General features: G+C 66.1%; 100 protein-coding genes, 1 tRNA gene and 1 riboswitch (1 of these 102 only partly in view). Of the genes, 43 read left to right on the forward strand and 58 right to left on the reverse strand.

Annotated elements, in window-relative coordinates; genetic code table 11:
• Positions 1-295 precede the first annotated feature (295 nt).
• Positions 296-607: a 30S ribosomal protein S10 gene (gene rpsJ, locus ACXJ16_RS08660; protein ID WP_007011873.1), complete on the reverse strand. Its 312-nt coding sequence runs from the start codon at positions 605-607 to the stop codon at positions 296-298.
• A 212-nt stretch (positions 608-819) separates the two neighbouring features.
• On the opposite strand from rpsJ, the gene ACXJ16_RS08665 reads away from it, so the two are divergent.
• Positions 820-1,320: a hypothetical protein gene (locus ACXJ16_RS08665; protein WP_324698608.1), complete on the forward strand. Its 501-nt coding sequence runs from the start codon at positions 820-822 to the stop codon at positions 1,318-1,320.
• Positions 1,321-1,436: 116 nt separating this feature from the next.
• On the opposite strand, the gene tuf is transcribed toward ACXJ16_RS08665, so the two are convergent.
• From tuf to rpsL, 4 genes are all read right to left on the reverse strand, one after another.
• Positions 1,437-2,627: an elongation factor Tu gene (gene tuf / locus ACXJ16_RS08670; protein WP_054440300.1), complete on the reverse strand. Its 1,191-nt coding sequence runs from the start codon at positions 2,625-2,627 to the stop codon at positions 1,437-1,439.
• Positions 2,628-2,717: 90 nt separating this feature from the next.
• On the reverse strand, positions 2,718-4,802 hold the full coding sequence (fusA, locus tag ACXJ16_RS08675) for an elongation factor G (RefSeq protein WP_054440298.1): 2,085 nt from the start codon (positions 4,800-4,802) through the stop codon (positions 2,718-2,720).
• A 129-nt stretch (positions 4,803-4,931) separates the two neighbouring features.
• Positions 4,932-5,402 carry a 30S ribosomal protein S7 gene (rpsG, locus tag ACXJ16_RS08680; RefSeq protein ID WP_054440295.1) on the reverse strand — a complete coding sequence of 157 codons (471 nt, stop codon included), beginning with the start codon at positions 5,400-5,402 and terminating at the stop codon, positions 4,932-4,934.
• A gap of 102 nt (positions 5,403-5,504) precedes the next feature.
• On the reverse strand, positions 5,505-5,876 hold the full coding sequence (gene rpsL / locus ACXJ16_RS08685) for a 30S ribosomal protein S12 (protein WP_007682177.1): 372 nt from the start codon (positions 5,874-5,876) through the stop codon (positions 5,505-5,507).
• Positions 5,877-6,492: 616 nt separating this feature from the next.
• Here rpsL and ACXJ16_RS08690 point away from each other — a divergent pair.
• The 6 genes from ACXJ16_RS08690 (at position 6,493) to ACXJ16_RS08715 (ending at position 9,785) form a co-directional block, all read left to right on the forward strand.
• Complete coding sequence (locus ACXJ16_RS08690; protein WP_324698603.1) at positions 6,493-6,909, forward strand: hypothetical protein; 417 nt, start codon at positions 6,493-6,495, stop codon at positions 6,907-6,909.
• Between the two features lie 1,041 nt (positions 6,910-7,950).
• Complete coding sequence (locus tag ACXJ16_RS08695) at positions 7,951-8,175, forward strand: hypothetical protein (RefSeq protein ID WP_054440292.1); 225 nt, start codon at positions 7,951-7,953, stop codon at positions 8,173-8,175.
• Between the two features lie 31 nt (positions 8,176-8,206).
• Positions 8,207-8,515, forward strand: coding sequence for a hypothetical protein (locus tag ACXJ16_RS08700; protein WP_463920420.1), 309 nt, complete (start codon positions 8,207-8,209; stop codon positions 8,513-8,515).
• A 157-nt stretch (positions 8,516-8,672) separates the two neighbouring features.
• Positions 8,673-8,810 carry a hypothetical protein gene (locus ACXJ16_RS08705; RefSeq protein ID WP_165913223.1) on the forward strand — a complete coding sequence of 46 codons (138 nt, stop codon included), beginning with the start codon at positions 8,673-8,675 and terminating at the stop codon, positions 8,808-8,810.
• A 491-nt stretch (positions 8,811-9,301) separates the two neighbouring features.
• A complete protein-coding gene (gene infA, locus ACXJ16_RS08710; RefSeq protein WP_054440289.1) occupies positions 9,302-9,571 on the forward strand; it encodes a translation initiation factor IF-1 in 270 nt (89 codons plus the stop codon).
• A 61-nt stretch (positions 9,572-9,632) separates the two neighbouring features.
• Positions 9,633-9,785 carry a hypothetical protein gene (locus ACXJ16_RS08715; protein WP_165913222.1) on the forward strand — a complete coding sequence of 51 codons (153 nt, stop codon included), beginning with the start codon at positions 9,633-9,635 and terminating at the stop codon, positions 9,783-9,785.
• 132 nt (positions 9,786-9,917) lie between these two features.
• Here ACXJ16_RS08715 and ACXJ16_RS08720 read toward each other — a convergent pair whose 3' ends face one another.
• Entirely contained in the window at positions 9,918-10,124 is a 207-nt protein-coding gene (locus ACXJ16_RS08720) for a cold-shock protein (RefSeq protein ID WP_054440287.1), read from the reverse strand.
• A 532-nt stretch (positions 10,125-10,656) separates the two neighbouring features.
• On the opposite strand from ACXJ16_RS08720, the gene ACXJ16_RS08725 reads away from it, so the two are divergent.
• Positions 10,657-11,148: a polysaccharide biosynthesis/export family protein gene (locus ACXJ16_RS08725; RefSeq protein ID WP_292634676.1), complete on the forward strand. Its 492-nt coding sequence runs from the start codon at positions 10,657-10,659 to the stop codon at positions 11,146-11,148.
• A 4-nt stretch (positions 11,149-11,152) separates the two neighbouring features.
• Positions 11,153-12,385 carry an outer membrane beta-barrel protein gene (locus tag ACXJ16_RS08730; protein ID WP_054440283.1) on the forward strand — a complete coding sequence of 411 codons (1,233 nt, stop codon included), beginning with the start codon at positions 11,153-11,155 and terminating at the stop codon, positions 12,383-12,385.
• 92 nt (positions 12,386-12,477) lie between these two features.
• On the opposite strand, the gene ACXJ16_RS08735 is transcribed toward ACXJ16_RS08730, so the two are convergent.
• Positions 12,478-13,674, reverse strand: a complete 1,197-nt coding sequence (locus tag ACXJ16_RS08735; protein ID WP_463920424.1) for a glycosyltransferase family 4 protein — start codon at positions 13,672-13,674, stop codon at positions 12,478-12,480.
• Complete coding sequence (locus tag ACXJ16_RS08740; RefSeq protein ID WP_243692629.1) at positions 13,671-15,077, reverse strand: pectate lyase family protein; 1,407 nt, start codon at positions 15,075-15,077, stop codon at positions 13,671-13,673. Before ACXJ16_RS08740 ends, ACXJ16_RS08735 begins: the two co-directional genes overlap by 4 nt.
• A 214-nt stretch (positions 15,078-15,291) precedes the next feature.
• Here ACXJ16_RS08740 and ACXJ16_RS08745 point away from each other — a divergent pair, with 214 nt between their 5' ends.
• The 5 genes from ACXJ16_RS08745 to ACXJ16_RS08765 all read left to right on the forward strand — a co-directional run bounded on the left by ACXJ16_RS08745 (position 15,292) and on the right by ACXJ16_RS08765 (position 22,446).
• Positions 15,292-16,734, forward strand: coding sequence for an O-antigen ligase family protein (locus tag ACXJ16_RS08745; RefSeq protein WP_132469051.1), 1,443 nt, complete (start codon positions 15,292-15,294; stop codon positions 16,732-16,734).
• Complete coding sequence (locus ACXJ16_RS08750; protein WP_054440279.1) at positions 16,731-18,197, forward strand: lipopolysaccharide biosynthesis protein; 1,467 nt, start codon at positions 16,731-16,733, stop codon at positions 18,195-18,197. The genes ACXJ16_RS08745 and ACXJ16_RS08750 overlap by 4 nt, the downstream gene beginning before the upstream one ends.
• The gene (locus ACXJ16_RS08755) at positions 18,194-19,363 is read left to right on the forward strand and encodes a glycosyltransferase (protein ID WP_054440277.1); all 1,170 of its coding nucleotides are present in this window, start codon (positions 18,194-18,196) and stop codon (positions 19,361-19,363) included. The genes ACXJ16_RS08750 and ACXJ16_RS08755 overlap by 4 nt, the downstream gene beginning before the upstream one ends.
• A 120-nt stretch (positions 19,364-19,483) precedes the next feature.
• Entirely contained in the window at positions 19,484-21,853 is a 2,370-nt protein-coding gene (locus ACXJ16_RS08760) for a GumC family protein (RefSeq protein WP_185997835.1), read from the forward strand.
• A 14-nt stretch (positions 21,854-21,867) separates the two neighbouring features.
• A complete protein-coding gene (locus ACXJ16_RS08765; RefSeq protein ID WP_463920427.1) occupies positions 21,868-22,446 on the forward strand; it encodes a sugar transferase in 579 nt (192 codons plus the stop codon).
• On the opposite strand, the gene ACXJ16_RS08770 is transcribed toward ACXJ16_RS08765, so the two are convergent.
• From ACXJ16_RS08770 to ACXJ16_RS08780, 3 genes are read right to left on the reverse strand one after another with little or no spacing between them, the layout of a single operon-like run.
• Positions 22,432-23,112 carry an HAD family hydrolase gene (locus ACXJ16_RS08770; protein WP_463920429.1) on the reverse strand — a complete coding sequence of 227 codons (681 nt, stop codon included), beginning with the start codon at positions 23,110-23,112 and terminating at the stop codon, positions 22,432-22,434. The genes ACXJ16_RS08765 and ACXJ16_RS08770 overlap by 15 nt on opposite strands.
• The gene (locus ACXJ16_RS08775; RefSeq protein ID WP_132469049.1) at positions 23,105-24,079 is read right to left on the reverse strand and encodes an ATP-grasp domain-containing protein; all 975 of its coding nucleotides are present in this window, start codon (positions 24,077-24,079) and stop codon (positions 23,105-23,107) included. The genes ACXJ16_RS08770 and ACXJ16_RS08775 overlap by 8 nt, the downstream gene beginning before the upstream one ends.
• Positions 24,076-25,323: a glycosyltransferase family 4 protein gene (locus tag ACXJ16_RS08780; RefSeq protein ID WP_463920431.1), complete on the reverse strand. Its 1,248-nt coding sequence runs from the start codon at positions 25,321-25,323 to the stop codon at positions 24,076-24,078. Before ACXJ16_RS08780 ends, ACXJ16_RS08775 begins: the two co-directional genes overlap by 4 nt.
• A gap of 256 nt (positions 25,324-25,579) precedes the next feature.
• On the opposite strand from ACXJ16_RS08780, the gene ACXJ16_RS08785 reads away from it, so the two are divergent.
• The 7 genes from ACXJ16_RS08785 (at position 25,580) to ACXJ16_RS08815 (ending at position 33,771) form a co-directional block, all read left to right on the forward strand.
• Entirely contained in the window at positions 25,580-27,205 is a 1,626-nt protein-coding gene (locus ACXJ16_RS08785) for a glycosyltransferase family protein (protein WP_463920433.1), read from the forward strand.
• 131 nt (positions 27,206-27,336) lie between these two features.
• A complete protein-coding gene (gene rfbF / locus ACXJ16_RS08790; protein WP_054440260.1) occupies positions 27,337-28,173 on the forward strand; it encodes a glucose-1-phosphate cytidylyltransferase in 837 nt (278 codons plus the stop codon).
• Complete coding sequence (gene rfbG / locus ACXJ16_RS08795) at positions 28,166-29,314, forward strand: CDP-glucose 4,6-dehydratase (protein WP_463920435.1); 1,149 nt, start codon at positions 28,166-28,168, stop codon at positions 29,312-29,314. The genes rfbF and rfbG overlap by 8 nt, the downstream gene beginning before the upstream one ends.
• Positions 29,305-30,525, forward strand: coding sequence for a DegT/DnrJ/EryC1/StrS family aminotransferase (locus ACXJ16_RS08800; protein WP_324698578.1), 1,221 nt, complete (start codon positions 29,305-29,307; stop codon positions 30,523-30,525). Before rfbG ends, ACXJ16_RS08800 begins: the two co-directional genes overlap by 10 nt.
• Positions 30,526-30,529: 4 nt before the next feature.
• Positions 30,530-31,777: a methyltransferase domain-containing protein gene (locus ACXJ16_RS08805; RefSeq protein WP_463920438.1), complete on the forward strand. Its 1,248-nt coding sequence runs from the start codon at positions 30,530-30,532 to the stop codon at positions 31,775-31,777.
• A gap of 23 nt (positions 31,778-31,800) precedes the next feature.
• Positions 31,801-32,787 (forward strand): NAD-dependent epimerase/dehydratase family protein, encoded by a 987-nt coding sequence (locus tag ACXJ16_RS08810; RefSeq protein WP_165913221.1) that lies wholly within the window; start codon positions 31,801-31,803, stop codon positions 32,785-32,787.
• Between the two features lie 3 nt (positions 32,788-32,790).
• Complete coding sequence (locus tag ACXJ16_RS08815) at positions 32,791-33,771, forward strand: glycosyltransferase family 2 protein (RefSeq protein WP_324698573.1); 981 nt, start codon at positions 32,791-32,793, stop codon at positions 33,769-33,771.
• On the opposite strand, the gene ACXJ16_RS08820 is transcribed toward ACXJ16_RS08815, so the two are convergent.
• Both ACXJ16_RS08820 and ACXJ16_RS08825 read right to left on the reverse strand, forming a co-directional pair.
• Positions 33,725-34,147: a GtrA family protein gene (locus tag ACXJ16_RS08820; protein WP_324698571.1), complete on the reverse strand. Its 423-nt coding sequence runs from the start codon at positions 34,145-34,147 to the stop codon at positions 33,725-33,727. The genes ACXJ16_RS08815 and ACXJ16_RS08820 overlap by 47 nt on opposite strands.
• Positions 34,144-35,157 carry an SDR family NAD(P)-dependent oxidoreductase gene (locus ACXJ16_RS08825; RefSeq protein ID WP_279388376.1) on the reverse strand — a complete coding sequence of 338 codons (1,014 nt, stop codon included), beginning with the start codon at positions 35,155-35,157 and terminating at the stop codon, positions 34,144-34,146. Before ACXJ16_RS08825 ends, ACXJ16_RS08820 begins: the two co-directional genes overlap by 4 nt.
• Before the next feature lie 346 nt (positions 35,158-35,503).
• Here ACXJ16_RS08825 and ACXJ16_RS08830 point away from each other — a divergent pair, with 346 nt between their 5' ends.
• Positions 35,504-36,544 (forward strand): sulfotransferase, encoded by a 1,041-nt coding sequence (locus ACXJ16_RS08830; RefSeq protein WP_324698568.1) that lies wholly within the window; start codon positions 35,504-35,506, stop codon positions 36,542-36,544.
• A 7-nt stretch (positions 36,545-36,551) separates the two neighbouring features.
• Positions 36,552-37,679 carry an acyltransferase family protein gene (locus tag ACXJ16_RS08835; RefSeq protein ID WP_324698566.1) on the forward strand — a complete coding sequence of 376 codons (1,128 nt, stop codon included), beginning with the start codon at positions 36,552-36,554 and terminating at the stop codon, positions 37,677-37,679.
• A 27-nt stretch (positions 37,680-37,706) separates the two neighbouring features.
• Here the strand turns inward: ACXJ16_RS08835 and ACXJ16_RS08840 are convergent, their stop codons facing one another.
• Positions 37,707-39,521, reverse strand: a complete 1,815-nt coding sequence (locus tag ACXJ16_RS08840) for a diguanylate cyclase (protein WP_324698564.1) — start codon at positions 39,519-39,521, stop codon at positions 37,707-37,709.
• A 182-nt stretch (positions 39,522-39,703) separates the two neighbouring features.
• On the opposite strand from ACXJ16_RS08840, the gene ACXJ16_RS08845 reads away from it, so the two are divergent.
• The gene (locus ACXJ16_RS08845; protein WP_324698562.1) at positions 39,704-40,111 is read left to right on the forward strand and encodes a low affinity iron permease family protein; all 408 of its coding nucleotides are present in this window, start codon (positions 39,704-39,706) and stop codon (positions 40,109-40,111) included.
• Between the two features lie 20 nt (positions 40,112-40,131).
• Here the strand turns inward: ACXJ16_RS08845 and ACXJ16_RS08850 are convergent, their stop codons facing one another.
• Positions 40,132-40,590, reverse strand: a complete 459-nt coding sequence (locus tag ACXJ16_RS08850; RefSeq protein WP_054440238.1) for an Lrp/AsnC family transcriptional regulator — start codon at positions 40,588-40,590, stop codon at positions 40,132-40,134.
• A gap of 103 nt (positions 40,591-40,693) precedes the next feature.
• On the opposite strand from ACXJ16_RS08850, the gene ACXJ16_RS08855 reads away from it, so the two are divergent.
• The 5 genes from ACXJ16_RS08855 to ACXJ16_RS08875 all read left to right on the forward strand — a co-directional run bounded on the left by ACXJ16_RS08855 (position 40,694) and on the right by ACXJ16_RS08875 (position 45,764).
• Positions 40,694-41,602 (forward strand): DMT family transporter, encoded by a 909-nt coding sequence (locus ACXJ16_RS08855; protein ID WP_324698560.1) that lies wholly within the window; start codon positions 40,694-40,696, stop codon positions 41,600-41,602.
• A 54-nt stretch (positions 41,603-41,656) separates the two neighbouring features.
• Positions 41,657-41,932: a helix-turn-helix domain-containing protein gene (locus ACXJ16_RS08860; RefSeq protein WP_054440236.1), complete on the forward strand. Its 276-nt coding sequence runs from the start codon at positions 41,657-41,659 to the stop codon at positions 41,930-41,932.
• A gap of 168 nt (positions 41,933-42,100) precedes the next feature.
• A complete protein-coding gene (locus ACXJ16_RS08865; protein WP_324698558.1) occupies positions 42,101-42,658 on the forward strand; it encodes a hypothetical protein in 558 nt (185 codons plus the stop codon).
• 208 nt (positions 42,659-42,866) lie between these two features.
• On the forward strand, positions 42,867-44,456 hold the full coding sequence (locus ACXJ16_RS08870) for an arylsulfatase (protein WP_324698556.1): 1,590 nt from the start codon (positions 42,867-42,869) through the stop codon (positions 44,454-44,456).
• Between the two features lie 48 nt (positions 44,457-44,504).
• Positions 44,505-45,764, forward strand: a complete 1,260-nt coding sequence (locus tag ACXJ16_RS08875; protein ID WP_463920443.1) for an anaerobic sulfatase maturase — start codon at positions 44,505-44,507, stop codon at positions 45,762-45,764.
• A 68-nt stretch (positions 45,765-45,832) separates the two neighbouring features.
• Here ACXJ16_RS08875 and ACXJ16_RS08880 read toward each other — a convergent pair.
• The 4 genes from ACXJ16_RS08880 to ACXJ16_RS08895 form a co-directional block, all read right to left on the reverse strand.
• Positions 45,833-45,908 (reverse strand) — tRNA-Lys (locus ACXJ16_RS08880).
• A gap of 40 nt (positions 45,909-45,948) precedes the next feature.
• Complete coding sequence (gene folK / locus ACXJ16_RS08885) at positions 45,949-46,458, reverse strand: 2-amino-4-hydroxy-6-hydroxymethyldihydropteridine diphosphokinase (protein ID WP_054440232.1); 510 nt, start codon at positions 46,456-46,458, stop codon at positions 45,949-45,951.
• Positions 46,459-46,503: 45 nt separating this feature from the next.
• Positions 46,504-47,367, reverse strand: a complete 864-nt coding sequence (gene aguB / locus ACXJ16_RS08890) for an N-carbamoylputrescine amidase (RefSeq protein ID WP_132469043.1) — start codon at positions 47,365-47,367, stop codon at positions 46,504-46,506.
• Positions 47,368-47,381: 14 nt separating this feature from the next.
• Positions 47,382-48,242 carry a class I SAM-dependent methyltransferase gene (locus ACXJ16_RS08895; RefSeq protein ID WP_463920445.1) on the reverse strand — a complete coding sequence of 287 codons (861 nt, stop codon included), beginning with the start codon at positions 48,240-48,242 and terminating at the stop codon, positions 47,382-47,384.
• A 119-nt stretch (positions 48,243-48,361) separates the two neighbouring features.
• On the opposite strand from ACXJ16_RS08895, the gene msrA reads away from it, so the two are divergent.
• Both msrA and ACXJ16_RS08905 read left to right on the forward strand, forming a co-directional pair.
• Positions 48,362-48,907: a peptide-methionine (S)-S-oxide reductase MsrA gene (gene msrA, locus ACXJ16_RS08900; RefSeq protein ID WP_324698515.1), complete on the forward strand. Its 546-nt coding sequence runs from the start codon at positions 48,362-48,364 to the stop codon at positions 48,905-48,907.
• A 190-nt stretch (positions 48,908-49,097) separates the two neighbouring features.
• On the forward strand, positions 49,098-50,174 hold the full coding sequence (locus ACXJ16_RS08905) for a choice-of-anchor A family protein (RefSeq protein WP_463920447.1): 1,077 nt from the start codon (positions 49,098-49,100) through the stop codon (positions 50,172-50,174).
• Positions 50,175-50,262: 88 nt separating this feature from the next.
• Here ACXJ16_RS08905 and ACXJ16_RS08910 read toward each other — a convergent pair whose 3' ends face one another.
• Positions 50,263-51,492, reverse strand: a complete 1,230-nt coding sequence (locus ACXJ16_RS08910) for an RsmB/NOP family class I SAM-dependent RNA methyltransferase (RefSeq protein ID WP_463920449.1) — start codon at positions 51,490-51,492, stop codon at positions 50,263-50,265.
• A gap of 54 nt (positions 51,493-51,546) precedes the next feature.
• Between ACXJ16_RS08910 and ACXJ16_RS08915 the strand changes: the two genes are divergently transcribed.
• A complete protein-coding gene (locus ACXJ16_RS08915; protein ID WP_082370498.1) occupies positions 51,547-51,714 on the forward strand; it encodes a DUF1674 domain-containing protein in 168 nt (55 codons plus the stop codon).
• A gap of 34 nt (positions 51,715-51,748) precedes the next feature.
• Here ACXJ16_RS08915 and virB11 read toward each other — a convergent pair whose 3' ends face one another.
• The 8 genes from virB11 to ACXJ16_RS08955 form a co-directional block, all read right to left on the reverse strand.
• On the reverse strand, positions 51,749-52,789 hold the full coding sequence (virB11, locus tag ACXJ16_RS08920; RefSeq protein ID WP_463920451.1) for a P-type DNA transfer ATPase VirB11: 1,041 nt from the start codon (positions 52,787-52,789) through the stop codon (positions 51,749-51,751).
• A 6-nt stretch (positions 52,790-52,795) separates the two neighbouring features.
• Positions 52,796-53,893, reverse strand: coding sequence for a TraB/TrbI/VirB10 family type IV secretion system protein (locus ACXJ16_RS08925; protein ID WP_463920453.1), 1,098 nt, complete (start codon positions 53,891-53,893; stop codon positions 52,796-52,798).
• A gap of 3 nt (positions 53,894-53,896) precedes the next feature.
• A complete protein-coding gene (locus ACXJ16_RS08930; protein ID WP_463920455.1) occupies positions 53,897-54,760 on the reverse strand; it encodes a TrbG/VirB9 family P-type conjugative transfer protein in 864 nt (287 codons plus the stop codon).
• Entirely contained in the window at positions 54,757-56,034 is a 1,278-nt protein-coding gene (locus ACXJ16_RS08935; RefSeq protein WP_324698506.1) for a TrbL/VirB6 family protein, read from the reverse strand. Before ACXJ16_RS08935 ends, ACXJ16_RS08930 begins: the two co-directional genes overlap by 4 nt.
• Before the next feature lie 7 nt (positions 56,035-56,041).
• Positions 56,042-58,483, reverse strand: coding sequence for a VirB4 family type IV secretion/conjugal transfer ATPase (locus ACXJ16_RS08940; protein WP_324698504.1), 2,442 nt, complete (start codon positions 58,481-58,483; stop codon positions 56,042-56,044).
• 48 nt (positions 58,484-58,531) lie between these two features.
• Positions 58,532-58,813 (reverse strand): VirB3 family type IV secretion system protein, encoded by a 282-nt coding sequence (locus ACXJ16_RS08945; RefSeq protein WP_054440221.1) that lies wholly within the window; start codon positions 58,811-58,813, stop codon positions 58,532-58,534.
• A 9-nt stretch (positions 58,814-58,822) separates the two neighbouring features.
• Positions 58,823-59,128 (reverse strand): TrbC/VirB2 family protein, encoded by a 306-nt coding sequence (locus tag ACXJ16_RS08950; RefSeq protein WP_324698502.1) that lies wholly within the window; start codon positions 59,126-59,128, stop codon positions 58,823-58,825.
• Between the two features lie 277 nt (positions 59,129-59,405).
• A complete protein-coding gene (locus ACXJ16_RS08955) occupies positions 59,406-59,780 on the reverse strand; it encodes a tetratricopeptide repeat protein (protein WP_185997860.1) in 375 nt (124 codons plus the stop codon).
• 296 nt (positions 59,781-60,076) lie between these two features.
• Here ACXJ16_RS08955 and ACXJ16_RS08960 point away from each other — a divergent pair, with 296 nt between their 5' ends.
• The 3 genes from ACXJ16_RS08960 to ACXJ16_RS08970 all read left to right on the forward strand — a co-directional run bounded on the left by ACXJ16_RS08960 (position 60,077) and on the right by ACXJ16_RS08970 (position 65,403).
• Entirely contained in the window at positions 60,077-61,693 is a 1,617-nt protein-coding gene (locus tag ACXJ16_RS08960) for a beta-helix domain-containing protein (RefSeq protein ID WP_054440217.1), read from the forward strand.
• A 102-nt stretch (positions 61,694-61,795) separates the two neighbouring features.
• Complete coding sequence (locus ACXJ16_RS08965) at positions 61,796-64,498, forward strand: TonB-dependent receptor domain-containing protein (protein WP_463920458.1); 2,703 nt, start codon at positions 61,796-61,798, stop codon at positions 64,496-64,498.
• Positions 64,499-64,606: 108 nt separating this feature from the next.
• A riboswitch (yybP-ykoY riboswitch) is annotated at positions 64,607-64,738 on the forward strand.
• A gap of 89 nt (positions 64,739-64,827) precedes the next feature.
• Positions 64,828-65,403, forward strand: a complete 576-nt coding sequence (locus ACXJ16_RS08970; RefSeq protein ID WP_054440213.1) for a TMEM165/GDT1 family protein — start codon at positions 64,828-64,830, stop codon at positions 65,401-65,403.
• Between the two features lie 117 nt (positions 65,404-65,520).
• Here the strand turns inward: ACXJ16_RS08970 and ACXJ16_RS08975 are convergent, their stop codons facing one another.
• On the reverse strand, positions 65,521-66,195 hold the full coding sequence (locus tag ACXJ16_RS08975) for a response regulator transcription factor (protein ID WP_054440211.1): 675 nt from the start codon (positions 66,193-66,195) through the stop codon (positions 65,521-65,523).
• A gap of 184 nt (positions 66,196-66,379) precedes the next feature.
• Between ACXJ16_RS08975 and ACXJ16_RS08980 the strand changes: the two genes are divergently transcribed.
• Positions 66,380-67,285 (forward strand): UDP-2,3-diacylglucosamine diphosphatase, encoded by a 906-nt coding sequence (locus tag ACXJ16_RS08980; RefSeq protein ID WP_463920461.1) that lies wholly within the window; start codon positions 66,380-66,382, stop codon positions 67,283-67,285.
• Positions 67,282-68,352 (forward strand): glycosyltransferase family 4 protein, encoded by a 1,071-nt coding sequence (locus ACXJ16_RS08985; RefSeq protein WP_185997863.1) that lies wholly within the window; start codon positions 67,282-67,284, stop codon positions 68,350-68,352. The genes ACXJ16_RS08980 and ACXJ16_RS08985 overlap by 4 nt, the downstream gene beginning before the upstream one ends.
• Before the next feature lie 18 nt (positions 68,353-68,370).
• Here the strand turns inward: ACXJ16_RS08985 and ACXJ16_RS08990 are convergent, their stop codons facing one another.
• The 5 genes from ACXJ16_RS08990 to ACXJ16_RS09010 all read right to left on the reverse strand — a co-directional run bounded on the left by ACXJ16_RS08990 (position 68,371) and on the right by ACXJ16_RS09010 (position 77,421).
• Positions 68,371-69,177: an IclR family transcriptional regulator gene (locus tag ACXJ16_RS08990; RefSeq protein WP_324699011.1), complete on the reverse strand. Its 807-nt coding sequence runs from the start codon at positions 69,175-69,177 to the stop codon at positions 68,371-68,373.
• A gap of 16 nt (positions 69,178-69,193) precedes the next feature.
• On the reverse strand, positions 69,194-70,201 hold the full coding sequence (locus tag ACXJ16_RS08995) for an LLM class flavin-dependent oxidoreductase (RefSeq protein ID WP_324698493.1): 1,008 nt from the start codon (positions 70,199-70,201) through the stop codon (positions 69,194-69,196).
• 157 nt (positions 70,202-70,358) lie between these two features.
• Positions 70,359-73,778 carry a glycosyl hydrolase gene (locus tag ACXJ16_RS09000; RefSeq protein WP_443478142.1) on the reverse strand — a complete coding sequence of 1,140 codons (3,420 nt, stop codon included), beginning with the start codon at positions 73,776-73,778 and terminating at the stop codon, positions 70,359-70,361.
• A 156-nt stretch (positions 73,779-73,934) separates the two neighbouring features.
• Positions 73,935-75,227, reverse strand: coding sequence for an L-rhamnose catabolism isomerase (rhaI, locus tag ACXJ16_RS09005; RefSeq protein ID WP_054440205.1), 1,293 nt, complete (start codon positions 75,225-75,227; stop codon positions 73,935-73,937).
• Positions 75,228-75,309: 82 nt separating this feature from the next.
• A complete protein-coding gene (locus tag ACXJ16_RS09010; RefSeq protein WP_054440203.1) occupies positions 75,310-77,421 on the reverse strand; it encodes a bifunctional rhamnulose-1-phosphate aldolase/short-chain dehydrogenase in 2,112 nt (703 codons plus the stop codon).
• Between the two features lie 125 nt (positions 77,422-77,546).
• On the opposite strand from ACXJ16_RS09010, the gene ACXJ16_RS09015 reads away from it, so the two are divergent.
• Genes ACXJ16_RS09015 through ACXJ16_RS09030 form a run of 4 tightly spaced genes read left to right on the forward strand, consistent with a single transcriptional unit; the run spans position 77,547 to position 82,175 of the window.
• Positions 77,547-78,974 carry an FGGY-family carbohydrate kinase gene (locus tag ACXJ16_RS09015; protein WP_463920465.1) on the forward strand — a complete coding sequence of 476 codons (1,428 nt, stop codon included), beginning with the start codon at positions 77,547-77,549 and terminating at the stop codon, positions 78,972-78,974.
• Positions 78,974-80,122 carry an FMN-dependent L-lactate dehydrogenase LldD gene (lldD, locus tag ACXJ16_RS09020; RefSeq protein ID WP_324698483.1) on the forward strand — a complete coding sequence of 383 codons (1,149 nt, stop codon included), beginning with the start codon at positions 78,974-78,976 and terminating at the stop codon, positions 80,120-80,122. Before ACXJ16_RS09015 ends, lldD begins: the two co-directional genes overlap by 1 nt.
• Positions 80,123-80,124: 2 nt before the next feature.
• On the forward strand, positions 80,125-81,426 hold the full coding sequence (locus ACXJ16_RS09025) for an MFS transporter (RefSeq protein WP_156336735.1): 1,302 nt from the start codon (positions 80,125-80,127) through the stop codon (positions 81,424-81,426).
• The gene (locus ACXJ16_RS09030) at positions 81,399-82,175 is read left to right on the forward strand and encodes a DeoR/GlpR family DNA-binding transcription regulator (RefSeq protein ID WP_054440198.1); all 777 of its coding nucleotides are present in this window, start codon (positions 81,399-81,401) and stop codon (positions 82,173-82,175) included. The genes ACXJ16_RS09025 and ACXJ16_RS09030 overlap by 28 nt, the downstream gene beginning before the upstream one ends.
• A 130-nt stretch (positions 82,176-82,305) precedes the next feature.
• On the opposite strand, the gene ACXJ16_RS09035 is transcribed toward ACXJ16_RS09030, so the two are convergent.
• The 18 genes from ACXJ16_RS09035 to cyoA form a co-directional block, all read right to left on the reverse strand.
• Positions 82,306-83,631 carry a glycoside hydrolase family 1 protein gene (locus ACXJ16_RS09035; protein ID WP_463920468.1) on the reverse strand — a complete coding sequence of 442 codons (1,326 nt, stop codon included), beginning with the start codon at positions 83,629-83,631 and terminating at the stop codon, positions 82,306-82,308.
• A gap of 12 nt (positions 83,632-83,643) precedes the next feature.
• Entirely contained in the window at positions 83,644-84,504 is an 861-nt protein-coding gene (locus ACXJ16_RS09040) for an alpha/beta hydrolase (RefSeq protein ID WP_463920470.1), read from the reverse strand.
• The gene (locus tag ACXJ16_RS09045) at positions 84,501-84,956 is read right to left on the reverse strand and encodes a hypothetical protein (protein WP_324698478.1); all 456 of its coding nucleotides are present in this window, start codon (positions 84,954-84,956) and stop codon (positions 84,501-84,503) included. The genes ACXJ16_RS09040 and ACXJ16_RS09045 overlap by 4 nt, the downstream gene beginning before the upstream one ends.
• Positions 84,953-85,945 carry an MBL fold metallo-hydrolase gene (locus ACXJ16_RS09050; protein ID WP_463921779.1) on the reverse strand — a complete coding sequence of 331 codons (993 nt, stop codon included), beginning with the start codon at positions 85,943-85,945 and terminating at the stop codon, positions 84,953-84,955. Before ACXJ16_RS09050 ends, ACXJ16_RS09045 begins: the two co-directional genes overlap by 4 nt.
• A gap of 83 nt (positions 85,946-86,028) precedes the next feature.
• Positions 86,029-88,365, reverse strand: coding sequence for a TonB-dependent receptor (locus ACXJ16_RS09055; protein WP_324698476.1), 2,337 nt, complete (start codon positions 88,363-88,365; stop codon positions 86,029-86,031).
• Between the two features lie 60 nt (positions 88,366-88,425).
• Entirely contained in the window at positions 88,426-89,259 is an 834-nt protein-coding gene (locus ACXJ16_RS09060) for a fumarylacetoacetate hydrolase family protein (RefSeq protein ID WP_463920472.1), read from the reverse strand.
• A gap of 46 nt (positions 89,260-89,305) precedes the next feature.
• Positions 89,306-90,190 carry a VOC family protein gene (locus tag ACXJ16_RS09065; RefSeq protein ID WP_463920474.1) on the reverse strand — a complete coding sequence of 295 codons (885 nt, stop codon included), beginning with the start codon at positions 90,188-90,190 and terminating at the stop codon, positions 89,306-89,308.
• Complete coding sequence (locus ACXJ16_RS09070; protein WP_185997873.1) at positions 90,187-90,618, reverse strand: GlcG/HbpS family heme-binding protein; 432 nt, start codon at positions 90,616-90,618, stop codon at positions 90,187-90,189. The genes ACXJ16_RS09065 and ACXJ16_RS09070 overlap by 4 nt, the downstream gene beginning before the upstream one ends.
• Complete coding sequence (locus ACXJ16_RS09075; protein ID WP_463921780.1) at positions 90,615-92,138, reverse strand: bifunctional 3-(3-hydroxy-phenyl)propionate/3-hydroxycinnamic acid hydroxylase; 1,524 nt, start codon at positions 92,136-92,138, stop codon at positions 90,615-90,617. Before ACXJ16_RS09075 ends, ACXJ16_RS09070 begins: the two co-directional genes overlap by 4 nt.
• 15 nt (positions 92,139-92,153) lie before the next feature.
• Positions 92,154-93,389: an amidohydrolase family protein gene (locus tag ACXJ16_RS09080; protein WP_054440182.1), complete on the reverse strand. Its 1,236-nt coding sequence runs from the start codon at positions 93,387-93,389 to the stop codon at positions 92,154-92,156.
• Positions 93,390-93,490: 101 nt separating this feature from the next.
• The gene (locus ACXJ16_RS09085; protein ID WP_243692626.1) at positions 93,491-94,360 is read right to left on the reverse strand and encodes a LysR family transcriptional regulator; all 870 of its coding nucleotides are present in this window, start codon (positions 94,358-94,360) and stop codon (positions 93,491-93,493) included.
• 153 nt (positions 94,361-94,513) lie between these two features.
• Positions 94,514-95,065 carry a response regulator transcription factor gene (locus ACXJ16_RS09090; RefSeq protein ID WP_054440180.1) on the reverse strand — a complete coding sequence of 184 codons (552 nt, stop codon included), beginning with the start codon at positions 95,063-95,065 and terminating at the stop codon, positions 94,514-94,516.
• The gene (locus ACXJ16_RS09095; RefSeq protein WP_132469036.1) at positions 95,062-96,390 is read right to left on the reverse strand and encodes an ATP-binding protein; all 1,329 of its coding nucleotides are present in this window, start codon (positions 96,388-96,390) and stop codon (positions 95,062-95,064) included. Before ACXJ16_RS09095 ends, ACXJ16_RS09090 begins: the two co-directional genes overlap by 4 nt.
• Complete coding sequence (locus tag ACXJ16_RS09100) at positions 96,378-97,148, reverse strand: SURF1 family protein (protein ID WP_463920477.1); 771 nt, start codon at positions 97,146-97,148, stop codon at positions 96,378-96,380. The genes ACXJ16_RS09095 and ACXJ16_RS09100 overlap by 13 nt, the downstream gene beginning before the upstream one ends.
• Positions 97,149-97,158: 10 nt before the next feature.
• Positions 97,159-97,536, reverse strand: coding sequence for a cytochrome o ubiquinol oxidase subunit IV (gene cyoD / locus ACXJ16_RS09105; RefSeq protein WP_054440178.1), 378 nt, complete (start codon positions 97,534-97,536; stop codon positions 97,159-97,161).
• On the reverse strand, positions 97,536-98,159 hold the full coding sequence (gene cyoC / locus ACXJ16_RS09110) for a cytochrome o ubiquinol oxidase subunit III (protein WP_132469107.1): 624 nt from the start codon (positions 98,157-98,159) through the stop codon (positions 97,536-97,538). The genes cyoD and cyoC overlap by 1 nt, the downstream gene beginning before the upstream one ends.
• A 21-nt stretch (positions 98,160-98,180) precedes the next feature.
• Positions 98,181-100,187: a cytochrome o ubiquinol oxidase subunit I gene (cyoB, locus tag ACXJ16_RS09115; RefSeq protein WP_054440174.1), complete on the reverse strand. Its 2,007-nt coding sequence runs from the start codon at positions 100,185-100,187 to the stop codon at positions 98,181-98,183.
• 7 nt (positions 100,188-100,194) lie between these two features.
• Entirely contained in the window at positions 100,195-101,505 is a 1,311-nt protein-coding gene (gene cyoA / locus ACXJ16_RS09120) for a ubiquinol oxidase subunit II (RefSeq protein ID WP_185997876.1), read from the reverse strand.
• Positions 101,506-101,700: 195 nt separating this feature from the next.
• Between cyoA and ACXJ16_RS09125 the strand changes: the two genes are divergently transcribed.
• Positions 101,701-103,035: an MFS transporter gene (locus ACXJ16_RS09125; RefSeq protein ID WP_054440171.1), complete on the forward strand. Its 1,335-nt coding sequence runs from the start codon at positions 101,701-101,703 to the stop codon at positions 103,033-103,035.
• Between the two features lie 266 nt (positions 103,036-103,301).
• Complete coding sequence (locus ACXJ16_RS09130; protein ID WP_185997877.1) at positions 103,302-105,737, forward strand: TonB-dependent receptor; 2,436 nt, start codon at positions 103,302-103,304, stop codon at positions 105,735-105,737.
• A 77-nt stretch (positions 105,738-105,814) separates the two neighbouring features.
• Here ACXJ16_RS09130 and ACXJ16_RS09135 read toward each other — a convergent pair whose 3' ends face one another.
• The 6 genes from ACXJ16_RS09135 to ACXJ16_RS09160 all read right to left on the reverse strand — a co-directional run.
• Positions 105,815-107,224, reverse strand: a complete 1,410-nt coding sequence (locus ACXJ16_RS09135; protein ID WP_463920480.1) for an efflux transporter outer membrane subunit — start codon at positions 107,222-107,224, stop codon at positions 105,815-105,817.
• Between the two features lie 17 nt (positions 107,225-107,241).
• Positions 107,242-110,427 (reverse strand): efflux RND transporter permease subunit, encoded by a 3,186-nt coding sequence (locus ACXJ16_RS09140; RefSeq protein ID WP_324698454.1) that lies wholly within the window; start codon positions 110,425-110,427, stop codon positions 107,242-107,244.
• Between the two features lie 66 nt (positions 110,428-110,493).
• Positions 110,494-111,729, reverse strand: a complete 1,236-nt coding sequence (locus ACXJ16_RS09145; RefSeq protein WP_221937171.1) for an efflux RND transporter periplasmic adaptor subunit — start codon at positions 111,727-111,729, stop codon at positions 110,494-110,496.
• A 50-nt stretch (positions 111,730-111,779) separates the two neighbouring features.
• A complete protein-coding gene (locus ACXJ16_RS09150) occupies positions 111,780-112,199 on the reverse strand; it encodes a hypothetical protein (protein WP_054440165.1) in 420 nt (139 codons plus the stop codon).
• A 532-nt stretch (positions 112,200-112,731) separates the two neighbouring features.
• Entirely contained in the window at positions 112,732-113,343 is a 612-nt protein-coding gene (locus ACXJ16_RS09155; protein WP_054440163.1) for a TetR/AcrR family transcriptional regulator, read from the reverse strand.
• Positions 113,344-113,467: 124 nt separating this feature from the next.
• Positions 113,468-113,498 carry the 3' portion of a ferredoxin--NADP reductase gene (locus tag ACXJ16_RS09160; RefSeq protein ID WP_132469033.1) on the reverse strand. The gene runs 782 nt beyond the window's last position, so 31 of the gene's 813 nt are visible here — the last part of the coding sequence; the start codon falls outside the window, past its right edge; it ends in the stop codon at positions 113,468-113,470.

The following is a 113,498-nucleotide window of genomic DNA, read 5'->3' on the forward strand; positions in this document are numbered from 1 at the left end:
GGTTGTGATACGAACCCCGTCCGGGTCAGGTGTTCCCTGCCAGCCCATCATGGACCGCGGAAACGAGACGGGGGACGCATTCCCGACGCTTCCCGAAGGAGACGGCGGAGGTATCCCTTGTGTCCCCCGGCGGCTTGCCGCCCGGGGCGCTGTCTCTGCGGGTTTCTCCCCGCAAAGCCGGCCATCGGGCCGACAAGGACAATTTGGATCCGAAGATCCGAATTTCGCCTCGATCGTTTAAAGTCCGATCGGAAAGGACTTTCGGGGCAACCTTTCGGTCACCCCGCAAACCGGCTTAGGCCAGCTTGATTTCGACGTTCACGCCGGCAGCCAGATCGAGCTTCATCAGAGCGTCGACGGTAGCTGCGTTCGGCTGCACGATGTCAAGCAGACGCTTGTAGGTGCGGACTTCGAACTGCTCACGCGACTTCTTGTCGATGTGCGGGCCACGGTTGACCGTGAACTTCTCGATCTTCGTCGGCAGAGGAATGGGCCCACGAATCAGAGCGCCGGTACGGCGGGCCGTGTCAGCGATTTCGCCAGTAGCCTGGTCGAGCACGCGATGGTCAAACGCCTTGAGGCGGATACGGATGTTCTGAGCTTCCATTACCTACTACCGATGAGAAAGAGCCAAAGGGCCGAAGCCCCGTCAAATTCGAACCGCGCCACTACACGGTGATGCCGAGTCGAGCAAGCCCTGATTTCACGAAGTCCGGCAGGTTCCCGAAGGTCGCCAACGCGGTTCGTCGCATCGCCCCTTCCCTACCTCCGTTCCGCATCCTAGGTTGGCATGGCGACGCCTAGCAGAAGGCGCTTTCAATGCCCTCCATCACCACGACAATTTCCAGCACGCTTGCCGCGCTCACCCTTGCATGCCTGGCGCCCGCCACCGCAGCAGCCGACAGCTCCGGCTACGGCCCCGGCCAAACGGGCGTCCCCATCGACATCGACGATACCAACACGCTTTCCGCCCACGCCACCATGCCAGACGCCAAGGGCGCTGCCGTTGATGAGGCCTGCCGTGCTGCCGCCCGTGCCAGCAATGGCGGCAATGACGGCACGATCGTCGTCTGCTCCCACGGCGGCGATGGCACTGACCAGCGCGTCCCGGCTTCGAAATCCGTCGACGAAAGCACGCGTACGGGCGCGGCCTACCCGCCCGACCTCTGGGACCTGCCTGGCTGCCTAGGCCCCTGCATCACCATACCGTTCGGCCACGTGCCGGAACCTGTCTACTACATCGACCTGGCGTCCATTCCCGCAGCACCCAAAGGCTCGGATGCATGGAAGATCGGACAGGGCGAGTTGCGGGCACACTAGCCCTACGCCGGGGCCTCGAGCGCCACAAACGCCTTAACTCCATAAACGCGAAAAGCCCGGCGCCTCTTTCGAGACGCCGGGCCAATCACTTTAGCCGTAGCTGCAAGATCAGCGAATTACTTCGTGATCGTGGCAACGACGCCCGAACCGACGGTGCGGCCGCCTTCGCGGATTGCGAAGCGGAGACCTTCGTCCATGGCGATCGGAGCGATCAGCTTCACGGTCAGCGAAACGTTGTCGCCCGGCATCACCATTTCGGTGCCCTCGGGAAGGATCACTTCGCCGGTCACGTCGGTGGTGCGGAAGTAGAACTGCGGACGGTAGTTGGCGAAGAACGGCGTGTGACGGCCGCCTTCGTCCTTCGACAGAACGTAGACTTCAGCCGAGAACTCGGTGTGCGGGGTCACGGTGCCCGGCTTGGCGAGAACCTGGCCACGCTCCACGTCGTCGCGCTTCAGGCCACGAACCAGCGCGCCGATGTTGTCGCCGGCTTCACCCTGGTCGAGCAGCTTGCGGAACATTTCGACGCCGGTGACGGTGGTCTTCTGCGTGTCGCGGATACCGACGACTTCGACTTCTTCACCAACCTTGACGATGCCGGTTTCGACGCGGCCGGTAACAACCGTACCACGACCCGAGATCGAGAACACGTCTTCGACGGGCATCAGGAATGCCTTGTCGGTGGGACGCGGGGGCTGCGGGATGTAGTCGTCGACAGCCTTCATCAGCGCAAGGATCGATTCCTTGCCGATGTTGTCGTCACGGCCTTCGAGGGCGGCGAGAGCCGAACCCTTGACGACGGGGATGTTGTCGCCGTCGAAGTCATACGACGAGAGCAGTTCGCGCACTTCGAGTTCGACGAGCTCGAGGAGCTCTTCGTCATCGACCTGGTCGACCTTGTTCATGTACACGACCAGCTGCGGCACGCCGACCTGGCGGGCGAGCAGGATGTGTTCGCGGGTCTGCGGCATCGGGCCGTCAGCAGCGTTCACAACCAGGATCGCGCCGTCCATCTGGGCGGCACCGGTGATCATGTTCTTCACGTAGTCAGCGTGACCCGGGCAGTCGACGTGCGCGTAGTGACGGGCTTCGGTCTCGTACTCGACGTGAGCGGTCGAGATCGTGATGCCGCGCTCGCGCTCTTCCGGAGCCTTGTCGATGTTTGCGAAGTCAACGGCTTCACCGCCGAACGCTTCCGACATGACCTTGGTGATGGCAGCCGTGAGGGTGGTCTTGCCGTGGTCGACGTGACCGATGGTGCCGATGTTGCAGTGCGGCTTGTTCCGCTCGAATTTTGCCTTCGCCATCTTACAAACCTTCTTTCGCTTGAATTGTATCTGCGGGATGTGAGGCAACGCCCGCCGAAACAGGCGCCGCCCCTAGAATGATCTTGCCGTTTAGGCAAGCTTCTCCTTGACCTCAGCCGCGACGTTCGCCGGGACTTCGTCATAATGGGAGAAGAACATCGAGTAGTTCGCACGACCCTGGGTGAACGAGCGGAGCTGGTTCACATAGCCGAACATGTTGGCCAGCGGGACCATCGATTCGACGACCTGGGCATTGCCGCGGCTGTCGGTGCCCTGGATCTGGCCACGACGGCTGTTCATGTCGCCGATGACGTCGCCGAGGTATTCCTCGGGGGTAACGACTTCGACCTTCATGATCGGTTCGAGCAGCTTGATGCCGGCCTTCTGGGCGACTTCACGCATGGCACCGCGACCGGCGATTTCGAAGGCCAGGGCCGACGAGTCGACGTCGTGGTAGGCACCGTCGTAGAGGACGATGTCGAAGTCGATGATCGGGAAGCCGACCAGCGAGCCCGAGGCAGCGGTTTCGCGCATGCCCTTTTCGATCGCGGGGATATATTCCTTCGGAATGTTACCGCCCTTGATCTCGTCCTTGAAGGTGATGCCCGCACCGCGCTCGCCCGGCGTGACCTTGACCTTCACGCGACCGAACTGACCGGTACCGCCCGACTGCTTCTTGTGGGTGTAGTCGATGTCCACCGGCTTCGCGAGGTATTCGCGATAGGCAACCTGCGGAGCGCCGACGTTGGCTTCGACCTTGAACTCGCGACGCATGCGGTCGACGATGATGTCCAGGTGAAGTTCGCCCATGCCCTTGATGATCGTCTGGCCCGATTCGTGATCGGTAGTGACGCGGAACGAGGGATCTTCGGCCGAGAGACGGTTGAGCGCGACGCCCATCTTCTCCTGGTCGGCCTTGGTCTTCGGTTCCACCGACAGTTCGATGACCGGCTCGGGGAATTCCATGCGTTCGAGCACGATCGGCGCGCGTTCGGCGCAGAGCGTGTCGCCCGTGGTGGTTTCCTTCATGCCGGCAAGAGCAACGATGTCACCCGCGAAGGATTCGTCGATGTCCTTACGGTCGTTGGCGTGCATTTCGAGAATGCGGCCGACCTTTTCCTTCTTGCCCTTCACCGAGTTCAGGTACGAACCCTTCGAGAGCGTACCCGAGTAGATACGGATGAAGGTGAGCGAGCCCACGAAGGGATCGTTCATGACCTTGAAGGCCAGCGCCGAGAACGGAGCGTTGTCTTCCGGCGGACGGCTGTCGGGCTCGTCGCTGTCGACTTTGACGCCCTGGACGTCTTCGATGTCGAGCGGCGAAGGCAGGTAGTCAACGACGGCGTCGAGCAGGGGCTGAACGCCCTTGTTCTTGAACGCCGAGCCGCAAACGACCGGAACGAACGAGTGGTTCAGCGTGCCCTTGCGGATCAGCGACTTCAGCGTGGCGACGTCGGGCTCATTGCCTTCGAGGTAGGCTTCCAGAACCGCATCGTCCTGCTCGACAGCGAGTTCGAGCAGCTTTTCACGGTATTCGGCAGCTTCGTCAGCGAGTTCAGCCGGGATTTCTTCGTAGAAGAATTCGGCGCCGAGCGATTCGTCCTTCCAGATGATCGCGCGGTTGTGAACGAGGTCGACCAGGCCCTTCAGGTCGGCTTCGAGGCCGATCGGAATGTAGAGCACGGCAGGCTTGGCACCGAGGCGGTCGATGATCGACTGCACGCAGTACTTGAAGTTCGCGCCGGTACGGTCGAGCTTGTTGATGAAGCACATGCGCGGAACGCCGTACTTGTCAGCCTGGCGCCACACGGTTTCCGACTGCGGCTCAACGCCGGCAACGCCGTCGAAGCAGGCGACCGCACCGTCGAGCACGCGCAGCGAACGTTCGACTTCAATGGTGAAGTCAACGTGGCCGGGGGTGTCGATGATGTTGATGCGGTATTCCTGGCCCTCGGACGTCCAGAAGCAGGTGGTCGCAGCCGAGGTGATGGTGATCCCGCGTTCCTGCTCCTGCTCCATCCAGTCCATGGTCGCGGCGCCGTCGTGGACTTCGCCGATCTTGTAGGACTTGCCGGTGTAATAGAGGATGCGCTCGGTAGTCGTGGTCTTACCGGCGTCGATGTGCGCCATAATACCGATGTTGCGGTACATATTGAGCGGATGGCTGCGTGCCATGGTGAGAATCCTTAGCAGGAGTGTTCGGGGTTGGGACCGACCGTCAGATAGGCCCCCGCCCCCTGAATTAAAAGTGTGACGCCCGGATGACCGCCTCTGAAGGGGCCGATCCGGGCGACACCACGCACATTACCAGCGGTAGTGCGAGAAGGCGCGGTTCGCGTCCGCCATGCGGTGCGTGTCTTCGCGCTTCTTCACGGCGTTGCCGCGGTTGTTGGCAGCGTCGAGCAGCTCGCCCGAGAGACGCGCCGACATGGTGGTCTCGGGACGGTTGCGGGCGGCGGTGATGAGCCAGCGGATGGCCAGGGCCTGGGCGCGCTCGGGGCGCACTTCGACGGGAACCTGGTAGGTCGCGCCACCGACGCGGCGGCTGCGGACTTCGATCTGCGGCTTCACGTTGTTCAGGGCATCGTGGAACAGCTGGACCGGATCGGCCTTGGCGCGGGTTTCCATGGTGTCGAGAGCACCGTAGACGATCGATTCAGCGACCGACTTCTTGCCGTCGAGCATGAGGTTGTTCATGAACTTCGACAGGGTCTGATCACCGAACTTGGGATCAGGCAGGATTTCCCGCTTCTCGGGACGACGACGACGTGACATCGTTGGTATTCCTTGTTGTTTCGGGCGGGAGCGTGAGCATCACCGGCCGGTAGATCCAGTACCGTGCGGCAGAGAACGTCAGGCCCTCATGCCGCTACCAGCTTACTTCGGACGCTTGGCGCCGTACTTCGAGCGCGACTGCTTGCGATCCTTGACGCCCTGCGTGTCGAGCACGCCGCGCAGGATGTGGTAGCGCACGCCGGGAAGGTCGCGAACGCGGCCGCCGCGGATGAGCACGACCGAGTGCTCCTGCAGGTTGTGGCCTTCACCCGGGATGTACGAAATGACTTCGCGGCTGTTGGTCAGGCGCACCTTGGCGACCTTGCGGAGAGCCGAGTTCGGCTTCTTCGGGGTCGTGGTGTACACGCGGGTGCAGACGCCGCGCTTCTGCGGGTTCTGCTCCATCGCAGGAACCTTCGACTTGGCCTTCTGCGGTTCGCGACCCTTGCGGATCAGCTGGTTGATAGTGGGCATCTATACTCTTCTTTCAAATGGGAGTGCGATGGATCCGGGCCGGAGCATCTTGCCCGTCGAGACGGACAGCACCGGCGCGAACCCTTCGCACCCCAAGGGACCAAACCGACAACGGGCCCCGGAGCATCTGAAAGGATGAGGAAATTCGAGAGTCACGCCGAACGGTGAACACCCGGGCCGCACCTGCCGCGCCGATCCCGGATCGGGAACGATGGCGGTCTGCAACCTGGCAACCGTCGAACGTGAGCCGAAAAACACTCCACCCGGTCAGAAACACCGGATTACTTTGCCATGCGCACCTTCGAAAACCCCCTGCACGACTCGGCACAAGGTATTTCCGAAGAGACCTCCTCATGGCCAAGCCACGGAAAAGTCCCAAAAAATGCCGACATGACAATGTTCAGCTCTATGTCGTTTCCCACGAGCGAACCCGCAGGAGATGGCGGCCCTTAGGTGATCCGAGCCGCAGGGTCAAGTTCAGGCGCAATCCGCCTCCCCTCCCATCCCTATGCGGAAGCTGCGGAAGATAGCTTTGACGTCAGGAAGGGGTGGATTGCGGACGATCGGCTTTTGCGCTTCAGTGTCGACCTGAGCAACGTCAACCGAGGAGTGTGCTTTGCTGACGGAATTCTTTCTAGGCCGCGCTGACGATGGCGTCGCGCTCTCCACGGACATGGCTCGCACGCCCATCTACCGCACGAACAATGCTGATAACTCAGTTCTTGCTGCGCTCTGGAAAGCCGTGGATCAGAGTGCGGATGCTTCACGCTTGGCTGGAGAAGAGTTTTTAGTCGCGATTGGCTCGCCCGAGGGACCTTGGGTCTTTGCAATACCTGATGAGCTTGTCATTCGTTTGGATGAATTAAACGAGGACAGCTTTGCGAACGCGGCGGATCGATGGGCGCGATCAAAGGAACTTTCCTATCATGGTGTCTCCGGGGCGGACTTAATTGAACCCCTGAAAACTATGAAGGCGCTGGCGAGCGATGCCCGATCGACAGAACACACGCTCTTTTTGAGGATGGCGATGTAGACGCTGATGGGCCTTGAGACGGATCGCGAGGGCCGCAACGGGGGGGAAGCTGTCATTAGGCGGGGCAGCTAGTCGGTTCCTTTGGCATTGCCTCAACGAACTTCGTTCCTATCCAGCGGAACGCCTGCTTCGCACACGCGCCAGTGTTGCTGCCGTCGCGCGACCCGTAGGTCACTTCCACGACATCGCTATCATGACTGGTCTTGATGTCCCAAATCATCTGTCCGTCACCCGCTTCGCCCGGAGCGGAAAAGACTAGCCCACTGCGGCGGTCCACAAACCAGTAGCTGCCGCATGCAGTGCCACAGGGAACGTAGGCAGTAGAGTAGTGACCTGCGAAGCTAATGTCTCCTTCGACCGCCAGTTGTATTTGCCTGAGAAGCTCAGGCTTGCTTTCCCCCGATGCGAAACGGCTTGGTTTAGCGTTTTCGTCTCCATCCCTTGAGCCATCGACCGGACAAACCGTGTTCGCGTCACCATCACGGCAAGCTGGCGTGTCAGAATACATGTCTGTGGCGCAAGCAGACCCAAGGCATAGCAGAAGTAGTGCCACAATTTTTCTTGTCATAAGGCTATGTTTAACCTCGCGCCTAATGTCCGTAATGGGGCGGTCGCGGACCGACAGCTTTTCTCGCGTAACATAGGGCGGCCTCGCCTGAACGAGCGGCCGCTTTCGATCAATGGAAGATACCTGCCGTCCGGCGGTAATGGGTGCAAGGCAGTCGCTGATCCGGCTCCGACCCGCTGAATTGTCCGCAATCGAGGCCTGAGGATCGAGAGACCGAAAAAGCGGCCGGAGGAATTGGGCCACGCCCCCGCGACGTCAGAAGAGCGAGAATCGACTCACGCCGTGAACAAGGGATTTTATTATTTTCTGTCCGGCTTGTGCGAACTCGTGCAAATATCTATCTAGGAACCATCGAAGAGAATTCCGTCTACAGGCAATGCTTCGACTGAGAGCTCCGTGCTCCCGCTTATGAAGTGGAGCAAGGCCATGGCTTTTCATCTCACCCGTTATTTCACGTCATCGGCATCCGCACGATGAGCCGCGCCATCAACGTGAACCTGCCCGAGGCAGACGTGATCGCGCTTTGCGACAAGTTCGCCGTGTCTATCAGCACCATCGAGCCCTTGCCCACGGGCGGGACGCATCTGGTCTGCACGCGGGGAGAAGGCGCGGACGAAATGCGGCGCAGGCTCAAGGGCCATATCGTCGAAGGCGTCGTCAGGCGCTTCCCCTTCTATCGCGCCCGGGGCCCCTGGTAGGCCCGGACGCGCCGACGTGAAGGACCGTCCGATGGCACCGCAACTCAACCTGATCGTCCAAGCCCCCATCCGCGAGGGCGCCCGGCCATTGGACCGCAGCAACGCGGCCCGCCCTGGAGTGCAGGGCGATGCGGCTTCCCACTTCGACATCTTCCGCGCGGAATCCGTCAGCGTGACCTCCACCCTGTTCGCCGGGGGCGACTGGCGGTGGCGGCTGGTTTCCTGCGTGGGCACTGTGCTGGTCGAGTGCGGCGGCTATCGCAGCCAGGCGCTGGCGGCGGCGGCCGTGGACCTGCTGCGCAGCGAGGCCTGGTCCGCCACCGTATCCGCCCGGGCCTGATCTCGCGCAGGATCGAATCGGCCGAAGCGGCCTTTCCCCGAATTCGTACACGTCTTGGGGCGATCGGTGCTAGAAGCAGCCATCGCGGGAACCGGACACCAAGCCTCCCGCGGCTGAGGGATAAAACGCGCCCCCGCTTGAAAGCAGGAGCACGAACATGGCCAAGTCGCAGAAGCGCAGCACGCGGGAAATCCGCAAGCCCAAGGCAGCCAAGACCAAGCCCGCGCCTTCCTTGGGCCTTTCCACGGACTCGCAGGTCGTCACCACCATCCGCAAGCCCAGGGACAAGCTGTGAGGCCTTGCCCCTGAGGCCCTGATCCCGCCCCTCCGCCCGCCACACCCCCGGCTGGCGGAGGGGCGCGGGAGCATCCGCCCCCGTTTGGCCAGTGCGTCGCTGAGCCACGGCCCTCACGAAACATTTTCCTACACGCCGCCGGCCGCGTTAAACCGGCCCGCCATGAAATGACGGGGATGATGGCAAGGATAATTGCTCCAGCCCCTGAATCGGCCCTGCAACCTTCATCAGGCCTGAAACGGCTTGAAAATCCCGCGCCCAAACCGGCGTAGAAGTGGCCGCGAACAGAAATCGATGCGCCGATGCAGCACGGAATAGCTTGCAATTTTGACGTTTAGACACCATGTGGCGGGTGCTGCGTCGCCTGCGACGGGATTTTGCCGGCTGGAACTTCAGCCCTGCCTCCCATTTCTAGCTGCTTGGCCTTGATGGCTCGCCTTTCGATGTGCGGACGGCGGGACCTGACGCAAATTGACTATGGACGGAACCGGATGGCCAAGGAAGAATTGCTTACTATGGAAGGCTACATCGAGGAAATCCTCCCCGATGGGCGCTTCGCCGTTCTGCTCGACAACGAGCACAAGATCATCGCCTACACCGCGGGCAAGATGCGCAAGTTCCGCATCCGCTCCGTCGTTGGCGACCGCGTACACGTGGAAATGACGCCTTACGACCTCACCAAGGGTCGCATCGTGTTCCGCGAACGCACCCCCGGCCAGGCCGGTGGCCCGCCGCGCAAGCGCGGCGGCTTCAAACGATAAACGCAATGCGGCCAAGGGCCGCTGATTCAGGGCGGCCATGAGCCGCGAAATTCAGGAATAGATGATTACAGATTTTTCGGGAGCGATCCATCGCTCTACCAATGCCTTCAATACACATCAGATCCGGCATCTCCCGCGCCCTGCGCGGGACGCCAGCCGGACCAGCCTGTCACGAGAGGATCTCCAGCGGCTTGTCGCCGCGATGGTCGACTGAGGTCGACCCTTCCTCCTGAAGGCACTTACCGGGCGGCGCGCAGGACGCGCCGCCTCGGGCAAAAATCCACAAACCGCAGCTTGCGGGGTAAGAACCGGGGTCGGCATATGCCGCGCCCCGGTTCTTCTGCAATCAGGCCGACTGCAGGTTCACGGCAGAAGCCTTGCCATTGCGGCCGACTTCGACTTCGTAGGAAACGCGCTGGTCCTTGTTCAGCGTCTGCATCCCGGCGTTCTGAACAGCGCTGATGTGGACGAAGCTGTCCTGGCCGCCGTCCTCGGGCGAAATGAAGCCGTAACCCTTGTCGGTGTTGAAGAACTTCACGGTGCCGATCGGCATGGGTGTTTCCTTTCAAGAAACGGTGTTTTCGGCCTGCGAGATTGCAGTCCGGTAGTGCGTCAAATCGTCAAGTGAAAGGAAATCGTCGCAGTTGAAGTTCGGATCGGAAAATTCCGGCCCGGACCCAATATTGCCGAAACCCGTCGCAAATTCGACGTCAGCGCCAACGGCTATATCACAACAGCGCCCCGGTCCCTAGCTGGAACTGTTCTCGGGCGGATGATCCCCCTTCGCCCGAGTATTTTCGCGGACTGTTCTCCGAGTTCGCCACCGCCTAGCCCTTAATAACCAAGGAAATCCGCCGTCATTTTCGTAACCTAGCAGGTGACGAATCCATGGGCGTGTCAGCCATCGGCGGGGCGGTTTCCCCCGAAGGCAGGGCGCCGGGTGGCAGGTCTTTCCAGGGAGGGCACCCCATATGTCGCACCAGTTATCGCGCCTGTTCCGTTTCAGGCACATTCTCGCGGCCCCGCTTGCCGCGACGCTCGCTTCGTCATTGATGCTGGGGGCATGTTCCTCGCCCACGGCATCCATGCCCACGCTCGCATCCACGCAGGCAGGTCCCTACCGCGTGGGTGCGGGCGACAAGCTGCATATCGTGGTCCAGGATCTGACGACCGCCGACGGCGACTACATTGTCGAGGATACCGGCGCGATCTCGCTGCCCTATATCAAGCAGGTGAACGTCGCCGGGCTCACCTACCGGGAGATCGAACAGGGCATCGCCGCCACGCTGCTGCGCCAGGGGATCATGACCGGCGACCCGGTGGTCAACGTCGGCCCGGTGGAACTGCGCCCGTTCTATGTGGTGGGCGAGGTCAACCAGCCCGGCCAGTTCGCCTATCGCCAGGGCATGACCGTGCTGGCAGCGCTTTCGGCGGCGGGGGGCTACACTTACCGCGCGCAGACCGGCAAGGTGGCGATCACCCGGCAGGTCGACGGCAAGGACGTGACCGCGCAGGCGGACGAAACCACCATCATCCTCCCCGGAGACCGTATCCGGGTCTACGAGCGCTGGTTCTGACGCCGTGCGGGGGGCAATCGCACTGGCCGTCCCGGTCCCGCTCCTGCTGGCGACTCCGCAGCAGGCACTGGCCCAGGCACGCGACATCGGCTCGACCGCGCCGGCGGTCTATCCCAACGACAGGTCCTACCGGGAACTGCCGATCCACCTCGGCTCGATCGACGTTACCATGGGCGGCGAAGCCCGGATCGAGTACGACAGCAACGTCTACGCCGAACCCGCCAATGCCCGGGACGACGTGCATCTCGAAATCACGCCCGAGATCAGGGCCCGCACCGCGCCCGGCGTCGTCAGCGGCGAAGTGCTGGCCACGTCCACGATCCGGCGCTTCGCCGATCTCAAGACCGAGAATACCGAGGCCTGGCTGCTCCAGGGCTCGGCGCGCTGGTCTCCCGATCCTTCCACTTCGGTAACGGGGCGCGGGTTCTGGCAGCGCGCGGTCGAGGAGCGCGGCTCGCCGGAATCCCGGCAGGACCCGAACTCCGGCCCGCGCGAGATCGACAGCCTGGGCGGCGAACTGCGCGCGCACCATGAAACGGCGCGCCTGCTATTCGACCTTCAGGGCAACATTACCCAGTACGACGCGGTTTCCGCGGCGGACGCCAACCGGGACTTCACCGGCTACAGCGCCCTTGCCACGGCCGGCTGGCGGGTATCGGGCATCACCTTCGTCACCCTGAGCGCCTTTGCCGTGCGGCGTGATTTCAGGATCGAAAGGACTTCCGAGGGCGACAAGCGCAACACCACCACCTGGGGCATGCGCGGAGGCATCCAGATCCAGCCGGGAGGCGTGCTGGAGGGCAATCTGTCGGCAGGCTTCTTCCGCCTCGAACCCGACGACCCGGGCACGCCGGGCCGCACCGGGCTCTCGGTCTCGGGCAACCTGACCTATCATCCCACGCGCCGCACCGCGGTGATCCTCGACGCTTTCAACGGCGACGTCGCGACCTTCCGCACCGGCGCCCAGTCCCGCACGGACACGACCGTCAAGCTGGCGGTGCAGCAGGAGATCAGGCACAACCTGTTCGCAACGGTGGGCGCCGGCTATCGCCGCTCGCGCTACAACGGCTCGGGAACCAAGGAGCAGACCGTAACGGCATCGGGCGAGATCGAATATGTGATGTCGCGCAATATGTCGCTGGCCGGATACGCCAATTTCGGCAAGCGGACCGGCGATGACGGCACCCAGGAGTTCGACCGCTTCCGCACCGGCGTCGCACTGCGCATCCGGTTCTGACCGGGCACCCCGCCGGCAGCACACACCCAGGGGAGCGCCCCGGGTGTGTGCTGCCGTGTGCGGGGTCGGCCCGTGCCGCGCGCCCTTCCCCTTCAGCCTCGCGCCAGTTCCTCGTAGACCGTGCTGACCTGACGGACGTGATTCTCCTTTGAGAAGCGCCGCCTGGCTTCGAGCCGTGCATGCCGGCGGATCGCGTCGATCCGTTCCGGATCGGCAAGCAGGTCGGCGGCCGCGCGCGCCATGGCGGCGGGATCGTCGAGCGGGCAGAGCACACCGCAGCCGCCTTCCAGCGCCTCGGGGTTGCCGCCCGAATCCGTGGCGACGACAAGCGTGCCGACCAGCATCGCCTCCACCAGCGTGCGGCCAAGCGGCTCGCGCGCGGCGGGAACCAGCAGCAGGTCGCAGCCCGCCAGCCATTCATGCCCCGGCGAGCGATAGCCCATCATGTGGACGCGGGCATTGCCGGATACCCGCGCGATCCGCTCGGGCAGTGCATCTCCCACCTCGGTGTTGCGCGGATCGCCGAACATCAGGCCGACGACCGGACGGTCGAGCATGGCGCCCAGCCGCTCCACGGCCTCCACGAACTCCAATGGCCGCTTGCGCTTCACGAAGTTGCCGAACCAACCGCACAACAAGGCATCGGGCGGACAGCCGAGTTCCTCGACGATCCGGGCGCGCATCGCCGCCCAGTCGGCGCTGACCGACGTGTCGAAGGGACTGTAGACGACTTGCGCGGCCCTGGCCGCCTCGCTCGATCCCTGCGGCAGGGAAAACCGCGAGACGGTGAAGATCCGGCTGGCCAGCAAGGGGGCGACGAAGCGCAGGCCGCGGGCATCGGGATCGCCGCGATGGTGCCAGACCAGCCGCGCCCCCGCCAGCCGCGCCGCCAGCGCCCAGCTCGCATGGCTGCGGCCGTCATTGCTGTGAACCACGTCGATACCATGCTCCCGCAGGAAGCGCGCCCGGCGGGGTACCCCTGCGAGCGCGCGCAGCACCTTGCCGGGACCGAAGCGCGCGCCAGGCACGAAGGAGCGGCGCGGCGCGGCGGGATCAGGCGTCCGGGTAAAGGCGCCGAAGAACTCCGCAATCGTTCCGTCCGGCACTTCCGGCACCACCAGCAGGCGGTAGCGCGCCGGATCGAGGCCCTCCATCAGCCCCCGCGCCGAGACATGGCTGCCGCCCAGTTCGTCCCCCGCGAAGGGGAAGCAGATGGTGAGCGGCCCGCCGGTCCGCCCACGGGCCGGGATCTCGCCGCCAAGGGGAACCGGCGCAGCCAGGCTGTTCACAGGCCGAACCCCTTTTCGCGATATGCCAGGAATTCCTCGAAGTTCTCGATACCGTCGCCGTTCCGGTCGCCCCAGGCGTCGTTCTTCGTGGTGTCGAGCCCGTTGGCGCGCTCCCAGGCGTCGTCCATGCCGTCCTTGTCGTTATCGGCATAAGGCGCGGCCGGAGGCTGGTAGGGGATCGCCGGGACGGGAGCGCCGATGCGTCCGGTGATGCCGCGCACGTCGGCGAGCACCTGCTGGTCTATGGCATCGCGCGGGAATGCCCCGGCGCGGGCGAGCACGGAGGAATAGGCGGCCGTCGCGGCCATCGGCTGGAGCGTCAGCGGACACGGCGCCTGCTGGACCTGCGCGGGCACGACTTCCGGGCTGACATGCTTGAAGTTGCCGCTGAAATTGTTGTCCCACAGATAGATCGACGCGGTTCCCGTCGATCCCACCGTCTCGCGGGCAACGCCGCGGCTGTTGGTGTTGGTGTTGGTCCCGGCGATGAAGCTGTTGCCGACGATGGATACCGGCGAGCCCCCGTAGCTCTCCCAGACTTCCGCGAACTCGGAGGCGGCGTTGTAGAGCACGTTGTTGATGACCTCCACGCAGGAGCCGCGCGGGAAGTTGATGTCGGGGTTGCGGTCTCCGTTGTGGGCGCAGACGTTGCCGATGAAGCTCAGCTTCTGCTTGTCCACCGGATCGCTGGCGAGCAGCGCGCACTTGTCATGCTTGGGGATACCCCAGGCGAAGATCGAATTGCTGATGGTGATCTCGTCGTTGTCGTCGTAGCCGTTGATCACCTCGTCGCGCGCCCAGGAGGCGCTGACATGGTCGATCACCACGCGGCTGCTCCGCTCGATGGTGATATCGTCCTCGCCGCCGGGATTGCGGCCGATGCGGTCGGTGCGCACGCGGATGCCGCGCACGACCACGTCATGCGTGTTCTTGATGACCAGCGGGGTCAGTCCGTTGGACCCGCCCGCATGGGCCAGCGTGATCCCGCCGCCGGGCGCGGTCTGGCCGGCGATCGTCAGGTAGGGGGTCATGATCCACGGCGGGCGCTGGGTGAAGCGGATCACCCCGTTGACCCGGAACACGCAGACGCGCGGACCGGTCGCGGTCACACAGGCGCGGTAGGAACCGGCGCCGGAATCGGCCAGCGTGGTGATGTAGATGATACGCCCGCCGCGCCCGCCCACGCTGGTGGCGCCGTAGCCCACGGCTGCCGGGAACGCCTTCTTGCCCGCGATGGCGCGCACCACGGGCGCCGCCGCCAGCACCGGCTCGCCCGCGGTTCCGGCAAGGCCGAGCACCAGGGCCACGATCGCCAGCACCGCGCCGCCGAACCAGACGGGACGCCAGTTCGCGCGTTTCCTCGCAACGGGGCGGGCTGTCCTCGAGGTGTCTGCCGCGGTCATGCCATATCTCCAGCCTGGCTCAGGAGCACTTTGCCCCCCGCCCCCCGCAAAGCCGTTTGCGGCAGGACCTTGATCCTCGCCCCCAGTGCGCACAAGTCACCAATTCGACTTAGCGCGGGACCGGCCCTCACCCTTTTGCGCTAACATCTATGCGCTGGCGGACTGCCCGGACTGGCCTTTGCCTTCGCCTCCCCCCCTGACCATGATCGCCGCCATGGCCGCTATCATCACACAGGCATCCCCCGAGTTTCCGGCGGGGCTTCCGAAGCCGGTTCCCGGCGTGATCCCCGACGCGGGGTGGCAGCAGCCGGCGAGACTTCCGGGCCATTCCGCATATCGGCCCGCGACCGCTTCGGTATCCCCATACGAACGCGTGATCGCCGTGCTGCTGCCTGTCGCCGCCTTCTTCCTGAGCTGGTGGCAGGTGGGCCGCATTCCCGCCTTCAACCTCACCATGTCCGACATCCTGCTTCTCGTCTGCACGCTGCTCATGCTCGCCTCGCGCGGGCTCAACGCGGCGATGATGGGGCGGATGTCGGCGATCTGGGTGCTGGGCCTGGTCATGCTGCTGGGCGGGATGCTGGTCGGCTCGGTCACGCACGGCGATTCCGAACGCTGGCCGGTGGTCGCCGGGCAATATGCCTTCGCGCTGCTGCTGATCCCGATGCTGCTGGCGAACTGCAGCCACGCACTGCTCCAGAAATGCGCGATCGCCTATGTGCTGGGCGTCGCCGTATCGCAGGCCATCGGCATCGCCATGGTCAACCTGCTGAGCCGCGCGGCGATCACCCAATACGTCAACAAGTACGTGGTGACCGGCAATGGCCGCCTCGGCGCGATGACGGGCGAGCCGAACTCGAACGGCGCGGTCTGCGTCTTCGCGCTGATCTTCCTGATCCACGCTGTGATCGACAAGCGCCTGAAGACGGTCTTCGCGGTTCCCCTCGCGCTCGTGATCGTGGCCGGGCTGGTCTATTGCGCCAGCTTCACCGCCTTCACCGCGACGATCCTGTCCATCGGCTTCATCCTCGCCTTCTCGCGCATCCGCACGGTCATCTCGATCGCGGTGCCGGTGCTGCTGGTGGTGACTGCCTATGTCGGCCTCGGCGGGCCGGTGCCCGCCGTGTTCGAGCAGCGCGTGGGCGACGCGGTGGTCACCGGAGATCCGACCAAGGCGGGTACTTTCGTCGGCCGCTCGGTGCTGATCGAGGAAGCCTGGCAGATGTCGGGCAACAACCTGCTGATCGGTCTCGGCAGTGACGGATACCGCAAGGCCAGCTCTTACGGGATGCCCGTGCACCAGCTCTACCTGCTGGTGCTCAACGAAGGCGGGATCGTCTCCTTCCTCGGACTCTTCGTCATGTTCCTCGCCATGCTGGTGGAGGGGTTGTTCATAGCCCGAAGAAACAAGGCGGCCGGCGTGTCCGCGCTCGCCAGCCTGGGAGTGTTCTTCATGTACGCCATGTCGTTGCCGCACATGTTCGCGCGGATGTGGAACGGACCGGTGGTGCTGATGTTCGCGCTTGCCGGGGCCGCCACTTTCACGGCGGCACGGCGGGAACGGCGCCCGAGACACGGGAGCTGGAAACCGGACGAACGGGAAGGCGACGAGCCCTCCCTCCGCCCGCAAACGATACGGACGCTGGAAGCAGGATGAACCGGAGAGAGAGTGCCAGCGAGGGCGCGGCGCCGATCTGGCGCCGTGGAGCCTCCTTCATCGCCCGCCAGCGCGAACGCTGGCAGGGCTCGGAGATGCTCCGCCCGCATCTCATGAGCATCATCCACCTGCTCTCGGGCAATTTCGGCGGCGTGATGATCATGATGGCGAGCCTCGCCATCGCCACCCGCGCGCTGGGCCAGCAACAGTTCGGCACCCTCGCCGTGGTGCTTTCCATCGGCAGGGTGTGCGAACGGCTGATCCGGTTCGAATCCTGGCAGCCGCTGGTCCGCTTCGTCGCCGTGGAGGAGGAAAACGGCGATGCCGGCAGAATGTCCTCGCTTTACGCCTATGGCCTGCTGCTGGACGTCGGCAGCGCGCTGGTGGCGGCGTTGATGAGCGTCCTGGTCGCCTGGCTGGCGGGCAACCTGATCGGCATCCAGCCCCATGACGTGGACCTCGTGGCGATCTACGCCTGCGCCATCGCCTGCAACCCGCGCGGCATGGCCAGCGCGGCACTGCGACTGGCGGGGCGCTTCCGCATCCTCGCCTATGTCCAGCTCGCCTCGTTCGTGGCTCGATTCGCGCTTTCGGCGCTGCTCTACGTACTGGGAGAAGGACTGGTCTGGTTCGTCGTGGTGTGGACGGTGAGCCAGATCTTCGATTCGGCGCTGTTCAACTACCTCGGTTTCCGGGCGCTTCGCGATACCGGCATTCCCAGCCCGCTCAAGGCGGACCTGCGCGACCTGCCGGGCCGCTTCCCCGGCTTCATGCGCTTCGCCATCTCCACCAACCTCTCCTCCACCCTGCGCACGATGACGCACGAGATGGACACCCTGCTGGTCAGCAGCTTCGCGGGACCGGCAGCGGCCGGGCTCTACTATCTCTCCCGCCGCATCGCCAAGGTGGCGCAGACCGCGGGCGACATGATCCAGACGGTGATCTACCCTGATCTCGCCCGGCTCTGGCGCAAGATGGGGCCGGATTCGATGGCCCAGCTCGTTTCCGTGCTGCAACTGGTGCTGGCGGGAATCGCGCTGGCCACGGTGGGGGCGTGCTGGCTGCTCGGCCGGCAGGCGATCGAACTGGTGTTCGGCCCCGGCTTTGCCGACAGCTATCCCATGCTGCTGGTCCAACTCGTGGCCGTGTTGCTGACGCTTCATGCCACCCCTACCCGCGCCGCGCTGCTGGCGATGAACCGGCCGACTTTCGTGCTGCTCTCCAGCCTCGCCGCCACCGTCAGCTTCTTCGCTTCCGCACTCGTGCTGATCCCGCATTACGGCGCGCTCGGCGCCAACATGGCCCATATCGCCTTCGGAATCGCCACGGTGGCCCTGCTCGACACCGCGTTCTGGCGCGGCATCCGCAGCGCCCGGCGCACTGCCGTCCCGGCATCCGATTCCCTGGGCTCCCTGCATCCGGCACCCGTGCCTACCCCGATGCCGGCGGATTCCCGGACATGACGGTTCATGCCCCCAGCGAAGGCTTCGCCCGCAGCGTCAGCCCGCCGCAGCCGCTCCGGGTCAGCTCGATCATCACCAGCCTGACGTCGGGCGGCGCCGAAATCCTCGTCACCAACCTCAACGGCGCGTTTGCCGCCAAAGGCGCATCCGGCACCGTGGTCGCTTTCTGCGACGCGGGAACGCTGGGCAATTCAGCGGAGATGGAAGCCGAACTCGCCGCGCAGATAGACCGCACCGGCTGCCGTTTCGAATCGCTCTCGCTCGGACGGCGGCGGCGGCTGCTGCCGGGAATCCTCGCCTTGCGCCGCCACCTGGCCGAAACACGGCCCGACGTGGTTCACGCCCATACCGTGCGCGCGGTGGCCATGCTCGCCTTCTGCGGCTACCGAGGGCCGGTGGTGTTCACTTACCACAACAGCCGCCTCAGCTTCCCACCCGGCCTGTTCACCCTGCTCGACCGGGTGGTCCATCACTACGTCGCCATCAGCAACGACACCGCAGGCATCTACCGGCACCTGTCGAAGCGGCCCTTCACGCTGATCCAGAACGCCCCCGCCGCGCGCTACCGCGCCGCCGGGCCGCGCCTCGTGCCCGAACGGCCCTGCCGCATCCTCAGCGTCGGCGCGATCTCGGACCAGAAGAACTATCCGCTGCTGATCGAGACCGCCCGCATCCTGCGCGACCGCGCGACCCCGGCCTGTCCCGCCCCGCTGCTGCGCGTGGCCGGTGGCGGCGAGGGGCTGGAGACGCTCCGCGCCCAGGTGCGCGAGCTGGGGCTGGAGGATGTCGTGCAGTTCCTGGGCGAGCGGCGCGACGTGCCCGAACTGCTCGCGCGCAGCGATCTCTTCCTCAACACCTCCCACTACGAGGGGTTTTCGGTGGCGATCCTTGAAGCCATGGCCATGGGCCTGCCGGTGGTCGCCACGGATGTCTCGGGCAATCGCGGGCTCGTGCGGCCCGCCCAGAACGGGCTGCTCTGCCCGGTCGACAGACCGCAGGCGCTGGCCGCGGGTATCATGCGGCTGATGCAGGATACTTCGCTTTACCGGCAGTTTTCCGCGGGCGCGCTGACCACCAGCCGCGAGTACACGATCGAGAACGCGGCCGCGCGCCATCTCGAACTCTACTCGTCCCTGCTGCGCCGCCGCGCCCCCCAAAAGGACTAGTCTCTATTAGCGGCGCCGTTCACGGATGCCCTTTTTGCCTGTCCCGCCTTTCACCGCATAGTCGAACATGGAAGGCCACCTGACCCGGCGGCACCTATCTTCACCTCGCAGGAGGGGCACATGTCGACTGCAATCGCGCCAAGCCAAATGGGCGGCGCGCCGGTACATTATCGAGGACCGGCGCTGTCGCAGGAAGGTTCCCAACCACCCGAACAGCAGGTCGGTCCGCGCGACCTGCTTCGTGTCGTCTACCGCTATCGCACGATGATGGCCCTGATCGTCGGCACGATCACGCTCGCGGTGCTTGTGCAGCAGTTGCTTTCGCCCACGCTCTATCGCTCCTCCTCCACGGTGCAGGTCGAACTGATCGACGAAGTCGGCACCAACCAGGCGGACGTCAATTCCCGCAACGCGGAACGCGTCGCCAATGCGGTGCGCCTGCACCGTTCGCGCTCCGCCGCCGAACAGGTGATCCGGGATCTCGATCTGGTTCACAACCCGGTCTTCCTGCGCGAACTCGGCAATGTCCCCTCGGACGCCAAGGTCCTTTACCAGGCCGCGACCAACAAGGTCCTGTCGATGACGACGATGAACTCGGAAACGGGTTCCGACCTCATCGAGATCGCCGTGACCGCGCGCTCGCCCGAACTGGCCGCCGAGATCGCCAACCAGATCCCGCCTTCGGTGCGCGCCCTGCGCACCAGCAAGAGCAACGAGCGCCGCGCCGAGCTGCTCTCCTCGCTGGAATACGAACAGCAGGCCCGCGCCCGCGCCGCCGAGGAAACCGCCAGGCACGTCGCCGATTTCCGCGAAACCCACCAGATGCTGGTGGGCGCGGGCGGCGCGGAGGACCTCGCCCAGATCAATCGCATCGCCGTGCAGAGCGCGGCAGCCACCGCCGCGCGTGACGGCGCCGCCGCCCGCAGCGCCGGCATCGCCCGCGCCAGCCAGATGCAGAGCACCGCGCTGGCCACCTCCGGCGCGCTTGACCAGCTCGAACGCCGCCGCGGCGAACTCGTGGCCGAAGCCTCCAAGCTCGGCACCAGCCTCGGGCCGAACCATCCCGACGTGAAGCGCCTCGGCTCTCAGCTTGCCGCGGTCGACAGCAGCATCGCCGAGGAACGCGGCCGCGTGCAGGCCGCCGCCCAGGCCGACGCTTCCGCGCGCGGCGCGCAGATGGCGCAGATCGCTCGCAGCGAAGCCGCCGGCGATTCCGCGCAGGCCTCGCGCCTCGAAGGCATCGTCGCCGGGCTCAGCTCGATGGCCTACCGCAACACCTCCAACACCGTGCAGCTCGAAAAGCTGGTCCGCGAGGCCACTCTCGCCGACGATGCCTACAAGGCGATCGCCGGCCGCGTCGAACAGGTTCGCGCGCAGATGCAGCTCGAAGGCGTGTCCTCCTCGATCGTCTCGCCGGCGGTTCCCAATTACGATCCGATCGCCCCGGCCCCGGTCAAGATGGCGATCACCGCGCTGCTCGGCTCCACCGTGCTCGCCTTCCTGATCGCGTTTGCCCGCGACTTCCTTGACGACCGCCTGCGCACCACCGCCCAGATCCGCCGTCTGTTCGGGCTGCCGACGCTGGGGATGCTGCCGCTGCTCAACCAGGACCTTTCGGAAGATCCGAAGGAAAGCCCGGTCATCCGCGAGCCGCAGTCGCTCTTCGCCGAAGTCGCCCGCTCGGCCTATACCGAAGTGCGTGCGCTCGACCGGCGCCCGCCGGCCCAGCGCAGCAACTCGCAGGTCGTGCTCGTCACCTCGCCGCTGCCCGGCGACGGCAAGTCCACCGTCTCGCTGACGCTGGCCGCCGCGGGCATCGCCATGGGCGATCGCACGGTGATCCTCGACCTCGACTTGCGCAAGCGCGGCGCCCTCCAGCGCCTCCAGAGCGACATGCAGGTGCCCGATCTGGTCGACATCGTCTGCGGTCGCGCCAACCTCGACAGTCTGGTGAGCCCGCGCTCGGCCAACCCCTATGACGGTCCTGACATGCCCGTGACGCTGGACGGCGAGGCCGGGGTGCCGATCCCCGTCGAAGCTGCCAGCCCGCACCAGATCGTGCTGCTGAGCGCTAAGGAACCGGTGGCGGAACCCGCGCTGCTGCTGTCCTCCAGCCGCCTCAAGACCCTGCTCGAACAGCTCCGCGAGCGTTTCGAACTGGTCATCATCAATGCCCCGGCCGCCCTGGCCGTGCGCGATGCGCGGGCGATGTGCCACTTCGCCGACCAGACCGTGCTGGTCGCCCGCTGGGGCCACACCACCGGAGACCAGATGCGCGCCGCGCTCGAAATGCTGGACGACAGCGTGGGCGGCGTGATCTTCGATCAGGTGGACTACGCCGAACATGCCCGCCGCCGCTACGGGGACTCGGTGCAGTATTATGCAGACTCGGCCAGCTACTACAGCTCGCCGGTCGCCGCCCGGGAGGCCATGGCCGCCCGTATCCGTCGCATGTTCCGGGGCCACTCCTGGCGGCCGGTGGAAGCCTGAGCGGGGCGCGCGGCGTGCAGAAGCTCCCCTTGCGTCTGCTCGCCGCGCTGCTCCTGCTGGCCGTGCTTCCGCTGCTGGCGGTGCTCGGGATCGGCGTAGTCCTGTCGATGGGTCGCCCGGTGCTGTTCCGACAGCGCCGGGCGGGCCTGCACGGACAGGACTTCACCCTGCTCAAGCTGCGCTCCATGCGCGAGGCCGCCGGAAAGGACGGCCAGCCGCTGCCCGACGAGGCGCGCGTCACCCGCTTCGGGCGCTTCCTGCGCCGCAGCCGGCTCGACGAATTGCCCGGACTGTGGAACGTGGCCGCCAACGACATGGCCTTCGTCGGCCCGCGCCCCCTGCTCCCCGAGACCATCGCCGGACTGGGCCAGCGCGGCGCGATGCGCGGCGAGGTTCGCCCCGGGCTGACCGGCTGGTCGCAGGTCAACGGCAATACCCTGCTCTCGCTCGACGAGAAGATCGCGCTGGACCTGTGGTATGTCGCTCATGCCGGGCCGCTGCTGGACCTGCGCATCCTGGCGCTGACGGCCTGGGTCATGGTCGGCGGCGAGCGGCGCTCGCCGGATATCGCCCTGGCTTCAGGCGCGGACTGACGGTTCCAGCAGGAGATCGTCCAGCGAATCCACCACATGGTGAGCGGCATGGTCGGGGGTCGGCGCGATGCAGGGATGGATATGCCCCTCGCGCAGGATCTGCACCGTCAGCCAGCCGCGCGCGCGCGGGGTGACGAAGTCCTTGGCCGCATTGTCGCCGATGTAGACATGTTCGGCGGCAGGACGTCCCGACCATTGCTCGACCATCGCATAAGCCATGGCATGGGGCTTGGCGCAGCCCTCGGGCAGGATGCCGGTGAGGACCACCTTGCCGATCCGCCCGTAAAGGCCGAGCGCCGCCACCTTGTTGCCCTGCGTCTGGCCCGGACCGTCGGTTATGATCGCGGTCGCGTGGCCGTCCAGCCGGTCGATCAGGCGCGCGGCGTCCCCGGCCAGCGCGATCTCGGGCGCATGACCGCGATAGAGCGCCACGAGCGGGCCGACGTCGATCGCGGAAAGCCCCAGCGCGCCCAGCGCCGCATCGAACACGGTGCCGCGATGCCCCTCCTCGAACAGGCGCACGCATTCGGCGCCGTAGCCCGGCAGGCCGTGGCATTCCTCGACATGACGGCCCACCGCCGCGAAGCCGCTCAGCGCGAAATCGCGTTCGAGATAGAGCGTATCGTCAAGATCGAGCACGACGACACGGCGCGAGATATCAACCACGGAACACGGCACTGTCGTAGCGTACCATGGTCACGCCCTCGCGCCAGTGGTCGCTTGCACATTCCGGCAGGCCCGCCACCCGCGCAAGCAGGCTTTCGGCGAAGCGACCGCCCGCCTGATCGGCCAGCGGATAGCCGCCGCCGAAGCGGGCATTGATCTCGAACACGCGGGGGCCGCGATCCGGGTCGTCGATGAGCTGGAAGCACAGGACGCCCTCCGCTCCCCGCCCCCGGCCCAGCGCCGCGGCCACGTTGGCGGCGATCTCGATCATGCGCGGATCGCGCACGGTGCGCCCCTTCTCGACTTCGCCCGCCCGCACCGAGATGCGCAAGTGCGGGATCGCCGAGCGGATCCGCCCGCGCGCGTCGAGGTACATGTTGATGGTATATTCCGGCCCGCGCAGCAGTTCCTGCACCAGCATCGGCTCGGGATAGTCTTCGCGGATATCGGCGGCGGATTCGAGCACTCCGATGCCCCGGCTGGCGCTTCCTCCCACCGGCTTCACGAACAGCGGGAAAGTCCAGCCCGAGGGATCGGCGCGCAGGGCCTCTATCCGCGCGGTGCGCGGAACCGGCACTCCCGCGTCGCGCAGCACGGTAATGGTGCGCTCCTTGTCTCGCACGACGTCGATGATCTCCGGCGCGCCGACATGGACCATCGTGCCCACTTCGGCGAACCTGTCCCGCGTGCGGGAAAGCACGTCCAGTTCGGTATCGATGGTCGGCACCAGCAACGCGATCTTCTCGCGCGCGCAGTGGTCGAGCAGGCGGGCCACATAGTCCGGGTCGGTGCAGCGCGGCACCTTGAAGGCGGCTTCGGCCTCCAGGCAGGCGGCGCTGAGTTCGGGTTCCAGGTCGCAGGCATGGATTTCCGCCCTCATGCCGAGCTTTTCGGCAGCCCGGCGGAAACAGCGCGTCAGTTCGACACGGCGACCCGCCGAAGTAAAGAGAATGCGTACCACGTTCATCTGCGCGTTCCCGCCTTTCCAATGAGGGCCTTTGCCATGAGGGGCTTTCCGACGGGAGCCTCCCCCCCGGGAGCCTCCCCGGCATGCCTGGCGGCTCCCCCCTCTCCATGCCCCGCCGCGCGGGACTGCGCCAGCCGCCGGTCGTCCGGGTGCCCCGCTTCGGAAAGCCCGTTCCCCAGCACCTGGTCCCAGTTCTGGAGTATCCGCTCCGGATGAAACCGTGCCATGGCCGTGCGCGCGGCCCTGCCCATGCGCATCCGTTCGAACGGATCGGCGATCAGCGCGGACATCGCCGCCGCCAGTCCCTCCACGTCCTCGCTGTCAACCAGCAGCCCGCTGCGGCCATGCTGCACCATGTCGGAAGGCCCGAAATCGCAATCGGCCGCGACGACCGGCAAGCCCGCCGCCATCGCCTCGCCCAGCACATTGGGAAAACCCTCGTAACGGGAGGAGAGGACGAAGATATCCGCCTGCGCCACCCAGGCCCGCGGCCGGGGCGTCAACCCGCGCAGCACGACCCGCCCTTCCAGCCCGGCACCGGCGATCAGCGCGGCAAGGGCGCCGTGTTCGGGGCCCTCACCCCAGATATCCAGCCCCCAGCCCGGCCAGCGCGGCGCCACTTCGGCAAAGGCCCGCACCAGCAGGTCAAAGCCCTTCTGGTGCGTCAGCCGCCCCACCGCGCAGAGCCGCCGGGTATCGCCGGCGGCGCGCAGCACGTCGGGTGGCGGCACCGGGTTCGCGATCGTCACCAGCTTGCCGCGCACCGAGGCGGGGAAGCAACGACGCACCGCATCGGTCTGGCAGACGATGACGTCGGCGCGGCGGTAAAGCAGGCGCAGCAGGAAGTTCCACAGCGGGTGGGCGGCCTGCCGCTCGGGGTTGTTGCGCTCCGAACAGACCAGCCGGATGCCGGTGCCCGTGGTCGCCAGCGCGGCGATCAGGTTATTCTTGGTCAGGAAGGACACCAGCACCTGCGGCCGCCGCGCCGCAAGGACGCGCCGCAGCGCCGCCACCCGCCCCGCCATGCCGGCAAAGCCGCTCGAACCGCCCAGCCGGTGCAGCATCACGTCTTCGGGAAGGCGGTGGAATATCGGATCGGCGGGATGGTCGAAGGCGATCACGTCCACCTGATGCCCGGCCTCGCACCAGTGGCGGGCCAGCTGCGCGATCACCTGCTCCGCACCGCCTGCCCCCAGACCGGAGGTCAGGATCGCGATATGCGTCGATGTCGGGAGAATTGCCAAGGAGGAAGAGCCCGTCCGGATGCCGCGCGAAGCGTGTGATCGATCGCCTCCAGTCTATCGAATGGCCTCCCCGCGCGGCAGGGTTCATGCGGTCTAACCCTTTATTGGCAAAGGCATCCATCCCTCGCCACCCGCCTCGCGCGCTGCCTTCATCCTGAGTGATTACGCCCTAATCGCGCTCACGCGGGGGGCCGTGATCCGCCAGACTTCCGCGCGGCGTCGGCAGCGCCGGCAATCGGGAAAGGGGCCTTCCGCGATGACGATGGGCGACGTTCTGCAGGAACGCGAATTGCAACAGGGCGAACGGCCCGAGACGCGGCCGCGCTCGCTCGCAAGGGTGGCGGGCTATGCGCTGCTCGGCGTGCTGTTCGTGGGACTCGCCGGCCGCCTGATGGACTTTCCCATCGGCCGCGACGAGAACCTGTTCATCACCGTCTCGCGCCTCTGGGGCAGCGGCGACATCTACCGCGACTTCGGGTTCAACCACCTGCCCTATCTGCCCTACCTGCTGGGCGGTCTCTACTGGCTGACCGGAACCGGCCATCTCCTCCTGCTCGGCCGCCTGCTGGTGCTGCTGGCCTGGGCGGCGGCGATCACGGCGCTGTGGCTGATCGCCCGGCGCCAGCGCGCAGGCTTTCCCGCCTTCTTCACCGCCGCCGTCCTGCTCATGGGCAATGTGCTGCTGCTCGGCGGTCCGGGCATGATGGCCACCAACAACTTCCTGCCGATCCCCTTCGCGCTGTTCGCGCTCTATTTCCTGCTGTGCGGACTGGACCGCGAACGCCCTTCGTGGACCCTGTGCTTCGTGGCGGGGATGATGGTTTCCTGCGCGATCGGGCTCAAGGCGAACTACGTGTTCCTCGCGCCGTTCCTGGCGATGGCGACGATCCTGGCACCGACGGCGCGGCCGCTGCGCTCGCGGCTGGTCTGCGGCGCCGTCCCGCTGGCGCTGGGCGGGCTGACCGCCGGGATCCCGGTGCTTATCGCGATGGCCACCGATCCCGAGGCCATGCTCGCCCACACCGTGCGCTACTTCACCGAGCTGCAGGCCGCCTACTGGGCCCATTCGACCGAGCCCAAGGTCGTCGGCCTTGCCGCCAAGGTGCTGTTCGCCGAGGATATCTGGACCTCGAACGCCTCCTTGCTTTCCATGGCCGCAATCGTCGCCCTCGTGGCCCTGCCGCTGCTGCGGCGCGGATGGCGCGACGGGCTGCTGACGGTCTGGTCCTGGCCGGTGGTGCTGACCGCCGCGCTGGCCGCGATGGGCTTCGTCGTCGCCTTCGTGCCGAGCCCCTCGTTCCCGCAGTATTTCGTGCCGCCGATCCCGTTCCTGGTGCTGCTGGTGGTGCTGCTGCGCGCCCGGATGCTGAGCGAGAACCGCGTGGCCGCCGATGCCGTGCTGCTGTCGCTGGCGCTGCTGGCGCTGCTCTGCGCCGCCTCCCGGCTTGGACCGGGGCTGGTCTCCTTCGCCCGCCCGGCATCATGGGAAGGCGTGGCGGTCCACCGCGAGATGCGCGAACTCGTCCGCCGCGCCGCGGCTTCCTCGGGCGACCGGGTGGCAACGCTCTCGCCGCTGCTCGCAGTGGAGGGCGGGCTCACCGTGCCGCCGGAATTCGCGGCAGGCCAGTTCGTCTACCGCGTGGCCGAATATATCCCCCCGCGCGACCGGCCCTACTGGACCACGACCTCGCCTGCGCAGCTCACCGCCTTTCTCGACGCGGACCAGCCCTCGGCGATCCTGATAAGCGGCGAGGAACCGCTGGAACAACCTTTCGAGGACTATGCCCGCAACCATGGCTACATCCTGACCCAGGGCACCCGAAACGGCGGCTATCCGCGTCTTTTCCGTAGGCCCGAGCGCCCCTTGGAGGCACGCCGGTAACCCTTTGATAGCCGCATTGGCTAAAGCTGCCTAACCCGGATGACCATTTCTCCGACGGCAGGCTCTGCCCTTAACCTTGCCTCATCGACAGGAGAAATTCTCCTGAAAATACCGACGCCGGAGACACGATCATGAAAGTCGTCCTGCTTGCCGGGGGCCTCGGCTCCCGCCTTGCCGAAGAAACGGTTCGGGTTCCCAAGCCCATGGTTGAAGTGGCGGGGCGCCCGATCATGCTCCACGTCATGGATATCTACGATCGCTGGGGTCACAACGACTTCATCGTGGCTTGCGGTTACAAGGCCATGGCGATCAAGAGCTTCTTCCAGGACCTTCACCTCATGTCGAACGACTTCACGGTCGGCATCGGCAATGGCGAAATGGCCCTGCACCCCACCACCAAGGTCGACTGGCGGGTTTCGGTGGTCGACACCGGCCTCGCGACGATGACCGGCGGCCGCCTGAAGCGCCTGCGTTCCTGGCTCGACGACGAGACCTTCATGGTCACCTACTCGGACGGGGTCGGCAACGTGGACATCTCCGCCCTGCTGGAATTCCACCGCTCGCACGGCAAGCTCGCCACGGTCACCGCGGTCCAGCCGCCGGCCCGCTTCGGCAATCTCGAACTCGGCCAGTGCGCGGGCGCGGGCGGCGAGGTGATCGAATTCACCGAGAAGGTCATCAAGTACGAAACCTGGATCAACGGCGGCTTCTTCGTCTTCGAACCGGGTGTGCTCGATTACCTCACCGGAGACGAGGAGCCGCTGGAGCAGGCCCCGCTCACCCGCCTCGCCCATGACGGCCAGCTCATGGCCTACAAGCACAAGGGCTTCTGGCACCCCATGGACACGATCCGCGACCGCGACACGCTGGACAAGCTGGGCACGCAGACGCTGCCGCCGTGGATGGACTTCGAGAACGGACAGCCGGTGCTCAGCACCGACATGCCCACCAAGCTGCAACATGCCTGAGCAAGGCTCACTGGATCAGGCGTTTGCTTCGGTTTACCGGGGCAAGCGGATTCTGGTAACCGGCCACACCGGTTTCAAGGGTGGCTGGTTGTGCCTCTGGCTCAGGAAACTGGGTGCAGAAGTAACCGGGATCGCCTTGCACCGCCCCCCGCAAGGCCCTGACTTATTCCATACGGTCGACCTCGGGGGGCTGGTCGACCACCGCATCGCCGACATCCGCGATGCCGGGGCTTATGCCCGGGCCTGCGAGGGGCTTGAGCCGGACCTCGTGTTCCATCTCGCCGCCCAGGCCCTGGTGCGGCCTTCCTACGACGATCCGGTGGAGACGTTCGCCACCAATGTCACCGGCACTGCCGTCGTGCTCGATGCGGTGCGCCGGATGAAGAGCGTGCGCGGCGTCGTCGTCGTCACCAGCGACAAGTGCTACGAGAACCGCGAGTGGGAATGGCCCTACCGCGAGACCGACGAACTGGGTGGGGCCGATCCCTACAGCGCCTCGAAAGGCTGCACCGAACTGGTCGCCGCCGCGTTCCGGCGCTCCTACTTCTCGGACCCCGCCGGTTGCCAGATCGCCACCGTGCGCGCGGGCAACGTGATCGGCGGGGGCGACAATTCGCTCGACCGCCTGCTGCCCGACGTTGTGCGCGCCACGATCGCGGGCACGGCAGTGACGATCCGCAACCCGGCCAGCGTGCGCCCGTGGCAACACGTGCTGGAGCCGCTCGCGGGATACCTGATGCTGGGTGCGCGGCTTCTTGGAGAGGGTGCGCCGCGCTTTGCCGAAGCCTGGAACTTCGGCCCCAGCGCCCAGGGCTTCATCGACGTCGAGGAAATCGCACGCCACTTCCAGCGGGCCTGGGGGCCCGGCGTGGCGCAGATCGCCTTCGGTCGCCGTACCGACGATCCGCACGAGGCGGGAATGCTGACGCTCGACAGCAGCAAGGCACAGGCCCGGCTCGGCTGGCGCCCGCGCCTTTCGACCGAGGAAGCGGTGACCATGACCGCCGAATGGTACCGCGCCTTCGCGCGCGGAAACACCCGGATGCGCGCCTTCAGCGAGGCGCAGATCGCCCGGTATTCCCACCGGAATGCCGGGAGCACCACCGAATTGACCGAGGGGGAAGCAGCAAGATGCGCGTGAACTATGGCCAGACCGTCCACGGCGAGGAAGAGATCGCCGCCGTCCTCGAAGTCCTGCGGACCTCGACCCAGATGGGTCCGAAAGTGCGCGCCATGCAGGAGCAGGTCTCCGCGCTGTTCGCCAAGGACCACGGGATCATGGTCAACTCCGGCTCCTCGGCGAACTACCTCGCCATCGAGCTGCTGAACCTGCCCGAGGGCAGCGAGGTCATCACCCCGGCCCTGACTTTCGCCACCACCGTGGCGCCGATCGTGCGCTCTCGCCTCGTACCGGCCTTCGTGGATTCCGCGGTCGGCACCTACAACATCGACGTCGAGAAGATCGAGGCGATGATCGGGCCGAACACCAGGGCGATGATGATCCCCTCGCTGATCGGCAACCTGCCCGACTGGGACCGCATCCGCGAGATCGCCGACAAGCACGGCCTCATGGTGGTGGAAGACAGCGCCGATACGCTGGGCGCCACCCTGCGCGGCACCAGCACCGGCACCCGCTCCGACATTTCCACCACCAGCTTCTACGGCTCCCACGTCATCAATGCTGCAGGCAACGGCGGCATGCTCTGCGTCTCGGACGAGGCTCTCGCCCGCCGGGCACTGCTGCTGCGCTCATGGGGGCGCACCAGTTCGCTCTACGTCGATTCCGAAAGCATCGAGAAGCGCTTCAACGTCGCGCTCGACGGGATCGACTACGACGCCAAGTTCCTGTTCGACGAACTGGGCTTCAACGTCGAGCCTTCGGAAATGGGCGCGGCCTTCGGGCTGGTGCAGCTGAAGAAGCTCGATAACAACATCTCGGCGCGCGAACATAATTTCGCTCGCCAGTATGCCTTCTTCAAGCAGTACGAGGACTGGTTCGTCCTGCCGGAACAAATGCCGGAATCACGCACCGGCTGGCTGGCCTTCCCGCTCACCATCCGCGAGGACGCGCCTTTCACCCGCACCCAGATGCAGATCTGGCTGGAAGAGCGCGACGTGCAGACCCGCCCGGTCTTCACCGGCAACATCCTGCGCCAGCCGGCGATGCAGGGCGTGCCGCTCAAGGCGCCGCCGGAAGGCTGCCCGGTTGCCGACGCGGTGATGAAGGGCGGCATCCTGCTCGCCTGCCATCACGGGCTGACCGACGCCCATATCGACTTCATGCACGAATGCTTCGAGGCCTTCGTGCGATCGCTCTCCCCTGCAACGTCCCGCGAGGCCGCAAATGCCTGAATCGATGACCGCCGAGCGTACCCACGCCTCGACCCTCACGACCTGCCGTGCCTGCAAGGCGCCATCGCCTTACCTCTTCCTGCCACTGGGCGACCATGCCCCCGGCCAGATGCTGATCCGCCCCGAAGACCTCGACCGGGAACAGCCTTCCTTCCCGCTCAACACCCAGGTCTGCCTTGAATGCGGGCTGGTGGAGATCGCCGACCAGATCCCGGCCGATTTCTTCCGCCATTACCTCTACGTCCCCTCGGGCGCGGCGCGGATGCACAGCCACTTCTCCGATTTCGCGCGGGTGCTGTCCGACAAGGCGCGCGGCGGGCTGATCGTCGACATCGGCAGCAATGACGGCCTGCTGCTCGCCGCCTGCAACCTGCTGGGCTGCACGACGCTGGGCTTCGACCCGGCCGAGAACATCGCCGCCATGGCCGCCGAGCGCGGCGTGGAAACCCATATCGATTACTTCTACCCCGCCTCGGCGGAACTGGTGCGGGGCCAGCGCGGCGAGGCAAAAGTCATCGTCACCACCAACACCTTCAACCACATCGGCGACCTCCACACCTTCATGGAGGCGATCTGCATCCTGCTGGCGCCGGACGGGACTTTCGTGATCGAGGTTCCCCGCGCCAAGGAGTACATCGACCACACCGAATTCGACAATATCTACCACGAGCACGTCTCGGAATTCAGCCTGTTGTCGATCGCGAAGCTGGCGGCGTTCTTCGACCTCGAAGTGACCGACGCGCTTTCGCTGCCCGACATTCACGGCGGTTCGATACGCGTGTTCCTCAACCGCAAGGCCGCCGGCATCGCGCCCTCGCCCGCAGTGGCGGAAATGCTGGAGGACGAACTGTCCGGCGGCATGCTGGAGCAGGCCACTTACGACCGGCTGGCGCTCGACGTCGCGGCCATGGGCGTGGACATCCGCACCATGCTCGACGAAATGAAGGCACAAGGCCTGAAGATCGCGGGTTACGGCGCCTCGGCGCGGGGCAACACGCTCATCACCCATTTCGGGATCGACAGGCGCTATCTCGATTTCCTGGTGGACCGCAACACGCTGAAGCACGGCCTCTATTCGCCGAACACCCGCATTCCGATCCGGCCGGTCCAGGCCATCGAGGAGGAGCAGCCCGACGTGCTCTTCGTGCTCGCCTGGAACTTCTTCGACGAAATCTTCGAGCAGCAGGCGGCCTTCCGGGCGCGCGGCGGCAAATTCCTCGTTCCGCTGCCGATTCCCCGGATCGTCTGCTGACTCCAACACCGGAGGGCCTGAGTGTGCGCAATGCCGTCTCGCTGCTGACCGGCGCCGGGGGCTTCATCGGCGCACACCTGGCCCAGCGGCTCGTCGCCGCGGGCGACCCGGTCCATGTGATCGTCCGCCCCTCGACCTCGCTGGCGCGGCTCGCGCCGTTCGTGGACCGGCTGGTCGTGCACCGCATCGACCTTGCCGACCGCGCCGAGATCAGGCGCTGCCTCGCCGGGATCCGCCCGCGCCGGGTGTTTCACCTGGCAGCCGAAACGCGCCTGCCCGCCCAGCCCTCCTTCGCCGCAGCGCGGGCTGCGGCCGGAACCTACCTCCAGCCCGCGCTCAACCTGCTGGAACCGCTGGCGGAGCTAGCCGAGCCGCCGGACGTGGTGGTGCGGGCGGGCACCATCGCCGAATATGGCCGGGCGGAGCTGCCCTATTCCGAGACCCGCCGCGCTTTCCCCACCACGCCCTACGGCGCGGGGATGCTGGCCACTACCGACAGCATCGCGATGCTCGCCCCGCTCATGCCGTTCCCGGTGGTGACCGCGCGCCTCGCCCTCTGCTACGGCCCCGGCCAGGCCACCAGCTTCCTGATCCCGGCGCTTGTCGAGGCCTGCATGGCGAACCGGCCGATCACCGTACAGCGCCCGCTCGACCGGCGCGACCTGCTGCACGTCGACGATGCCGTCGATGCCCTGCTGCACATTGCGCGGATGGCGCCCCGGGATTTCGGCACCGTCAACATCTGCACCGGCATCGCGCCCACCATGGCCCAGGTCGCGCAGCGGATCGCCGCACTGGCCGGCTGCGCTCCCGGTATCGTGACGCTCCGCCCCGCACAGAGCACCGAGCCGGGAAGCGGCGGACAACCGACGGAACTGCGCTCCGATCCGGCACGGGCGCGAAGCCGGCTGCGGTGGGAACCGCTCATCGGCTTCGAGGAAGGGCTGCGCCGCACGGTCGCCGCCCACCGGCAACTCCAGCAGCAACATATCCAGATGAAGGCGGGGTGACGGGTGAGCAGCGAAGCGAAGACACTGGTTTCCATTCTTGTTCCCGCCTTCAACGAGGAACTCAACGTCGTGCGATGCTACGAGGCGATCGTGCGCACGTTCGAGAAGCTGCCCGAATACCAGTACGAGATAATCGTCACCGACAACCATTCGAGCGACCGCACTTTCGAACTGCTGGAAGAACTGGCCCGCCGCGATTCCGCGCTCAAGGTCATCCGCTTCTCGCGCAATTACGGCTACCAGCGCTCCCTGCTCTGCGCCTACAAGGCCGCGGCAGGCGCCTGTTCGATCCAGCTCGACTGCGACCTGCAGGACCCGCCCGAACTGATCCCCGAGATGCTGAAGCTCTGGCGGGTCGGGCATCAGGTGGTCTACGGCATCCGGCGCACGCTGGCGGACGGCTTCATGGTGGCCACGCTGCGGCGGGCCTTCTACCACTTCATCTCCTGGATCAGCGACGACGACCTGCCCGTGAACGCCGGGGAATTCCGTCTCGTCGACCGCCGTATCCTCGTGGAACTCCAGAAGGTGGACGATGCCTCGCCCTACTTGCGCGGGCTCATCAGCGCGATGGGCTTCTCGCAGGTTGGTCTCGAATACGACCGGGGCGACCGGGTGGCCGGCGAAAGCAAGTTCCCGCTCAAGTCGATGATCTCGCTGGCGGTGGACGGCGTGCTCAACCATTCGCTGATGCCGCTGCGGATCGCCTCGATCTCGGGCATCGTCATCGGCGTGCTCAGCCTGCTGCTGACGTTCACCTATCTGGTCGGGCGGGTGCTGCTGGGGCAGACCTGGCCGGCGGGTTTCGCCACGACCACGATCCTGCTGCTCATGTCGATCTCGATCAATGCGATCTTCATGGGCATCCTGGGCGAATATGTCGGGCGGCTGTTCCTGCAGGCCAAGCCCGGCACCAAGCCGATCGTGGAGGAACGGCTCAACTTTCCCGAAGTGATCTCTCTGGTCGCGCGCGAAAGACCGTGAGGCGGGTCAGCACGAAGAGCACGCCCGCGTAGACGCAGATCGCCAGTCCCTGCACCAGCGCGCTGCGTTCGAAGCCCGCGGCGCGGCCCATCGCCACCACTGCGAGATTGGCGGCATAGGACACCAGAAAGGCCGCGGCGTAGCGCAGCCCCTCGGCAGCGGTGGCGCGGTGGCGGGCGCGGAAGGTCAGGTGGCGGTGCAAGGCGTAGGAGATCGGCAACCCCATCGCGAAACCGGCAAGATTGGCGGCATAGTCTCCCAGCCCCGCATGAAGCCAGCCCAGGATCAGGCCATAGCCGATGGCGGTGTTCGCCGCGCCGACCAGCACGAACCGCGCGGCCGTGGCCGCTTCCCGGCCCCAGGCGGAACGGATCATCGGGCCTCGGTCCCGGCGGGCTCCACCGCATGGAATTCCCGGTACCAGTCGGCGAAGCGCTGCAACCCCTCTTCCAGCATGACGCGGGGATGATAGCCGCAGATCGCGTGGAGCTTGCTCACGTCGGCGAAGGTCGCGGTCACGTCTCCAGGCTGCATCGGCCGCATCACTTTCTCCGCCTTCCGGCCGAGCGCGGTTTCGAGCGCCTCGATCATGTCCATCAGCCCGACCGGGCGGCTGTCGCCGATGTTGAGCACGCGGTGCCCCGCGGCATCATTGTCGAGCGCGCCAAGAATGCCGTCGACGATATCGTCGATATAGGTGAAGTCGCGCGCCATGCGGCCTTCGCCGTAGACCTCGATCGGCTCCCCGGCCAGGATCTTCCGGGTGAAGCCGAAGTAGGCCATGTCAGGCCTTCCCCACGGCCCGTAGACGGTGAAGAAGCGCAGCCCGGTCTGCGGCAGGGCGTAAAGGCTGGCATAGGCCTCGCTCATCAGTTCGCACGAACGCTTTGTGGCGGCGTAGAGCGAGACGGGCGCCACGGCCGGATCATCCTCGGAAAAGCCTGCCCCTGCCAGCGGACGGTCGCCGTAGACCGAGCTGGAGGAAGCATAGACGAGATGCTCGAAGCCGGGAGCATGGCGGCAGGCCTCCAGCACCGAGAGATGGCCGGCCAGGTTGGAGTGCTGGTAGGCGAAGGGGTTCTCGATGCTGTAGCGCACCCCGGCCTGCGCGGCGAGATGGACCACCCGGCGCACCCCCCGCCCCCGCACGAGCGCAGCCACCGCCGCCGCGTCGGCCACGTCGATCCGGTGGAATTCGAAGCCGGCCATCCCCTCGAACGAGGCCAGCCGGGCTTCCTTGAGCGCCGGGTCGTAATAATCGTTCATCACATCCAGCCCGATCACCTGTTCCCCGCGTTCGAGCAGGCGATGCGCGGTGGCGTGGCCGATGAAGCCGGCGGCCCCGGTTACCAGGATCGGACTTTGGGCAGAAGCGATGGAGTTCAAGGGCTGATCCTCGTGCGCGGGCCGGATGTGGCCTTGTCCGCCGCGAGGGTGGGCATCCGCAGGGTGCTCGGCAATCACCCGTAAGCATGAACCGCGCGGTCATTCGGGGGTGCCGCAAGGTCCGTCCGGCTTAACGGCCCGCTGCGCCAAGCAGACCTACGTCATAACCTAGACTTTCGGGGGAGCCGCAGGCGATTCATGGCAATTGACCCATCCCCGCGCGCCATGTTCTTTCGTTAGTGTTCAGGGTGTTGTCCGGCAGGATCGCCCCGGGACCAGATAAAAGGGTCACTCCGCCGTCAGTCCGTTTTTCCGGCATTTCCGCGGAGCAAGCAGGGAGCGCGACGTGCAGGAATCGGGTACAAGACCACTTGTCCATATCGGATTCCACAAGACGGCCTCCACGCTGCTCCAGAACGCGCTGTTCGCCCGTCCGGACCTCGGTTTCGAGCGGCTGGAGAACGATCGCCACCACGTCCAGCTCGACTTCGTGAAGCAGGGTGCGTTCGACGGCCCCTCGCCCGACCGGATCGAAAGCTACCGCCGCCGCGCCCGCGAGGCGCAGCGGCGCGGCAATACGCTGGTGGTCTCTCACGAACGCCTGTCCGGCTATCCCGGCTCGGCCGGCTTCGATGCACCGCTGATCGCCGATCGCCTGAAGGAATGCCTGCCCGACGCGCGCATCCTGGTTTTCATCCGCGAACAGCGCTCGATGATCTTCTCGTACTATCTCCAGTACATCAGCGACGGCGGCTCGCTGTCTTTCAACCGGCTGGCCACGCCCCTGCAATGGACCCTGTACCGCAAGCCCGAATTCGATTTCCGCACGTTCGCCTACATCCAGTGCATCGAGTACTATCGCCGCCTGTTCGGGCCGGAAAGCGTGCTGGTCCTGCCGTACGAGGCGCTGCGGACCGATCCCGGTCGGGTGGCGCGGGAGATTTCCCAGTTCTGTGAACAGAACCCCTCGCTCGTTCCCCTCGACATCTTCGGGGAGCCCGCGAACGAGGGGATGCCGATGCTGATGCAGATCCTGCGCCGGCCGCTCAACGCCCTGTTCAACCGCAACCAGCTTGCCCCGAATGCCCCGCTGCTGTTCCCGCCGTTCGATCGCAACTACCGCAAGCTGCGCCCCCTCTTCGCGTTCACCCGCATGCTCGAGGGGCCGCTGCGGCGGCGGCTGATGCGCCAGATCGAACTGGCCGTGGGCGAACGCTATGCCGAGAGCAACCAGCAGCTGCAGCGCATGACCGGCTACGACCTGCGCCGCTTCGGCTATTGCCTGCCCGCACCTGCACAGCCCCAGCAGGACCTGCCCCCGATCGCCCTAGGCGGCAGGGCGAGAGCGCGCGCAGCGATCCCGGCGCGCGCCTCCCGGCCGGCATGACACGGCCATGACCGACGCTTCCGCCATTGCCCCGCCGCTGAACCGCACGGCCGCCGGGGAACCGGACCGCACCACCGGCACGGCGCCCGGCAAGAAGGCCGGGGCGAACTTCAATCCCACCGTCCACGGCCTGCGCGGCGTGGCCGCGTTCATGGTGTTCCTTGCCCATGTGCTCGGCGGGGTCGGCGAGAACGTCTATTCCGCCGATCCCGGCTATCTGGCCGCGACGACCGCGCCCTGGAATTTCGGACGCTGGGGCGTGTGGCTGTTCTTCGTGATCAGCGGCTACGTGATCCTGCCCAGCGTGATGCGCTACACCCCGCGCGAGTTCGCGCTGCGGCGGTTCTTCCGGCTCTATCCGCTGTTCCTCGCCTTCTCGCTCCTGTTCATCGCGGTCAACGCCGCCAGCAACGCCTTTCCCGACCTGAACAGGATCGGCACGATCATTCCCGCCCTGTTCATGGTGAACCTGCTGACCCATACCGAGCAGCTCACCCCGAACGCCTGGAGCCTGAGCTACGAAGTGCTGTTCTATGCCATGGCCTGCCTTACCGTGCATGCCGCGATCCGGCGGCGGGACCGGGTCATGACGGTGCTGCTGGTCCTGTGTTCGGCATGGCTGGTGAGCCGTTTCCCGGCCATGGCGTTCTTCCTGGCCGGGATCGGCGTGCGCCTGCTGGACGACCGGCATATCCACCTGCCCCGCGCCTGGCGCCCGCTGTTCGAGATCATCGCCTTCGCCGGATGCCTGGTGTTCGGATCGGTGCAGCACTACGACTTCGGCCTCAGGGACGTTGACAATCCGCTCGCCTACGGCACATTCCTGTTCACCGCCGCCTACTTCTACATGGCGATCGCGCCCGGCAGCCTGACCTCGCGCCTGCTGGATCGTCCCTCGATCTTCTACCTCGGCACGGTGAGCTACAGCCTCTACCTCGCCCATCCCTATACCTATTTCGCCACCCGGCAGCTCTTCGTCCACATGGGGTGGTTCGGGCCGAACTGGCCGCTGTCGCTGGTGTTGTTCTTGGCCGCGGCGATCCCGGTGACGCTGCTCTTCACCCATTTCGTCTACCGCGCGCTGGAGCGCTATCCCTACCGCTGGTTCTTCCACGAAAGGGTGTTCCACCGCTGAGCGCGGCGGACCGGAGAAGGTGGCCAGTCAGTTCGCCGGAACGGCCTGCCCCGGATCGCGGCGATCGACCGCGGCAACCACGCGATCCCGGCCTTCCTCCTTCGCCCGCAGCAGAGCCGCATCCGCCTTGGCGATCAGCGCATGGGCGGGCACATGCGCAGGATAAGTGGCCAGCCCCATCGAGACAGTCACCCGGCCGAGCGATGCGCCGTCATGGACGAGCGTCATCCCCGCTATACGCTCCTGGATCAGCCGTGCCCGCTCCAGCGCGCGCTCCTCGTCGAAACCGGGGAGCAGTAGCAGGAACTCCTCGCCGCCGTAGCGGAAGGCCACGCCTTCCTCGCGCACGGCATTGTCCAGCACGCCCGCCACCGAACGGATCGTCAGGTCTCCGGCATCGTGGCCGTAACGGTCGTTGAGCAGCTTGAAATGGTCGATATCCACCATCAGGCAGCTGAGCTGCGTCCGGGCGGCATCGGCCTGGGCAACGTGGCGGCGCAAGGTGTCCGCCAGCTCGTGGCGGTTGCGCAGCCCGGTGAGGGCGTCGAACAGCGCCTTCTCGTGCAAGGCATCCCGCAGCTTGAGATTGGCGAGCGCCAGCCCCACCGTCTCCGACATCAGCTCGATATAGGCTTGGATGTTCTCTCCCGGCCCGTGCGTCTCGGCCAGGTTCTCCAGCACCAGCAGCCCGATCGTCTCGCCCTGCGCGGTCAGCGGCACGCATACCGTTGCCGAGGCCGCATCGGGCGTGACGTGCTTGCACGGCACGTCCACGATATCCCCGCCCGGCATGTGCGCCTGCCCGCGCCGCAGCGCCCAGCAATCGTCCGGGGTGAAGGCGGCGTCGCTGCCGTGGGGCGATTGCCACTCGGACGCGCAGGCCATCATGCCCAGCCGGTCATCGAGGGTGTAGAGCCGCCCGGCAAGGTTCGGTGCGATCTTCGGTGCGAAAAGGCGCACCACCTCGAACAGGTCCGCCACGGATTCGCAGCCCTGGAGGCGCTGGGTCATGCGGGAAAGCAGGTCGCGCACATGCCAGTCCGCGTCGCGCTCCCGTTCCAGCCGCTGGCGCTCTATGCCGTTCTCGCGGAAGATGCGGATGGCGTGAGCCATGTCGCCGATCTCGTCGATCTGGGAAAGCTGGGGCGGCTCTACCGCATAATCCTGATCGGCCAGGCGGTTCACCACGTCGCTCAGGGTGGTGACCGGCTTGAGGATACGGCGCTTGAGCACGAAGCCCAGCACGAAGAGAAACAGCAGCGCGGTCACGCCCACCATGACTTCGGACACCGTGCGCAGCCGCTGCGAGGCCGTACTGGCATCCTCGATCGTGCGGTCGGATCGCTGGTCGAGCATGTAGCGGAAGCGGCCGAGCAGGAAGTGGACGCGTTCCAGCTCGCGTTCGTACTCCGCGCCAAACACGATCCGCCGGGCGGTGGCATCGTCGCCCGTCTTCATGGCGGCGATGGCGGCCTTCTGTTCGTCCTGCAGGGTTTCGGCCCAGCGCAGCCCTTCAGCCAGAGAGCGCAGTTCCTCCTCCTTCGCGCCATTGTCCTTGAGCCGGGCGACACGCTGCTCGACCGGGCCGAGCGCCGCGAGGGCGTGATTGTAGACGATCTCGTGGCTGGGGTTACCGGTTACCGCATAGAGCCTTGCCTGGTCGGTCAGCTGGGCCTCGTCGCTTTCCACCTCGAAGGCGAGCGCGTCGAACCGGTCGCGCTGGATCACTGCCTCGCGCTCCACCCGGTCGGCGTTGGACGCCAGGACCATTGCGATACCGGCGGCGATGGTGAGGCATACCGTCGCCCCATAAGCCCAGTTGGTTATCGTCGCTATGCGCATGCCATGATCCCGCCCCACCCAGCTGCTCCGCCGGTTCTGCTCCGTGATGATCCTAAGCGGACGAACTTGCCAGTCCGTAAAGCAAGATTTCCGTGAGAGTTCCCCGAGGATAGCTCCGGTCCGGAGGCGGAACATCGGCTCCCGTCCGGGCGTTTCGATGAAGAACACCGCAGGAGCCCTCCATGCGCAAGACTTTCACCGTTTTCGCCAACGCCGTCGCCGGAGCCGCGGGCAAGGCGCAGACTTTCATCATCGCGCTGCTGATCGTGGTTGTCTGGGCCTTTTCCGGCCCGGTCTTCAAATGGTCCGACACCTGGCAGCTGGTCATCAATACCGGCACCACCATCGTCACCTTCCTCATGGTCTTCCTCATCCAGAACAGCCAGAACCGCGATGCCGCCGCCTTCCAGGCCAAGCTCGACGAACTCCTGCGCGCGGTCGAAACAGCGCGGGACGATTTCATCGGCATCGAACACCTCAGCGTGGAGGAAATCGAAAGCCTGCGAAGGATGCTGGAAGAGCAGACCGGTGAGTGCAAGGACGGGCACAAGGCCCATGCCAGCGTCGAAAGGTTGCTCAGCCGTTATTGAGGCGGCGTGAGCAAGCGGGCTCAGGCCGGCGGAAGCGGCGCCGAACGCTTAGGGTGCTGCATCACCACCAGCGTCTTGAACGCCTTCACATGCTCCTCCCCGTGCAGCACGCGCCGGGCGAAACCGTCGTAATGCTCCATGTCCTGCGCGACCACCTGGAGCACGAGGTCATGGTCCCCGGTGACGTACCAGACATCGATCACCTCGCGCGCCTGCCGCAGCCGGGCCACCAGGTCGTCCACCACGCGCACCTTGTCGGTATCGAGCGAGACCAGCACGATCATCTTGACCAGCCATCCCATCGTCCGCGGCGATACCAGCGCCATCTCCCGCTCGATCGCCCCCTGCTCCCGCAGCGCCCGCACCCGCCGGTAGCAGGCCGGAGCCGAAAGCCCGACCGCCTCCGACAGTTCGGGCATGGAGATTCGCGCATCGCGCTGAAGCTCGGTGAGGATGCGCAGATCGAACGCATCGGGCATTTGCGGGAACTCCGATAAAGATTATCGCCGAACCCGCATCATAGACCGCATTTATCGCGCCTCGACGATAAAAATCCCGCCACCTCGCCATCAAGGGATTTCCATGGTCGTCCGCCGTCTCGCCGCCAGATCTTCTTCCAGCGACTTTGCACCGCTTGCCGCGGTGGCGGCGGCGATGGTCTCGATCTGCTGGGGCGCCTCGGTGGCCAAGACGCTGTTCCCGCTGATCGGCCCCGCCGGAACGACGGCGCTGCGCCTTTCGCTCGCCGCCGTGATTCTGTGCTGCGTGTTCCGCGTCTGGCGCCTGCCGTTCGACCGGACGATCCTGCGCGCGGCCCTGCCTTACGGCGTGGCGCTGGGCTGCATGAACATGCTGTTCTATTTCGCGATCCAGCGCATTCCCCTCGGCATCGCGCTTGCCACCGAGTTCACCGGCCCGCTCGCAGTGGCCACTTTCGCCTCGCGCCGACGGGTCGATCTGGCGTGGATCGCGCTGGCGGCAGCGGGTCTCTGCCTGCTCCTGCCCCTCGATTTCTCGCGCGATGCGGTCGATCCGGTCGGCGTGCTGCTGGCGCTCGGCGCTGGCGTGTTCTGGGGTGCCTACATCCTGATGGGCAAGCGCGCGGGCGAGGCGCTGGGCGCGGCCGCACCGGCCTACGGCATGACCATCGCCGCCCTGGTCGCCCTGCCGTTCGGCGTGGCGCAGGCAGGCGCGACCTTGCTCCAGCCGCATGTCCTTGCCGTCGCGCTGGTGGTTGCGATCTTTTCCAGCGCGATCCCCTATTCGCTGGAAATGTTCGCGCTGCGCCGCCTGCCGACCAAGAGCTTCGGCGTGCTGACCAGCGGCGAACCGGCCGTGGGCGCGCTGGCGGGCGCGCTGCTGCTGGGCGAGATGCTGCCTTTTGCCAAGTGGATCGGGATCGCCGCCATCGTTGGCGCCACCATCGGCACCACGCTGACCGCGCGCCCCGATGGCGATGATGATACGAAAGCTGTCGGTAGAGAGGGCTGATCCCGGCCCCACGGCTTGCGTGTGGGTGCGATTGCGCGCATTCGTCACTGCATCATGCCGCAAGCCCCCGATATCCAGCTCGCCATTTTCTCCCAGGCCGTCGACGCAGTAGGCGGCCAGCGCGCGCTGGCCCGTCACCTCGGCATCGCCGAACGCGACGTGCGCGACCGGATCTCGGGCGACACCCCGCTCGATTACGCGACGCTGCGCGAAACCGCCCGGGCCCTGATCGCCCATTCCGACATGTGCCGCCGCCTCGAACGCAAGCTGTCCCCGGCCTTCAGCGAAAACCTGACCGACGAACAGATCGAGGCGCTCAGCAAGTCCTGACGAGCCCGCCTTCCGGTCGGAGTTGCCGACGCGGGAGGCAATGGAACGACGAATAGGCAGCGGAAGCGGGATTTCCGTCGATCCGGCTCCAGTCCGAATTGAGCGGCACCCCGCTCCTCGGTAAATTCCCTTTATGTCCCGGACCCTTACCGCTCACACGCGCGCCTGATGCGCCGAATCGCCTCGATCCTCGGCTCGCTGGCCATCGGTCCGGTGATGGCGGCGGCGGGGATCGCCGGCCATGATCGCGCCCTGACGGTCGCGGGCGCCATCCTCTTTGGCACCGCATCGGTTCTATGGCTGTTCGTCTGGGGATCCGGGCGAGGTGCGGGCCGGAGCCCCCGGCGCACCGGCCCGGTCGCCCGCCTGTTGCGCAGCGCCACGCCCGAACGCCGCCTCGACGCGCCGGTCGCCCGCCTGCTCAAGCTGCGGATGCTGGCCGAGCTCGACAAGACCGGGCCCTGGGCGGTGGCGGGCATGGCGGGAGACCCCGAATCCTGCCGCTTTGCCGATGAGATCCGCGCTTTCATGGCCTTCAGCGGATTTCGGATGGCCCCGGATGGGCTCAGCGTCATCCTGCCCCCTTCCCCGGTGGTGGGACTGGCGATCGTCCCGCCTGACCCCGGCTCGGAACCGCACGGCCAATGCTGGTACTTCGTGGTCGGCGAAAAGCCCGGACCGGACCGCATCCTCCGGCACATGGCCCTGCGCCTTCTGAAGCCCTGAACACGGCACCGGCCGCCGCCGCGCCACTCCCCTGAGGGAGAACCGCGGGAACTCAGGCAAAATGCGCACCGGGCTCGGGGTTTTCCCCGATAGCTGACAGCCCCCGCCCCGGACAAAATCATTGCAATCTTCATGGGTTGGAGATGAGCGCAGCCGGTGGGCAGGTTCGCCGGACAGCGCTCAGGCTCAAGCAACAGGGCATTACGCGATGAAGCAATTCGCCGACTTCCGCAGAGGCATCGGACGCGCAGCACTGGCGCTCGCACTGGTCGCGGCAGCCGCCCCTATGGCACATGCCCAGTCGGGCGGCGGCGATGCCGGCCACCCCAATATCCTCATCATCTACCCCGACGATGTCGGCTGGTCGAACGTTAGCGCCTACGGCAACGGCGTGATGGGCTATACCACGCCCAATATCGATCGGCTGGCCAGGGAAGGGGCAATGTTCACCGAACATTACAGCCAGCCATCCTCAACCGCCGGCCGCGCATCGCTGATTACGGGGCAATATCCTATCCGCTCCGGCATGACCTCGGTCGGCCTTCCGGGATCGCCGCTCGGGCTGAAGGCCGGATCGCCCACCCTGGCCGAATTGCTGAAGGAACAGGGCTACGCCACCGGGCAATTCGGCAAGAATCATCTCGGCGACAGCAATTCCTCCCTGCCCACGGTCCACGGATTCGACGAATTCTACGGCAACCTCTACCACCTGAACGCCGAGGAAACGCCCGAACAGCGGGATTATCCCAAGGACGCTGCCTTCAAGACCAGGTACGGCCCCCGCGGCGTGCTTCACAGTTGGGCCACCGGCACCGATGACCAGACCGTCGACCCGCGCTTCGGCAAGGTCGGCAAGCAGAAGATCCAGGATACCGGCGCGCTTACGATCGAGCGCATGAAAAACATCGACCAGAACTTCATCGATGCCAGCCTCGATTTCGTGAAACGCGCAAAGGATTCGGGCAAGCCCTGGTTCGTCTGGCTCAATCCCAGCAGGATGCACTTGTTCCAGCATCTTACCGACCAGAACCAATATCTGGCGCAGGATGCCACCATGTCCGACGACATCTACGGATCGGGCATGATCGAGCATGACATGCAGGTCGGCGCGATGCTCGAAAAGCTGAGAGCGATGGGTGCGCTGGAAAACACCATCGTCATCTGGTCCACCGACAACGGCCCCTCGCATAACGCCCGCACTTACGGTGGCACCACACCTTTCCGGGGTGAGAAGATGACCACTTACGAAGGCGGCGTCCGCGTGCCGTTCATCGCCTGGTGGCCGGGCCACATCCCCGCCGGCCAGGTGAAGCAGGGCATCCAGGCCAACATGGATGTCTTCACCACGCTTGCCGCCGCCGCCGGCATCCAGGACCCCGTCGGGCGCGTCCTGAAGGAAAAGAACCAGGTGATCGACGGGGTGAACAACCTCGACTGGTGGGAAGGCAAGTCGGACCATTCCAACCGCAACAATTACATCTACTACGAAGGGAATGAGATCAGGGCCGTCCGCCTGAACCAGTGGAAGATGCACTTCGCGACTTCGGAAGGGTTCTTCGATGCCTGGAAGGAACTCAAGTTCCCGATGGTCATGAACATTCACTTCGATCCGTACGAAACGTTCGATACGGTCACTGATCTGACTTATGGAAACGAACGCAAGCAGTGGCTCATGGGGCCGATCCAGGATCTGCTAGCAGCCCATATAAAGTCACTGACCGAACATCCGCCGCTGCAGATCGCCCCTTCGTTCAATCTTTCGAAGATGACGGAAAAGCTCCAGACCGTCTCGAATTGAACGGCAAGCCATCAACGCGCATGGAGGCGCCGGGTCTGTAATGCTGCAATGAACAATCCGACGCTTGATCGTAACGCCCTGATCCCCGGATCGACCTATCGCTTCCACGCCATGGTCAAGCCGGGGGGGGCGGAGTGCAACATCGACTGTGCCTATTGCTTCTACCTCCACAAGACCGACCTGCTAGACCACCGCCCGCGCGCCCGCATGAACAGCGCCGCGCTCGAGCAGCACGTCCGCCAGTATATCGAGGCGCAAACGGGCGAGGAGGTCGTCTTCTCGTGGCAGGGCGGCGAGCCCACGCTCATGGGACTCGCCTTCTTCGAAGAGGTAGTCGCGCTCCAGCACAAGTACCGCAAGCCCGGCCAGCGGATCGAAAACGACCTTCAGACGAACGGCCTGCTGCTCGATGCCAAGTGGATCAGCTTCCTCAAGGCCAACGGTTTCCACGTCGGGCTGTCGATCGACGGTCCGAAGCACCTTCATGACCGTTTCCGCGTCACCAAGAACGGCAAGCCGACGTTCGATCTCGTCATGGCGGCTGCCACGATGCTGCGCGAGGCCGACATTCCCTTCGCGGCCCTGTGCGTCGTCAATCGCGAGAACGCGCTGCACCCGCGCGATGTCTATCGCTTCCTCGTCGACGAGATTGGCACCTGGCGCGTGCAGTTCACTCCAGCCGTGGAACCGCGCCGCTTTCGCAGCGAAGCGCCCGCCCTGCTCGCGGAACCGCCTGTGGAAGGCACCGCGCGCGCCCGGCCGGGTGCTGCCGATTCGATCGTCACGGACTGGTCGGTCGATCCCGACGACTATGGCCGCTTCCTGAGCGCCGTATGGGACGAATGGTTCGCGACCGATATCGGCCGCGTCCACGTCAACCTGTTCGAAACCGCAGTGGCCCAGGCGGCGGGAATGCCGGCGCAAATGTGTACCCAGGCCGAGTTCTGCGGCAAGGCGCTGGCGGTGGAGCATGACGGCGAAGTGTTCTCGTGCGACCACTTCGTCTATCCCGAGTACCGCATCGGCAACATCAACCAGACCCACCTCGGCAACCTCGCCTTTTCGCCCCGGCAGGAACAGTTCGCCCGCAACAAGAGCGCCAGCCTGCCCGGCAAGTGCCGCAGCTGCGAATATCTGCGGCTATGCTACGGCGAATGCCCCAAGAACCGCCTTCTCCGCACACGCAGCGGCGAAACGGGGCTCAACTACCTCTGCTCGGGCCTTTACGCCTTCTACGACCACATAGGCCCCGACCTCGTGCGCATCGTGCAGTCCCTGGGACGGATTCTAGGCCGGGCTTTCCGCTGAGGCGCGACAACGCCCAGCGGAAAGCCCGCAGGCAACCCACCGCACCTCGCGAAAATGGATGAAAAAGGTGGTGAGCCCTGCTGGGTTCGAACCAGCGACCTACTGATTAAAAGTCAGTTGCTCTACCGACTGAGCTAAGGGCCCCCGTTACCGGGCGCAGCACGCGAAGCGGCTGCGGAAGGGGTCACCTAAGGGCAGGGCGAGGCTTGGTCAAGCGGGCATGAAGCTGATTAATCGTAAGACCTGTCAAAGGGTCACGCCAGGTGCCGGCAATTCGCCGGGCCGGGCCGAGCACGAAATCACGCGCGCGGAAGGCGGGGTGAGGCAGGACAAGGCTTTCCTCGCCCTCTCCGCCCGCCCAGGGGCCGCCGTTCCAGAGCACGAGATCAAGGTCCAGCACCCGCGCGCCCCAGGCCCGGCCGAGGCGGCGGCGGCCGAACTTGTGCTCGATTTTACGCAATTTGTGCAGCATCTCGTCAGGCTCGCGCTTGCTGCGCACCAGCGCAACGCCGTTGGCGTAGCGGCGGCGCGAGGGGCCGAGCGGCGCGGTCTCGATCACCGGGGAGGCGGCGAGCACTTCCATCTTGCCCCGGCCCAGCGCCGAGAGCGCCGCGGCGAGCACCTTGCGAGGCCCGCCGTGGCGATGGTGGCGCATGTTGGAACCCAGCGCGACGAGATACTGATGCTTGGCCAAGGCCGCTGCCCTCCCCCGATTATGCCGTAACTGTCGGGACTTGTATCAGATATCCTGCGCGATGCGCGTATAAAGCTGCGGGCGGCGATCGCGGAAGAAGCCCATGCCCGCGCGGTGCCTGGCCGCACGCGCGAGATCGAGCGTGGAAACCAGCACGCCGGTCTCTTCCTTGCCGAACTCGGCGAGGTAATCACCCCATTCGTCGGTGATGAACGAGTGCCCGTAGAAGGTCTGCTCGGTACCGCATTCCGATTCGACGCCGATGCGGTTGGCGGCGATCACCGGCATGCAGTTCGATACCGAGTGGCCGATCATGGCGCGGCGCCACATGCGGCTTGTGTCGAGCGTGGCATCGTAAGGCTCCGAGCCGATGGCGGTGGGATAGAACAGCAGTTCCGCCCCCATCAGCGCCATCACCCGCGCGCATTCGGGGTACCACTGGTCCCAGCAGACGCCCACGCCGACTTTGGTGCCGAGCACGTCCCAGACCTTGAACCCGTCGTTGCCGGGGCGGAAGTAGTACTTTTCCTCGTAGCCGGGGCCGTCGGGAATGTGGCTCTTCCGATAGGTGCCGATGATCTCGCCGTCAGTGCCGATCATGGCGAGCGTATTGTAGTAGTGGTGGCCGTCGCGCTCGAAGAAACTGGTGGGAATGACGATCTTCAGCGCCTTCGCCAACGCCTTCATCGCGATCACCGAGGGATGCTGCTCGGTCGGGCGCGCCAGGACGAAGAGTTCCTCTTCCTCCACCTTGCAGAAATAGGGGCCGGAGAACAGTTCGGGCGGCAGCACGATCTGCGCGCCCTTTGCAGCGGCTTCCTCGACCAGCGTGGAGACGGCGGCGATGTTTTCGCCCTCGTCGGCGGAATTGAGCGCCAACTGGAGCGCGGCAACGGTAATCTCGGTCATAAGGCGCGCCCTTATCAGTCCCGCTTGCGGAACAGAAGGGTCATCCGGTCGCTCTCGCCGATCGCCTGATACTTCTCGCGGTTCTTGTCCTTGAGCGCCAGGGTGGGCGGCAGGGTCCAGACGCCGTCCGGCCAGTTGGCGGTGTCCTTGGGGTTGGCGCTGATCTCGGACTGGGCGACGAGATCGAAGCCGTTGTCCTTCATGAAGCGGACCACGTCGGCCTCGCGCAAGTAGCCCTTCGAGCCGTCGGCATAGTCGGCCGGAGCATCGGGACGAGCGCGGTGCTGTTCCACGCCGATCAGCCCGCCGGGCTTGAGCAGGTCGCGCATCGCCGCGAACTCGCTGCCGGCGATGTTCCAGCGCAGCAGGTTATGCATCATGCGCGGCACGATGATGACGTCGAACGTGCCCTTCTCGCCTTCGGGGATCGCGCCGAGCGTATAGGCGGCGAACCTGTCGGCCGGGATACCGGTGAACTTGGCGACATCGGCCGGATAGCCCGCAGCGCCCTTGCGGATGCCATCCTTCGTCTCGGGCTTGAAGGCCGGAGCATCGGGATTGAAGTAGAGTCCGACGAGATGGCCCTGCTGGCCGAGGTAAAGCCCGAGCAGGCGCGAGTACCATTCCCCGCCCGGCGCATACTCGCCCACCTTCATGGTCGGCGCGACGCGGAAGAAGCTCAATGTCTCCACCGGGTGGCGATACTTGTCGCGCGCGCGGTCTTCCTTGCGCGAGGGGCTGGAGGCGGCCAGTTCGAGCAGCGCCTCGCAGCCCTTGCAGGCTTCCGCTTCGGTATTCTCCTCGGCAGCCATGGCCGCGGTAGGCATGGCGATAACGCCGAGGAACGAGGAAAGGGCGATCAGGGCGCGGCGCATGTGATTCTCCCGTGGAACTCTGGTCGCGAATGAACCTAGTTTCCGGCCGCCCAATGACAACCCATCCAAGTGTACCTATCTAGCGACAAACTTCGCGCATTTGAGGAATTGAATCAGACATGGAAACGGCAATCGTGGCAGGCGGGTGCTTTTGGTGCACCGAAGCGGTGTTCCGCGACGTCATCGGCGTGAGCTCCGTGGAAAGCGGCTATATCGGCGGCACAGTGCCGAGCCCGACCTACAAGCAGGTCTGCGGCGGCGACACTGGCCATGCCGAAGCGATCCGCGTGAACTACGACCCTTCGGTCCTGTCCTATGGCGATCTGCTCGACGTGTTCATGGGCACGCATGACCCGACTCAGCTCAACCGTCAGGGCAACGACGTGGGCACGCAGTACCGCTCGGCGATCTTCCCGCTCGACGATGCGCAGGCTGCCGAGGCCGAAGCCGCCATCGCCCGTTCGAACGAGGACAACGGCGGCAAGGTCGTGACCACGATCGAAGGATTCGCCGATGGCAGGCAGAACGACGAATGGTATCCGGCCGAAGACTACCATCAGGAATACTGGGACGGTGAAGGCCAGCGGAACCCCTATTGCCTCGCGGTCATCCCGCCCAAGCTGATGAAGCTGCGCAAGAGCTTCCAGAACAAGGTCAAGGCCTGACCTGAAGCGCGGCCCTGCCCGGCCCTTCCCACGGATGGGACAAGGCGAGACATCGCCCGCATTAACTGTTCGTAAGGGATGACTCTTCGCCGTGTCTCACCATGAGACACGGCGAAACGGGCAGTATCCAAAACACAAGGGGCAAGTACTTAGCTCGCTCATTGCTCCGTTATTCTGGCGAGTCCCGCACATGTCCCGTCTCCGCAAGCTGTCACTTTCCGTTGCTGTTGCCGCCGTCGCCTTCGCGGCCAGCCCCGTGCTTGCCTCCTCGGGCATGATCGCCGGGATCGACGTGTTGAAGACCTGGAACCTCGTGGTGCTGGGCGATCTCACGTCCTCGTCGGAAGTGGAGGGCCGGACCTTCGTAGGCGGCAATCTCGACGGCAATGCCTCGAACTACCAGATCACCGCCCTGCCCGCCTCCAGCACCGGCACGCCGGGGCTGACGGTGGTGGGCGACGTCAACGGCGGCTACAAGAACCTCAACAACGGCTCCGGCGCGGTTGTCGGCGGCAACGTCAACAGCGGGCTCAACCTCAACGGCGCGGCACAGACGGTGCTGGTGGGCGGCACGATCAGCAACACCAACGTCAACAACAACACCGTGACCTCGGGCCTCGCCTCCAGCGACCCGCAGTTCGCCCAGAACCTAACCCAGCAGAAGAGCCTCATCGAAACCTCGATGGAGGGGCTCAGCCACTCGATGAGCACCGAGACGGCCAACAGCCAGCTCTCGATCAGCGGCAATACCGGCACGTTCAACGCCCAGCCCGATGCCAACGGCGTGGCCGTGTTCAACATCTCCGCCGCCGACCTCGACAAGATCGGCGAGATCAAGTTCAACCTCAACGGCGCCGACACGGCGATCGTCAACGTTTCGGGCACGTCGATCAAGCTGGACGACAACTTCCTCGGCGGCACCGCCAACCTCGGCGAACATGTCGTCTGGAACTTCTACGAAGCCGACGATCTTTCGCTGACCACGGCATGGGGCGGCTCGGTTCTCGCGCCGGGCGCCAATGCGACGACCTCGAACTACATCCAGGGCTCGGCCGTGTTCGGCAATCTCGTGCAGAACGGCGAGATGCACGTGGGCACCTATACCGGCGGGTACACGCCGGGCGGCGATCCGGGCACCTCGACCAGTTCTGGCGGCAGCACTTCGGGCGGCAGCACCGACGTGCCGGAGCCGGGCATGGTCGGCCTGTTCGCGCTGGGTCTCGGAGCGCTGGTATTCTGGCGCCGCCGCCGCGCCGTCGCGGCCTGAAACCATGAAGCCTGTGCACCGCGGATAGCGGCGCGCCAGGATCGATATGGCGAAGGTCCGGGGGGTCATCCCCCGGAACTTCCCGTCCTTATTTCTGCCAGCGGCCGACGAAGAACCCGTCAAGCCCGCCGACCTCCGCCAGCATCCCCGGATCGGTCCGCACCCAGCCCTCGGCCGTGGGTACGAGTCCTTCGGGCAATTCGGAGGCCGTGACCGGAACCCCGGTGAGCGAGACCTTCTCGGCCTGTTCCTCGCCCTCTTCCGGCTCCATCGAGCAGACCGCATAGACCAGACGCCCGCCCGGCTTGAGCCAGCCCGAAGCGCGTTCCAGCATCTTCTCCTGAAGCACAGTCATGTCCTCGATCTGGCGCTCGCCAATGCGGTGGAGCACGTCGGGATGGCGGCGCGCGGTGCCGGTTGCCGTGCAGGGCGCATCGAGCAGGATCGCATCGAACGCTTCTTCCGGCTCCCACGTCAGCACATCGGCCTGCACCACTTCGGCTTCGAGGCCGATGCGCGTCAGGTTGTCGCGCAGGCGCTCGAGGCGGCGCTTGGAATTGTCGAGCGCGGTGACCTGCCAGCCCGCCGCCGCCAGTTGCAGCGTCTTGCCGCCCGGCGCGGCGCACAGATCGAGCACCCGCTTTCCTTCACCCGCGCCCAGCAGACGCGCCGGCAGGCTCGCGGCGAGATCCTGCACCCACCAGGCGCCGTCGCGGAATCCTTCGAGGTGCTCCACCGCCGTACCGCGCGCAAGGCGGACGTGGCCGGGCATCAGCGAGGTTCCGCCCAGGCGCTCGGACCATTCGGCGGTCTGTTCGGGATGACGCAGCGCCAGGTCCAGCGGCGGCGGCTCGGCCAGCCCCGCCGCGATCGCCTCGGCGCGCACGCCCCAGCGGCCCGCGACGTCCTCGGGCAGGGTCGGCACATCGGGAAGCTGCGCACCGCCCTTGGTTACGGTCGAGAACACGCCGTGCGCGAGCCGGCGCGGACCGCCCATCAACAGCGGCAGGCCGGTGGCGATCACCGCGTGGCCGGGTGTCTCCAGCCGCAGTACCTGCGCGAGCATGATCTGGAGCACCGCGCGCGCCTTCGCGTCGGGCGCGAGCGGCAGGCGGGTGGCGCTGTCGATCAGTTCGTCAAGGTCGGTGCGCCAGCGCAGCACCTCGCCGGCAATGGCGCGGGCAAGCGCCCGGTCAGCGTCTCCGCCCACGCGGGCCAGCGCGGAGCCGCCCGCCTGGTCGAGCGTTTCGCCCCGCCGCAGCACGGCATCGATAAGGTTGAGCGCGGCACGGCGCGCGGGAAGGCCGGGAATGTCCATGTGCAGCCCCTATAGCGGATTGCGTTTTCGCGCTACCTCCACCACATGAGCTTCATGACACAGCGCGCCACCCAACGTCCCGAAGGCTTCGCGAAGCCCACCCACTGGACGAACGAGCCCGCCCCGAAACCGGCCGAGCAGAAGGCCGAGCCCGATCCGGACGGCATTTCGCCCACCCGCTACGGCGACTGGGTGCGCAACGGGATCGCCGTGGACTTCTGACCCCCGCCGCCTGCAGGCGGATGACGAAAACGCCCTAGCCGACCAGCGTAGCGGTTTCGGCGATCTGGCTGATGCCGCGCTTCCCGTCCTGGCGATCGAGCTGGACGACGATGTCGATCACCGATGCGGCATATTCCAGCGTCTCTGCGCGGGTCAGGCCGATCCCCGTCTGCATCGACATCAGCGCGATCTGCTCAAGCGCGCCGCGCGGCGTATTGGCGTGCACGGTCGAGAATGAGCCGGGGTGCCCGGTATTGATGGCGCGCAGGAACGAAACCGTCTCGGTGCCGCGCAGTTCGCCCAGCACGATGCGATCGGGGCGCAGGCGCAAGGCGGCCTGAAGAAGATCGTTAGCGGAGACCTTGGCCTCTCCCAGTTCGCCCTTCACCGCGATCAGCCCTACCCCGTTGGCGCCAGGCAGCCGCAGTTCGGCGGTGTCTTCCACCAGAACCACGCGCTCCTGCTGCGGGATTTCAGAAAGCATGGCGTTGAGGAACGTGGTCTTGCCCGTAGAAGTACCGCCTGAGATCAGGATCGTGCGGCGGCGGCGGATCGCGTCGCGCAGGAAGGCGATGGGCTCGGCCATGGCATCTGGCGTGGGCTCTTCGGCGGGCGGCGTGATAGGGCCGCGATCGTAGGCGTCCAGCGGCAGTTCGAGCAGGCGGTGACGGCGGATCGCCATGGCCCAGTTGGCGCGTGTCGCAGGCGGACCCACGAGCTGGATGCGCGCGCCGCTCTGGCCGCCATGGGCCGGAAGCGTGGCGGAGAGCAGCGGATGCTCGCGATTGATGCCCTGATGGCTGATCCGCGCGACCTGCTCGGCCAGGCGCTGGAGCAAGCGATTGTCCATTTCCGGCAAGGCGATGCGCTGCATGCCCGCAAGCACCGCGTCTTCCACCCAGATTTCGCCGGGCCGGTTGACGAGGATCTCCGTTACGCTCTCACGCTCCAGCCAGGGGCGCAGCGGCGCCAGATAGGCATCGAGGTAGACCGAGCGCGCAGCCGCCTGCATGGGCTCGCCGTCAGGCAGAAGCACCCCGGACGGGGCGCCTTGCAGGGAAAGAACGTCAGCCATAACGCCTCACTGAACCTGACTGAAATCCAGGTCCTTGGCGGTGAAGACGCGAATCGGCTCCCCCTGCCGCACCCGGATCGTCGGGCCGACGCTGCCGCTCTGCTGGACCGCTGCCGCCGCCGCCGACTGGCCGCCGCCGACGACCACGCTCGAACCGCTGGTGGCCAGCGTGGAAAGCCCGCCCACGACGGAGAGCAGCATGGCCGAGCCGAACCGCTCGAAGAAGTGGCTGTTGACCTTGCCGGGAAGGCCGGTCTCACCGCCGAAGGCAATGGCGGGCGAACCAAGGTTCACCGAGACGCCGTCCGGCCGGATTACCCGGCTCCAGATCACGTAGGCGCGCTTCTGGCCCGCCGTCAGGCCGCTCTTGTACTGGCCGATCAGGCGCGACGAACGCGGGATCAGCGTGCGCTTCCCGTCGAAGCTGCGCACGTCGGCGGAGACGATGGCGCGCACGTAACCGGGCACGTCGGTGTCGATCGCGGTTTCGAGCACGGCCGGGATCAGCGTGCCCTGCGTGACCGTGGTGGTCGGATCGAAAGTGCGCGCGGCGGCGGCGGTGCTGCCGGTGCCGCCGATGCGCGCGGCGAAATCGTCATTGGCGTTGCCCGCTTTGGCCTCTCCCCCCGGACCGGCGGACGGCATGGACACGGCATTGCCGCCTGCATCGAACACCACCGTGGGATTGGCGAAAGGATTGGCCGAGGCTGCAGGATTGGCACCGGGGTCTGCGGCAAGCACGGGCGCCGGAGCCGGAGCCGCCAGCGGCGCACCCTGTACGACCGGCTGCGCGGGGACTGCGGCGGGTGCGGGCACGGCCGGTGCGGGAGCGCCGGGCTGCGGAACGGCGGCGGCGCCGGGCTGCGCGGTCTGGCCTTCGGGCGAATTGCGCACCGAATCCATCGACCACAGCGTAAGGCCGCCCAGCGCGGCAACGATCAGCACGCCCGCAGCAAGGCCGAGGCCGTCCGCCTTCTTGCGCTGCGTGACCTGCGGCAGGACATTGCGGCTGGCGAGGTCGATGAGCTGTGCGCCTTCACCGTCGCGCGGGTCGGCGGCCTCGGTGGAATCGAGCTTCTCACGCAGGAAGGAGTTGGGCGCCATGTGTCAGTTCCCGTTCGATGAAGCGGCGATCGTGGTGGAGGCCGTGGGGGCCGCTGCCGGTGCGGCCTGGGCGACGGCGGCCGTCCCGCCTGCCGCTGCCAGCGGCGCGGAGATGCCGGGCGCCGCTTCCGACCGTGCGTTTTCAAGAGTGGCCACGGCCTTGCCCGAACGCAGGATGATCTGGCGCGGCACTTCGGCGATGACGATGGTCTGCCCGCGTACCGCGTAGTTCACCGGGCCTTCGTCGCCCTTCTCGTTCTTCACGAGGATTGCGGGAACGGCGGTATTGTCGGGCCAGAGCAGATAAGTCGAAATGCCGTCGTCATAGACCCGCGAGGGCTGGAGCTTGGCAAGGCCGGTGCGCTTCCACGCAAAGTTGAGCGCGGCGGCATCCACCGGCGTCGCGGCCGGATCGCCCGCCGCCAGCGCCTGTTCGGCAGGATCGAGCCCGGCCAGCGCGGGCGCCCCTACCGCGCCCGGCACCGCTTCGGCGGGTTCGTCCTTGTACGTGAAGCGCAGCATGTAGAGCGCGCGCGCCTTGGGCGAGGCCACGAGGTCGAAGAAATAGGTGTGGCGATTGGTCACCACCGTCATGTTGGTGCGCGCGCTGGCTTCCAGCGGCTTCACGAACAGGAGGTCGGCACGCTTGTTCGGCGTGATCTGCCAGGTCTGCGAATCGCCCACCGCGACATTCTCGATCGCCTCGTTCCTGCCGAAGGCGATGGTCGCCTGAACGCCGGTCTTCCCGTCGATCCGCACGACTTCGTTGTCGGTGAAGGCATGTTCGACGAGGCGCTCGTCCGCCTGTGCGGCAGCGGCCTGCACGAAGGCAAGGGCGGCGGCGGTCGCGGCCAGGGCGCGAATCATGTGAACTTCTCCTTGGCCGGTGCGCGGCCAGTGCTGTTTGATGCCACATCGTTGGACGGGCGGAACCGGCTGCCGATCCCGCGCGCACGCGATGCATTGCTCGAACCCAGCGGCTCGACTCCGCCGCCCGAGACTTGCGTTATCACGGTTCGCCGGTCGCTTGAATGCGCTGTCGTGCCCTGGTCCTGTCCGGGAACCGGCGCCATGGCCGCCGCGCTCGCCGCCGAGACCGCCGCCGTGCGGGACTGGCCGGCAGTCGGAGCAAAGGGCTGGACCTGCCCGCCGATGACGGAAACCGGTGCGGGAGGCGCCACGTTGTCGCGCCCTGTGCGCGAGCGTTCGGGGCTGGCGAGGCCGAATACCTGCCAGCCGGACACCAGCGTACCGGCGATCTTGAGCACCATGCCCATGAGCGCGAGATGGACGGCCGCCACCACGAACAGCGCCATGGCGGCACGGCCGTCGATCTCGCCGAGCTGCGCGCCCTGCACCAGCGCCGAGACGATCGGCACCAGCAGTTCCAGAGTGATGCCGCCGCCAAGCACGACGAAGAGCGGCGTCGTCGCGGTGAGCACGACACCGCGCAGCCAGCCGGCGGTAAGTCCGCGCGTGCCGCCGAACAGCGCCATGACGACGAAGATCGGCCCGAGCGCGAGCAGGATGGCCAGCGCGATGCGCGCTGTCAGCAGCACGCCGACGGTGCCGAGCAGCAGCATAAGCGCGCCCATCCACATCACGCTATCGGGCGAGAACAGCCCTGCGGCACCGGCCGCCTTGGCCGCTGCGCCGCCCTGAGCTGCACCCTGTGCCGCATCCCCGCCGTTCTGGCCCGCATTCTGGCCTACATTCTGCGAAGCTTCGGCAATGGCGTTGAACACCACGTCGATCCGGTCTCCGAAGATCTGCGTGGCCGATCCCTTTGCGCCCATCAGCAGCGACGCGATCCAGTCCGGGCCGCCTACCGCAAGCTTCCAGACCACGCCCTGATAGGCGATCCAGCTCGTCGCGAAAGTCAGTACGAGGCCCAGCGTCAACATGCGCGGGGTCAGTGCCGAGATACCGAGGCTGGAGCGCCCGGTCAGCAGCGAGATCGCGAAGAAGGCGATGTAGAGGGTAAGCAGGATGGTCAGCACCGGGGCCATCGCCCCCTCGGCGCCGAACAGGCGGCCGAACGCGGCCGAGGCCATCTCGTTGGCCACGCAATCGACCGCACGCAGCGCCGGGGCGACCCCGGCGGATGCGACTTCGGTGAGCTGTTCGCAGGCGGTGCTCATGGCCGGGTTACTCCGCCGCCTCGATCCAGGCGTCCTCGTCCTCGACCTCTTCGGGTTCGCCGGGCCACGGGAAACCGGTCAGGCGCGGATACCACGCCGCCGGATCGTCGCCATAACGCTCGCGAAGCTGGTCGAGCTTGCGCACCGTGCTCTCGCGGCCGGAAAGCACGGTGAGCACTTCGGGCATCCCTGACAGGTCGAGCCTGACCACCGCCGAGGCATCGGACTGGCGGACCAGGAAGCAGCGGGACTGCGCGGGCAGCGTCTTGATGACGTCCAGCTCGTGCTGCGACAGGCCGAAGCCCTCGCAGTAATCCTCATGCCGGGCGCGGGCATTGGGCATGAACACCATCGTCGCGGTCTGCTCGACCAGCGCGGTGGCGATCCTGCTGTCCAGCGCATCGCGCGCGGACTGGGTGGCGAAGCCCACCAGCGCGTTGCGCTTGCGCAGCGTTTTCAGCCAGTCGCGGATGCGGGCGGCGAAGACTTCGTCGTCAAGCGCCTTCCAGCCCTCGTCGATGAGGATCATCGTCGGCTCGCCGTCGAGACGCTCGTCGATGCGGTGGAACAGGTACATCATGACCGGCGTGCGCAAGCGCGGGCTTTCCAGCAGCGCCGTCATGTCGAAACCGAGCACGCGGGCGGAAAGGTCGAGACGGTCATGCTGGTTGTCGAACAGCCAGCCGTGCTCGCCTCCCCCGTTTGGCCCATGGCTTATCCATGCATCGAGGCGCGATGCGAGATCGCCCGGCTGCGGGCGCCGCGCGCCGGCCAGCAGTTCGCGGAAGTGCGAGAGGCGGCGCAGCGAGGGATCGTTGTGATAGGCCGCATCCACCGCGCCCGCGATCGTCGCCAGTTCCTCGGGGCCGCGCGCTTCGAGCAGCACGCCCAGCCAGTCGCGCAGGAAGGCGCGGTTGGCGGCGGTGTCGGGCAGCGAGAGCGGGTTGAACCCGGTCGGATGGCCAGCGGCAACGCGGCTGTACATGCCGCCGATGCCCCGCAGGAACACCTCGGCACCGCGATCCTTGTCGAACAGCACCGTGCGGGGCCCGAACTTCTGCGCCTGCGCGGCCAGGAAGTTCATGACCACCGTCTTGCCGGAACCCGACGGACCGATGACGGTGAAGTTGCCGAGATCGCCCTGATGGAAATTGAAGAAGAACGGCGTCGAACTGGTGGTGGAGAGCAATGTCACCGCATCGCCCCAGTGATTGCCGCCAGCCTGTCCCATCGCAAAGCCGTGAAGCGAACCGAAACAGGCCATGTTGGCGCTGGAGATCAGCGCGCGGCGCACGATGAATGCCTCGTTGCCGGGAAGCTGGCCCCAGAATGCGGGCTCCATGTTGACGTCCTCGCGCACCGCCACCGCGCCGGCATCGGCGAGCGAGGCGGCGCAAAGCGCGGTCGCCTCGTCAAGCGCGTCCAGCGTATCGGCACGCACGAGCACCGAGAGGTGATGGTCGCCGAAACCGACCGCGCCGGTTCCCAGCGCATCGCGTGCAGCCGACATCTCGCGGCGCTCGGCCATGGCTTCCTCGTCCGCCGAGCGCAGGCGGCGGATGGCAAGGTCGATGCGCTCGCGGGCGATCTGGCGGTCCGAAGGCGCGTAGCTCTCGGTCAGGACCAGTTCGCAAGGCAGGCGCAGCAGCGCATCGGTGAGCCCGGGCGCGGTGCTGTCGGGATAATCCTTGAGGCTGACGACCGAGGCGAACGAGGCGCTGGCCGCGCCGCGCAGCTCCAGCGCGTCCATGCCGAAATTGATGCGGCGGTAGGGCAGCATGTGGCCGATGTCGGTGCCCTCGGCCGGGCGGCGCACGGGGCGCATCTCGCCGTTGTAGAGCGCGGAAAGCAGTTCGAGCACTTCGGAGCACGCACCGGCCTGCCCTTCGTAGTCACCCAGCAGCCGCGCGCCATAGGCACCCAGCGAGGCGACCATGGCCGAGGCGGCCGCGCGCAAGGCCCGCACGTCGGCGAGATCGGCCTCGACCGGCGCGGAACCCTTGTTCCTGAGCATGCGCGAGAGCTTGTCCGGCCAACCTGCCTTGCCGCGTGCGGGGCGGCGGACCAGGGTGATGAACTGGTCGTTGACGAAGAGCGCACCGGATCCGGTGCGGGCCCGCCAGCGCGCGTCGATATGCGCGGCGAGCGGGTCCTCGAACTGGCCGCCCATCGCGATCTGCACACGTCGGCGGATCACGTGATGGTAGAGAACGAAGCGGGCATCCAGCGAGGATCGGAGCAGCACTTCGCGCGTGGCGACGTGCGCGTTGAGCTCATCGCTGTCGGCAGTCTCGAACGCAAGCCCCGGCACCATCAGCGAGAGCATGACCGAGCCGTCGCGCAGCAGCACGACATTCTCGTCCACCAGCGCCTGGTAAGGCAGCCGGTCTCCGACCAGCGTTTCCCTGGCTCCCCAACCCTTGAGAACCGATTTCCTGTTTCCGGCCATCGTTATTTCCCCCGCTTCCCCGCATCCAGACCCGTACCCGGGCCGGGATCAGGGCGCGTAACTGTTGCAGCCCCAGCGCTGCCAGTTCGGCACGCGCGGGCATTTGCTGACCTTGGCGATCCACAGGTCGAACACCCGGGGCTCGCGAAGACAGGCGAGGTATCCCGCGCCATGAATTGCGATCGCCGCCGGCACCGCCCAGAAGCTCTTGGTGATGAGGAATATCTCCGTCGTCACCGCAGCGTTGATGATGAAGAAGCTGTACGTCACGCCCCCGAACATCTGCGGGCGGGTGAGCGCGCGGTGCACCGGATAGCGGGCGAGGCTCATCAGCCGTCCTCAGCCCGCCGCCGACTGGATGCCGGTCACGATCGCGCCCGCGCCGAACAGCACGAAGCAGCCGATGATGACCGTGGCACCGAACCGCCAGTTCATGCGGCCGGTCAGCATCATGAAGCCGACCGCGGCAACCGCCATGACCGCAACCGCCGTGGCGACATTGCCGAGCAGCGTCCCCTGGAGCCAGCTGAGCGCGGCCACGATCGGGCCGGAACCGGCCGGATCGGCGCGCGTGCCCGCCTGTGCATGGGCGATTGCCGGTGCAAGACCGAAAGCAGCTGCAAAAATCGTGAAAAGACCGCGCATATTGCGGATCTGAAACTGAGCGTATCGAATCACCATGCCCTCCGTATGAGGGCGCAGTGCTCCATCCTGATGACAGAAGTGTGACGACAACACGGCCAAATCGACAGCCATGTTGCAATCGTCACACCCGATTTCCGTTCAGCGATCCCAGCCTGCGCCCATCCCTCTGCGCATGAGCCCTTATACTTCAGGGGTACTCAAAATGGCCAGTATCCGCCAATTCCTTGGGGAAAATTCGGTAGCTCCCGAAGTTAGAACGATTTAATTTCGAAATCGCCTAGCGAGACGCCCGCGCATTGGCGCGCAGCAGGTTGTTGAGCGCCAGCCGGGCAGCTGCACGCGAATCGACCCAGCTGCCGTCGGCCAGTTGCAGATCGTAGCGATCCGAGCTGCCGACAGCGGCGCGATAGGCCGCTATCGCCTTTTCGGTCTGCCCATTGGCGGCATAGGCCGTACCGAGATTTATCAAGGTGGCGGGATCGTCCGACCGGGCCGCGCCGGAGCCCTCCAGCTTGCGCACGGCAGCATCCGCATTCCCGGCCGCAAGCTCGGTATAGGCCACTTCCACGCGGTCGTTGCGCGGCACATCGGTCATCGGCGTGGCGGCGGCCTGGCTGAGCATGAGGGTGGCGGCAAGGGCAGTGAGGGACATGGCGGTTCTCCCGTTTCTCTATCTGTGGACTATCAGCAACATCCGCCCAGCCAAGTCGCTCCGCAAGAAAATGACGTTACTGTCATAAAACTGCAATGGACGTGTGAACCGGCCCGACAACCGCGAGTCGCACCCGCCGGGAGCCTCACTTGCCCCTCATGGTCACACTGTCGTCGTATAAGTGCAGATTTCTGTCACGGTATCGCCAACAAACTGTCACCCCTCAGCCCTAGACCCCGCGCTCAGCGAAGGCGGACTCGCCGTCTCGTTCCGACCTGACCAACGGGGGAATTCACGTGAAGACCATTCATGGCGTGCTGCTTCTGGGCTGCAGCGCACTCGCTCTCGCCGGCTGCGGCGCCGACGACATCTCCTCGCCGGGCGCCGGCTCGATCGACGTGGACATCAACAACCCGGCTCCCACGCCCACCCCGACCCCGGGCACCGGCCTGGTCGAGGCAGCGGCGGAGTGCCCCGGCACCGCGGCCACCGGCGGCCTCGTGCTGAGCAACGACGGTACCATCGAAGGCCCCGAAGGCAGCTGGCGCGTCTGCACCCTGCCCGCGCTGGTCAACGTCAGCTCGACGCTGCCCAAGCGCACCGGCGTGGTCTATCGCCTCAACGGCCGCGTCGACGTGGGCTGCGACGGCGGCTTCAAGGCGCCGACCGCAACTTCGACGTTCGCCACCACGACCGTCGCCTGCGGCGCGCGGACGCTCAGCGCCGACACGAACGTGACGCTGACCATCGCGCCGGGCGCGATCGTCTATGGCGACAGCACCTCGGCTCCGGCCTGGCTCGCCGTCAACCGCGGCAACAAGCTGATGGCGGAAGGTACCGCCGCACTGCCGATCATCTTCACCAGCCTCCAGAACATCCAGGGCTCGAACACCAACGATTCGATGGGCCAGTGGGGCGGCGTCGTGCTGCTCGGGCGCGGCGAGATCACCGACTGCTCGACCGGCATGGGCACCACCGCAGGCAACAACTGCGAGCGCGTGACCGAAGGCGCGGCAGATCCCGCGAACTTCGGCGGCCAGGACAACACCTACAACGCCGGCAGCATGAAGTACGTGCAGATCCGCTTCTCGGGCTATTCGCTCGCTCCGGGCAACGAACTCCAGTCGCTTACCGGCGGCGGCATCGGCAGCGGCACCCAGCTCGAATACATCCAGTCGGTGAACAGCTCGGACGACGGCTCCGAATTCTTCGGCGGTGCGCTCAACCTGAAGCACTACGTCGCCATCAATGCCGACGATGACAGCCTCGACCTCGACACCGGCGTCCAGGCGAACGTCCAGTTCGCCCTGATCGTGCAGAAGCCGAACGCCGGCGACTCGTTCCTCGAGTTCGACAGCAACGGCAACGAAGCCGACGATCCGCGCACCAAGATCACCGTCGCCAACTTCACCGCCGTCCAGACCAGCGTGGGCTCGGGCAACAGCGGCAACCAGGCCTCGATGCTGTTCCGCGGCAACTCGGACGTCACTCTCGTCAACGGCGTGGTCTACACCCCGACGAACGAGTGCCTCCGCCAGAACGGCACCACCGCAGGCGGCTCTGCCGCGACCTCCCTCACCGCCCACTCGGTGGTGATGACCTGCGGCGGCACCGGCGCCTTCCTCGGCACCGGCACTTACGACAATGCCGCCGTCCAGGCCGCATTCAACGCCGGCACCAACAACAACGCCGCCTTCACCTCGACGCTGACGAGCACGTTCGTCAACGGCGCCGGCGAAACCGCGGTCCCGGCTTACGCCAGCCTGTCCACGCTCTCGAGCTTCTTCACCAACGTCACCTATATCGGCGCGGTCAAGGACGCTTCGGACACCTGGTATCGCGGCTGGACCTGCGACACCACCAACGCGAACCTCGGATCGAACAGCGCCTGCACCGCAGTGCCCACCGTCTGATCCGACCGCCCGCAGCATAACAAAGGGGGGCGGTCCAAGCTGGCCGCCCCCCGTTCGCATCCGATCCGATCGCATCCGTTACGTGTTCCAGGGGGACAATCCATGATCAAGCCGCGGCTCGTCACGCTGCTGCTCTCCACCGCGTTGCTCGCGCCGACCGCGGCGTGGGCACAGGACAGCACTTCCGCTCCCGCCTCCGGCATTGCCGGCGCCGTTCCCACTCAACCGGCGGATGACGCGGCGGCCGGAGAAGAGGCGCCCGACGTCTCGATCCCGGGCGGTGCGATCATCGTTACCGGCCAGCGCAGCCGCAACATCGAGCGCACGGCCCCGCAGGTCATCTCGGTCCTTTCCAGCGAGCAGATCGCGCGCACCGGCGAAGGCGACATTGCCGGCGCGCTGGGCCGCGTCACCGGCCTTTCGGTGGTCGGCAACGGCTACGTCTATGTTCGCGGCCTCGGCGACCGCTACTCGCTCGCACTGCTCAACGGTTCGCCGCTGCCCAGCCCCGAGCCGCTCAAGCGTGTCGTCCCGCTCGACCTCTTCCCCACCAGCATCATCGCCTCGTCGCTGGTACAGAAGAGCTATTCGACCAACTTCCCCGGCGAATTCGGCGGCGGCGTCATCAACCTGACGACCAAGTCTATCCCGGAAGAAAGCTTCCTGACCATCGGCGGCGGCATCGGCTGGGATACCGAAACCACCAACAAGCTGGGCTACACCTATTACGGCAGCCAGACCGACTGGACCGGCTACGACAACGGCAACCGCTCGCTTCCCGCCCCGCTCAAGGCCTACCTGAAGAGCGACACCGTGATGGGCTCGGGCAGCGACCAGGCGCTTGAAATCGGCAGCACGCTGTTCCGGGGCCGCAACTCGGTGGTCCAGAAGGTCGACAAGATGCAGCCGAACTTCTCGGCCGATCTTTCGGCGGGTACGCGCGCCGAACTCGGCGACGCCACGCTGGGCGTGATCGCGGCGGCCGGCTACTCGAACAAGACCCAGACCCGCGATGCCGTGCAGCAGCTTACACAGGGGCTGAGCGCCAACCCGGACAATCTCTGGGAAGACTACCGCACGGTCAGCACCGACAACCGGATCATCGTCAACGGCATGCTGGGCCTCGGCCTCGAATGGGGCGACAACTCCATCCGCTGGACCAACCTCTACATTCACGACACCAGCAAGTTCACGCGCCTTCGCGCCGGCCACCAGGAGAGCAACCAGGACGTCGACTACATCTCGCAGAAGACCGCCTGGTACGAACGCGCGCTGCTCGACACCCAGTTCACCGGTGAGTTCAAGCCGGACGACAAGACCTCGATCGACGTACGCGCCGGCTTTGCCAACTCCAAGCGCCTCTCGCCGTTCGAGATCGACTCCGAATATATCCGCACCAACGACGGCACCCAGTTCGGCGAAAACTTCGTCAACACCATGGGCACCGGGGCGGTCGATCCCACCACGATCAGCTTTTCGCGCCTGAGCGAGGACGTGTGGTCGGCCGGCGTCGACGTCTCGCGCCAGTTCTTCGACGGCTGGCGCGGCACCGCCGGCTATGCCTATCAGCTGAACCGGCGCACCAACACCAACCGCCAGTTCGGCGTCTATGCCAGCGGCAACCAGTCGCTGATCCAGGCTTTCGGCCTGCTGCGGCTCGACGTGCTGCTGCAGCCGGGGATGTGGTATCTGAACGATGCCTCGGGCATCAACTACAACCTCGAACTGCGTGACCTGACCGCCAACGTCGGCCAGTTCGATGCCCGCCTGCTCAACCATGCCTATTACGGCAAGGTCGATGGCCAGATCACCGACAGCCTCTCGATCGACGCCGGCGTGCGCTGGGAATATGCCAAGCAGACGACCGTCCTTCGCCCGGTCGGCGGGGTGGCCACGCCGACCACCGGCCTCAAGAAGGAATACTTCCTGCCTGCCCTCACGCTCACTTACGAGCTTGAGCCCGGCATGCAGGTCCGCGTGAACGGCTCGAAGACGATCGCCCGCCCGCAGTTCCGCGAGCTGGTCTACCAGAACTTCTACGATCCCGACAGCAACCGCACCTATCGCGGCAACCCGTTCCTGAAGGACAGCCAGCTCACCAACGCCGAGGCCCGCTTCGAATGGTACTTCGCGCGTGACCAGCGCGTTTCGGTGGGCGGTTTCTACAAGCACATCAAGAACCCGATCGAATCGATCCTCGCCGGCTCCGAAAGCTTCATCACAACTTACGCCAACGCCCCTGCGGCGGACCTCTACGGCGGCGAGCTGGAAGTGCAGAAGAACGTCGATCTCGATACGATCGGCGGCGCCTTCTTCGAGAACCGCCGTCTCGTGCTGATCGGCAACTACACCTACACCAAGTCGAAGCTGAAGGTCGGCGCGGAAGACACCACCGACATCTACGGCGCCAGCACGACCCAGCTTGCCAGCGACTACTTCCAGAACGGCGCGCCGCTCACCGGGCAGTCGGAACACCTGCTCAACTTCCAGCTCGGCATGGAGGACACCTCCGGCCTCTCGCAGCAGACGATCCTGCTCAGCTATGCCAGCAAGCGTTCGGTCAGCCGTGGCCTGGTGGGCAGCATCCGCCAGCCCGACGTCATCGAATACCCCGGCCTGCGCGTGGACGTGGTGCTGCGCCAGGGGATCGCACTGGCCGGCAGGGAACTGGAACTCAAGCTCGAAGGCCGCAACCTCACCGGGCGAAAGCACCTCGAATACCAGACCTTCGAGGACGGCCGCGTGGACTTCAACACTTACGCCCTCGGCCGGGTCTTCTCGCTTTCGGCCACGGCCAAGTTCTGACGATCTCACCAGGGAGGCGCCTGCCCTCCCTACGGCAACTGACGGACCGGTCGCAGCGATGCGGCCGGTCCTTTTTTCTTTGCCAGCACCGGTCGCCCGCGCTAAGGGCCGGCTTGTCATCTGGGGAGTAGCCGCCTGCGCCCCCTTGCCCCGGCCATCGCCCGGACAAGACCAGCAGGACCTGTCGTCAACATACTTGGTCGAGAGACCATGGCGCACAGGAGGACGGAAAATCCGTCCGGGCGAGACCAATGGCGTTGCAGTTCCGTCCGGCCGGGCGGGTTCTGCCGCGCTATTGTCTTGTCTGTTGCCCGGCCCGGAGAATTCACTTGGAAGCCCTGCTGACGTCCACCGCCGTGGTCGCGCTCGCCGAAATCGGCGACAAGACGCAATTGCTTGCGATCGTCCTCGCCACTCGCTTCAAGCGCCCCTGGCCCATTGTCGGCGGCATCTTCGTGGCGACGCTCGCCAACCACTTCCTCGCAGCGCTGGTCGGCGAGCAGGCCTCCGCCTTCCTCGACGGCCAGTGGTTCCGCTACCTCGTTGCGGTCAGCTTCATCGCCATGGCCGCATGGACGCTGATCCCCGACAAGTTCGACGAAGACGACGAGCCCAAGCCCAGCCGCTTCGGGCCCTTCGTGGCCACCGCCATCGCCTTCTTCCTCGTCGAGATGGGCGACAAGACCCAGCTTGCCACGATCGCGCTGGGCGCCCGTTTCCAGAGCGTGCTCCCGGTCATGGCCGGCACCACCATCGGCATGATGCTGGCCAACGTGCCCGCGGTGTTCCTCGGCAACGAGATCATCAAGCGCGTCCCGCTGAACGTGGTGCGCACGATCGCGGCGCTGCTGTTCCTGGTGATCGGCCTCTGGCTTCTTGCCCAGACTGCGGGCCTGCTGGGCTGACGATCCCTGCGGTTTCCGCGCCCTCGCGAGGTAAATCTTTCGCCTTGCGGGGGACGGCGGAGCCGTAAAGACGCCGCCTCGGCAGCAGATGGCGAGCCCTCGGCTTCGTCCGGCAGCTCAGATCGCGTCGAAGACGTAGCCCAGGGAGCGCACGGTGCGCAGCGGATTGCCCGCACCCACACCCTTCAGCGCGCGGCGCAGGCGGCCGATCCAGACGTCCACCGTGCGTTCGTCCACTGGCGGCTCCTGCTTGCCCAGCGCGGCGATCAGCTGGGTACGGGTGAAGACCCGGCCCGGATGCTCGATGAAGTAGCGCAGCAGCCGCAGTTCGTTGGGCATCAGCGAGATCGGCCTGCCCTGCCAGCGCGCCTGGAACGCCGCGACATCCACCGACAGTTCACCCTGCGCGAGGACGCGGCCGTTGGCGGTGTCCTGCTCGCTGATATTGGCGCCCAGCACCCGGTCCAGCAGGGCCGAGCGGGTCAGCGGACCTACCATGTAGTCATCCGCGCCCATGCGCAGCGCACGCTTGCGATCATCGACGTTGTCTTCCTCCAGCACGATCGTGACATGTGCATGCGAGGTCAGACTGTCGGCCCGCAGGCGGCGGCACAGCTCAAGGCCCGACATTTCGGGCAGCACCCAGTCGATGAAGACCCAGAGCGCGCCTTCGATCAGCGGAAGCTCAGCAAAGTCGGTCCAGCGGTGAAGGAGGACGTCGAAATCGTCGTGCCGAAAGGCCGCATGGCCCCCGGAAAGCTCGCTCGCCAGCAATATGTCGATCCGCCGCATGGCCCCCTGCGCATTAGCTACGGGCGGCTACTTGCCGCGCCAGTGTGACGAACAGGTGACATATCGGTGACATCACCATGAAAACACGGGCCGAACCCGCCTGTCATCGAAGTGACCCGCAACCGTCACCGCGCCGCAACGCGAAAGTGGGAATATCCCGGCAACTGGAACGGGGGCGCAACCGATGCGGAAAGACGTGGACACCCTTCTCGAATGCACCACCGGCGACAATGCAGGCGCCTTTGCCGGCACCAACATTCCCGCCTGGCTCGACCTGCCGGACCCGAAAGGCTTCCGGCCCAAACGCAAGTACGAGACGATCTGGATCTCCGACGTTCATCTCGGCACGCGCGGCTGCAATGCCGAGATGCTGGTGGATTTCCTGCGCTCGGTGGAATGCAGGACGCTCTATCTCGTAGGCGACATCGTGGACGGCTGGCGCCTGCGCAAGGGGTGGTACTGGCCCGATGCCCATAACGAGGTGATCCGCCGCATCCTCAAGATGGCGCACCGGGGCACCCGCGTGGTCTTCGTCGCGGGGAACCACGACGAGATGCTGCGCGACTATGCAGGACTGACGTTCGGCGGCGTGGAACTGGTGCTTGAAGCGGTGCACGAAACGCTCGACGGTCGTCGCCTGCTGGTCACTCACGGCGACGCCTTCGACGGCGTGGTGCTCTACGCCAGATGGCTCGCGTTCCTCGGCGACAAGGCCTACGGCGCGTTGCTGCGGGCAAACATCGTGTTCAACGCGGTGCGGCGCAAGCTGAAGATGCCGTATTGGTCGCTCTCCGCCTACATGAAGAAGAAGGTGAAGAACGCAGTCCAGTACGTCTGCAGCTACGAGGAAGCCGTGGCGAACGAGGCGATCTCGCGCGGGTTCGACGGCGTGGTCTGCGGCCACATCCACTGCGCCGAGATCCGCCAGTTCGGCGGCATCACGTATTACAACGACGGTGACTGGGTGGAGAGCTGCACCGCGCTGGTCGAGGACCTCCAGGGTCATATCGCCATCGTCGACTGGATCGCCGAGACCGGCGGCCACACGGCGGATGGCGTGGAGGCGATCCGCGCCGAGGCGGCGGAGTGAAGCTCACCCTGGCGACGGACGCCTGGCTGCCGCAGGTCAACGGTGTCGTCCGCTCGCTCTCGGCCACGCTCGATGAACTGGTGCGGCTGGGGCACGAGGTGGAAACCCTCACTCCAGACCGGTTTTTCACGGTGCCGATGCCCGGCTATGCCTCGATCCGCCTGGCCATGGCACCGCGCTTCGGGGTGCGCCGGATGCTCGACAAGGCGCAGCCGCAGATCGTCCATATCGCCACCGAAGGCCCGATCGGCTGGGCCGCTCGCGGCTGGTGCCTTTCGCGCGGAGTGCCGTTCACTTCGGCCTTCCACACCCGCTTCCCCGAATATGCCGCCGTGCGCACCGGGCTCAGCGCCGAGCGGTTCTGGCCGATCATGCAGCGCTTCCACGCCCCGAGCCAGGCCGTGCTGGTATCGACCGACAGTCTCGCACGCGAACTCGCCGGACGCGGTATCTCCCACACCCGCCGCTGGAGCCGGGGCATCGACCATGCCCAGTTCCACCCGCATGGCACGCGGCACCCGGCGATGGCCGCCCTGCCCGGCCCGGTCCTGCTGAACGTCGGCCGCGTGGCGCCGGAAAAGAACCTCGAAGCCTTCCTCGACGCACCCGTGCCCGGCAGCAAGGTCGTGGTCGGCGACGGCCCCGCCCTGGAAAGCCTGCGACGGCGCTATCCGGACGTGCTGTTCCTCGGCGCGCTTTCGGGTGACGAACTGGCAAGCGCCTACCGCGCGGCCGACTGTTTCGTGTTCCCCAGCCTTACCGATACCTTCGGCCTCGTGGTGATCGAGGCGCTGGCCTGCGGCACCCCGGTCGCCGCCTATCCGGTAACCGGCCCGGTCGACATCCTCGGCCGCGACGGATGCGGGGTGGACGAAGGCCTTCGCGCTCCGGCAGGCGCGGTGGACGCGGTGCTGGAACGGGCGATCGCGGCCGCGCTCACGGTCCGGCGCGAGGACGCGGCGCTGCTGGGCTCGCGCTTCTCGTGGCAGCGGGCGACCGGCCAGTTCCTGACGACGATCCAGTCCGCTCTCGAAGCCGCCGAAAGCCCGAGACGCGCGGCCGCGTAAAGCGCTGCGGCGCGGCGCTCAGCGAAAACCGAGGCTGCGGGAGATATCCGCCGCCTCCTGCTGCACCAGCCGCGCAAGATCCTCCAGCCGGCCCTGCGCGCGCGGGGTGGGCGCGGCCACGACCAAGGCGCCGAGCACCAGCCCCGCGGCATCGCGAATGGCCGAGGCAGTGCCGGTTACGCCGTCCGCCGCCTGATCGACGGTCTGGGCGACGCCCTGCTCCCGCGCATCGGCAATGGCAGCGGCCAGGGCCTTGCGATCCACCAGCGTTGCCGGGGTAAAGGCCTGCGCGCTCAGGCGGCGCAGGTAACTGTCGGTCGCATCCTGTGAGCATGTCGCCAGCAGCGCCCGTCCGCCCGCCGTCGCGTAAAGCGGGCGCCGGTCTCCGACACTGACCGAATAGCGCACGACGTTGCGGCTCTCTACCATGTCAACATAAGTGAGCTGGTCGCCCTCCCCGTCGCCCACGGCGAACAGCACGGTTTCGCCCGTCGCGGCGCAGAGGCGGCGCATGCCGTCTCGGATCAGATCGGAGCTTTGCAGGCGGCGGCGTGCCTCGGCCAGTGCACTGCCGAGGCCGAAGGCGCCGGGGCCCAGCCGCCAGGTGCCATCCGCGCCGATCACGAAGTCTTCCTCTGCCAGCCCGCGCAGCAGCGCCGCGAGGCTGCTTTTTGGCGTGGCGAGACGGCGGCTGAGGTCCGCCAGCGACAGCGGCTCGCTGCTCGCGCAGAGGGCTTCGAGCAGGCGGACCACGCGCGTCACCGATTGCGGCGAGGCCGCCCGCGCTCCCACGCCTTCCGCGGCCGTTCCGTCCTGCTCCGTCACCGTGCTCAAGCCTGCCTCACCGAAATGCCGGGATCACTTCATCCGCGAAGGTCCGGGCATAGGCAAGGAAACGCTCCGCCGGAAGGCCCGGCGGCATCATCATCGTGAAATGCTCAACCGGCGCCTTGTCGCGAAGGGCGCGGAAGCGGTCCACCGCCTCGGCCGGGGTAAGCACCTGAAGCACGCCGCTGCGCTTGAAGGTATCGAGGTCCATCGGCTTCATCGCCGCATCCTCGATCCCGATCGCCCGGTCCTCCGCCATCCACGCCGCATAAGTGTTGCTGACGTGATGAAAATAAGGCGCCAGTTCCTCGACCGCAGCCGCCTTTTCATGCGCGACGACCAGCATCAGTTCCTGCAGCCAGATCTTCGCAAGCGCCGGGTCCTTGCCCTGCTCCTCCAGCTTCTGGCGATAGAGCGGCCAGATATCGAGATTGCCGAAGTACCCGTCGCCATACCTCGCCACCCGCTCCATCGCCTTGGGCGCGAAGCCACCGATGTAGAGCGGCACTTGTCCCCGGCTCGACAGCGCCGAAACCCGCGCGCCTTCGAGGCGGAAATGGCGGCCCTCGAAGTCCACCGTCTCGCCCGCCCAGAGCCGCCGGACGATGCTCAGGAATTCGTCGAACCGCGCACCGCGCCGGGTGAAGTCGAGGCCGTGGGCCGCATATTCGCGCGCCCGGTAGCCGATGGCGAGCCCCATCGCCAAGCGCCCACCGCAAAGCGTGTCGAGCACCGCACAGTCCTCGGCGAAACGCAGCGGCTCGTAGAGCGGGCCAAGCGCGATGCCAGCACCGATGCGCATCCGCTTCGTACGCGCAGCGATGGCCGCAAGCGCCACCAGCGGCGAGGTCATGTAGCCGTCCCCGGCGAGGTGGTGTTCGGGCACCCAGGCCCCGTCGAAGCCCAGCGCCTCGGTTTCGGCAACGACGTCGAGAATTTCGCCATAAAGCGCTTCCGGCGCCCGTCGCCACGGGCCGGGATTGCGGAAATCGTAAAGGTAGCCGAAGCCGAGTTCGCCCATCGTGCCCTGTCCCGTTCGTTCTCGGGCAGGAGCCTAGCGGCCGGGGCCGAGGCGGCAAGGCGCGGGGGCGATGAGTTGGCGAAGCCCGCCCGCCGCCAGCCGCCGCAGGGCACCGGAGCGGCTCCCGGAGGAAGAGCCCTCCGGGAGCTTTCCTGCCTTACTTCTCCAGCTTGACCGGGCCGATCAGCCCCGAAGGTCTGAGCGGCGCATCGGCACGATAGGTCGGCATCGCCGTCCAGGTGATCGGCTTCGCGCCGGGCTGCGCATCGCCGACGAGGCGATTGACCCAGAGATTGGCCACCTTCACCTCGATGGTGTTGGCGCCGTTCTTCACGGCCTTGCCGATATCGATCCGGTAAGGCGCATGCCACGCCGCACCCACCGGCTTTCCGTTCACCGTGACTTCCGCCAGGTCGCCCACCTGCCCGAGGTCCAGCCAAAGCGGCTGCCCCGCTTTCGCACCCTTCGGCAGGTTGAAGCTGCGCGAATAGGTCGCCTCGCCGGAGAAGTACTTCACCCCGGCTTCGGCATTCTGTTCGAGCGGGGCAAGCTTCGGCATCTCGATCGAGGCGGGAGCGCCGCGGTCGGCCTGGAACCGCACCGTCCAGCCATCGTCGAGCGAAGCCAGCGCCTGCACCGGCCTGGCGGGCAGTATAAGGCTCTGCTTCGCGGCCGCCTTGCGGAACACCACGAAGACCGCGTCACCTTCGGCCAGCGAGAGCGGCACGACCGTCTCGCCATTCTCCATGCGGTAGCTTACCGGCTCGCTGGTTCCGGTTTCCGGGTGCCAGAGTTCGGGAGCCTTGCCGGTGACGCGGAAGCGCGCCTCGATGGACTGCGCGCCTTGCGGATTGGAGAGGTAGTAGATCTCGCCCTGCCCGTCGCGGCGGTGGACGAAGGGGATTTTCGTATTCGCCTCTGCTCCGGTGAAGGTGAAATCCGGTGCCACCGACAGCTTGCTAAGCGCGCCTTCCACGTCCTTGCCGGCGATCACGCGGCCCTTTCCGACTGCGGCGTCACCGCTGCCCGGCCAGAGCTTCGCCACCAGCGCCGACCATTCCGCGTCCTGCGGGCCCATCATGCCCCCTGCCATGCTGGGCGTCGAGACCGGCGCATCGCCGATCACCGTGGCGCCGCCCTCGACCAGCGCGGCGAGCTTCTTCAGCGCTCCCAATGTCATGCGCTGCGACGAACCACCGAGGTAGATCGCCCGGTAACGCGCGCCGCCGGGCGCGGCGACCTCGTTGCCCTCGTTGGTGAGCAAGCCGGTGAGCGCATCGTAGCTGAGGAAATCGTAAGCGTGCGAAACCGGCGCATCAGCCACCGGCTTGTCGCCATAGAGCCCGGTCAGCGGTGCTTCCTCGCCGTAGAAGTAGGCCACGTCGGCCACGTTCCGCCCCGCCTGAAGCAGCAGCGAGGAGCGCGAGATATAGTCCACCCAGGGCTTGGCCATCTCGCCCCAGCTTTCCATCCGGTTGAAATACTGGCCGAAGATGAAGAGCGAGAGGCCGGGCTTCTTGTCGTCCACCGGCACATGGACCGAGGTATGGACCACCGGGCGGTTGACGCCGTTGACGAACTCCATGTCGATGAAGCGCTTCAGATCCTTGGGCGCGAAGGCCCAGGGCGACATCGAGGCGGTCATCGATTCCGCCGCGACGAGGTTCTGGCCGTAGAGATGCGCGACCGAAGCCGCGCCCTTCATGTCGGCGATCAGGGTCTGGCGCGGGCCTTCCTCGCGGAAGGTCCACATCGCGGCCATCGGGATATCCGTGTGGCTGCGCATGGTCATGTCGTCGCCCAGCATCGGACGCTTGTCTTCCAGCGCCTCGCCATAGACCTTGAGGCCATTCTCGTGAGCGACCCTGGCGACGGTGCCGTAATGCTCGCTGGCCAGCAGGTCAGCCAGGGTGCGGCGATAGTCGTAGAGGAACTTGTCCGATTGCGCGCGCGTGCCCACCAGCACGCCGGTCAGCGCCGGCAGCCAGGGCCGCGCGTCATAGCCGCGCAGGCGCTGGAACTGCTCCAGCATCTTCGGCGTCCAGTTCGCCTCTCCCACCTCGATGGAATCGGTGAGCAGCGCACGCACGCCGCGCTGGCCGATCATGTCCGGCCCGGCGGCATCCTTGTACATGCCGATGTAGTGATCGAGATAACGGCGCACCGCGTCGCCATCGAACTTGTCCACCTCAAGCCCGGTCGCCTCGGGCGGTGCCGGGTGGTTGGTGGTGCCGAGCAGCGAATAGCCCATGCGCAGCACCCGCCAGCGCTGGCCCTTGGGCAACGCCGGGGCCTGCCAGTCGAGCGTGCCGTCCGCCTTGAGCTTGCCGGTGAGGTCGACAACGCTGGCGGGGGCGATACCGGCGGCACCGTCCTTCGGCTCCTCCAGCGCGTAATAGTCGCGGCTCATCACGAAGCCGGCCTTGGTCTCGAAACGGTCTACTTTCGGAGCGGCATCGAGCGTGAAGGTGCCGACGACCAGCGGCTTCTTCGCCAGCATCGCGCCGACGCCGTCGAACAATCCGTCCATGGCAATGCCCGGCGCGGGCGATCCGAGGCCGCCGTCCTGCTTGCGAGGATTGAGCACGACACGGAAATGCGCGGCGGTAACGGCGGGGAAGCTGACGGTCGTGGGTACGGCACCCAGCGTCAACGTGGCGATCGGCGTCCACGTGTTACCGTCCGCGCTCGATTCCAGCGCGCCCGTGAAAGCGGCTCCGGCGAAGGGAACCACCACATCGGGCACGAAGACCGTCGCGGTGGAGATCCGGGCCGGCTTCGCATAGTCGAGCCGCAGGCTGGGCGCCTCGCCTTCCTTGCGGGCCAGGGTTACGCCCTTGGCAAGATCGCCATCGAACAGCGCGGCAGCGGAGAGCACATTGCCCAGCCCATCCGCCGCGCGCGGCAAGGCGACTGCGGGTTCGACGGATTCGGGGTAAGCGAAGACGCCGACATCGCCGTAGTACGACGGCCCCGGAGGGGCGGGATGACCGGAGATCATCTCCTCGATGGACACCGCGGCACCCAGCGCCTGATAGGGCCCGGTCGCCGAAGGCGGCGCGGAAAGCTTGCCCGAGAAGCGCTGCCCGGCGGCTACCGGGGTCTCCGACCAGACCAGTTTCTTCAGGCCGTCCTGCGGCTGAACCCAGGGGCCGCCGGTTTCCGACCATCCGGGCGAGGCGGCGATGGCGAGTTCGAGCCCCTGCCGGTCCGCCTCGTGCGCGGCGAAACGGAAGGCGTCCTTCCACTCCGGCGTCATGTAGACGAGGCGCTTGTCGACCACTTGCGGGGTCTGAAGATTGGCGTCGAAGTTCTGCAATCCCCCGATGCCGACGCGCTTCATCCACGCCATGTCCTTGGCGATGCCGTCCTTCGAGATATTGCCGTTCATCCAGTGCCACCACACGCGCGGGCGGGCGGAATTGGGCGGATCGCGGAACTGGTCCTCAAGTGGAGCGGTAGAAGCAGCGGCTTCGGCGACGGGCACCTGTTCCTGCGCGGCGGCAGGCATCGCAGCCAGCGCCGAGGTCAGTGCGGTTGCAGCGCGCAGCACGGTACGAAACGATTGGATCGGCATAATTTCCCTCCCAAATCCAAATGGTTGTGTAGATTTTTTATTATTGCAGCAGTCTTGTCTTCACCTTGCCGCCGGGACGGGGAGTCCCGGCGAGAAGGGTTTTCCGGCAGGGCTTGTTACCCTTTGGTCCGGCAGTATTTCAGGATGCGAAAGAGATCAGACGATCCCGGCGCCGAGGCCCACGGCCTTGCGTTCCTGCGCTTTGCGGTCGCGCCAGCGGCTTTCGCGGTAGACGCCCAGCACGTCCGCCGCGCCGCCCGCCTCGACGCGCGCCTTGGCCAGAATCGGGCTGACATCGACATTGTAGGCACGGCGCAGCGCCTGGAAGGCCATCATCGTGTCGTTGGCTTCCTGAGAGAGATGCAGCGCCTCGCGGTCCACCAACAGCGCCTTGGCATAGCAGGAACCGATGGCTTCGGCGGAGGACAGCATGGATTCGATCGGATCGGTCACGTTGTGCGACTGGTCGATCATGTAGCTGGGCTTGAAGCCGTCACGCGGAGCCAGTTCGGCCTCGACCAGTTCGTTGAACACCAGGAACAGCTGGTGCGGGTTGATCGAGCCCGAATCGAGATCGTCATCGCCGTACTTGCTGTCGTTGAAGTGGAAGCCGCCCAGCTTGCCGAAGCGGTGGAGGCGGGCCACGATCTGCTCGATGTTCACGTTGGGCGCGTGGTGCCCAAGGTCGACCAGACACTTGGCCTTGGGGCCCAGTTCCTGAGCGGCGAGGATCGAGGAGCCCCAGTCGCTGATGACGGTGGAGTAGAACGCCGGTTCGAACATCTTGTGTTCGAGCAGCATCCGCCAGTCATCGGGCAGCGCGGCATAGACCTGTGCGGCGGCATCCAGATAGCGGTCGAGGCTGCGGCCGAGGTCCTGCTGGCCGGGGAAGTTGGTGCCGTCCCCCACCCAGACGGTGAGATCGGTGGAGCCGAGCTGCTGGCCGATCTCGATGCATTCGATGTTGTGCTCCACCGCCTGCTGGCGCGTCGCCTCGATGGTCGAGGAGAGCGAACCGGTGGAATAGCTGTGCGCCTGGTCCTTCTGGTCCTGGAAGGTGTTGGAGTTCACCGCATCGAAGCCAAGGCCAAGGCTGGCCGCTTCCTCGCGCAGCGCCTTGTAATCGCTCACCTTGTCCCACGGGAAATGCGGCGAGACGCGCGGGGTCAGGCGCGAAAGCTGGTTGATGACGGCGCAGTCTTCCAGCTTTTCATGGATGTTGGTGGGTTCGCCCGCAATCGGGAACTTTGCGAAGCGGGTGCCGCCCCGGCCAGCGCCCCACGAGGGAACGGCGACCGAGAAGGCGGAAACCTTGTCCTTGATCGCATCGATGGCGATGCCAGAACGCTCCAGCTTGCGGCCGAGCGAGGCATATTCGTCCTCCAGCGCATCTGCCGCGCGGGCATTGGCTTCGGCGATCAGTTCATCGGAAATCGGCAGTCTGCTCATTTTCTTATCCTCTTCCGCATCCGGCACCGCGATGCCGGAAAGGGGAATGCGCCGGTTCGTGCATTCCCCCGAAAAACATCTCTTAGCGCGTGAACGCCTGTGCGTTACCCGCATCGACATTGATCATGTTGCCGGTCGATTTCGCCGACTGGTCACCGGCCAGGAAATAAACCGCCTCGGCAATGTCGGAAGGCAGCACATCGCGCTTCAGCATGGAGCGGTTGCGGTAGTGTTCTTCCAGTTCCTTGCCGGTGTCGATCCCGTGCGCGCCCGCGCGCTCCTTGCGCCAGTCGCCGTCCCAGATCTTGCTGCCCTTGATGACCGCATCGGGATTGACCACGTTGACGCGGATACCGTGCGGCGCGCCCTCCAGCGCCAGACAGCGCGCAAGGTGGTTCGCCGCTGCTTTGGCGGAAGCATAGGCCGAGGCATTGGTGGCCGCCGCGACGCCGTTCTTCGACCCGATGAACACCACCGAAGTGCCGCCCTGCTCCTTCATGCCCTTCAGCAGCGGCCATGCGGCGCGGCTGGTGAGGAAGTAGCCCTGCGCCAGCACGTCGTAATTGCGGTTCCACAGTTCGATCGTGGTCTCCTCGATCGGTGCTGACGAGGCGATACCGGCATTGGCAACCAGAATGTCGAGCCCGCCGAATTCGCGCGCGGCCACGGCGAAGGCTTCGGAGACTTGCGCCTCGTCGGTCACATCGCAAACGGCGGCGCGGACCACGTCCTTGCCGAACTGTTTGGCGAAACCGGCGCGGACTTCCTCCACGGCACCCGCATCGCGGTCAGCCAGCAGCACGCAGGCCCCGTCCGCCATCAGGCGTGCGGCGGTGGCGGCACCGATGCCGCCGGCGCCGCCGGTGACGAGCGCCACACGGCCGACCAAGGGCTTGGGTGCGGGCATGCGCTGGAGCTTGGCTTCCTCAAGCAGCCAGTATTCGATGTCGAACGCTTCCTGCTCGTCGAGCGCGATATAGTCGCCGATGGCCTCCGCGCCGCGCATCACGTTGATGGCGTTGCCGTAGAATTCCCCGGCAAGGCGCGCCGTGGTCTTGTCGGTGGCGAAAGTGATGCGGCCCACGCCCGGCACCAGCACGACCACCGGGTTGGCATCGCGCATCGCGGGCGAGTTGGGACGCTTGCAGCGCTCGTAATAGGCTGCATACATATCGCGATAATCGGCAATCTTCTGAGCCAGATAGTCCTGGTCCTGAAGACGCGTAGGGTCGAGGGTCAGGGGAGCGATCTTGGTGCGCAGGAAGTGATCGGGGCACGAGGTGCCGAGACCGGCCAGACGCTCGAACTCCGCCGAGTTCACGAATTCCAGCGCTTCGGCGTCGTCCGAGAAGTGGCCCAGCTTGCGGCGCGCGCCGGTCATCAGACCGCGCAGGCGCGGCATGAGATCGGCGGCGATCTCCGCGCGGTTCCCGGCAGTGCCATGGGCCGCGCCGCCGAAGGCAGGCTTCTCGCCCAGCTTGGCGTTGAGATAGTTCGCCGCATCCGCAATCAGCTCGACAGTGTGTTCGTAGCAGGACTTGGCGCTATCGGCCCAGCAGATGATGCCGTGACCGGCAAGCATGACGCCCTCGACGCCTGGATTGGCCGCCACATAGTCGCGAAGCTGGACGCCGAGCGTGTAGCCGGGGCGCTTCCAGCCGAGCCAGCCGATCTTGCCGCCCCAGATTTCCTGCGTTGCCGCTTCGCCGCCCGAACTGGCGGCCAGCGCGATGATCGCGTCCGGGTGAACATGGTCGACATGGGCGAAAGGCAGCAGCGAGTGCAGCGGCGTGTCGATCGAGGCGGCGCGCGCGTTCAGGTTGAAGGTGCAGTGCGGCAGATAGCCGACCATCTTGTCGTCGTCTTCCGGCCCGGCATAGTGCGCCTCAAGGCCGAGCAGCTTGTCCTGATAGAGCGTGGCGAAACCGTCGAGCTTCATCGAGCCGATGTCGCCGCCCGAACCCTTCACCCACAGCACTTCCACCGTTTCGCCGGTGAGCGGGTCCACTTCCGCCAGCTTGGCCGAGGTATTGCCCCCGCCGAAGTTGGTGACGGTCAGATCGGAACCCAGCAGGTTCGAACGATAAAGCAGCAATTGCTCGGGAGACAGCGTCGCGGCCAGCGAATCGTCCCAGCGGCTGGAAGGAACGGCAAACGGTATCGCAGCCGGGCGGGAAGCGGTCATGGTATCCATAGTCATCCTCTACCAATTCGTGCTTGCATGAGCAATCTGTTTCGCTACAAAACGATCACGTTCGATCATCAAAGTCAATCATAATTGGTCAGAGCGTGTTTGGGTTGGAGGATGGTTGGAGAGCCATGACGGGTACCGGTACATTCATCGTCGTCGATATCGGCAAGACCCTCAGCAAGGTGACGCTGTGGACGCGCGGCGGGCGCATGATCGACCGTCAGGTACGCCCCAACGTCCCCTGCGAGCATGACGGGCTGCGTGTTCTCGACGTCGAGGGAATCGGCCAATGGCTGCGCGCCACGCTGCGCGGCTGGTCCGGCCATCCGGTGGAAGCGATCATCCCCGTGGCCCACGGCGCGGGGTTCGCCGCTCTCGACGGCGCCGATGGCAATTGGGGCCTGCTGTTCCCCCCGCTCGACTACGAACAGGCCGTCCCCGAAGACGTGATGGCCGACTATCGGCGCGAGCGTGACGCCTTCACCCTCACCGGCAGCCCCGCCCTGCCCGACGGCCTCAACCTCGGCACGCAAGTCTACTGGATGGCCCGCCGCCACCCCGAGGAGATGGCCCGCGCCACGCTCGTTCCCTGGGCGCAGTACTGGGCCTGGTTCCTCTCCGGCAAGGCCGCGAGCGAAGTGACCAGCCTCGGCTGCCACACCGATCTCTGGTGCCCCGCCGATGCGCGATTCTCGCCCATCGCCGAACGATTCGGCTGGGCGGAACGCTTTGCCCCCGTGGTCAAGGCGAGCGACGTGGTGGGCACGCTCCGACCCGAGATCGCCGCCGAGACCGGCCTTCCGGCCACGGCCCAGGTGCTGGCAGGCCTCCACGATTCGAACGCCGCGCTGCTCGCCGCGCGCGGCTTTGCCGAGATCGCGCGGCAGGAGGCGACGATTCTCTCCACCGGCACCTGGTTCATCGCCATGCGCCTTGCTGCCGAGACCTTCTCCATCGCCGCCCTTCCCGAGGCGCGCGACACCCTCGTCAATGTCGATGCCTATGGCTGGCCGGTGCCTTCCGCGCGCTTCATGGGCGGGCGGGAGATCGAATCGGTAATCCAGATCGACACCCGCCGCGTCGACATCCGACCCGACCAGCCCAGGCTGATGGACGCCGTGCCGGGCCTGCTCGAACGCGGGACGATGATGATGCCCACGCTCGCGCCGGGTTTCGGACCGTTCCCTCACGGCAAGGCAGACTGGGTGGACAAGCCCGAGGAATGGGCCGGCACCTGGTACGCGCGGCGTGCCGCGATCTGCCTCTATGCGGCGATGGTGGCCGACACCTCGCTCGACCTGATCCGCTCGAAGGAGCGCCTGCTGATCGAGGGTCGCTTCGCCGATGCCGAAGTCTTCGTGCGCGCCCTCGCCGCGCTGCGGCCGGAAACCGAAGTCTATGTCGCGAACGCGCATAACGACGTCTCGTTCGGCGCGCTGCGACTGATCAATCCGCTGCTGCAAGCGCAAGGCGGGTTGCGCCGTGTCGAGCCGCTCGAAGGCGATCTCATGGCCTACCGCGAAAAGTGGCGCGCGCACATGCGGGAGCTTGCCTGATGATCACCGCCTCCATCCCCGACTTCCGCGAGGCCGCCCGCCGCCGCCTGCCACGCTTCCTGTTCGAATATATCGACGGCGGCTCCTATGCCGAGGCAACGCTCCGGCGCAATGTCTCCGACCTTGCTGACCTTGCGCTGCGCCAGCGGGTGCTGCGCGACGTTTCGCAGCTCGACCTCTCGACCGAATTGTTCGGCCAGAAGCTCGCCCTGCCCGTCGCCCTCGCCCCGATCGGGCTGGCCGGACTCAATGCCCGGCGCGGCGAATGCCAGGCGGTGCGCGCGGCGGACAAGGCGGGCATTCCCTTCACGCTCTCCACCGTGGGTGCCTGCACCATCGGCGAAGTGGCCAAGGCGGCGAGCAAGCCGTTCTGGTTCCAGCTCTACATGATCCGCGACCGCGCCTTCATGAAGGACCTGCTGGCCAAGGCGGTCGAGGCAGGCTGTTCCACGCTTGTCTTCACGGTGGACATGCCCGTCCCCGGCAGCCGCTACCGCGACTATCACACCGGACTTGCCGGAACCGGCGGGCTGAAGGGCGCGGCATGGCGCGCGGCGCAAGCGATGATGCGCCCGTCATGGGCCTGGGACGTGGGCCTCAACGGACGGCCCCACACTTTGGGCAATGTCGCCCCCGTGCTTCAGGGCCGCACCGGCATCGAGGATTTCTTCGCCTGGATGCGGAACAACTTCGACCCTTCGATCAACTGGCGCGATCTCGATTTCATCCGCTCGGAATGGAAGGGCCCGCTGGTCATCAAGGGCATTCTCGATCCCGAGGATGCGAAGGAAGCCGCCGAACTCGGCGCGGACGGGCTCGTCGTTTCCAACCACGGCGGCCGCCAGCTTGACGGCGTGCTTTCCAGCGCGCGCGCCCTGCCCCCCATCGCCGACGCCGTGGGAGACCGCATGACCGTGCTGGCCGACGGCGGCATCCGCTCCGGCCTCGACGTCGTGCGGATGCTGGCGCTGGGCGCCAGGGGCGTGCTGCTCGGCCGCGCATGGGCCTGGGCGCTCGGCGCCGGGGGCGAGGCGGGCGTGACCAAGATGCTGAAATTGATCGAGGCCGAGATGCGCGTCGCCATGGCGCTCACCGGCACGACGAAAATCGCAGAGATCGACAGAACGATCCTGGCGGGAGGGACCTGAAAATGACTGAAACCACGGGACAAGAGGACAACTGGCGCAATACCATACTCGCCGGCCTCGCCAATTATATCGACGCCGGCTCGATCGTCGCCGGCTCGGCCGCGCTCGCGCTCTGGCAGGAAAGCTACCACCTCTCCAACGACTTCGTCGGCCTGATCGCCGCCTTCGGCCCCAACGCCATCGGCGCGGGCGTGGGTGCGCTGATCGGCGGCTGGCTCTGTGACAAGCTGGGCCGCAAGAAGATCTACCAGTGGGACATGCTGATCTACGCGCTGGGCATGTCGATGCTGGTCTTCGCGGTAGCGCCGTGGATGATCGTGGTCGGCTTCCTGATCGTCGGGCTCGCCGTGGGCGCGGACATTCCCGCAAGCTGGTCGCTGATCGCCGAACAGGCGCCGGACAACAAGCGCGGCAAGCATTCCGGGGTGGCGCAGGCGCTGTGGTATCTCGGCCCGGTCGTGGTGCTGCTGATGAGCCTCGCGCTTACTTCGCTCGGCGTGCTCGGCGCGCGGATCGTCTTCGCGCACCTCGTGGTGATCGCACTCGGCCTTACCCTGCTGCGCTCGAAGATGAAGGAATCGGAGCGCTGGGTGGAAGCCCAGAAATCCGAGGTAAAGCGCCCGCCGGTCTCCAGCCTTTTCAAGGGCAAGTACCTCGCCTCGATCCTCGGGCTCGTGGGCATGTACGGGTTCTGGAACCTCTGGGCCGGTACCAACGGCTTCTTCTTCCCCTATATCCTGCGCACGATGGGCGCGGCCACCCAGGCCCAGAGCGTCGCCATTCAGGCGGTCTCGTTCTTCGTTGCCATGATCTCGGTGACGTTCATCTTCATGCGCCTGTCGGACAAGGTGAACCAGCGCACGCTGTTCATCGTCTCCGCGGTTATTCAGGTCGCGGGCATGATGCTGCTGGCGGTATTCCCGCTGACGATCCCGGTCGCGCTGCTCTATGTCTTCCTGCTGCAATTCGGCGGCGGCTTCGGCGCGCAGAGCTTCTTCCAGCTCTGGAGCTCGGAGATGTTCCCCACCATGCTGCGCTCCACCGCGCAGGGCGTGTGCTTTGCCATCGTGCGCATCTCGCTGGGCGTGTTCAGCTTCTTCGTGCCCATGCTCAACGCCACGGGCTTTACGAACCTTGCCTGGATTCTTACCGGGTTCCTTGTCATCAGCGGGATCATCGGCGCACTCTGGGCGCCGCGCAACGAAGGCAAGTCGCTAGAACAGCTCGAAGCCGAACAGGCCGATCCCGGCCGGACTCAAAAGGAAGCACAAGTCGCATGCACGCCGAGGAACGCGAACGCCTGATACTCGAGGCCGTCGCCGATACGGGCTTCGTGAGCTACCGTGCTCTCGAAGCCCAGCTCGACGCCTCGCCGGCCACGATCCGGCGCGACCTGACGCGGCTGGAGGAATCCGGCCGCATCCTGCGCGTCCACGGCGGCGCCAAGCTGCCCGAGGACGAGAAGCCTGACAGGCCCCAGGGTCTGGCAGGCACGCCCTTCGAGCAGTCCATCACCCAGAACCTGCCCGCCAAGCAGGCCATCGGCCGCGCCGCCGCCCAGCTCTGCCGCCCCGGCGAGGGGATCATGATCGACGGCGGCACCACCACGCTCCAGATGTGCCCCTATCTCGACGGGCTGGACATGCAGGTGCTGACCAACTCGCTGCACATCGTCCACACCCTGCTTCCGCAGACCGGAACGCGGGTGCTGCTGCCGTCAGGCACTGTGTTTCGCGAACAGAACATCGTCCTTGCCCCTGCGGGCGAGGATTCGATGCCGCGCTTCCACGCGCCCAAGCTGTTCATGGGCGCGGCGGCGGTCGGACCTCAGGGGGTGATGCAACAGGACGTGATCCTCGTCGCCGCCGAGCGCCGGTTCATGGACCGGGCCGAGGAAGTGATCCTCATGGTCGACAGCTCGAAGTTCCGCTCCTCCTCGGGCGCGATCGTCTGCGGGCTGGACGAGGTGGACGTGGTTATCACCGATGCGGGCGTGCCGCAGGATATGGCGGAACGGCTGCGGGATCTCGGGGTGAAGGTGATCGTGGTTTAAGGAAGGAAGGTCCGCTCCTTGCGGCGCAGCCAGTAAGTCTTCCGGAGCGCGGAACGCGGTTGGCCCGGCTGACCTCGACAGTATTGGGGGTGCAGGGGGGTGCTGCCCCCCTGCCTTTCCTCTTCCCCCTTTAAAGCGAATTGCGCTTCGCAATCCCACCCAGCACCGAGGCGCTCGGCTTGGGCGTCCGCACGAAAGTCGTGCGGTCCACGCTGCACAGGCCGAAGCGCGGCTTGTAGCCGAAAATCCACTCGTAATTGTCCAGCAGCGACCAGTGCATGTAGCCGAGCACCGGCACCCCATCATCCATGGCCTGCTTCAGCCCTTCCAGCGCGGCGGGAATGAAGCGCGCGCGCAGCGTGTCGTCCTCGGTGCCCACGCCGTGTTCGGAGACCAGCACCGGAACCTTCGTGGCAGCGTGGACATAGCGCACCGCGCCCGCCAGCGACGGCGCCCAGACTTCGGTGCCGGACCAGTTGCGGTCGGCGCCGTCGGGCGCGGGCAGACGGCCCTTGTCGTTCCAGACCGCGCGCTCGTAGTTCTGCACGCCGATGAAATCGTCACCCTTGGCGATCTCCAGCCAGCCGCCGTAAAGTTCGGCGCGGACCTTGTCGCGCAGGGAGTTCTTGCCGGCAGCCTGGTCATCCATCACCGAGAGCGTGAAGCCCACCGGCAAGTCGCCGCGTACCGCCTTGATCGCGGCGCGTGCGGCCTTGTGCCCGGCCATCTGGCCCGCGACGATGGCGTCCACGTCCTCGCGACCGGCGACATTGGCGCAGAGGAAGCGCTCGACGCCAAGGCGCTTGGTGGCGGCGGCAAGGGTCTGGCGCTGCATGTCCCATACCGGCGGCGGCAGGATGTTCTTGAGAATGAGCAGGATATTCGGCTCGTTCAGCGTCATGGCCATGGCGATATCCGCACCGATCGCGCGGGCCACCTTATCGCAATAGCGGGCGAAGAGCTGTGCCGATTCCGGGTTGGTCCACCCCCCTTGCGCGCTGAACCAGAGCGGCGCGGTGAAGTGGTTGAACGTCACCAGCGGCGCAAGCCCGCGCGCGTGGCAGCCCTCGACGATGCGCTTGTAGTGATCGAGCATGGCCTGAGAGAACAGACCCTTCTCCGGCTCGATCCGCGCCCATTCCACGCCGAAGCGATAGGACGTGAGGCCCAGCGACTTCACGATATCGAGATCGGTCGCCCAGAGTTCCAAGCTGTTCACCGCGTCGCCCGAGGGCTCGGCGAAGACGGTGGGCTTCTGGTTCTCCACGAACCAGAGATCGGAGGAAACGTTGTTGCCCTCGATCTGGTGCGGCGCGGTGGCGGCGCCCCACAGGAAGCCTTTCGGGAAAGCCGGGGCCGGACGCTTCGAGGCCGCATGCGCCATGACCGGCGCAGCCGCTGCCAGCGCGCCCACGGCAAGCAGGCTTCGGCGGTCGAGATTGAGTATCTTGGTCATCGAGAAAGCCCCTCAGGAAAGATCGGCGAAAAAGGAAAGCAGTTCGTCCGACAGCCGGTGGTCCGACGTGCCGAGATGCATGGCCATCGAGTAGTGGTTGTGCCCGGAGGCATAATGCGCGCGCGGCAAGTGACCGTGGCGACCGAGGCGGGCTTGCAGGAGGCTGGCCCATTCGGCCTGGAAACGCGGCGGATCGAACTCGGCGCAGGCGACCATGAGCGGCAGGCCCGTGGCCATCACCGCGCCCATCGGCATGCGCAGGTCGTAGCAGTCCTGCGGGCCGTAATAGCGCATGTCGCGCTCGTCGAGCGGGGTGAAGCCATAGAGGCCCGAGAGCAGCGCCGCGCCGCGCACAAGTGCCGCGTGGTCTTCACGCGCCTTGAGGAAGGCGGAGACATGGACCGCGCCTGCCGAAGTGCCGAGCAGGAAGATCCGCTCCGGATCGCCGCCATGCGCGGCGACGTTCGCCCGCAGCCAGTCGACCGCGAGACCCACGTCTTCCGCGCCCGAGGGCCACATGTGCGCCGGGGCAAGCCGGTAGTTCATCACTGCGCCCACCATGCCGTTCGCCGCTGCCCAGCGCCCGACATGGGCATTCGCCCAGCCGCTTTCGCCGCCCTTGTCGCCGACAAGGAACCCGCCGCCATGAACGAAAAGGACGACGGGGCGCCCCCCCCCGGCCTCCCCCTCGCGGTAGAGATCGAGCCGGTTGCGCGGGTCCGGGCCGTAGGCGCAGTCCACCGACAGCGACGCAATCCGGGCGGCCAGCGCCTGCTGCTCGGCATCGAACAGGTCGCGGCAGGCGGCCACGATATCGGGGCCGAGCTTCGTGCCCATCGCCGCGATGGCGCGCCCGGTTTCACCAGAGCTCATGCCGGTTCACTCCCTTGTGCGAACAGCCGGGTGAGCGCGAATGTCGTGCCGGCCACGCCCAGCGCGGTGCCATAGACCAGCTTCATGCCCAGTGCGACAAGCCAGCCGATCTCGCGCCACGGTCCGAACAGGCAGAGCGCGGCCAGCAGCGCGGCACTCGCAAGGCCCGCCAGCACCACGCTCAGCACGGTCCGCGCGATGAAGGCCCCTCCGCCGGTCCGCCCTCCGGACCTGCGCAGACTGCCGGAAACCACCAGCAGCGGCACCAGCGAAGACATCAACGCGATCGCGGCGGCCTGCGGCAGGAAGTCGAGCGCCAGGTTGTCAGGTGCGGCGAAACGAAGGGGGCGGTTTTCCAGCCCGAACACGCCGAGGAAGAACGCCGCGCTCAGCACGAGGTTGATGACCCCGCTGGTGCGCTGCTCCCGCCGCAGCCGGGCTGCGATATTCATGGCCGGCACCCCAGGTCGAAGCTTTGCAGATCGCGGGCGAGATCGACCGCCCCGTGATAGCGCGCGGCGATCCCCGCGCGAATGGCCGGCTCGAACTGCGGCAGCGGGCCGGGCGGGACCGCGAAGTGCGTGAGCACGACCCGGCCGACCCCGGCCTGCGCGGCGATCTCGCCCACGGCCTCGGGCCGCAGGTGATGCGTCGAAAGATGGCGCTCCATCCCGGCCAGCATCTCGGGCGAGGCGTCCTTGCGGCGCGCGCGGATTTCACCCAGCAGTGCATCGAGCGCGATGACTTCGGAAACGAACATGTCGCTGCCCCTCGCCAGCGCGGTGACCGCGGCGCTCGGGCCGGTGTCCCCGGTGTAGGTAATGCTGCGCGTGCCCAGCACGAAACGGTAGCTCAGCGAGGCGTTGTCGGGATCGGGCTTGCCGTCATGGTCGAAATGGCTGTTGGCGGCGACCTTCACGCCTGCGCCCGCGCCGAGATCGAGCGATTGCCTGTCCGCGAGTTCGATCACCCGCACCGAGTCCGCCGGACGCGGCGGCGGCGTACCGAGACCGAAGCCGATGCTCCCCGGCGTCGCCATGGAGGCGACGATGCCTTCAACGACGGCCCGCGTGCCGACCGGGCCGTAGACGGTCAGGACACCGGCAAACTGGTTCATCCAGCGCAGGCCGATCACTGCGGCGAGGCCGCCGGTGTGATCGAGATGGTTGTGGCTGATGAACACCGTGTCGACGGCGCCGAGGTCCAGCCCGATGCGGGCAAGCTGGTCCACGGTGCCGTCACCGGTATCGACGAGTATCCGCCGCTCGCCGATGGTGAGGAGATTGGCCGGCTCAGAACGCTCGGCAGTCGGGACCGGGCCGCCCGCCGTCCCCAGCGTCGTCCAGCGCAGCGCCGGGCAGCTTGTGGCCGCAAGCGCGGGAAAGGAAGAGATCGCCACTGCCGAGAGCGCCAGTGCCATCATTGCGCGTTTCACCTGCATCTTCACCCTTGTTTCGGCGGCCTCTTGCGGGCCAATCGGGAATATGGCCGGAACCTTGTTCGCAAGGTTCCGGCCGGACACGATCAGAACTTCGTTTCGACCTGGACGCCGATGGTGCGGCGGCCTTCGCGGGTCAGCCAGTTCACATAGGCGCCCGAGTCCGCGAAGGGCAGGTGGATGACCGATGCGTGGAAGCGCTGGTCGAGCAGGTTGCGCACGAAGGCGCCGATCCGCCAGTTGCCGTCCGGATGACCGATCCCGGCGGAAAGGCCGATCGTTCCGTAACCGTCCTGATAGGCATAGGCATTGGCCACCGCGTACTGCACGCGGCTGCGGTAGTAGATGTTGGCCGAAGTATCGAACTGGAGGTTGTCGTTGATCGGCAGCTTCACGTCAGCGCCAAGAGTAGCGCTGTACTTGGGCGCGCCCGAAAGCGGTTCGCCCTTGGCCTGCACCAGGCTGGTGACGCCGTCCGCCGCCAGATAGCAGGCATATCCCGCCTTCACGTCCTCGGGGCAGGCGGTCACGTAGTCGGTGAACTTGGTGTCCGAATACGTGAAACCGCCGTTGAACGAAAGCACCGGGCTCACCCGCCAGGAAGCATCGATCTCGAAGCCCTTGGCGGTGAAGCCGCCGGCATTCTCGGTCACGAATTCCACGCCGTTGAACACCGAGGTCTGGAGGTTCTTGTACTTGTCGTAGAACAGGTTGGCGTTGAAGGTCACCGCACGGTCGAAGAGCTGCGACTTGATGCCCACGGTGATGTCGCGAACGGTCTGCGGCTTCACGTTGGTGCGCGTGCCGGTGAGGCCGGTGAAGGTCACCGTCGGGCCGAGATAACCACGCGCGATGGTGCCGAACAGCATGACGTCAGGCGTGATCTTGAACTCGGCGCCGCCACGGCCCGACCACGAACCCTTCTTGGTGCTGCCGGTCTGCAGCGCGGTGGGCGTATAGGGCAGGACGAAGCCGGAACCGTCTGCCGCTGGCGTACCCGGCGTGAAGTTGGGATCGAGGATCGAGAAGTACGAGGCCTTCACCCAGTCGTACTGATAGCGCAGGCCGCCGATCAGGCTGAACTGGTCGGAGACGTGGAACTTCCCGTCGAAGAAGGCCGCCAGCGAATCCGACCGCGTCTGGGTATTGCCCTGCCCGCCCGAGATACTGACGATGAAGCTGTCGAACGGGTTGGCCGGGCGAAGCTGGGCGCGGTTGAAGTCGTTGTCGTCACCCACCTTGCGCCGCGAGGCATAGACGCCGGAGGTGAATTCGAGCTGGCTGCCGCTGGGCGAGCTGATGCGCAGTTCCTGCGAAAGAAAGCTCTGGTCGGTGCCGGTCTGCTGGGCGGTGAAGACCGGGACGCTCGAACCGTCGATCGCGAAGACCTGCGGGCCTTCGTCAAGCCGGCGGTAGGCCGTGATCGAGGTCAGGTTATACTCGCCCAGCGCGTAGTTGATCTCCATCGAGGCGCCGTAGTTCTGCTCCGACGAATAGCCGCCGTAGTCCTCGACCGACTTGTTGTTGTCGAAGCCCGCCGTCACGCCAAGCGCCGAGAGGTTGCCGAAACGCGCCGCCATGAGCGGGTTGGCGAAGCTCGGCAGGCGATTGAGCGTCCAGAGCTGGCCCGGACCCTTGCGGCTGATCTTCGAATAGTCGCCGATCAGGTAGATCGACAGGTCGTCGCTGGGCTCGAACAGGAACTTGGCGCGGCCGCCGTAGCTTTCCTCGCCGCCCCAGGTCTCGTCACGGTAGACGTTCTTGAGGAAGCCGTCGTTGCGGCGATAGAAGCCGAACACGGCCAGCGCCGAGTTCTGCGAAACCGGCACGTTGACGCTGGCATTGGCGTTCACTTCGTTCAGTTCGGCGTAGCTCAGGAAGGCCTTGCCGAAGAAGTGCGAAGGGTCCGGCTTCTTCGTGGTGATGTTGATGACGCCGGACGAGGCGTTCTTGCCGAACTGCGTGCCCTGCGGCCCCTTCAGCACTTCGACGCGCTCCAGATCGCCAAGGCTGTTGATCGGGTTGCCGAAGGGAATGACGACGTTGTCGACCACGGTGCCGACGTTCTGTTCCGACGAACTGGAGAAGCCGCCCGCCGAACCCACGCCGCGCAGACGGAAGCCGGAATCGTTGGGCGAGGAACCGAACTGCACGCCCGAGAACTGGTACTGGATGTCGGTCAGCTTCTGGAAGCCGCCTTCGGTAAGCTGCTCGCCGCTAATGGCCGAGACGGCGATCGGCACGTCCTGCAGGCGCTCGGCCCGGCGCGATGCGGTGACGATGATGTCCGTGCCCGAAATCGCCGGTGTCTCGGCGGCCTGCGGCGCGGTGTCCTGCGTCGCTTGCTGAGCCATGGCCGGCGCACTGATCGCGCCGAGCGCGATACCGGAAAGCAGAGTGAACTTGCTGATGAAGGTGTTCATGTTGGTCTCTCCCCAAACGGATTGTTTTTGCCGGTGTTTCCCGGCTGTTTTTGCGACCCGTCAGGTCTCGTCGATGACGGGGTTGGTCAGTGTGCCGATCACGCCGATGGACACTTCCACCGTGTCGCCGGCCTTCAGGTAAAGCGGAGGCTTGCGCTTGTCGCCGACGCCGCCGGGCGTGCCGCTGGCGATCACGTCGCCGGGCTTGAGGTCGGTGAAAGTCGAGCAGTAGGCGATGACCGTGGGGATATCCCAGATCATGTCCGACACCGGCTGATCCTGCACCAGCTCGCCGTTGACTCGGGTCTGCACGCGCTGCGAGGCCAGGTCTTCCACATCGGCAGCGACAACCATCGACGGACCGAAGCCGCCGGTGCCGGGCCAGGTCTTGCCGGGCGTGAACTGGATGTTGTGGCGCTGCCAGTCACGGATAGACCCGTCGTTGAAAGGCGCGAAACCGGCGATGTGCTCCCATGCATTCTCGGGCGCGATGCGGCGGCCGCCCTTGCCGATCACGACGGCCAGTTCGCCCTCGTAGTCGAAGCGCTCGCTTTCGGGCGGGCGGACCATGGCGTCACCGTCAGCGATCAGGCTGTCGGCCCAACGGGTGAAGATCGCCGGGTGCTCCTTCTGCTCGCGGCCGGTCTCGGCAACGTGAGTGGCGTAGTTGAGGCCCACGCAGAGGATCTTTTCCGGGTTCGGAACGACGGGCAGCAGCTTGACGGCATCGGCTGCGAATTCGCCGGTCACGGCCAGCGCGGCAAGATCGCCGGCCAGCACGTCCTTCAGCCAGGCGTCACCGCCGGATGCGCCGAGATCGATCACCTTTTCCCCTTCGAGGCGGCCGAAGCTCTTGGTGCCATCGGGACGTTCGAAGCTGATGTAACGGTTCATGCGTATTCTCCCCTGCCCCGCGTGTCCTGCGGCGGCGGTCAAATGGTCAGAGCGGCGCGGCTTCCCAGTCGCGGCGGAAGCGGAAGCGCTCCTCGGCGCGGCGAAGCCCATCGAAATCCTTGTCCGAGATGCCCCACTGGTCGATGCGGTTCGGTGGCCAGGTCCAGTCTTCCGGTGCGCCGGCCTTGTAGTCCTCCGGCACCTTTTCGACCGCGGTCGAGAACTCGATCACCGGGCCGAACGGGGCGATGAAATAGGCGTAGACATTGGCGCCGGGGCCGTGGCGGCCGGGGCCCCAAGCGGGAACCATGGCGTGATCGCGCAGGCGGCCGATCCCGCGCATCACCGCATCCATGTCCTCCATTTCGAAAGCGACGTGGTTGAGCGAGGCAAAACCGGCACGGGCAAAGGCGGTGGAATGGTGGCTGTCGTTGCAGCGCACGAAGACCATGCCCTTGGTACGGTCGGACACGCGGAAGCCGAGAATGTCCTCCACCGCATGGCCGCAGGCTTCGGCATCGGCGGCGTTGAAGACCACATGCGTGAGCTTCACCGGCAGGTCGCGTCCGGTGATGGGTTCGACTTCGGCAGCGTCCACCAGGAAGCGCAGGATCGTGCCTTCGGGCAGTTCGACCAGCAGGCCGTGCCCGCCGCCGAGATCCTCGCTCACGGTCGGGCTAGCCATCCAACCGGCAGCCGCAATGCGCGCCTTCAGCGCTTCCAGTTCCCCGGCCGTGCAGACGAAGGTGGTCGAGCGGACGAACTCGTCATCCGACTTCTCGAACGCGACGAGGTAGGGGAACGGGCCGGAGCCGCGCAGGTAATGCGTATCGCCTTTCGTTTCGGCGTCGGCCATGCCCCAGATTTCGGTCATGAACGTGGCGGCCGCGGCCGGATCGGGCAGCGCCAGTTCGATGCTGCGCAGTTTCATGGCTTTTGCTCCTGAAGAAGACCCGCCGCGCGGATACCGGCGCGGGCACACTGGGCATCGCACTCGCCCGTGTCACCGCTGACGCCTACGGCGCCGATCAGGGTGCCGGTGGCATCGCGGATCACTACCCCCCCGGGCGAGAACGCGATGCGGCCGCCGACGGCAGCGGTGACGCTTTGAAAGAAGATCGGGTTGCCCTTGGCCCGCTCGGCCAGCACGGCGGTATCCGCGTCCATGCCCACGGCGCCCTCGGCCTTGGCCTTGGCAATGTCGAAACGGTAGAGGCTCGCCCCGTCCTCGCGGGCGAAGGCGACCGGGTGCGCGCCCGCGTCCAGCACGATCACTGCCAGCCTCTTGGCATTGCGTGCCCGTGCTTCGGCGAGGGTGCCGGTGACGATGGTCTGGGCCTGAGCCAGCGTGAGAGTCATGCGGCAAGCTCCTGATGGCTGGAAAGCTGCGCCGCACGGGCGGCAAGAAGGTCTTCGGCGCTGTGGGTGGCACTGCCGAAAACGTAGTGATCGGGGCGGATCAGCACGGCATCGGCGCTGTGTTCGTCGAGCCAGGCGGTGACCGCGCCATTGTCCGGCAGAGTGCCGACGGAAATGCGGGTGACGCCCTCTGCGCTGCCGGGCACCGCATCGTCGCGAACGAACAAGCGCCAGTCGCCGCCGGTCAGGTCGTCGAGCTTGCGGCCATCGGTCAGCACCGGCTGCACGAAGCGCGCGCCTGCGCCGGAGGTCTGCGCGAGAACTAGGCCATCGGCGATGGCGGGGATCAGATCGTGCGCTGTCTCTCCGGCCTTCTGGCGCGCTTCCTCGCGGATGCGGGCATCGCGCGCGGCAGCCTCGACAGGATCGAGTTCGCAGATGTACCGGCCGGCAGCAACAGCCGCGCCGATCACCGCGCGGACATGCGGATCGCGCTCACGCTGATAGGTGCCCAGCACGGAAGGCGCGGCACCGTGATTGGCCACCGCATCCATCTTCCAGGCCAGATTGGCGACATCGCGCAGGCCATGGCACATGCCCTGCCCGAAGAACGGCGGCGTCTGGTGCGCGGCGTCTCCGGCGAGGAAGACGTTGCCGACCTGCCACTGATGCGCGACGAGCCCGTGGAAGCGATAAGTGGCGGCGCGCACGATCCTGTGCGGAACATCGGCCATCCATGCGCCGACCAGTTCAGCTACCTTTTCCGGCGCCATCATCGCGGTGTCGTCCTCGCCGGGGAGCAGCATGAACTCCCAGCGGCGATGGTCGCGGCGGCCGGGAACCACGGTGGCCGGGCGCGAAGGATCGCACATCATCACCGAAAGACGCTGGAGATCGGCCCCCTCGGGCACCCCGGAAAGCTGCGGGAAGGCAACCGGGCCTTCCACTTCGGCATCGACGACAAGCCAGGGCTCCTCGAAATCGAGATCGTCCAGCCCGACGCCCAGTGCCTTGCGGACAGAGCTGCGCGCGCCGTCGCAGGCGATGACCCAGCGGGCGCGGGCGCTGCCGGCCTCGCCATCCTCGCTGTAGTCGACAGTCACGCCGTCATCGTCCTGCGTAAGGCCGAGGAAGGTGGCGCCCAGCACGAGTTCAACATTGTCCCTGTCCGCAAACCCCTCGCGCAAGTGCGCTTCGAGTTCGGGCTGGTAGAAGAAGTAATCGTTGGCCCACCCGAACGGGCGCGGCTTGCCCACGGTGCCCATGTAACGGATCACGCCGTGGTCGGCGCCGACATGGAGGTGCCCGTCGGTGGCGATCATGTCGCCCTGCACGCGGTCGATCACGCCGGCGGACTGGAACAGGCGCATCATCTCGTGATCGAGATGGACCGCGCGCGGCAGCGGGTAGTGTTCCAGTTCCCGTTCGAGAACCAGTACCTTGAGCCCTTTCAGGCCGAGAAGGTTCGCGGCCAGCGCGCCCACAGGGCCGCAGCCTACGACAACCACGTCGTACGACATCATTTTAGCCCTTGGTTACTCGGTTGCTTCGATCTCGGCAGGCGCCTTGTGGAACGCCCCGCCCTTCATGATCATCTTCAGCCGGTCCTTGTCCTGCAGCACCGCGACATCCGCCGTGGGATCTCCGTCGACCAGCAGGAGGTCGGCCAGCCAACCCTCCTTCACCAGCCCGACCTCAAGTCCCATCAACTCGCCGCCGTACTGGGTGGCGGAGCGCAGGGCTTCGGCGGGTGTGAAGCCGAAATACTGGACGAAATGCTCCAGATCGCGGGCATTGCGGCCATGCGGATTGAACGGGAAACCGTAATCGCCGCCGGTCAGGATGCGCACGCCGCGCGCCTTGAGTTCAGGCACCAGCTTGCCTTCAAGGCCCATGCGCTCATGCGCGCTGGCCTTCATGTGCGTCATGTCGACATGCGGCGGCGGGTTGGCCTCGATGGCGGCCACCGAAACGCCGGGACCGGGCGCGTAGAAGAACTTGTCCTTGTCCGCCGCCATACGCTCCACGGTCGCCGCGTCCGCGAAGGAGCAGTGGTAGAGAATGCGCGCACCGGCATCGAGAGCAAGGCCGATGGCTTCCGGCGAATAGGCGTGAGTGGCGATCCACATGCCCGCCTCACGGGTCGCTTCGCCGGCGGCGAGCATTTCCTCACGGGTATAGAGTACCTGCATCGCCGAGCCGGGCTTCAGCGCATCCTCGCCGGAGACGACCAGCTTGATCGACTTTACGCCCTCGTCCTTGCAGTAGGACACGAACCGCCGCATCGCCTCGGGCCCGCGCCCGTTGAACACGTCTCCGGTCTCGACGCCTTCGTCGCCTTCCGGGCTGCGTTCGAGGGTGGAGGGCACCATGCGCGGCCCCGGCGTTTCGCCCGCGGCAATGGCCTGCGCCAGCTCCGGTTCGATCATGTCGCCCAGCGCACCGGCCGAATAGATCGAGGTGAAGCCGTGGTCCAGCAGCACCCGCGCATTGCGCCATGCCGCGACCTTCAACTCGTCAGGCGGGAGGATGAACTGGTGGTAGATCTTCTCGACCGAGGAGCCCCAGGTGAGGTGCGTATGCGCGTCGACCAGTCCGGGCATCAGGGTCATGCCGTGCCCGTCGATCACCAGATCGGCCTGCTCATCCGCCAGCGCGTCGGCGCCGTAGGCAAGACGGGCGATCCGCTCACCGTCCACCAGCACCGAGCCGGTCTGGAGAGCACTGCCGCTGCCGTCGAAAATGGAAACCTGGCGGATCAGGGTCCGCATCGCTCTCTCTCCCGGTTTTTGTCGTTCGGATTGAGAGTGGTTCTAGCGCTCTATCTGCCCTCAAGTAAAATAATGAGTTTTGGATTTGCCATAGCTAAAGACTATGGAATGGCCGGCAAGGCATGAAGCATGGCTTCGGCCAGCGGTGACAGCCTCCGCCCGGCCAGGCGCAGCACCCCGACACTGCGTTCGAAAACGGCTTCCTCGATGGCGATGGCGCGGATCGAACCGTCCGGCGCACCGTCCAGCGCGACCGCGCGCGGCAGCACCGTGACGCGGTCGGTTTCCCGCACGATGGCCCGCGTCGTCAGCAGCGAATCGCAGCGGATCGTCGTGCGCGGCACCGAAACGCCGGCGGCGATGAACAGCGCGTCGACCTGCCGCCGGAACGCGCCGCGCGCCTCGGGCAGCACCCAGGGATAGTGCTCGACATCGCGCAGCGAGACACGCTCCCCCAGGTCGGCATGGCTCGGGCCGACGATCAGCGCGAAGGGATCGCGCGCGCAGGTCACTTCCGCGACGTCCGAAGGCACGTTCTGGATGCGCGTGGTGACGAAGGCCAGTTCGATTTCCCCCTTGCGCAACATGTCGAGCAACTGCTCGTCCGGCCGTTCGACCGCGCTGAGAGCGAAATCTCCCACCGCCTGCTCCACCCGCATGATCGCGCCGGGAAGCAGGGTGAGCAAGGCGCCCGGCGTTCCCCCGATCCGCAGCGGCCCGGCAATGCGGTGACGGGCGTGCTCCACATCGCTCACCGCGTCGGAAAGCAGGCGCGCCATGGCCTCGGCCGGGCGGCGCAGCACTTCGCCTTCCCGCGTGAGGACGATGCCGCCGCGCCGGCGCTCGAACAAGGTCACGCCAAGGCGGCGCTCCAGCAGGGCGATGGTATTGGAGACGGAAGGCTGAGACAGGTTCAGCGCCCGCGCCGCCGCGCTGATCGAGCCGGTTTCGCAAACGGTGCGAAAGGTCATCAGCGCGCGGGGATCGATCGCGGGAAGACGCGCAAGCGGCTGCGACGTCGCTGTTTCATCCGCCATGCCGGTCCCGTCCCTCTCGTCGATCCATTCGCTTTCGCATCTGGAGGCAATCGGGGAACCGATCAAGCCGGACGAAGGACGCCAAAGCTAGATCTGGCGCTTTTCCAGCTTGCGGGCGAGCGTGCGGCGATGAAGGCCGAGGCGGCGCGCGGCCTCGGATATGTTGAATTCGCATTCCACCAGAGTGCGGTGAATATACTCCCATTCCAGCGTCTTGATCGAACTGCGCCGCCCGTCGACCGGGACGCTGGCGTCCCCCTCGATGCTGGTGAAGGCGGCCTCGATATCGTCGGTATTCGAGGGCTTGGCGAGATAGTGCGAGGCGCCGAGCTTGATCGCCTCCACCGCAGTGGCGATCGAGGCGTAGCCGGTCAGCACGACGATCCGCGTCTCGGGAGAACGGGCGTGAAGCGACTGCACGACCGCCAGCCCCGAGGACGCGCCCAGCTTGAGATCGACCACGGCATAGTCGAACACTTCGTCCTCGCTCAGCGTCTCGGCCTCGTCCGGGCTGCCGGCCGAGCTGACGCGATAACCGCGCCGTTCGAAGGAGCGGCGCAGGGTGCGTGCGAAAGTGGGATCATCCTCGACGATCAGCAGGCTCGCGCCGTCGGGATCGATCATTGCTGCTTCTGTCATGGCGCCCCGGCTGTGTCCTCGCCCTTCCTGGGCTCGTAGGCCAGTGTAGCAAGGGGAATGGCAAGTTGCACCCTTGCGCCGCCATCGGGCAGATTGTCGACCGCGACCTTGCCGCCCAGCTTGCGGATCACGTTGACGACAAGGAACAGCCCCAGCCCGCCGCCGTCGCGTCCCTTGGTCGAAGCATAGGGCTGGCCGACACGGGGCAGCATGTCCGCCGCGAAGCCGGGACCCCGGTCGCTCACGGTCAGCACCAGCCCGCCGTGCTCCACCCAGGCCTCGATCACCACGAGGTCGGGCGAGACTTCGACGGCATTGTCGATCACGTTGCCGATCACCTGCCTGAGGCCGGGATCGGAGACGATCGGGCGATCCTCGGCGATGCGGTCGATGAAGCGCAGCTCGCCGGGCATGCGCGCGCGCCATTCCTCGAGGATTTCGCCGATGAACCCGCGCATGGTCGTCACCGCCGGCGCCACCCCCCGGATTTCCCCGGCCGACATCAGGATGCCGCTGACGATGTTCTTACACCGCGCCAGTTCGCGGCGCACGTCGGCAAGGTCCGCCGCGAGGTCGGGATCGTCGGCGATGCCAGGCTGGTGGCTCCAGTCCCCCAGGATCACCGAGATCGAGGACAGCGGCGTGCCAAGCTCATGCGCCGCGCCGGAAGCGAGCAGGCCCATGCGGATGATGTGATCCTCCTCCACCGCCTGCTGGCGCAGTGCCGCCAGCTTGGCGTCGCTCTCGCGCCGGGTGAAGTCGAGCCGCGCCACGAAGACGATCAGCAGCACCGCTGCCAGCACGAAGCAGAACAGGCTGCCGTAGATATAGAGTTCGAAGGGATGCTCCGCATAGCGGGCGGGCAATTGCAGCGGAACGTAGAAGAACGTCAGCAGCAGCATGCAGAGGCAGGCGTTGATCGCGACCAGCGAACTCCATCCCAGGTCGAGGATCACCGCCGCGATCACGATCTGGAGCAGGAACAGGAAGGTGAAGGGATTGGTCGCGCCGCCGCTGTGGTAGAGCTGCCAGCACAGCGCGATCACGTCGACCATCAGCGCGGAGAACAACTCGCCCTGCGTGAAGTCCCGCCGGCGGGCAACCACGCTGGCCGATGCGAGATTGACGACGATCAGCAGCAGCGGCGCCAGCAGCAGCGGCGCCAGTTCCAACCTGACCCCCAGTCCCTGCGAGACGATGACGATGGTGGCGAGCTGGCCGAACACCGCCGTCCAGCGCAACTGCGTCAGCAGCACGACATTGGCCCGGCTCGCCGATCCGCCGGGCACGCCGTGCGGCGCGAACAGGGCGATCAGCCGTTCCATCGTCTCCGGCGCCAGACGAAGAGCAGCGCCATGATCGACATCGCCGCCAGCGCGAACCAGGTGAGCGCATAGGTGAGGTGATTGTCGGGGAACTGGATCTGGGTAAGGCCCGGCACCGGCGCGGCCACCCCGGGCACCGGAGCGCCCTTCTCCATTTGCGCATCGACGAAGACCGGAACGACCGCCCCCACGCCGCGCGCCTGCGCCATGGCGCGGACATCGCGCGAATACCAGCGGTCGGCGCCGGGCTGGTTGGACTGGAGCAGGCTGCCCCCCGCCTCGGTCGGGCGCAGCAGGCCGGTAACCTCGACCGGGCCTGACGGCGTGGTCGCCGCAGCTGCCTGCACCCTGGTTCCGGCGGGCAGGAAGCCCCGGTTGATCCACACCTGCCGCCCGTCGCCCAGTTGCAGCGGCGTCATCGTCCAGTAGCCGGTGCCGAGGCCGGTGGCCGCGCGGACCAGCACGGTGGCCTTGCCCTCGTAAGTGCCGGAGACGTGGACGCGCAGGTATTCGAGGTCCTTCGGCGCAATTGCCGCCAGTCTCGCCTCAGCCGGAAGCGGCACCGGCGCGGCATGGACGCGCGCGTCGACCCGGGCGATCAGCGCGTGCTTCCAATGCATCCGCTGCACCTGCCACACGCCCAGCGCCACGAAGCCGCAGAGCGCCACCAGCAGAAACGCGGCGAGCCCCCAGGGCCGCCGCGCTTCCGTTTGATCCGTTTCTGTCCGCATGTGTTCGGTCAGTTTCGTCTCGTTCATCGAACCACGATCAGGGCAGCTGGCCCGCCTCGTGGCTCGTCATCGGCATCATGTTGTGGTTGAGGTGGTACATCACCCACAGCGAACCGGAAAGCGTGATCACGAGGATGACGATCGTGAAGATCAGCGCCATCACCGTCCAGCCGTTCTCCGACTTGGTGTTCATGTGCAGGAAGTAGATCATGTGGACCACGATCTGCACCGCCGCGAAGGCCATGATGACGAGCGCCGTCGTCGACTTGTCGGTGATCGCGCCGGTCATCACCAGCCAGAACGGAATGGCGGTGAGGACGACCGAGAGGATGAAGCCGATCACATAGTCGCGCAGCGAACCGTGGCTGCCGTGATCGTCCTCGAGGTGGTGATTGGGGTGGACGTGCTCGCTCATCACAGCATTCCCATGAGATAGACAAAGGTGAAGACGCCGATCCAGATCACGTCGAGGAAGTGCCAGAACAGCGAAAGGCACATCAGGCGACGCTTGTTGGCCGGGATCAGGCCCTTCTTGCCGATCTGGACGACCAGCGTGAACAGCCAGATCAGGCCGAACGTGACGTGCAGGCCGTGCGTGCCCACCAGCGAGAAGAACGCGGTGAGGAAGCCCGAGCGCATCGGGGTCGCACCCTCATGGATGAGGTTCGCGAATTCGTAGAGCTCGATCGAGAGGAACGCGGCGCCGAACACGGCGGTCACGAGCAGCCAGAGCTGCGTCGCGCCCTTCTTGTCCTTCTCCATGGCGAGCATGGCGAAGCCGTAAGTGATCGACGAGAACAGCAGCATCGCCGTGTTCACCGCCACCAGCGGCAGCTCGAAGAGATCCTTCGGACCCGGACCCGCCGCGAAGCTGCCGCCGAGAACGCCGTAAGCGGCGAACAGCATCGCGAAGATGAGGCAGTCGCTCATCAGGTACATCCAGAAGCCCAGCATGGTGCTGCCGCCTTCGGGATGGTCGTGCTCGTCCAGGTCGTAGAACGCGGCCTGGAGCTGGGGCTGGGTCAGCGTCTTGGTCATTTCAGCAGTGGCAGTCATCGATCAGGCTCCCGCTGCTGCAAGCTGGCGCGTACGCTCGGCCTCGGTCGCTTCGACCGTCTCGACCGGGATGTGATAGTCGCGCTTGTAGTTGAAGGTATGGAAGATGGCGTAGCCGAGGATTCCCGCGAAGGAGACGGCTGCCAGCCACCAGATGTACCAGATCATCGCGAAACCGAGGACCGTCGACAGGCCGGCGAGAACCAGGCCGGTACCCGTGCCCTTGGGCATGTGGATCGGACGGAAGCCGGTGGTCGGACGTTCCACGCCGCAGCGCTTCATGTCGTCCCATGCGTCGATGTCGTGGACGATCGGCGTGAAGGCGAAGTTGTACTCCGGCGGCGGCGACGAGGTCGACCATTCCAGGGTACGGCCGTTCCACGGATCGCCGGTTTCGTCGGTCAGTTCCTCGCGCTTCCAGATCGACACCGCGAACTGGAGAAGCATGGCGCCGATGCCGCCCGCGATCATCACGGCGCCGAAGGCGGCCACGATGAAGAAGGGCTGGAGCGACGGATCGTCGAACACGCGCATGCGGCGGGTCACGCCCATCAGGCCCAGGATGTAGAGCGGCATGAAGGCGAACCAGAAGCCCGGAACCCACAGCCAGAAGCTGACCTTGCCCCAGAACTGGTTGAGCTTGAAGCCGAAGGCCTTGGGCCACCAGAAGTTGATCGCCGCGAAGATGCCGAACAGCACGCCGCCGATGATGACGTTGTGGAAGTGGGCGATCAGGAACAGCGAGTTGTGCAGGACGAAGTCGGCAGGCGGCACCGCAAGCAGCACGCCGGTCATGCCGCCGATGGTGAAGGTCAGCATGAAGGCGACCGTCCACATCATCGGCAGTTCGAACCGGATGCGGCCACGATACATCGTGAACAGCCAGTTGAAGAGCTTCGCGCCGGTCGGGATCGAGATCACCATGGTGGTGATGCCGAAGAACGAGTTGACGCTCGCGCCCGAACCCATGGTGAAGAAGTGGTGCAGCCAGACGAGGTACGAGAGGATGGTGATGACCAGCGTCGCGTAGACCATCGACGAGTAGCCGAACAGGCGCTTGCCGCAGAAGGTGGCGGTGACTTCGGAGAAGACGCCGAACAGCGGCAGGATGAGGATGTAGACCTCGGGGTGGCCCCAGATCCAGATCAGGTTCACGTACATCATCGGCGAGCCGCCGAAGTCGTTGGTGAAGAAGTTGAAGCCGAGATAGCGGTCAACCGTCAGCATCGTCATCACGGCGGTCAGCACCGGGAAGGCTGCGACGATCAGGATGTTGGTGCAGAGCGAGGTCCAGGTGAAGATCGGCATGCGCATCATGGTCATGCCCGGCGCGCGCATCTTCACAATGGTCGCGATCAGGTTGACGCCCGATAGCAATGTCCCGACACCCGCGATCTGCAAGGCCCAGATGTAATAGTCGACGCCGACCCACGGGCTGTACGCCAGGTTCGACAGCGGCGGATAGGCCAGCCAGCCGGTCTGCGCGAACTCGCCAATGAACAGCGAGGCCATGACCAGCACCGCGCCCGCGGTCGTCATCCAGAAGCTGAAGTTGTTCAGGAACGGGAAGCTGACGTCGCGTGCGCCGATCTGCAGCGGCACGATGTAGTTCATCAGGCCGGTGACGAAGGGCATCGCCACGAAGAAGATCATGATCACGCCGTGGGCGGTGAAGATCTGGTCGTAGTGGTGGGCGTTGAGGTAGCCCTCGTTGCCGTTGAAGGCGATCGACTGCTGGATGCGCATCATCACTGCGTCGGCGAAGCCGCGCAGGAACATGATGAGGCCCAGCACCATGTACATGATGCCGATCTTCTTGTGGTCAACGCTGGTGAACCACTCCTTCCAGAGATAGCCCCAGAGCTTGAAATAGGTCAGCCCCGCCACCAGCGCCGCGCCGCCGAGGGCGACGACGACGAACGTGGCGAGCACGATCGGTTCCTGTGGCATGGCGTCCCACCACAGGCGGCCCAATAGTGGGCTCCAGTGCGAATGGTCTACAGCTTCCATTGTTCTGTCAGTTCCGGGAAATCTGGGAGGAGTGCGCGTCGCCCATGGCAACGGGCTCGGTCTTCTTGGGCTCCGCGGCCTTGGGCTCGGCAAGAGCCTGCTCGCTCTTGCCGAACAGCGGCAGCGATTGCGGAGCCTTCATGCCGGCGCCGGTCAGCGAACGCAGGCTGTCGGGCGCCTTGACCGTATGGTCGGGCGCGGCACCGGGCATCTGGCGGCAAAGCGCGCGGACCCAGGCCAGCTCGCGCTGGATGGCGGCCGAAGGATTGGCGTTGGCGGAAGCAGCGGCTTCGCGGCCGCGCTTGTCGTAAGTCAGCATCTCGACGTTGCGGATGCCGGCCTTGCCGAGACCGCCGCGCGCATCGAGCGCCATCATTTCGCTCATGCACATCTTGCCCGGCTCGACGCACATGTCGACGATGGCGTCATAGAGGTCGGGCGAGACCGAGGCGTAGCGGATGACCGGGACCTTCTCGCTCGGCTTTTCGAGCTGGAGGTAGGCAGTGCGGTCAAGCGTGCCGCCGGCAGTGCCGCCGTTGGCCGATTCGCCGCCGGCCTTCACGCCCTGCGCCCACTTCGCGAAGTCCGCTTCGGAAACCGCGTGCGTGGCGAAGCGCATGTTGGAGAAGCCCGCGCCCGAATAGTTGGCGGAGAAGCCGACCGTCTCGATCGGCTTGTTGATCACGGCGTGCAGGCGCGTTTCCATGCCCGGCATCGCGTAGATCTGGCCGGCCATGGCGGGCACGTAGAAGGAGTTCATCACGCTCGACGAGGTGATCTTGAACTGCAGCGGACGGCCGGTCGGGACGACCAGCTCGTTGACCGTGGCCACGCCCTGCTCGGGGTAGATGAACAGCCACTTCCAGTCGAGCGCGACGACTTCGACTTCCAGCGGCTTGGCATTGGCGGCGACCGGGGTGGTGGCGTCAATGCGGCCGATGGTGCGGTAGGGATCGAGAAGGTGCGTGGTGACCCAGGTCAGGGCGCCCAGGCAGATGATGATAAGGAGCGGCGCGGTCCAGATCAGCAGTTCGAGCTGGGTCGAGTGATCCCAGTCCGGTTGATAGTCGGCCTCCTTGTTCGACGCGCGATAACGCCACGCGAACAGGACCGTCGCGATCATGACGGGGACGATGATCAGCAGCATCAGCAGCGTGGAGATGACCACAAGGTCCCCCTGCTGACGTGCGACATCGCCGGCCGGATCGAGCACGACGGTGTTACAAGCGGAAAGCGCGCCAGTCAGGGACAAGGCGGCAAGGACTTTGGCGAGCGCGGTCAGCTGCCGCGGCTTCGGTCTGGACTCGGGTGGGCGCATGGGTGGAGCGCCTAGGCCGATGCCGCGAGTGCGAACATAGGACATTTTGTCCAATCCCCTTGAAGCCGGACAATGACGATACGCCCCCCATTATGTAGCCGGGCGTTTCGCGCGCCCGCCTTGATTCGTCCACGCGCGGAAGGCTGTATCAGGACCGGCCGCTCGCGGACCCGAAACGAAGGCCGCAGAATCGAAATGACCAGCACTCCCCAATCCGGCGAAGCCTTGGGCCAGTCCCGCGAAGCCTTGGGCCTGCCGACTTTCAAGGAGCACCATCAGCCCTCGCCCGGCGAGATCGCGATCGGTGTCATCATCGGGCGAACCTCGGAGTTCTTCGACTTCTTCGTCTATGCCATCGCCTCGGTGCTGGTCTTCCCGAAGCTGTTCTTCCCCTTCGTCGATGCGCTGACCGGCACGATCTACTCCTTCGCGATCTTCGCGCTGGCGTTCGTCGCCCGCCCCTTCGGCAGCCTCGTGTTCATGGCGATCGACCGCGCCTACGGCCGCGGCACCAAGCTGACGATCGCGTTGTTCATGCTCGGCGGGTCGACCGCGGCGATCGCGTTCCTGCCTTCCTACCAGACGGCAGGCAGCACCGCGATCACCCTGCTCTGCCTGTTCCGGCTCGGCCAGGGCTTCGCCCTCGGCGGCACCTGGGACGGCCTTGCCTCGCTGCTCGCGCTCAACGCGCCTGAAGGCAAGCGCGGCTGGTATGCGATGATCCCGCAGCTCGGCGCGCCGTTCGGCCTGATCGTGGCCAGCGCCCTGTTCGCCTTCATGATCGCCACCCTCCCCGCCGAGGACTTCCTCGACTGGGGCTGGCGCTATCCCTTCTTCGTGGCCTTCGCGATCAACGTCGTGGCGCTCTTCGCGCGCCTTCGCATCGTCGTCACGGACGAGTTCGAAAACCTCTTCGTCAGCCGCGACCTGCAGCCGGCTGCCGTGTCCAGCACGATCAGCCGCGAATGGCGCACGATCGTGATCGGTGCCTTCGCACCGCTCGCCAGCTTCGCGATGTTCCACATGGTGACCGTGTTCCCGCTCTCGTGGGTTTTCCTGTTCACCGCCGATTCGCCGATCGGCTTCCTGCTGATCGAGGCGCTGGCCGCTGCCTTCGGCGTCGTCGCCGTGATCGCCTCGGGCCGCATCGCCGACCGCTTCGGCCGTCGTAACCTGCTCGGCACCTGCGCCGTGGGCATCGCGATCTTCTCGGGCTTCGCGCCGCAGCTGCTCGATGCCGGCCCGGCCGGCGAGATCGCCTTCATGATCATCGGCTTCGTGCTGCTCGGCCTCGCGTTCGGCCAGTCCTCGGGCGTCGTCGCCTCGGGCTTCTCGAGCGAACACCGCTATACCGGCTCGGCGCTCACGAGCGATCTTGCCTGGCTGTTCGGTGCCGGCTTCGCCCCGCTGGCGGCGCTGCTGCTGTCCAGCAACTGGGGCCTTATCGCTTCGGGCGGCTACCTGCTCTCGGGCGCGATCGCCACGCTGGCGGCGCTCTGGCTCAACAAGGAGCTGGCCAGCCGCAACTAACGGCAAGCCGTCGCTTCGGAATTCGGGAAAGGGGGTGCTTCGGCGCCCCTTTTTCTTTGCGCCACGGATCAATCGTCCGTGCGATCCATTTTCGCAAAACTCGAAATAGCAATCGTATTTCAACAACTTACCCGATGTTTGAGCGAGTGTTCAAATAACGCCATGCCGTAGTTTGGCAGAAATGAAGCCATTTCATTTGACAGAATCGGGGGTCAGAACGCACCCAAACTCCCAATCGAAAAGCAAAATATCCGGAGGGAGAGTAAATGCGTTCTTTCAAGCAGCTTCTGCTGTGCTCGGCAGGCTTGGCCAGTCTTGGCAGTCCCGCGTTCGCGCAGGAGCAGCCGGATGATTCCACGCACGTCAACGAAGCGAACGTCATCATCGTCCAGGCCCGCCGCCGCGACGAAGACGTGCAGGACGTTCCCGCCGTCATCGACACCGTCACCGCGGACGACATCTCCAAGCTGAACCTGCGCGACTTCCGCGAGGTTTCCACGCTCACCCCCGGTCTCCAGCTCGATACCAACGCCAACGGCATCGGCGGCAACGCCAAGATGCGCGGCGTCAACTTCGACGTGAACGCCAGCGGCAACAACCCGACCGTCGAATTCTACATGAACGACGCGCCGATCACCGCCGGCGTCGTGCTCCAGCAGATGTACGACATCGGCCAGATCGAAGTGCAGCGCGGGCCCCAGGGCACCCTGCGCGGCCGTGCATCGCCGTCCGGGTCGATCACCGTCACCACCAAGAAGCCGGACCTCTATTCGTGGGGCGGCGTGGTGGACATGACCGCCAACGACATCGGCACCATGAACTTCAAGGGCGCGCTCAACATCCCGGTGATCGAAGGCATAGCCGCGATCCGCGCCGCCGGCGTCTGGGACGAGAACGAGGTGGACCGCGTCCACTCGATCTACAGCAACCGCGATCCCTTCGCCCGCACCAAGAGCGGCCGTATCTCCGCCCTCGTTACGCCGACCGACTGGCTGCGCTTCGAAGGCATGTACCAGCGCCTTGATCGCAACCAGCGCAGCTACGACCAGATCGCCTCGTTCTCCGAGGTCAATCCCGATGCGATCGAGAGCCCGGTCTACATCTCCTCGAAGGACCGCCTCTCCAACTACGAGAGCCCGCGCCTCGTCAGCCAGGTGTTCGACGTCTACAACTGGCGCGCGGAAGCCAGCGGCTTCGGCCAGCGCCTGATCTACCAGGGCCAGTACTACACCCAGAAGATCCACTCGACCGAGAACTTCGACCGCGGCAACCTCTTCGAAGGTGACGTGAACCAGTTCACCGACACCCGCTCCACCTCGAAGTCGCACGAAATCCGCCTGCAGAACGAAGAACGCCTGTTCGACATGGTCGATTACGTGGTGGGCTTCTTCGACAGCCGCAACAAGCCGCACACCGATCTCACCAACCCGACCATCGTGGCCCTGCCGGAAGTGTTCGGCGGCGGTATCGCACAGCTGGTCCAGACCCCGATCACCAGCCAGGGCAAGACGCACGAACAGTCGTTCTTCGGCAACCTGACCGTGCACATCGGCGATGCCACCGAAGTCTCGGGCGGCCTGCGCCGGATCGACTACAAGGACGAAAGCCAGCTCATCGTCAACGGCATGACGATCTCGAACAACGTGCAGTCGGCCAAGAAGTGGATCTACAACGGCTCGCTCAAGCACAACTTCACGCCGGACCTGATGGTCTACGTGGGGACCGGCAGTTCGTGGCGCCCCGGCATCAATGTCGTCGGCGACTTCAACATCGCGCAGTCCGATCTCGAAAAGTCGTTCCTCCACCTGCCGGCGGAAACCTCGAAGTCGTATGAAATCGGCATGAAGTCCACGCTGCTCGACGGCCGCATGCGCTTCAACCTCACGGCCTATCACCAGAAGTTCAAGAACTACCCCTACCGCGTGCCGGGATCGGGCGTGTTCTTCATCAATACCGTTGCCCTGCGCGATTCGGCCGGCAATGTCACCGGCACCGCCCAGCAGGTCAGCAACTTCAACTTCGCCGGCGCGGTGCCGGTGGAAGTCAACGGCATCGAAGGCGATGTCTCGTTCGACGTCATGCAGGGCTGGACCCTCGGCGCGTCGGCCAGCTATTCGATGGGCAAGATCAAGGGCGGCACCGTCCCCTGCAACGATCTGAACGGCGACGGCGTGCCGGACGCAACGACCAGCGCGCCCTCGCTCGACGACCTGATCGGCGCCGTCGGTTCGAACAACATCGCCGCATGCCAGGTCTCGCAGCGTTCCTCGTTCATGGCGCCCTTCTCGGCCACCGCGCAGAGCGAATACGCGTTCCCCGCCTTCAGCGGGACCGACGCCTACCTGCGCGGCATCGCGACCTATACCGGCAAGTCGAAGGGCGATCCTGGCAATGCCTGGGACAACGTCGGGGCCTATGCCCTGGTCAACCTCTTCGCTGGCCTGCGCGCGGATGACGGCGCCTGGGAAGTGGGCCTCTATGCCAAGAACGTCTTCGACACGACGAAGACCCTGACCCGTACCAACCCGCTGTTCACCTCGTACCAGCAGCTTGGCTTCGCGGGACAGTTCGATCCCACCACCGGCCGCCCGATCTTCACCGGACCGACCGCCGCCACGGGCACGAGCACGTACACCGGCGTGACCACCACCGCCCCGCGCGAGTTCGGCATCAACGTGCGCTACGCTTTCGGCTCGCGCTGATCGCACAGGCCGGATGAAAAAAGGGGGCGGCAAGGTCACACCTTGCCGCCCCCTTTTCCGTTTGCCTTGCCGGCGCGTCAGGTCTGCTGCCAGCTACCGCCAAGCGCCCGGAACAGATCGACCTGCGCGAAAGCCACCGCACGGGTCGCCGCTGCATAGTCCGCTTCGGACTGTGCAAGGGTACGCTGGGCATCGAGCACGTCGAGCGAATCGATCTGCCCCCTGCTCTCGCGCGCCAGGCTGACGTTGGCCGCGCGCTCCGCCGCATCGCGGGCGGAAGCGAGGCGCTCCTTGCGCAACAAGGCATTGCGATAGGCCGAAAGCGCGGTCTCGGTTTCTTCCAGCGCCCGCAGCACGGTGCCGTCGAACGTGGCGAGATCGGCCTTGGCATCGGCCTTCGCCCCGCCGATCCGTGCCCGGATCGCTTCCTGGTTGGGGAACGCCCAGGAGATCATCGGCCCGAGCAGCCAGCGCAGCGGGCCGCCGCCGAACACGTCGGTCGCGCCGACCGCAGTGGTGCCGATCGAACCGCCCAGCGTGATCTTCGGATAGAGATCCGCCGTCGCCACGCCAACGCGCGCGGTATCGGCGGCAAGACGGCGTTCGGCGGCCTTCACGTCGGGACGGCGCGCCAGCAGGGTCGCCCCGTCGCCAACCGGAATCGCACGGCTGACGTCAGGAGTCGTCGTGCGGGTCCGCGCCGCTTCCGGCAGGTCCTGCGGTGTCCGCCCGGTCAGCGTCGCGAGACGGAACAGCGCCGCGTCGCGGGCTGCCTGAAGGCTCGGGATCATGGCCGCCTGCTGCTCGCGCAGCTGGGTAACGCGGATCACGTCGAGCTTCTGGTTGAGCCCCCGCTCGAAACGGGCATTGGTGATCCGCGCCGAACGGTCGAGCAGGTCGACCGTTCGCTGGGCGACGCCGAGCTGGTCGGCGGCGCTGGTGGCATCGACATAGGCCCGCACGGTGTCGGCCACGACCGTCACCCGCACCGCGTCGGCATCCTCCTGCGCGGCGGCGAGATCGGCGCGAGAAGCCTCGATCCCGCGTGAAACGCGGCCGAACAGGTCCAGTTCGTAGCCCACCGAGAACTCGCCATCGACGCGGCGGCCTTCACGGTCGTAGCCCGGCAGGACCTGGCTTTCCGAAACCCGGCCATAAGTGCCGCTGGCATCGATGTTCGTCTGCGGCAGGCGGTCGGAACGCGATCCGCGCAGGCTGGCCCGCGCCTTCTCGATCCGGGCCACGGCCACGCGCACGTCGGTGTTGGCAGCGAGCGCGTCGGCAACCAGACCGTCAAGCACCGGGTCGTTGTAGAGTCGCCACCAATTGTCATCGGGCGCGGCGGTAGTGACTTCGGCAGTCTGGACGCCCACGAAGGGCGCCGCTGCCGCGACCGGCGGCGTCGGCGCGACATAGTCGGGTCCGACGGCGCAGGCCGAGAGGGCGGTCGCGGTGAGAAGTCCCGCAACCAGGTTATTGATATTCATGGACATCATCCGTCCTTTCATTCCGCCGGAACCACCGCGTGGCTCTGGTGATGCGGCGCTGCCGGGTTCCGGCGAAGCGCCGCTGCGAGCTTGCGGCAGACGACGTAGAAGGTGGGCGTGAACAGCAGGCCGAAGCCGGTTACGCCGGTCATCCCGAAGAACACCGCCGTGCCCAGCGCCTGCCGAAGCTCGGCGCCTGCCCCATCGGCGATCACCAGCGGCACCGTGCCGAGGATGAAGGCCAGCGAGGTCATCAGGATCGGGCGCAGGCGGGTGCGGGCCGCATAGACGGCTGCCTCCACCGGCGAATAGCCCCGCTCCTCTTCCGCCTGCTTGGCGAATTCGACCACGAGGATCGCGTTCTTGGCGGCAAGGGCAATCAACACGACCAGACCGATCTGGGTGAGGATATTGTTGTCCATCCCCCTGAGGTTCACGCCGGTCATCGCGGCGAAGAGGCACATCGGCACGATCAGGATGATCGCCAGCGGCAGGGTCAGGCTTTCGTATTGGGCGGCGAGCACCAGGAAGACGAACAGCACCGCCATGCCGAAGACGATTCCGGCGGTATTGCCCGCAGTGGCCTGCTGATAGGCGATGCCGGTCCACTCGGTGTCATAGCCGGTGGGCAGGGTTTCGCCCGCGATCTGCTCCATCGTCGCCAGCGACTGGCCCGAGGAATAGCCCTTGCCGTAGCTGCCGTCGATTTCCACCGCCGGGTGCAGGTTGTAGCGCACCACGCGGTAGGGGCCGGTCTGGTCCTTGAACGTCGCGACCGAGCCGACCGGAACCATCGCGCCCGATTCCGAGCGGGTCTGGAGGTTGGCGATATCCGCGGTGGAACCGCGATAGGCCGCGTCAGCCTGCGCGGTGACGCGATAGGTGCGTCCCAGCAGGTTGAAGTCGTTGATATAGGCCGAACCGAGGTAGACCTGCATGGCCTCGAAGATCTTGGCCGGAGAAACGCCCAGCATGTCCGCCTTGCGGCGGTCGACGTCGGCATAGACGCGGGGGGTGTTCATGGTGAACAGGGTATAGACCTGGCTCAGTTCGGGGGCCTGGTTGGCCTTGGCGATCAGCGCGCCGGCAGCCTTCTGAAGCTCGGCCAGACCGCGCCCTTCCTTGTCCTCCACGACCATGCGGTAGCCGCCCGGGGGGACGATGCCGTTGATGGTCGGCGGCGGGATCAGCAGGACCTGCGCCTTGTCGTAACCCTGCATCGCGGCCTGGGCCTGGGCCATGATCCCTTCATAGGTCACGCCCAGCTGTTTGCGCTCCGCGAAGCTCTTGAACGGGAAGTAGATGGCGGCGGCGTCAGGCGCGGCCGTCTGCGAGGGACCGTGGAAGCCGGCGAACATCACCGCGCCGCGCAGGCCCTTGATCGGCAGGATGCGCTTGGCGACTTCCTGCGTCACTTCGTCCGTACGCGTGAGCGAGGAGCCCGGCGGCAGGAAGATCGCGGCAAGGAAATAGCCCTGGTCCTGGTTCGGGATGAAGCCCGCAGGAGTCGCCCAGAACATGCCAACGGTGGCGGCGATGAGCGCGGCATAACCGGCCATCATCTTCACCGGGCGCTTGACCAGCGTGAGAGTGAGGCGGGCATAGCCGTCGCTCATCCGGTCGAAGCCGCGGTTGAACCTGTCGGCGGCGCCTTGCAGCGTCCGCTTCCAGCGCGGGGCGCCCTCGGGCAGGGCATGGCGTTCCCGCAGCAGGATCGCGGCGAGCGCCGGAGACAGCGTGAGCGAGAGCACCAGCGAGATCACCGTGGCGGTGGTGATGGTGACGGCGAACTGCTTGTAGAACTGGCCCGACATGCCGGTGATGAACAGCGTCGGCACGAAGACCGCGCAGAGCACCAGGACGATGGCGATCAGCGCGCCGGTCACTTCGTCCATCGAGCGGCGGGCGGCCTCCAGCGGAGACATGCCCTCCTCGATGTAGCGTTCCACGTTCTCGACCACGACGATCGCGTCGTCGACGACGATGCCGATGGCGAGCACCAGCCCGAACAGCGAGAGGTTGTTGAGGGAATAGCCGACGGCAGCCAGCATGATCGCGGTGCCGACCAGCGAGACCGGGATCGCGATGATCGGAATCACCGCCGCACGCCAGTTCTGGAGGAACACCAGGATGACGAGGACGACGAGGATCACCGCCTCGAACAGGGTGTGGTACACCGCGTCGATCGACTGGCCGATGAACTCGGTGGGGTTGTAGATGACGGAATATTCGAGGCCCTTGGGGAAGGCCTTGGCAACGTCGTCCATCTCGGCACGCACGGCCTTGGCGGCATCGAGCGCGTTCGAGCCCGGGCGCTGGAGCACGGCGATCACGACCGTGGGCTTGCCCGACAGATAAGTGTTGGTGGTGTAGTCCTGCGCGCCCAGTTCGACACGCGCCACGTCGCGCACGCGGACCTGGCGGCCTTCGGCATCGGTGCGCACGACGATGTCGCCGAACTGCTCGGGCGTGGTCAGGCGGCCCTGCATCTCGACGCCGACCTGATAGGCATTGCCCCGGTCATAAGGCGGCGCGCCGATCGCGCCCGAGGAGACCTGCACGTTCTGGGCCTTGAGCGCATCGACGATCTCGCCCGCGGTCAGGTTCATGGCGGCGGCCTTGGTGGGGTCGATCCAGATGCGCATGCCGTAGTCGCGCGAGCCGAACAGCTGCACGTCGCCCACGCCGTCAAGACGCGAGAGCCGGTCCTTGACCTGCGTGAGGGCATAGTTCGACAGGTAGTCGCGGTTGAACGTGCCGTCGGGAGACTGCAGGTTCACCACCATCAGGAATTCCGGCGAGGTCTTGCGCGTCACCACGCCCATTGCGCGCACGGCGTCGGGAAGACGCGGTTCGGCAATGGCGACGCGGTTCTGCACCAGAACCTGCGCGGCATCGAGGTCGGTGCCGATCTTGAAGGTGACGGTGATCGTCACCTTGCCGTCGCCGGTGGACTGCGATGACATGTAGAGCATGTCGTCGACGCCGTTGATTTCCTGCTCGATCGGAGCGGCCACGGTGTCGGCGACGGTTTCGGCGGAAGCGCCGGGATATTGGGCGGTCACCGTCACCGTCGGCGGGACGATGTCGGGATACTGGCTGACCGGCAGGCCGAAGAACGCAAGCGCACCCACCACGGTGAGGATCACCGCGATGACGCCTGCGAAGATCGGCCGGTCGATGAAGAACCGGGAAAATCGCATGGGAATATGCCCCTGTCACGGGGAGCGGTCACTCAGGTCGAGGACCGCTCCCCCGATGGGTGAATGTCAGTTGGCGAGCGTGGCCTGCGCGGCAATCGGCGCATTGGGGCCGGAGGCGACATTGGCCGCCTTGGGGTCCACCGCGATCTGGCCGCGGCGGGTATTGACCTTGGCGCCGGCAATGGCGGCCTGGTAGTTGGAGATGACCACGCGGTCCGCAGGCGCAAGGCCCGAGCGGATGACACGCAGCCCGTCCACCAGCGGGCCGAGTTCGACCGGCTTGGCCGCGACCACGCCGTCCTTGCCCACCGTCAGCACGACCTTGCGCGCCTGGTCGGACTGGATGGCGTCGTCAGGCACCAGCATGGCCTTGACCGTGCCGCCTTCCGCCAGACGCATGTTGCCGAACATGCCCGGCGTCAGGAACCCGTCGGAATTGTCGAGCACGGCACGCACGCGGATCGTGCCCGAGCGCGGGTCGAGGCCGTTGTCGGTGAAGTCCAGCTTGCCGTTCCAGCGGTACTGGGTCTCGTCCTGAAGGCGGACCTGCACGTCGGCGGCGCTCTTGTGCTCGGCCTTCTCGCGCTGGGTCTTGAGGAACAGCGCTTCGGAGGCATCGAACGTGAAGTAGATCGGGCTGACCGCGTTGATCGTGGTCAGCAGGGTGGCGCCGGTGCCGTTCTCGCCCGAGACGAGGTTGCCCACGTCCACCCGGCGGTCGGAAATGCGGCCCGAGATCGGCGCGCGCACGGTGGCAAATTCGACATCGAGCGAACGCTGGCGCACGCGGGCCTCGGCCCCCGCCAGCGCGGCGGTGGCGGCGCGGACCTTGGCGCGAAGCTGGTCGACCTCGCTGGCGGCCATGGCCTCGTCACCCTTGAGCCCGGCAACGCGGGCATAGTCCGACCTGGCGAGGACCAGAGCGCTCTGGGCGGAGGCGACTTCGGCCTGCGCCTCGGCCAGGGCGGCGCGGTAGGGGCGCGGATCGACGGTGAACAGCGGCTGCCCCTCGCGGACGAAATCGCCGTCCTTGAAGAAGAGCTGCGTGATCGCGCCCGAGACGCGCGGACGCACTTCCACCGATTTGCTGGGTGCGAAGCGGCCGACATAATCGTCCCATTCGGTCACGTCGCGGATCAGCGGGGTTGCGGCCTGAACGACGGCAGGCGCCATCGGCGCCGCGTCGGCCTGCGTATGGCTGAAGGTCTTCCAGCCGATGCCGGCCACCGCGATCAGCGCGATGGCGGCAATGGCGACGTGTCGTCCGCGGCGAGGACGGGTAGCCTGGCTGCCATCGGGCAGTTCGGTCTCCGTCGCCGTCGCGGCGAGCGTTTCTGGAGATACGGGGAAATTCACGCGGCAAGCCTCCGGAACGGGGCGCGGGAGCGCCCGATAAAGTCGATGACGGCGCCGATCTTGGCCTCGCTGTGGCCGGCCACGCGGGCTTCCTTCATCACGGAAGCGGGCAGCGTGTAGCCATGGTGCCAGGCCTGCACGGCCAGGCGGCGCAGCGCCTCCAGTTGCTCGTTGGCGAGCATCGGGGACGGCGGCTGCGGGCCGAAGATCAGGCGGGCGAACCAGCCGCGCTTGCGCTGCGGCCGGAGCGTGGCGAGGCCATCCTCGCGCGCCAGCTCCACGATCCTGCGCTCGAAGCGCGAAAGGGGTTCGGAAACGGCGCCGAAAGGAGTCTCGGCAGGAATGGGGCGCCCGGAAAAGGCGGAAGTTGCGGGCAGCGCCTGGAGCGCCGCATCGGTAAAGTCGATGAAGGCCATGTTTCGTGCTCCCTGAAAGTGCCCGGCGCGCGCCCTCGGGACAGGAGGGGGAAAGGACGCGCGCCGGGGCGTTCCGGCGCAAGGGGCGTCGGAAAGTCTTCGGGCACAGGCGGACACCACACGAACATCCGATTTCCATCGAAGTCCTGCATGCCGACTGCACGGGTTCGTTTTTGTATGGAGCCACCTGCGGGGGGACAGGCAGCACCGAGGGCCGACCGGCATTCGCCGGCCGCGGAAACTTGGCCCCCGAACTCCCATCAAGCGGCGAGTCGGGTTACCTCGTTCTGTACCAAGCGGTATATATTGCGGTGCGGTATCTCGTCAAGCGACTTTCTGTACCGCTTGGTAAGATTTGTTCGAAAGCGCCCTTTTCAAGGGCCTGAACGCCAGTTGAATGAACTTTTTTCAGGCGGCACGAAGGTTTGCGAGCCACCGTGCGCCGTAAAGGGCCATTTTGCCGGTGGGCAGGAAGAACCGAGTCGGAGCCGGGCTTTCCGGGAAGGTGGCCGGGACGCGTGCCCCGAGGCGTTTACCGCCCGGGCCACATCGTCAGGTAGGTATCGACCACACCCTTCAGCTCCTGCGCGCAGGAGCCGCCCTGGGCCTTCACCGACATGCCCTGAAGCACCGTCGTCAGGCATTGCGCCAGGCAGCGGGGGTCGACGGTTTCGGGAAGGTCGCCCTCCTCCTTGCCGCGCGCGAACCGTTCGATCAGCGCGTCTTCGGTGGCGATGCGGCGTTCCGTCACGAAGTCGCGGATGGAGGGATCCTCCATCGTGCAGGTGACGGTGGACATCACGCCCAGGCACCCGTGCGGATCGCTGCCGCCGCAATGCGTGGTGATCGCGCCGTTCAGCAGCCTTTCGGCAACACCGCGCGCGGTGGTCGCTTCCAGTGCCTTGCCGACATAGGCCAGCTTGTCGCGCTCGTAGAGATCAAGCGCCTTCTTGAAAAGCGCTTCCTTGTTGCCGAAACAGGCATAGAGGCTGGGCTTGGTGATGCCCATGGCCTCGGTCAGTTCCGCCATTGACGCGCCTTCGTAGCCGCGCTGCCAGAACACCCGAAGCGCAGCCGTCAGGGCTTCTTCAGGGTCGAACTCGCGCGGGCGACCCCGAGTCGATGTGGGAGCTGAACATTTCATACCGGTCGGTATATAGGTAGCAGGCTGCTGTCCGTAAAGTGTCACGCTCGCTCACAGACCGAGCGTGACATGCAACGGCAAGGCGCCCTGTTCTCTAACCGACGCCCTGTTTACCGACGCCTTCTTAACCGACGAACGCGCGTTCGATGACGAAG

The sequence above is a fragment of the Novosphingobium sp. TK71 genome, assembly GCF_055361505.1.

What these genes read in the sequence shown, in the direction of transcription:
- ACXJ16_RS08995 (WP_324698493.1), bottom strand. Translation starts at nt 70,201, where the DNA reads ATGGGCGAACTCGGCTTCGGCTACCTTTACGATTTCCGCAATCCCGGC.
- ACXJ16_RS09010 (WP_054440203.1), bottom strand. Translation starts at nt 77,421, where the DNA reads ATGGATACCATGACCGCTTCCCGCCCGGCTGCGATACCGTTTGCCGTT.
- ACXJ16_RS08805 (WP_463920438.1), top strand. Translation starts at nt 30,530, where the DNA reads ATGACCGCCGAGCGTACCCACGCCTCGACCCTCACGACCTGCCGTGCC.
- cyoA (WP_185997876.1), bottom strand. Translation starts at nt 101,505, where the DNA reads ATGCGCCCACCCGAGTCCAGACCGAAGCCGCGGCAGCTGACCGCGCTC.
- ACXJ16_RS08785 (WP_463920433.1), top strand. Translation starts at nt 25,580, where the DNA reads ATGACGATGGGCGACGTTCTGCAGGAACGCGAATTGCAACAGGGCGAA.
- ACXJ16_RS08950 (WP_324698502.1), bottom strand. Translation starts at nt 59,128, where the DNA reads ATGCGCGGTCTTTTCACGATTTTTGCAGCTGCTTTCGGTCTTGCACCG.
- ACXJ16_RS09095 (WP_132469036.1), bottom strand. Translation starts at nt 96,390, where the DNA reads ATGGAACGGCTGATCGCCCTGTTCGCGCCGCACGGCGTGCCCGGCGGA.
- ACXJ16_RS09075 (WP_463921780.1), bottom strand. Translation starts at nt 92,138, where the DNA reads ATGTCGTACGACGTGGTTGTCGTAGGCTGCGGCCCTGTGGGCGCGCTG.
- ACXJ16_RS08820 (WP_324698571.1), bottom strand. Translation starts at nt 34,147, where the DNA reads ATGATCCGTTCCGCCTGGGGCCGGGAAGCGGCCACGGCCGCGCGGTTC.
- ACXJ16_RS09065 (WP_463920474.1), bottom strand. Translation starts at nt 90,190, where the DNA reads ATGAAACTGCGCAGCATCGAACTGGCGCTGCCCGATCCGGCCGCGGCC.
- ACXJ16_RS08760 (WP_185997835.1), top strand. Translation starts at nt 19,484, where the DNA reads ATGTCGACTGCAATCGCGCCAAGCCAAATGGGCGGCGCGCCGGTACAT.
- ACXJ16_RS08855 (WP_324698560.1), top strand. Translation starts at nt 40,694, where the DNA reads ATGGTCGTCCGCCGTCTCGCCGCCAGATCTTCTTCCAGCGACTTTGCA.
- ACXJ16_RS08700 (WP_463920420.1), top strand. Translation starts at nt 8,207, where the DNA reads ATGGCACCGCAACTCAACCTGATCGTCCAAGCCCCCATCCGCGAGGGC.
- ACXJ16_RS09000 (WP_443478142.1), bottom strand. Translation starts at nt 73,778, where the DNA reads ATGCCGATCCAATCGTTTCGTACCGTGCTGCGCGCTGCAACCGCACTG.
- ACXJ16_RS09140 (WP_324698454.1), bottom strand. Translation starts at nt 110,427, where the DNA reads ATGCGATTTTCCCGGTTCTTCATCGACCGGCCGATCTTCGCAGGCGTC.
- ACXJ16_RS08745 (WP_132469051.1), top strand. Translation starts at nt 15,292, where the DNA reads ATGGCCGCTATCATCACACAGGCATCCCCCGAGTTTCCGGCGGGGCTT.
- ACXJ16_RS09080 (WP_054440182.1), bottom strand. Translation starts at nt 93,389, where the DNA reads ATGCGGACCCTGATCCGCCAGGTTTCCATTTTCGACGGCAGCGGCAGT.
- ACXJ16_RS08845 (WP_324698562.1), top strand. Translation starts at nt 39,704, where the DNA reads ATGCGCAAGACTTTCACCGTTTTCGCCAACGCCGTCGCCGGAGCCGCG.
- ACXJ16_RS08955 (WP_185997860.1), bottom strand. Translation starts at nt 59,780, where the DNA reads ATGTCCCTCACTGCCCTTGCCGCCACCCTCATGCTCAGCCAGGCCGCC.
- cyoB (WP_054440174.1), bottom strand. Translation starts at nt 100,187, where the DNA reads ATGGAAGCTGTAGACCATTCGCACTGGAGCCCACTATTGGGCCGCCTG.
- ACXJ16_RS08860 (WP_054440236.1), top strand. Translation starts at nt 41,657, where the DNA reads ATGCCGCAAGCCCCCGATATCCAGCTCGCCATTTTCTCCCAGGCCGTC.
- ACXJ16_RS08725 (WP_292634676.1), top strand. Translation starts at nt 10,657, where the DNA reads ATGCCCACGCTCGCATCCACGCAGGCAGGTCCCTACCGCGTGGGTGCG.
- ACXJ16_RS08740 (WP_243692629.1), bottom strand. Translation starts at nt 15,077, where the DNA reads ATGACCGCGGCAGACACCTCGAGGACAGCCCGCCCCGTTGCGAGGAAA.
- ACXJ16_RS08750 (WP_054440279.1), top strand. Translation starts at nt 16,731, where the DNA reads ATGAACCGGAGAGAGAGTGCCAGCGAGGGCGCGGCGCCGATCTGGCGC.
- ACXJ16_RS08715 (WP_165913222.1), top strand. Translation starts at nt 9,633, where the DNA reads ATGATTACAGATTTTTCGGGAGCGATCCATCGCTCTACCAATGCCTTC.
- ACXJ16_RS09155 (WP_054440163.1), bottom strand. Translation starts at nt 113,343, where the DNA reads ATGAAATGTTCAGCTCCCACATCGACTCGGGGTCGCCCGCGCGAGTTC.
- rpsG (WP_054440295.1), bottom strand. Translation starts at nt 5,402, where the DNA reads ATGTCACGTCGTCGTCGTCCCGAGAAGCGGGAAATCCTGCCTGATCCC.
- ACXJ16_RS08870 (WP_324698556.1), top strand. Translation starts at nt 42,867, where the DNA reads ATGAAGCAATTCGCCGACTTCCGCAGAGGCATCGGACGCGCAGCACTG.
- ACXJ16_RS08835 (WP_324698566.1), top strand. Translation starts at nt 36,552, where the DNA reads ATGACCGACGCTTCCGCCATTGCCCCGCCGCTGAACCGCACGGCCGCC.
- infA (WP_054440289.1), top strand. Translation starts at nt 9,302, where the DNA reads ATGGCCAAGGAAGAATTGCTTACTATGGAAGGCTACATCGAGGAAATC.
- aguB (WP_132469043.1), bottom strand. Translation starts at nt 47,367, where the DNA reads ATGACCGAGATTACCGTTGCCGCGCTCCAGTTGGCGCTCAATTCCGCC.
- ACXJ16_RS09060 (WP_463920472.1), bottom strand. Translation starts at nt 89,259, where the DNA reads ATGAACCGTTACATCAGCTTCGAACGTCCCGATGGCACCAAGAGCTTC.
- ACXJ16_RS09025 (WP_156336735.1), top strand. Translation starts at nt 80,125, where the DNA reads ATGACTGAAACCACGGGACAAGAGGACAACTGGCGCAATACCATACTC.
- ACXJ16_RS08935 (WP_324698506.1), bottom strand. Translation starts at nt 56,034, where the DNA reads ATGAGCACCGCCTGCGAACAGCTCACCGAAGTCGCATCCGCCGGGGTC.
- ACXJ16_RS09125 (WP_054440171.1), top strand. Translation starts at nt 101,701, where the DNA reads ATGACCAGCACTCCCCAATCCGGCGAAGCCTTGGGCCAGTCCCGCGAA.
- ACXJ16_RS08695 (WP_054440292.1), top strand. Translation starts at nt 7,951, where the DNA reads ATGAGCCGCGCCATCAACGTGAACCTGCCCGAGGCAGACGTGATCGCG.
- ACXJ16_RS08975 (WP_054440211.1), bottom strand. Translation starts at nt 66,195, where the DNA reads ATGCGGCGGATCGACATATTGCTGGCGAGCGAGCTTTCCGGGGGCCAT.
- ACXJ16_RS08910 (WP_463920449.1), bottom strand. Translation starts at nt 51,492, where the DNA reads ATGGACATTCCCGGCCTTCCCGCGCGCCGTGCCGCGCTCAACCTTATC.
- ACXJ16_RS08930 (WP_463920455.1), bottom strand. Translation starts at nt 54,760, where the DNA reads ATGATTCGCGCCCTGGCCGCGACCGCCGCCGCCCTTGCCTTCGTGCAG.
- lldD (WP_324698483.1), top strand. Translation starts at nt 78,974, where the DNA reads ATGATCACCGCCTCCATCCCCGACTTCCGCGAGGCCGCCCGCCGCCGC.
- ACXJ16_RS09100 (WP_463920477.1), bottom strand. Translation starts at nt 97,148, where the DNA reads ATGAACGAGACGAAACTGACCGAACACATGCGGACAGAAACGGATCAA.
- ACXJ16_RS08945 (WP_054440221.1), bottom strand. Translation starts at nt 58,813, where the DNA reads ATGAGCCTCGCCCGCTATCCGGTGCACCGCGCGCTCACCCGCCCGCAG.
- ACXJ16_RS09070 (WP_185997873.1), bottom strand. Translation starts at nt 90,618, where the DNA reads ATGACTCTCACGCTGGCTCAGGCCCAGACCATCGTCACCGGCACCCTC.
- ACXJ16_RS09050 (WP_463921779.1), bottom strand. Translation starts at nt 85,945, where the DNA reads ATGCAGGTGAAACGCGCAATGATGGCACTGGCGCTCTCGGCAGTGGCG.
- ACXJ16_RS09040 (WP_463920470.1), bottom strand. Translation starts at nt 84,504, where the DNA reads ATGAGCTCTGGTGAAACCGGGCGCGCCATCGCGGCGATGGGCACGAAG.
- ACXJ16_RS08915 (WP_082370498.1), top strand. Translation starts at nt 51,547, where the DNA reads ATGACACAGCGCGCCACCCAACGTCCCGAAGGCTTCGCGAAGCCCACC.
- rfbF (WP_054440260.1), top strand. Translation starts at nt 27,337, where the DNA reads ATGAAAGTCGTCCTGCTTGCCGGGGGCCTCGGCTCCCGCCTTGCCGAA.
- ACXJ16_RS08665 (WP_324698608.1), top strand. Translation starts at nt 820, where the DNA reads ATGCCCTCCATCACCACGACAATTTCCAGCACGCTTGCCGCGCTCACC.
- ACXJ16_RS09135 (WP_463920480.1), bottom strand. Translation starts at nt 107,224, where the DNA reads ATGAATATCAATAACCTGGTTGCGGGACTTCTCACCGCGACCGCCCTC.
- ACXJ16_RS08980 (WP_463920461.1), top strand. Translation starts at nt 66,380, where the DNA reads ATGCGGAAAGACGTGGACACCCTTCTCGAATGCACCACCGGCGACAAT.
- ACXJ16_RS08755 (WP_054440277.1), top strand. Translation starts at nt 18,194, where the DNA reads ATGACGGTTCATGCCCCCAGCGAAGGCTTCGCCCGCAGCGTCAGCCCG.
- msrA (WP_324698515.1), top strand. Translation starts at nt 48,362, where the DNA reads ATGGAAACGGCAATCGTGGCAGGCGGGTGCTTTTGGTGCACCGAAGCG.
- ACXJ16_RS08850 (WP_054440238.1), bottom strand. Translation starts at nt 40,590, where the DNA reads ATGCCCGATGCGTTCGATCTGCGCATCCTCACCGAGCTTCAGCGCGAT.
- ACXJ16_RS08800 (WP_324698578.1), top strand. Translation starts at nt 29,305, where the DNA reads ATGCGCGTGAACTATGGCCAGACCGTCCACGGCGAGGAAGAGATCGCC.
- ACXJ16_RS08840 (WP_324698564.1), bottom strand. Translation starts at nt 39,521, where the DNA reads ATGCGCATAGCGACGATAACCAACTGGGCTTATGGGGCGACGGTATGC.
- ACXJ16_RS08865 (WP_324698558.1), top strand. Translation starts at nt 42,101, where the DNA reads ATGCGCCGAATCGCCTCGATCCTCGGCTCGCTGGCCATCGGTCCGGTG.
- ACXJ16_RS09085 (WP_243692626.1), bottom strand. Translation starts at nt 94,360, where the DNA reads ATGACCTTTCGCACCGTTTGCGAAACCGGCTCGATCAGCGCGGCGGCG.
- virB11 (WP_463920451.1), bottom strand. Translation starts at nt 52,789, where the DNA reads ATGGCTGACGTTCTTTCCCTGCAAGGCGCCCCGTCCGGGGTGCTTCTG.
- rpsL (WP_007682177.1), bottom strand. Translation starts at nt 5,876, where the DNA reads ATGCCCACTATCAACCAGCTGATCCGCAAGGGTCGCGAACCGCAGAAG.
- cyoD (WP_054440178.1), bottom strand. Translation starts at nt 97,536, where the DNA reads ATGAGCGAGCACGTCCACCCCAATCACCACCTCGAGGACGATCACGGC.
- ACXJ16_RS08905 (WP_463920447.1), top strand. Translation starts at nt 49,098, where the DNA reads ATGTCCCGTCTCCGCAAGCTGTCACTTTCCGTTGCTGTTGCCGCCGTC.
- ACXJ16_RS09015 (WP_463920465.1), top strand. Translation starts at nt 77,547, where the DNA reads ATGACGGGTACCGGTACATTCATCGTCGTCGATATCGGCAAGACCCTC.
- cyoC (WP_132469107.1), bottom strand. Translation starts at nt 98,159, where the DNA reads ATGACCAAGACGCTGACCCAGCCCCAGCTCCAGGCCGCGTTCTACGAC.
- ACXJ16_RS09030 (WP_054440198.1), top strand. Translation starts at nt 81,399, where the DNA reads ATGCACGCCGAGGAACGCGAACGCCTGATACTCGAGGCCGTCGCCGAT.
- ACXJ16_RS08940 (WP_324698504.1), bottom strand. Translation starts at nt 58,483, where the DNA reads ATGGCCGGAAACAGGAAATCGGTTCTCAAGGGTTGGGGAGCCAGGGAA.
- ACXJ16_RS08895 (WP_463920445.1), bottom strand. Translation starts at nt 48,242, where the DNA reads ATGCGCCGCGCCCTGATCGCCCTTTCCTCGTTCCTCGGCGTTATCGCC.
- ACXJ16_RS08705 (WP_165913223.1), top strand. Translation starts at nt 8,673, where the DNA reads ATGGCCAAGTCGCAGAAGCGCAGCACGCGGGAAATCCGCAAGCCCAAG.
- fusA (WP_054440298.1), bottom strand. Translation starts at nt 4,802, where the DNA reads ATGGCACGCAGCCATCCGCTCAATATGTACCGCAACATCGGTATTATG.
- ACXJ16_RS09150 (WP_054440165.1), bottom strand. Translation starts at nt 112,199, where the DNA reads ATGGCCTTCATCGACTTTACCGATGCGGCGCTCCAGGCGCTGCCCGCA.
- rfbG (WP_463920435.1), top strand. Translation starts at nt 28,166, where the DNA reads ATGCCTGAGCAAGGCTCACTGGATCAGGCGTTTGCTTCGGTTTACCGG.
- ACXJ16_RS09055 (WP_324698476.1), bottom strand. Translation starts at nt 88,365, where the DNA reads ATGAACACCTTCATCAGCAAGTTCACTCTGCTTTCCGGTATCGCGCTC.
- rpsJ (WP_007011873.1), bottom strand. Translation starts at nt 607, where the DNA reads ATGGAAGCTCAGAACATCCGTATCCGCCTCAAGGCGTTTGACCATCGC.
- ACXJ16_RS09035 (WP_463920468.1), bottom strand. Translation starts at nt 83,631, where the DNA reads ATGACCAAGATACTCAATCTCGACCGCCGAAGCCTGCTTGCCGTGGGC.
- ACXJ16_RS08875 (WP_463920443.1), top strand. Translation starts at nt 44,505, where the DNA reads ATGAACAATCCGACGCTTGATCGTAACGCCCTGATCCCCGGATCGACC.
- ACXJ16_RS08965 (WP_463920458.1), top strand. Translation starts at nt 61,796, where the DNA reads ATGATCAAGCCGCGGCTCGTCACGCTGCTGCTCTCCACCGCGTTGCTC.
- ACXJ16_RS08775 (WP_132469049.1), bottom strand. Translation starts at nt 24,079, where the DNA reads ATGAACGTGGTACGCATTCTCTTTACTTCGGCGGGTCGCCGTGTCGAA.
- rhaI (WP_054440205.1), bottom strand. Translation starts at nt 75,227, where the DNA reads ATGAGCAGACTGCCGATTTCCGATGAACTGATCGCCGAAGCCAATGCC.
- ACXJ16_RS08720 (WP_054440287.1), bottom strand. Translation starts at nt 10,124, where the DNA reads ATGCCGATCGGCACCGTGAAGTTCTTCAACACCGACAAGGGTTACGGC.
- ACXJ16_RS09130 (WP_185997877.1), top strand. Translation starts at nt 103,302, where the DNA reads ATGCGTTCTTTCAAGCAGCTTCTGCTGTGCTCGGCAGGCTTGGCCAGT.
- ACXJ16_RS09045 (WP_324698478.1), bottom strand. Translation starts at nt 84,956, where the DNA reads ATGAATATCGCAGCCCGGCTGCGGCGGGAGCAGCGCACCAGCGGGGTC.
- tuf (WP_054440300.1), bottom strand. Translation starts at nt 2,627, where the DNA reads ATGGCGAAGGCAAAATTCGAGCGGAACAAGCCGCACTGCAACATCGGC.
- ACXJ16_RS08925 (WP_463920453.1), bottom strand. Translation starts at nt 53,893, where the DNA reads ATGGCGCCCAACTCCTTCCTGCGTGAGAAGCTCGATTCCACCGAGGCC.
- ACXJ16_RS09090 (WP_054440180.1), bottom strand. Translation starts at nt 95,065, where the DNA reads ATGACAGAAGCAGCAATGATCGATCCCGACGGCGCGAGCCTGCTGATC.